Origin of the sequence: Clostridium beijerinckii, from assembly GCF_008705175.1 — a bacterium.
Lineage (GTDB): Bacteria > Bacillota > Clostridia > Clostridiales > Clostridiaceae > Clostridium > Clostridium beijerinckii.
The window spans coordinates 4996544-5111886 of record NZ_CP043998.1 but is presented as its reverse complement, the minus strand read 5'-3'; the positions used below and the strand labels follow the sequence as shown (position 1 = coordinate 5111886).

General features: G+C 29.9%; 93 protein-coding genes (2 of these 93 running past the window's edge). 80 read left to right on the top strand and 13 right to left on the bottom strand.

All coding sequences use genetic code 11. The annotated features are described in order from the left end of the window. From F3K33_RS22915 to F3K33_RS22900, 4 genes are all read left to right on the top strand, one after another. A protein-coding gene (locus F3K33_RS22915; RefSeq protein WP_039770014.1) for a calcium-translocating P-type ATPase, PMCA-type crosses the window boundary here: on the top strand, positions 1-425 show its 3' portion. 2326 nt of this gene lie to the left of the window's left edge; only the last 425 of its 2751 coding nucleotides appear in the window; the start codon falls outside the window, past its left edge; its stop codon occupies positions 423-425. Positions 426-718: 293 nt separating this feature from the next. Continuing rightward, positions 719-1339, top strand: a complete 621-nt coding sequence (locus tag F3K33_RS22910) for an HD-GYP domain-containing protein (protein WP_031275663.1) — start codon at positions 719-721, stop codon at positions 1337-1339. Between the two features lie 131 nt (positions 1340-1470). Continuing rightward, the gene (locus F3K33_RS22905; RefSeq protein ID WP_023973866.1) at positions 1471-2067 is read left to right on the top strand and encodes an HD-GYP domain-containing protein; all 597 of its coding nucleotides are present in this window, start codon (positions 1471-1473) and stop codon (positions 2065-2067) included. Positions 2068-2225: 158 nt separating this feature from the next. Then, complete coding sequence (locus tag F3K33_RS22900) at positions 2226-2483, top strand: hypothetical protein (RefSeq protein WP_012060627.1); 258 nt, start codon at positions 2226-2228, stop codon at positions 2481-2483. A 93-nt stretch (positions 2484-2576) separates the two neighbouring features. Here the strand turns inward: F3K33_RS22900 and F3K33_RS22895 are convergent, their stop codons facing one another. Then, positions 2577-3269 carry a PHP domain-containing protein gene (locus F3K33_RS22895; protein ID WP_039770017.1) on the bottom strand — a complete coding sequence of 231 codons (693 nt, stop codon included), beginning with the start codon at positions 3267-3269 and terminating at the stop codon, positions 2577-2579. Positions 3270-3706: 437 nt separating this feature from the next. Here F3K33_RS22895 and F3K33_RS22890 point away from each other — a divergent pair, with 437 nt between their 5' ends. The 3 genes from F3K33_RS22890 (at position 3707) to F3K33_RS22880 (ending at position 7297) form a co-directional block, all read left to right on the top strand. Next, on the top strand, positions 3707-4651 hold the full coding sequence (locus F3K33_RS22890; protein ID WP_039770019.1) for a CAP domain-containing protein: 945 nt from the start codon (positions 3707-3709) through the stop codon (positions 4649-4651). Positions 4652-5257: 606 nt separating this feature from the next. Further along, positions 5258-5965 carry a GntR family transcriptional regulator gene (locus F3K33_RS22885; protein ID WP_017211116.1) on the top strand — a complete coding sequence of 236 codons (708 nt, stop codon included), beginning with the start codon at positions 5258-5260 and terminating at the stop codon, positions 5963-5965. A gap of 465 nt (positions 5966-6430) precedes the next feature. Continuing rightward, positions 6431-7297, top strand: a complete 867-nt coding sequence (locus tag F3K33_RS22880) for a Cof-type HAD-IIB family hydrolase (protein ID WP_023973863.1) — start codon at positions 6431-6433, stop codon at positions 7295-7297. A 162-nt stretch (positions 7298-7459) separates the two neighbouring features. Here F3K33_RS22880 and F3K33_RS22875 read toward each other — a convergent pair whose 3' ends face one another. Beyond that, positions 7460-9163 carry a methyl-accepting chemotaxis protein gene (locus F3K33_RS22875; RefSeq protein WP_039773692.1) on the bottom strand — a complete coding sequence of 568 codons (1704 nt, stop codon included), beginning with the start codon at positions 9161-9163 and terminating at the stop codon, positions 7460-7462. 1042 nt (positions 9164-10205) lie between these two features. Beyond that, positions 10206-11261: an aldose epimerase family protein gene (locus tag F3K33_RS22870; protein WP_039773693.1), complete on the bottom strand. Its 1056-nt coding sequence runs from the start codon at positions 11259-11261 to the stop codon at positions 10206-10208. Positions 11262-11598: 337 nt separating this feature from the next. On the opposite strand from F3K33_RS22870, the gene F3K33_RS22865 reads away from it, so the two are divergent. The 7 genes from F3K33_RS22865 (at position 11599) to F3K33_RS22835 (ending at position 20584) form a co-directional block, all read left to right on the top strand. Next, positions 11599-12801 carry a response regulator transcription factor gene (locus F3K33_RS22865; RefSeq protein WP_023973860.1) on the top strand — a complete coding sequence of 401 codons (1203 nt, stop codon included), beginning with the start codon at positions 11599-11601 and terminating at the stop codon, positions 12799-12801. Position 12802: 1 nt separating this feature from the next. After that, the gene (locus F3K33_RS22860) at positions 12803-13750 is read left to right on the top strand and encodes a substrate-binding domain-containing protein (RefSeq protein ID WP_023973859.1); all 948 of its coding nucleotides are present in this window, start codon (positions 12803-12805) and stop codon (positions 13748-13750) included. Positions 13751-13873: 123 nt separating this feature from the next. Beyond that, the gene (locus F3K33_RS22855; RefSeq protein ID WP_023973858.1) at positions 13874-14881 is read left to right on the top strand and encodes an ABC transporter substrate-binding protein; all 1008 of its coding nucleotides are present in this window, start codon (positions 13874-13876) and stop codon (positions 14879-14881) included. A gap of 103 nt (positions 14882-14984) precedes the next feature. Next, positions 14985-16502 carry a sugar ABC transporter ATP-binding protein gene (locus F3K33_RS22850; RefSeq protein WP_039773694.1) on the top strand — a complete coding sequence of 506 codons (1518 nt, stop codon included), beginning with the start codon at positions 14985-14987 and terminating at the stop codon, positions 16500-16502. Between the two features lies 1 nt (position 16503). Further along, complete coding sequence (locus tag F3K33_RS22845) at positions 16504-17544, top strand: ABC transporter permease (RefSeq protein WP_017211108.1); 1041 nt, start codon at positions 16504-16506, stop codon at positions 17542-17544. Next, positions 17541-18548 (top strand): galactofuranose ABC transporter, permease protein YjfF, encoded by a 1008-nt coding sequence (gene yjfF, locus F3K33_RS22840; RefSeq protein ID WP_039773695.1) that lies wholly within the window; start codon positions 17541-17543, stop codon positions 18546-18548. Before F3K33_RS22845 ends, yjfF begins: the two co-directional genes overlap by 4 nt. A gap of 266 nt (positions 18549-18814) precedes the next feature. Beyond that, positions 18815-20584, top strand: coding sequence for a sensor histidine kinase (locus tag F3K33_RS22835; protein ID WP_023973855.1), 1770 nt, complete (start codon positions 18815-18817; stop codon positions 20582-20584). A gap of 196 nt (positions 20585-20780) precedes the next feature. Here the strand turns inward: F3K33_RS22835 and araA are convergent, their stop codons facing one another. Next, complete coding sequence (gene araA / locus F3K33_RS22830) at positions 20781-22250, bottom strand: L-arabinose isomerase (RefSeq protein ID WP_017211105.1); 1470 nt, start codon at positions 22248-22250, stop codon at positions 20781-20783. A 562-nt stretch (positions 22251-22812) separates the two neighbouring features. Between araA and F3K33_RS22825 the strand changes: the two genes are divergently transcribed. The 10 genes from F3K33_RS22825 (at position 22813) to F3K33_RS22780 (ending at position 36864) form a co-directional block, all read left to right on the top strand. Then, positions 22813-23886, top strand: coding sequence for a GntR family transcriptional regulator (locus F3K33_RS22825; RefSeq protein ID WP_012060612.1), 1074 nt, complete (start codon positions 22813-22815; stop codon positions 23884-23886). A gap of 134 nt (positions 23887-24020) precedes the next feature. Further along, positions 24021-24707: an L-ribulose-5-phosphate 4-epimerase gene (locus F3K33_RS22820; protein ID WP_012060611.1), complete on the top strand. Its 687-nt coding sequence runs from the start codon at positions 24021-24023 to the stop codon at positions 24705-24707. Between the two features lie 238 nt (positions 24708-24945). After that, on the top strand, positions 24946-25593 hold the full coding sequence (fsa, locus tag F3K33_RS22815) for a fructose-6-phosphate aldolase (protein WP_023975892.1): 648 nt from the start codon (positions 24946-24948) through the stop codon (positions 25591-25593). 652 nt (positions 25594-26245) lie between these two features. Beyond that, positions 26246-28237: a transketolase gene (gene tkt, locus F3K33_RS22810; RefSeq protein ID WP_154861604.1), complete on the top strand. Its 1992-nt coding sequence runs from the start codon at positions 26246-26248 to the stop codon at positions 28235-28237. 606 nt (positions 28238-28843) lie between these two features. Beyond that, positions 28844-30451, top strand: a complete 1608-nt coding sequence (locus tag F3K33_RS22805; RefSeq protein ID WP_039772011.1) for a xylulokinase — start codon at positions 28844-28846, stop codon at positions 30449-30451. Positions 30452-31111: 660 nt separating this feature from the next. Continuing rightward, the gene (locus F3K33_RS22800) at positions 31112-31384 is read left to right on the top strand and encodes a hypothetical protein (protein ID WP_012060607.1); all 273 of its coding nucleotides are present in this window, start codon (positions 31112-31114) and stop codon (positions 31382-31384) included. 207 nt (positions 31385-31591) lie between these two features. Beyond that, complete coding sequence (gene chvE, locus F3K33_RS22795) at positions 31592-32731, top strand: multiple monosaccharide ABC transporter substrate-binding protein (RefSeq protein WP_023973621.1); 1140 nt, start codon at positions 31592-31594, stop codon at positions 32729-32731. Between the two features lie 70 nt (positions 32732-32801). After that, positions 32802-34337 (top strand): multiple monosaccharide ABC transporter ATP-binding protein, encoded by a 1536-nt coding sequence (gene mmsA, locus F3K33_RS22790; protein ID WP_012060605.1) that lies wholly within the window; start codon positions 32802-32804, stop codon positions 34335-34337. Positions 34338-34349: 12 nt separating this feature from the next. After that, the gene (mmsB, locus tag F3K33_RS22785) at positions 34350-35546 is read left to right on the top strand and encodes a multiple monosaccharide ABC transporter permease (RefSeq protein WP_023973620.1); all 1197 of its coding nucleotides are present in this window, start codon (positions 34350-34352) and stop codon (positions 35544-35546) included. A gap of 484 nt (positions 35547-36030) precedes the next feature. Beyond that, positions 36031-36864 (top strand): DegV family protein, encoded by an 834-nt coding sequence (locus F3K33_RS22780; RefSeq protein WP_039772010.1) that lies wholly within the window; start codon positions 36031-36033, stop codon positions 36862-36864. Positions 36865-37067: 203 nt separating this feature from the next. Here F3K33_RS22780 and F3K33_RS22775 read toward each other — a convergent pair whose 3' ends face one another. Continuing rightward, a complete protein-coding gene (locus F3K33_RS22775; RefSeq protein WP_023973618.1) occupies positions 37068-37928 on the bottom strand; it encodes an AraC family transcriptional regulator in 861 nt (286 codons plus the stop codon). A gap of 450 nt (positions 37929-38378) precedes the next feature. Here F3K33_RS22775 and F3K33_RS22770 point away from each other — a divergent pair, with 450 nt between their 5' ends. The 8 genes from F3K33_RS22770 to F3K33_RS22735 all read left to right on the top strand — a co-directional run bounded on the left by F3K33_RS22770 (position 38379) and on the right by F3K33_RS22735 (position 50233). Further along, positions 38379-39671 carry an ABC transporter substrate-binding protein gene (locus F3K33_RS22770; RefSeq protein ID WP_039772009.1) on the top strand — a complete coding sequence of 431 codons (1293 nt, stop codon included), beginning with the start codon at positions 38379-38381 and terminating at the stop codon, positions 39669-39671. A gap of 73 nt (positions 39672-39744) precedes the next feature. Then, entirely contained in the window at positions 39745-40665 is a 921-nt protein-coding gene (locus F3K33_RS22765; RefSeq protein WP_373866800.1) for a carbohydrate ABC transporter permease, read from the top strand. A 16-nt stretch (positions 40666-40681) separates the two neighbouring features. Continuing rightward, positions 40682-41512 (top strand): carbohydrate ABC transporter permease, encoded by an 831-nt coding sequence (locus tag F3K33_RS22760; RefSeq protein WP_039772007.1) that lies wholly within the window; start codon positions 40682-40684, stop codon positions 41510-41512. Positions 41513-41570: 58 nt separating this feature from the next. Then, the gene (locus tag F3K33_RS22755; RefSeq protein WP_039772006.1) at positions 41571-43784 is read left to right on the top strand and encodes an alpha-galactosidase; all 2214 of its coding nucleotides are present in this window, start codon (positions 41571-41573) and stop codon (positions 43782-43784) included. Between the two features lie 209 nt (positions 43785-43993). Then, positions 43994-46090 (top strand): glycoside hydrolase family 36 protein, encoded by a 2097-nt coding sequence (locus F3K33_RS22750; protein ID WP_039772005.1) that lies wholly within the window; start codon positions 43994-43996, stop codon positions 46088-46090. A 350-nt stretch (positions 46091-46440) separates the two neighbouring features. Then, positions 46441-46692, top strand: coding sequence for a TM1266 family iron-only hydrogenase system putative regulator (locus F3K33_RS22745; protein WP_012060596.1), 252 nt, complete (start codon positions 46441-46443; stop codon positions 46690-46692). A gap of 135 nt (positions 46693-46827) precedes the next feature. Next, the gene (hydG, locus tag F3K33_RS22740) at positions 46828-48246 is read left to right on the top strand and encodes a [FeFe] hydrogenase H-cluster radical SAM maturase HydG (protein WP_017210084.1); all 1419 of its coding nucleotides are present in this window, start codon (positions 46828-46830) and stop codon (positions 48244-48246) included. A 274-nt stretch (positions 48247-48520) separates the two neighbouring features. Further along, positions 48521-50233, top strand: coding sequence for a methyl-accepting chemotaxis protein (locus F3K33_RS22735; RefSeq protein ID WP_039772004.1), 1713 nt, complete (start codon positions 48521-48523; stop codon positions 50231-50233). 83 nt (positions 50234-50316) lie between these two features. Here the strand turns inward: F3K33_RS22735 and F3K33_RS22730 are convergent, their stop codons facing one another. After that, on the bottom strand, positions 50317-50916 hold the full coding sequence (locus F3K33_RS22730; protein WP_017210085.1) for a tyrosine-type recombinase/integrase: 600 nt from the start codon (positions 50914-50916) through the stop codon (positions 50317-50319). A 390-nt stretch (positions 50917-51306) separates the two neighbouring features. Here F3K33_RS22730 and F3K33_RS22725 point away from each other — a divergent pair, with 390 nt between their 5' ends. The 12 genes from F3K33_RS22725 to F3K33_RS22670 all read left to right on the top strand — a co-directional run bounded on the left by F3K33_RS22725 (position 51307) and on the right by F3K33_RS22670 (position 68332). Next, positions 51307-52725: a putative bifunctional diguanylate cyclase/phosphodiesterase gene (locus tag F3K33_RS22725; RefSeq protein ID WP_051144781.1), complete on the top strand. Its 1419-nt coding sequence runs from the start codon at positions 51307-51309 to the stop codon at positions 52723-52725. A gap of 28 nt (positions 52726-52753) precedes the next feature. Continuing rightward, positions 52754-54460: a methyl-accepting chemotaxis protein gene (locus F3K33_RS22720; protein ID WP_023973610.1), complete on the top strand. Its 1707-nt coding sequence runs from the start codon at positions 52754-52756 to the stop codon at positions 54458-54460. Between the two features lie 675 nt (positions 54461-55135). Beyond that, a complete protein-coding gene (locus F3K33_RS22715; protein ID WP_017212607.1) occupies positions 55136-56206 on the top strand; it encodes a galactose ABC transporter substrate-binding protein in 1071 nt (356 codons plus the stop codon). Positions 56207-56294: 88 nt separating this feature from the next. Further along, positions 56295-57794, top strand: coding sequence for a sugar ABC transporter ATP-binding protein (locus F3K33_RS22710; protein ID WP_023973609.1), 1500 nt, complete (start codon positions 56295-56297; stop codon positions 57792-57794). Positions 57795-57999: 205 nt separating this feature from the next. Beyond that, positions 58000-59226 (top strand): galactose/methyl galactoside ABC transporter permease MglC, encoded by a 1227-nt coding sequence (mglC, locus tag F3K33_RS22705; RefSeq protein WP_017212605.1) that lies wholly within the window; start codon positions 58000-58002, stop codon positions 59224-59226. Positions 59227-59562: 336 nt separating this feature from the next. Beyond that, positions 59563-61179: a response regulator gene (locus tag F3K33_RS22700; protein WP_023973607.1), complete on the top strand. Its 1617-nt coding sequence runs from the start codon at positions 59563-59565 to the stop codon at positions 61177-61179. Between the two features lie 11 nt (positions 61180-61190). Beyond that, positions 61191-62999: a sensor histidine kinase gene (locus F3K33_RS22695; RefSeq protein WP_039770047.1), complete on the top strand. Its 1809-nt coding sequence runs from the start codon at positions 61191-61193 to the stop codon at positions 62997-62999. Continuing rightward, positions 62999-63979 (top strand): substrate-binding domain-containing protein, encoded by a 981-nt coding sequence (locus tag F3K33_RS22690; RefSeq protein WP_039770048.1) that lies wholly within the window; start codon positions 62999-63001, stop codon positions 63977-63979. Before F3K33_RS22695 ends, F3K33_RS22690 begins: the two co-directional genes overlap by 1 nt. A 77-nt stretch (positions 63980-64056) precedes the next feature. Continuing rightward, positions 64057-65115 (top strand): galactose ABC transporter substrate-binding protein, encoded by a 1059-nt coding sequence (locus F3K33_RS22685; protein WP_023973604.1) that lies wholly within the window; start codon positions 64057-64059, stop codon positions 65113-65115. Between the two features lie 374 nt (positions 65116-65489). Continuing rightward, on the top strand, positions 65490-66551 hold the full coding sequence (locus F3K33_RS22680) for a galactose ABC transporter substrate-binding protein (RefSeq protein ID WP_039770050.1): 1062 nt from the start codon (positions 65490-65492) through the stop codon (positions 66549-66551). Between the two features lie 56 nt (positions 66552-66607). Beyond that, a complete protein-coding gene (locus F3K33_RS22675; RefSeq protein WP_039770051.1) occupies positions 66608-67651 on the top strand; it encodes a galactose ABC transporter substrate-binding protein in 1044 nt (347 codons plus the stop codon). A gap of 108 nt (positions 67652-67759) precedes the next feature. Next, entirely contained in the window at positions 67760-68332 is a 573-nt protein-coding gene (locus F3K33_RS22670; RefSeq protein WP_023973602.1) for a beta-class carbonic anhydrase, read from the top strand. Between the two features lie 885 nt (positions 68333-69217). On the opposite strand, the gene F3K33_RS22665 is transcribed toward F3K33_RS22670, so the two are convergent. From F3K33_RS22665 to F3K33_RS22635, 7 genes are all read right to left on the bottom strand, one after another. After that, positions 69218-69964: a TIGR03915 family putative DNA repair protein gene (locus tag F3K33_RS22665; protein ID WP_023973601.1), complete on the bottom strand. Its 747-nt coding sequence runs from the start codon at positions 69962-69964 to the stop codon at positions 69218-69220. 2 nt (positions 69965-69966) lie between these two features. Further along, complete coding sequence (locus tag F3K33_RS22660; RefSeq protein ID WP_023973600.1) at positions 69967-71391, bottom strand: putative DNA modification/repair radical SAM protein; 1425 nt, start codon at positions 71389-71391, stop codon at positions 69967-69969. A gap of 515 nt (positions 71392-71906) precedes the next feature. Then, the gene (locus F3K33_RS22655) at positions 71907-72920 is read right to left on the bottom strand and encodes a LacI family DNA-binding transcriptional regulator (protein WP_039770053.1); all 1014 of its coding nucleotides are present in this window, start codon (positions 72918-72920) and stop codon (positions 71907-71909) included. A gap of 12 nt (positions 72921-72932) precedes the next feature. Then, entirely contained in the window at positions 72933-74432 is a 1500-nt protein-coding gene (gene galT, locus F3K33_RS22650; RefSeq protein ID WP_023973599.1) for a UDP-glucose--hexose-1-phosphate uridylyltransferase, read from the bottom strand. A gap of 183 nt (positions 74433-74615) precedes the next feature. Continuing rightward, on the bottom strand, positions 74616-75608 hold the full coding sequence (gene galE / locus F3K33_RS22645) for a UDP-glucose 4-epimerase GalE (RefSeq protein WP_023973598.1): 993 nt from the start codon (positions 75606-75608) through the stop codon (positions 74616-74618). Between the two features lie 107 nt (positions 75609-75715). Then, complete coding sequence (locus tag F3K33_RS22640) at positions 75716-76885, bottom strand: galactokinase (RefSeq protein ID WP_012060575.1); 1170 nt, start codon at positions 76883-76885, stop codon at positions 75716-75718. 297 nt (positions 76886-77182) lie between these two features. Further along, a complete protein-coding gene (locus F3K33_RS22635; protein ID WP_039770056.1) occupies positions 77183-77653 on the bottom strand; it encodes a hypothetical protein in 471 nt (156 codons plus the stop codon). A gap of 369 nt (positions 77654-78022) precedes the next feature. On the opposite strand from F3K33_RS22635, the gene F3K33_RS22630 reads away from it, so the two are divergent. The 36 genes from F3K33_RS22630 to F3K33_RS22455 form a co-directional block, all read left to right on the top strand. After that, positions 78023-78850 carry a hypothetical protein gene (locus F3K33_RS22630; RefSeq protein WP_023973596.1) on the top strand — a complete coding sequence of 276 codons (828 nt, stop codon included), beginning with the start codon at positions 78023-78025 and terminating at the stop codon, positions 78848-78850. A gap of 248 nt (positions 78851-79098) precedes the next feature. Further along, on the top strand, positions 79099-79662 hold the full coding sequence (locus F3K33_RS22625) for an HDIG domain-containing metalloprotein (RefSeq protein ID WP_039770058.1): 564 nt from the start codon (positions 79099-79101) through the stop codon (positions 79660-79662). A gap of 461 nt (positions 79663-80123) precedes the next feature. Next, the gene (locus F3K33_RS22620; RefSeq protein WP_023973593.1) at positions 80124-80726 is read left to right on the top strand and encodes an HAD family hydrolase; all 603 of its coding nucleotides are present in this window, start codon (positions 80124-80126) and stop codon (positions 80724-80726) included. A 200-nt stretch (positions 80727-80926) separates the two neighbouring features. Continuing rightward, complete coding sequence (locus tag F3K33_RS22615) at positions 80927-81271, top strand: DUF3892 domain-containing protein (RefSeq protein ID WP_017212590.1); 345 nt, start codon at positions 80927-80929, stop codon at positions 81269-81271. Positions 81272-81492: 221 nt separating this feature from the next. Continuing rightward, entirely contained in the window at positions 81493-82185 is a 693-nt protein-coding gene (locus F3K33_RS22610; RefSeq protein WP_012060569.1) for a 3'-5' exoribonuclease YhaM family protein, read from the top strand. A 283-nt stretch (positions 82186-82468) separates the two neighbouring features. Further along, on the top strand, positions 82469-83287 hold the full coding sequence (gene speD, locus F3K33_RS22605; RefSeq protein ID WP_170816507.1) for an adenosylmethionine decarboxylase: 819 nt from the start codon (positions 82469-82471) through the stop codon (positions 83285-83287). A gap of 17 nt (positions 83288-83304) precedes the next feature. Then, a complete protein-coding gene (locus F3K33_RS22600; protein WP_012060567.1) occupies positions 83305-84762 on the top strand; it encodes an aminotransferase class I/II-fold pyridoxal phosphate-dependent enzyme in 1458 nt (485 codons plus the stop codon). Beyond that, positions 84763-85617, top strand: a complete 855-nt coding sequence (gene speE, locus F3K33_RS22595; RefSeq protein WP_023973592.1) for a polyamine aminopropyltransferase — start codon at positions 84763-84765, stop codon at positions 85615-85617. Positions 85618-85760: 143 nt separating this feature from the next. Then, the gene (locus tag F3K33_RS22590; protein WP_023973591.1) at positions 85761-86963 is read left to right on the top strand and encodes a saccharopine dehydrogenase family protein; all 1203 of its coding nucleotides are present in this window, start codon (positions 85761-85763) and stop codon (positions 86961-86963) included. Positions 86964-87372: 409 nt separating this feature from the next. Further along, positions 87373-88512, top strand: coding sequence for a carboxynorspermidine decarboxylase (gene nspC, locus F3K33_RS22585; RefSeq protein ID WP_039770061.1), 1140 nt, complete (start codon positions 87373-87375; stop codon positions 88510-88512). 402 nt (positions 88513-88914) lie between these two features. Next, positions 88915-91092, top strand: a complete 2178-nt coding sequence (locus F3K33_RS22580) for a hypothetical protein (RefSeq protein ID WP_039770063.1) — start codon at positions 88915-88917, stop codon at positions 91090-91092. A 57-nt stretch (positions 91093-91149) separates the two neighbouring features. Next, positions 91150-91575, top strand: coding sequence for a hypothetical protein (locus F3K33_RS22575; protein WP_012060562.1), 426 nt, complete (start codon positions 91150-91152; stop codon positions 91573-91575). A gap of 27 nt (positions 91576-91602) precedes the next feature. After that, positions 91603-92028 carry a hypothetical protein gene (locus F3K33_RS22570; protein ID WP_012060561.1) on the top strand — a complete coding sequence of 142 codons (426 nt, stop codon included), beginning with the start codon at positions 91603-91605 and terminating at the stop codon, positions 92026-92028. 104 nt (positions 92029-92132) lie between these two features. Beyond that, entirely contained in the window at positions 92133-92561 is a 429-nt protein-coding gene (locus F3K33_RS22565) for a DnaJ domain-containing protein (protein ID WP_039770066.1), read from the top strand. A gap of 160 nt (positions 92562-92721) precedes the next feature. Continuing rightward, positions 92722-93291: an FHA domain-containing protein gene (locus tag F3K33_RS22560; protein WP_023973585.1), complete on the top strand. Its 570-nt coding sequence runs from the start codon at positions 92722-92724 to the stop codon at positions 93289-93291. 82 nt (positions 93292-93373) lie between these two features. Then, positions 93374-93874 (top strand): FHA domain-containing protein, encoded by a 501-nt coding sequence (locus F3K33_RS22555; RefSeq protein ID WP_023973584.1) that lies wholly within the window; start codon positions 93374-93376, stop codon positions 93872-93874. Between the two features lie 11 nt (positions 93875-93885). Further along, the gene (locus F3K33_RS22550) at positions 93886-94734 is read left to right on the top strand and encodes a PP2C family protein-serine/threonine phosphatase (protein WP_023973583.1); all 849 of its coding nucleotides are present in this window, start codon (positions 93886-93888) and stop codon (positions 94732-94734) included. 62 nt (positions 94735-94796) lie between these two features. Continuing rightward, the gene (locus tag F3K33_RS22545; protein ID WP_039770068.1) at positions 94797-96635 is read left to right on the top strand and encodes a PP2C family protein-serine/threonine phosphatase; all 1839 of its coding nucleotides are present in this window, start codon (positions 94797-94799) and stop codon (positions 96633-96635) included. Between the two features lie 68 nt (positions 96636-96703). Further along, positions 96704-97984, top strand: a complete 1281-nt coding sequence (locus F3K33_RS22540) for a hypothetical protein (RefSeq protein ID WP_039770070.1) — start codon at positions 96704-96706, stop codon at positions 97982-97984. Continuing rightward, positions 97981-98679, top strand: a complete 699-nt coding sequence (locus tag F3K33_RS22535) for a hypothetical protein (RefSeq protein ID WP_039770072.1) — start codon at positions 97981-97983, stop codon at positions 98677-98679. Before F3K33_RS22540 ends, F3K33_RS22535 begins: the two co-directional genes overlap by 4 nt. Positions 98680-98752: 73 nt before the next feature. Further along, positions 98753-101383 (top strand): Hsp70 family protein, encoded by a 2631-nt coding sequence (locus tag F3K33_RS22530; RefSeq protein WP_039770074.1) that lies wholly within the window; start codon positions 98753-98755, stop codon positions 101381-101383. A 715-nt stretch (positions 101384-102098) separates the two neighbouring features. Continuing rightward, complete coding sequence (locus F3K33_RS22525) at positions 102099-102878, top strand: hypothetical protein (RefSeq protein WP_039770077.1); 780 nt, start codon at positions 102099-102101, stop codon at positions 102876-102878. A 20-nt stretch (positions 102879-102898) separates the two neighbouring features. Continuing rightward, entirely contained in the window at positions 102899-103276 is a 378-nt protein-coding gene (locus F3K33_RS22520; protein WP_039770078.1) for a hypothetical protein, read from the top strand. Positions 103277-103312: 36 nt separating this feature from the next. Beyond that, complete coding sequence (locus tag F3K33_RS22515) at positions 103313-103915, top strand: hypothetical protein (RefSeq protein ID WP_039770080.1); 603 nt, start codon at positions 103313-103315, stop codon at positions 103913-103915. After that, positions 103915-105333, top strand: a complete 1419-nt coding sequence (locus tag F3K33_RS22510; RefSeq protein ID WP_039770082.1) for a contractile injection system protein, VgrG/Pvc8 family — start codon at positions 103915-103917, stop codon at positions 105331-105333. The genes F3K33_RS22515 and F3K33_RS22510 overlap by 1 nt, the downstream gene beginning before the upstream one ends. Positions 105334-105442: 109 nt before the next feature. Further along, a complete protein-coding gene (locus F3K33_RS22505; protein WP_039770084.1) occupies positions 105443-106036 on the top strand; it encodes a hypothetical protein in 594 nt (197 codons plus the stop codon). Between the two features lie 394 nt (positions 106037-106430). Beyond that, entirely contained in the window at positions 106431-106955 is a 525-nt protein-coding gene (locus F3K33_RS22500) for an imm11 family protein (protein ID WP_039770087.1), read from the top strand. Between the two features lie 43 nt (positions 106956-106998). Then, positions 106999-107541 (top strand): hypothetical protein, encoded by a 543-nt coding sequence (locus F3K33_RS22495; RefSeq protein ID WP_039770089.1) that lies wholly within the window; start codon positions 106999-107001, stop codon positions 107539-107541. A 31-nt stretch (positions 107542-107572) separates the two neighbouring features. Then, complete coding sequence (locus F3K33_RS22490; protein WP_039770091.1) at positions 107573-107971, top strand: DUF4280 domain-containing protein; 399 nt, start codon at positions 107573-107575, stop codon at positions 107969-107971. Between the two features lie 115 nt (positions 107972-108086). Continuing rightward, positions 108087-110864 (top strand): polymorphic toxin type 15 domain-containing protein, encoded by a 2778-nt coding sequence (locus F3K33_RS27075; RefSeq protein ID WP_069187752.1) that lies wholly within the window; start codon positions 108087-108089, stop codon positions 110862-110864. 1 nt (position 110865) lies between these two features. Beyond that, a complete protein-coding gene (locus F3K33_RS22480; protein ID WP_051144782.1) occupies positions 110866-111420 on the top strand; it encodes a T6SS immunity protein Tdi1 domain-containing protein in 555 nt (184 codons plus the stop codon). Positions 111421-112190: 770 nt separating this feature from the next. Beyond that, entirely contained in the window at positions 112191-113066 is an 876-nt protein-coding gene (locus F3K33_RS26660; RefSeq protein ID WP_207708565.1) for a hypothetical protein, read from the top strand. Between the two features lie 17 nt (positions 113067-113083). Continuing rightward, on the top strand, positions 113084-113608 hold the full coding sequence (locus F3K33_RS22465; protein ID WP_039770095.1) for an Imm6 family immunity protein: 525 nt from the start codon (positions 113084-113086) through the stop codon (positions 113606-113608). Positions 113609-114065: 457 nt separating this feature from the next. Next, positions 114066-114215, top strand: a complete 150-nt coding sequence (locus tag F3K33_RS26535; RefSeq protein ID WP_155772817.1) for a hypothetical protein — start codon at positions 114066-114068, stop codon at positions 114213-114215. A 33-nt stretch (positions 114216-114248) separates the two neighbouring features. Further along, positions 114249-115262, top strand: coding sequence for a deaminase (locus F3K33_RS22460; RefSeq protein ID WP_039770097.1), 1014 nt, complete (start codon positions 114249-114251; stop codon positions 115260-115262). A gap of 13 nt (positions 115263-115275) precedes the next feature. Next, positions 115276-115343, top strand: the start of a protein-coding gene (locus tag F3K33_RS22455) for a hypothetical protein (RefSeq protein WP_039770099.1). It continues 343 nt past the right edge of the window; only the first 68 of its 411 coding nucleotides appear in the window; the start codon lies at positions 115276-115278; the stop codon falls past the right edge of the window.

The window sequence follows — 115343 nt, the reverse complement described above, 5'->3', positions numbered from 1 at the left end:
ATTCAAGTATAATTACAAAAGGTATGATTACTTCAATAATATTAAATGCAATATATGTTACATCAATTTTACTTATACAGATGAAGTACAATATCTTAGGAGCATCCACAGAAAAAAACGGATTTGCAAGTGAGATGGAAACTGTTTTATTTGGATTATTTGCATTTAGTGCACTATTTAATGCATTTAACTGCAGAGAATTTGGGGCAGAAAGTATATTTCCTAACTTTTTTAAGAACAAGATAGCTATTCAAGTAATATTTATAACTGGATTGGCTCAAATAATATTTACTCAAGTATTTACTACTTTCTTTAGTTCAGTTGCTTTATCGGTGATAATGTGGAGTAAAGTTCTAGGGTTAGCATTTATGGTTATAGTAGTAAATGAAGTTATAAAATTTATTATAAGAATGTTTAGAAAATAATTAAATAGTGTTATTTAAAAGCTAAGGGAAGTTAATTTAACTCCCCTTATTTTTATGTACTTTTGTTCTTAAAAAATAGCAGTGATAAAGGTAAGAAGTTAATAGGGTATTTAGTGATAATATTCATATTTATCATAAAATTATGATAAAAGTTAAATATTGATTAATAAGTAAAATAGGATATAATATAATTGATAATAATTTTCAATGAGAGATAATTTAAGTAAATTAAATATGATTTAGAGTTTAATTTTATATAAATGCGTTTTAATTTGATTTAAGGAGGTATGATTATGAGTATGTTATTTAGTAGTGAAGTTTACCACGATATAATAGAAAGTATGGTTGCAGCATTGGATGCAAAAGATATTTACACCGCTGGACACTCTACTAGAGTTGGAAATATGGCGAACAAGCTTGGTATGTATTTAGGGATACAGAATGAAGAATTAGAGATTTTGCACATTGCAGGGCATTTGCATGATATAGGTAAGATTGGGGTTCCTGATAGTGTTCTAAATAAGAGAGGTAAACTTGACCTACAAGAGTGGGAGCTTATGAAGAAGCATCCAGAGATAGGGTATAAAATATTAAGCAAAGTAAAAAGCTTAGATATTATTTCAAAAATAGTACTACATCATCATGAAAGATGGGATGGAAGAGGATATCCAAATGGATTATGTAAGGAAGAAATACCATTAGGATCTAGAATAATAGCAGTTTGTGATTCTATTGATGCTATGAAAAGTAATAGACCTTATAGAAAATTAATAAGCGATGAAGAATGTAAGAATGAAATAATTAAAAATAAAGGTATAATGTATGATCCTGAAATAGTAGATTGCATCATTAAAAATTGGGGCGAAATTACACAAGAATATGATACTAACAATGAATTCTATATTGTGATTTAATCGTCAAGTTTCTATAAATATTTGAAAAGTATTTTAATTATCTTAATTGAATTAAATAATTATATTCAAACACAGTAGATTTTATGATATTATATTTAGTAAGAATAGCAAAATTAGTAAGGCGGTGAGAAATATTGGAACAATATAATGATGATATGTATCATGGTGTTGTAAGAAGTATGGTTGCAACCTTGGAAGCAAAAGACTTCTATACATATGGTCATTCGACTAGAGTAGCAGATATGGCATATAAATTAGGAGAAGTCTTGGGAATGACAACGGAAGAGCTCGAATTAATACATATAGCAGGAGATCTGCATGATATTGGTAAAATTGGAGTGCCGGATAACATTCTAAATAAACCAGATAGCCTGGAAGTAGGTGAATGGGAATTAATGAAGAATCATCCGTATATTGGATATAATATACTAAGTAAAACAAGTACGTTTGAAGATATTTCTAGGATAGTCTTATATCATCACGAGAGATGGGATGGAAAAGGATATCCTAAAGGATTAAAGGAAGAAGAAATACCGTTTGCATCAAGAATATTAGCAGTTTGTGATTCTATAGATGCAATGAAAAGTGATAGGCCGTATAGAAAATCCATAAGTGATGAGTTATGCAAAGATGAAATAAAGAAGAATAAAGGAATAATGTATGATTCGAAAATAGCAGAATGCATGCTCAACAATTGGAATAAAATAGTTAATGAACTTTATAATTAGGATTGTAACTATGTATAGATTTTTTCTATAGTATAGTTACAATTTTTTTGTTTGAAATTTTATTTAAAGCTAGAAGTTTTTTGTATATAATAGATTTAAATTAATATGATATAAATAAAGCAGAAATATAAATCGTAAATTATATGAGGGGTGATTGAATGCTAGACTTTAAGAAAGAGATAATGAATGGATCTTTTAACAAAGTTAGTAAGGCAGATAAAGAAGCAGGAAGTATTAATGTAAATTTTAAGTCTAAAGATAGAAGTGTTGATATTAAGGTTTCGGGAAAAGGGTTGCTTTTGGCTGGATTTATAGCAGTGGCTCCAACTGCTATATGTGTTTTGGGAACTACTGTGACAGCATGCTTGGTAGCTAACAAAATATATAAAAGAAGAAAAAAGCTAGAAGAAATATAGTTTATGAAGTGGGAAATTAGATATATGTAGTATAGTAATAATTCAATTAAACATATATCTAATTTTTAATATTAAATAATTCTAGTAAAGTATTTACAAGTATGGCAACTTACCACGTATCAAAAAATTATATATTTCAGATTCATTTAGATAAACGTCACCTATTATCCCATGAATTCTATAAAATTCTTTGCAACTGTGGAAATCTGACCCGGCTGTGTAAAGTAAGTTTCTATCACTGGCTACTTTTAAGAAGTATTCGGTATCATTTTCTGTATTACTGAAGTATTTAGCTTCAAGTCCATCAAAGTCCATTTCTATGATTTTTTCAAAATCAGATTTGTTTAAAAGTACAGGATGTGCCAAAACCACTGTAGCTCCAAAAAACTTTAGAATTTTTATGCCAGTCTCTACAGAAAGTTTATCCTTAGTATTATAAAAATCTAGATTTTTTCCTAGCAATTTTTTTATATTTGAAATTTTATGATTCTTTACATTTTTTAATACTTCAACTAAAAGCTCATTTTTGTAGCTATCATCTTTAAAGTAGCCTAAAACATGAACTCTGGAAGAATTGTATTTAGTTGAAAGTTCAACGCCAGGAATGACTCTTACACCAAGATCTTCACCAGCCATGACAGCTTCATCTAAACCAGATGTACTATTATGATCTGTTATAGAAATAATATCCACCTCTCTTTTTTGGGAAAGAATAACAAGCTCCCTAGGGGTACACTTTCCATCTGAGAAAGTTGAATGGATATGGAAATCACCTTTTTTATACATTATAACTCCCCTGAAATATTATCTATTTCTAATATATGAGTTAATGAATTAGGTGTTAAAATGATTGATTTTTATATTTATATGAAAATTAACTTAATTAACAAATTGCGTTAACATAAATTCTTTATATTATATATATGCTGTAACAATAAATTTGTATTTAAATTTTTAAAGACATAAGTACTTAAAGAAAATATATATATGAATATAACTATTTTATAATAAATTTACAATAAATCAGAAGGAAAAAAGAGAATTATATAGTCTGTTTAGCTATTATAAAATATTTTAGAATAAAATGGGTTGAAAAATGTCGAATTTATGGTAAAATAATTATATGGAAAAACTTTTATATGTGGTTCTGAAAACGATTTTACAGGGAGTTATACATAACTATATGTAAGATAACAGAATAACAAAAGAAGAGAGGAAAACTAATGAAGAAAACTTTTTTTACAAGAATTACAAGTACAGTTATTATGGCTGCAACAATTGCTACACTATCACCGTTAAAAGCATCTGCGGAATGGAGTCAGAATGATGATAGAACATGGAGCTATAAAGAAGGAAACAAGGTAGCTAAAGGATGGAAGAATATTTCAAATGAATGGTATTATTTTAATGAAAACGGAAGAATGAAAACAGATTGGACTTATGAGAAAGGAAACTGGTATTACTTAAATAATTCAGGAGTAATGCAAGAAGGTTGGAATAATATCAATGGAACCTGGTATTATTTTAATAATAATGGAGTGATGCAAATAGGTTGGATTCAGGATAATAATAAATGGTATTATATGAATAGCAATGGAGCAATGCAAACAGGAATTCAAAATATTGAGGGAAAGGTTTATTGCTTTGATGAGTCTGGAAAGTTAATAGAATCATCAAATGATTCAGGCCAACTGTTGACTAACTCAGCATACGATGGACAAGCTGGTAATAATACTGTTGATATAAATGGACTTCCTCAATTACCAAGAAACTATTCTATAAGCATACAAATAATGGCAGAAAATAAAATTTTTGAGTTAATGAATGAAAAAAGAACTGAAGCAGGTCTAAATCCTTTAGTTATGGATAATGAGTTAGTTCAAGTAGCTAGGTATAAGAGTAACCATATGATACAATACAATTATTTCGACCATACTACTCCAGAGGGCAATAATTGGACAAGTTGGCTAAAAGCAATTAACTATGAATATACTACAACTGGAGAAAATATAGCATACAACAATTATGAACCAGTTGAATTATTCAATCAGTGGTGGAATTCGCCGGGGCATAAGGCAAATATGATGAATCCTTCTTACACTAAGGTTGGTATAGGTGTAATTAGTGGTAGTGATAAATATATGGGAACTCAGACTTTTTCAAATTAATATTTGGACTAGTATGTTGTTAATATAAATATACATGATACATAAGTTAAGTAAGAACTGCTGATTATACAAAATAATTAGCAGTTCTATATAAGTTGCGTTAAAGATTTATCTATATTATTAACGGTTAAGCATATATAATTAGTATTAATATAGGATTATAATTCAACTTATATACTATTTGAATTATTATTTTGTGAACTTAAAACAAGTTATTTAAACCTTTACAAAAGGTGCCTTATATTATATAATAAATCATGCCAATGAATTATAAGAATAGTTAAATTATTCCGCTAGTTGGAGGAATCAATAGATATAAAGTTTAAATACTAAGAAGTAAAAGATGTAATATATTAGTAAAGATATTAAATAAATTATTAAGAAGAGAAAAGTGAATTTATGTGATAATGATATTCATTAAAGGGAATTATCAAGTATTAAACCCAATATTTCGAGTGAAAATGAAAGAGGAAATATTGGGTTTAATATTTGATATAACAGTTTTTATTGTTTTTAGAAACTTTATAGATTAGGATTAACGTGTTACGAATTAGAAGAAGATATTAGTAAAAATACTTATTTAAAATAAAGCGAGGAATTACAGAGATGCAAACAAAGTATGAAATGGTTGTTAATATTTTAGAAAAAGAAATGTTGGAAGATAGATATAGTTTGAGTAAAAAACTTCCTACAGAAGAGGAACTGATAAAAAAATTTAATGTTAGCAAAAATACTATAAGAAAAGCTATAGAAATATTAGTGACTAAAGGTTATGTTTATAGAGTGCAAGGTAGTGGGATATTTTTAAGGGAGTTTGCAAAAAATGGTTGCGCCCAAATAAGAGATATAAATGGTTTATCAAAACAGTATTCTAATGAAAAGTTTGAAAGTAAGGTTGCTGAATTTTCGTTAATTAATGCAGATGAAAAATTATCAAATAGAATGAAATGTGATATTGGCACAAAGATATATTATATTAAAAGAGTAAGATATTTAAATGGAGATCCAATTGAAATAGAGGAATCTTACTATAATAAAGATATTATTCCTTATTTGAATGAAGAAATATGTAGTAAGTCTATATTTGATTACATTACAAATGATTTAAAATTAAAAATAGGATTTGCGGATAGAATAATAACTTCTGAAAAATTAACTGAAGAAGAAGCAAGTTTTTTGAACTTGGAAAAAGATGATCCAGCTTTAGTTTTAAATAATACTATATTTTTAAGTAGTGGAATAGTATTTGATATTTCTGTAGAAAAATTTAACTATAAAAATATGAAATTGATAAGCTTGACTAGTATTAACTAAATAATTTAATGTTATATGTTTTACTAGTAAATTTATATAGATATTACAAATAAGTGTCTATAATTATTATCTTAATTGAATAATTGGTTTGATGGGGGGGAAAAGTAGATTTATTATATAAAATATATATTTAAAATTATAATAAATCAAGTATTTAAATAAGCTTAAATTAATATAGAAATCATATTTAGTTGTATGAATTAGTGATTTATATAGTTAATAATTTCAATTATCTTGGGTGAATAAAAAAGCTTGCACTTTATATTATATAAAGGGTAGGCTTTTTTGTGTTATAAGTTTGATGAATAGAAAAGATGTCAAATAAAAGTTAGGAATCAATAAAACCTATTTTTAACTATATATTGATAAAAGTGAAATCATGTCGCTTATTTTCACAATTGAATAAACTTTGTTATAATATTAAGGTATGAGAAATTTAATAAAATAGCGAGGAGATGATCCCAAATGATAAAACTTATTGCATCAGATATGGATGGGACACTGTTGAATACAAAACATAAAATAGATAAAGAGACCGTATCTGCTATTAAGCGCGCTGAGAAGGCAGGAATTATATTTGCAATTTCAACAGGAAGGGAATATGATACTGTTAAACCTCTTTTGATGGAAAATAATATAAGATGTCAATGTGTACTTATGAATGGGGCAGAGTATAGAGATGAGGATGGAAATATTCTAGAAGAGATAAATATAGAGCTAGAAACTGCAACTAAAATTATAAATATACTTCAAAGAGAAAAAGTATCTGCAAGAATATTTACTAATAAAGGAATATATACTACAGACACTAAAGAGGAAGCTTTAAAGGAAATGGCATATAGAACGTTATCCTTTAATCCAGAGCTTACTCCAGAAGAAGCTTTGGAACTTGCCAAAGTTCAACCATATTTTGTTCAACTTAATTATATTTCTGATTTGGATAAATTTTTAAGCAGTGGTATAGAAATTAGAAAGTTTGTAGCTTTCCATAAAGATATAGAGCTTATAAATAAAATGAAAAAAGTTATTGGAGAATTGAAAGGAATTGCTGTTTCATCTTCATTCAGGGATAATATAGAGATTACGGATATAACTGCTCAAAAGGGCATTATACTTGCAAAAGTAGCTGAAAAAATGGGATTTGAAAGAGATGAAGTTTTGGTGCTAGGAGATAGTTTTAACGATTATTCTATGTTTACAGAATTCAAAGAATCAGTTGCTATGGGAAATGCTATTCCTGAAATAAAAGAAATAGCAAAATATATAACTGATACAAATGACAATTTAGGAGTAGCAAAAGCAATATATAGAGTTTTAGAAGAACAGAAATAAAAAGAAATTATATGATTGCGCTTTAACGTCTAAGTAAAGCAGTTTTATCATGGCGTTATGCCAATGGCACAGATATGATCTTTTTATATTGAAGCCAAAGAATTTTTACATTCTAATTCTTTGGCTTGAAATAAGTATTGATATCTAAAAGGCCAAAATTCATTATTTGTTTTTTAATGTATATTTTGATATTTCAGTTTTTATTATCTGAGATTGAGAAGCTAATTCTTCTGTAGATGCTGCTAGTTCTTCTGCTGTTGCAGAATTAGTTTGAACTACTTGAGAAATTTGATCAACCTTACTGGTCATTTCGGTTATAGCTTCAGTTTGGTCTTCAGAGGCTACAGCTATTTCTTTCACTAAATTAGTAGTATCATCGACATTTTTAACTATTATATCTAATGCAGCAGCAGTCTCTGTAGCCAGCTTTTCTCCATTAGCTACTACATGCAATGAATTTTTTATAATCTTAGAAGTATTGTTTACGGCTTCGGCAGATTGTTCAGCAAGATTTCTAACTTCGTCTGCAACTACAGCAAAACCTTTTCCAGCTTCACCGGCTCTAGCTGCTTCAATAGCAGCGTTTAATGCTAAAAGATTAGTTTGAGAAGCAATTTCTTCTATTGCTTTTATAATTTCAGCAATTTGTTTTGAGCAGATAGTTATTTCTCTCATAGATTCCATCAATATTTGCATCTTTTCGTTTCCTTCTTGTACAATATGTTTTACATTAATGGAAAAACTTTTAGCTTTATCTGCATTGTTAGTAGTATTATTAACCTTTTGCAGTATGTTCTTAAAACTAGTAAAGAGCTCTTCAACAGCACCAGCCTGGTTAATAGAGCCTTCAGATAGTATTTGGGTGGTTGAAGATAATTGCTCAGAACCATTAGAAATTGATGAGATTGATTGATCCATATTCTGAAATATAATATTTAAAGAATCGATAATATTTTTTATTGATTTTTGTATAGGATTAAAATCGCCTATATATGCTATTGAAGTATCTAAATGTATATCTAAATCTCCATCTGCTAATCTTTCCAAAGTGCTTGTTATATCATTAATATAAGAAAGTAACATTCCGATAGAATTAGTTAAATCGCGGGACATTTCACCCATTTCATCTTTTGCATTATATTCAGTATTTATCTTAAGATTTCCATGAGCTAGGTTTTTTGCAATATCCTTAATATGATTAATCCCTTCAAGTAATACATCATTCAATACCCTAATTAACAATAATGATATCACAATTAATATTATCATAATAAACGTAATAGAAATTAGTGATATACTTCTATAAGTATTTGAATTAGTAACAAAGGAATTAGCATCTTCTTGGGATGACTTAAAAAGCTTAAGTATACATTCTTCAGACTCTTTAATTTGTGAAGAGTAAGCATCTTGGCTGACTTTCATTACAGACTGATTGGTTTTTGATTTTAATAAGTCACTTAATTTTTCTCTCTTATCATCTAAACCCTTTACATTTGATAAAAATTCATCTAATAAAGATGGATCTCCCTTATGTATTTCTTTTAAAATTTCTATATTTTTCGAAAGAGCCATAGATTCTGTATCAGCTTGCTCTAGATAAAAGTTCTTTATTCCTGGATCTGTTTCTGTGATTGATCTGAACATGTCCATTTTTATTGTTTGTAAGTTTACTCTAATATTAGAAATAGTCTCAGAAACTTTATATGGTCCATTATATAGCGAATTTGTTTGCGATGAAATAAACAATATTATGCATATCACAGCTACCATAAGGAAAGAAGTAAGTCCTAAAATTGTTGAAAAAGTTATTTTGAATTTTGTATTAATAGGATAGTTACTAATAACTTTTTTTAATTTATTATACATATAAATTCTCCTTTAACAAAAATGACATCAAAAATATAAGCGCAAGGTATTTGATAAGTCTAAGCATAAAGTTAGTAAGCATTAATTTAAAAATATGTATAAATATTGAAGTGTATTTGTATAATTACAAAAAACATTCTAAAAGTTGGGTTTTAAAATAAATCTAGTAAGGCATAAATTAAAGCAACTTTATCGTATTGAGTATACTCAGTGTGATGAATATCTTTTGAGGTTAATGTGCTTTAGTAAGAAATTTTAATTTTGGGACTGAGCATGTTTTTTATACTATCAACTTTATAAATAGATAGCGTCGCCATTGGAGACAGGGATTTTCCTTGATTTATTTCAGTGATTTCATGGTAATGTATTTCATTTAGAATAGTATTTATTAGGCGACTAAGGTCAGAAAGTAGTCTTTAAGACAAAGTTGGATGAGCATACAATCATGGAAAATAAAGTGTTTATTTTTTAGTTCTCTTTATATTATTTGTATAATCCATAGTGGTTATATTTAAGATGAATTTTTATTTAATAATTAAATCATAAAACATAATTATCCACTATGGATATTTGTTAGCTAAGCACTTTTTTATCAGTAAATTATATATGTTGCAATTTAATTTCTAGATTATTATTTTAATTGATAACTTAGCTTATTAGAATTTTAAATGTAAGTTTATTATTGAAACATATATAGATTTTAAGAATTCGACTTATTAGATTAATGTATTTAAAAAGTTGCTAAAACTTTAAGTTCATATCTTCACTAGAAATCATAAATATATTTGTAACCACAAGGGTCATAATATGAAGAAAACATTTGAAAATGAGCTGTTAAAAGGTCTTAGCTGTAGGTTGTTCCAATTTAGCTTGTCAAACTGAAAGTTGGAGCATGCTAAATTGGATACAACCTGCTGCTTAGAACTTTCAGCGATATTTTCATAGCTTTTTGGAACAAAATATTTATGATTTCGGTAAGTTACTACAATAAATCTAGTTTTAAATTTGGATATCTATATACCAATAATAAGAAATTTAAAATTTATAATGTAGAGAATTTATAAATGGTTTTATCTTTATATACTTCTCCGGCTCTAAGTATTGGAGATTTAAATTTACTACAGTTTATAGAGTTAGGAAAATATTGAGTTTCTAAACAAAATCCATTTCTACGATTATAAACAGATTTATTTTTACCTACATCTGAACCATCAAGAAAGTTCCCGCTGTAAAATTGAATTCCAGGAGTGGTTGTATAAACATCCAATACTATTCCAGAATTTTCATCAATAGCTTGAGCAGCTTTTGAGCTATCACATCCATCGGTATTTAGTACCCAGTTATGATCGTATCCTTTTCCAAAATCAATTTGTTCATAATCGCTATTTATATTGTTGCCGATAGGAGTTAATGATCTAAAGTCCATAGGAGTTCCGGCTACCTCTTTTATTTCGCCTGTAGGAATTGAATATTTATCGTTTACTGTAAACTTATCTGCATTTATCATCAATTTTTGATTAAGAACGTCACCAGATGAATGACCAGATAAATTAAAATAAGCATGATTTGTAAGATTTACGACTGTATCTTTATCAGAAGTTGCACTATAATTTATCTCTAGAGCATTATCTTCAGTAAGGACATAAGTAACTTTAACATTAAGGTTACCAGGATATCCTTCTTCACCGTCTGGGCTAAAATAAGAAAGTTCTAATGTATTAGGAGAATCTTCAACTATTTTTGAATCCCATACTACTTTATCAAAGCCTTTTAAGCCGCCGTGTAAATGATTTTCTCCATCATTCTGAGCTAAAGTGTATTCTTGATCATTAAGGATGAACTTTCCATATTGAATTCTATTTCCAAAACGTCCTATTAAGGCACCGAAAAATTTATCTCCTTTTAAATAACCATCTAAATTATCATATCCTAGCGTTACATCAATTAATTTACCATCCTTATTCGGAACTAGAGATGAAACTATTGTACCACCGTAAGTAGAAATCTCAACTTTCATTTTGTTAGAGTTTGTTAAAGTATAAATATAAACATCTTTTCCATCAGGCATTGTTCCGAAAACATTTTTTTCTATTGCCATGATAACACCTCCGTATTTAATAAATTACTACATATTTTTTAGTATACATTTACATAATTAAAGATATCGGTTTCATGTATGTACAAGTATATTATATTACATTAAAATTGTACATACAATTATTTCTAGAAATTATTTTGGAAATATATTAAAATAATATAAATATATGCTTAATAATTACATTAATGGAGTATTAAAACAATAAAAATTAATATAATAACAAAATAAAAAATATATCTTGCAATTAATTTCCTATATTTTAATATTAATTCAACCTTAGCTCAAGAATATTAAATATAAATTTATTATTGTAATATATATTATAAATGGAGGAATTATGTGGAAACTAGTTATCGCTGATGACGAGCCTAAAATTAGAAGGGGTATTGAGAATATTTTAAATTGGAGTGAGTTCGGTATTGAGATAGTAGGGCAAGCGGAAGATGGGGAAATTGCATTAGAAATTATTAAAGAAAACAGACCCGATATTATATTATTGGATATAAATATGCCATTCTTAAACGGTTTAGACCTATTGCAAAAGCTAAAAGAGATTGGCAATAATGGGATTGTTATTATAATAAGTGGATATGATGATTTTTCATACGCTCAAAAAGCATTGCAGTTTAATGTTTTCGATTACATTCTAAAACCTGTGAGTAAAAAGAACATAGAGGAGATAATAATTAAAGTAACCAATAAACTTATTGAAAGGGGAAAAGAAAACAATTACTTAGAATGGGTAAAAAGACAATTAGCTGAAAATAAGGAAGTATTACAAAAAACTTTTTTTAGTGAATGGTTTAACAATAAATTAAGTGATGAACAAGTTTTAAAGGAGATGAGTTTTTTTGATATCGAGTTTGGAAGAAATATTGGAATTATGGTTATAAAGATTGTAGAAAAACTTAATGTTGAAGTAAGTGTTAGGAATTGGAGTGTTGAATTATTAGAGTTTGCAATAGCTAATATTTTAAATGATGGATTTAAAGATTTAGAGTTAAAGTATATTTTTAATGATGATAAGAAAAATATAATATTAGTAAGCAAGATAAATGATATGGGGTGGTGGATTTCTATTGCAAAAAAAATACAGAGGGAGATATATAAATATTTAAAGTGTAATGTATTAATTGAGCAGGCAAGTGTTTTTAATGATGTATTTAAGATAAAAGATGAATATATGAAAATAATGAATAGGGTTAATGAAAAAAAGAAGTGCAGTTCTATGGTTTTACTAGCAATCAAGTATATAGAAGATAACTATTATTCAAATGAGTTAAATATAAATTATATATCAAGTAAATTAGAAGTAACATCCTCATATTTAAGTAAATTATTAAAAAAAGAAACTGGATTATCATTTATTGATTACCTTACTAAAATAAGAATAGAAAAAGCAATGTATATGATGGAGGATCCAGCTGTTAAAATTTATGATGTGGCAGAACTAGTCGGTTATAGTAATCAACATTATTTTTGTAGAGCTTTTAAAAAAGTAGTTGGAGTTTCACCAACGGAATATAAGAGGGGAAAATAGAGTGAATAATAAAAGAAAGATTATTTATTTATCTATAATTATAGCTTGTATATGTGGACTAATAATTTTTGTAATTCATTTATATAGGACAAACTCTCAAAAAAAGGATACATTTATAATCGGTATGTCTCAGGCAAACCTGTATGAACCATGGAGAATAAGTATGAATAAAGAAATACAGGAAGAAGCTAAGAAACATAGCAATATAAAAATAATTTTTAAGGATGCAGGTGGAGATGTTGAAAAACAGAAAAAGGATATAGAAGATTTGATGAACTTTGGTGCAGATTTACTAATTGTTTCAATTAATAATTCCAAAGAACTAGCACCAACTGTAAGAAAAGCGTATGAATCTTTACCTGTTATATTATTGGATAGAGCTGTTGAGGGATATGATTATACCTTATATATAGGGGCTGATACAAAGTCTATAGGAGTGCAGGCAGGAGAATTAATTGCTAATTTAGCTGGTAATAACAAGGCTAATGTTATAGAGGTTCAAGGAATATTAGATTCAAGTACAGATAAAGAAATAACTAATGGATTTAAAGAAGCGATTAGTAATTATAAAAATATTGCTATAGATAGAACAATTGTAGGGAATTGGCAGAAGAATGAAACAGAAGATAAATTAGAGGAAATATTGAAAGATGATAAGGATGTTAATATAATTTTTGCTCATAGTGATTATATGGCACTTGGGGCATATTACGCTACCGTAAGTACTAATTCAAAAAATATTAAAATAATTGGTGTTGATGGCTTAGAAGGACCTCAGGGAGGTATAGACCTTGTTAGAAATGGCATATTGCAAGGAACATTTACATGCAAGACTGGAGGAAAAGAAGCAGTAGATTATGCAATAAAAATATTGAACAAGAAAGATGATATTCCTAAAAAAGTATTACTAAAGTGCAATAAAATAACTAAAGATATTTTAAGTAATTAAATATATGGATTTCCATATTCCGTAAAAGTATACAAAAGTGCTGATTAATGCAAATACAATTTATAAGTATAAATATATAATTAATTCATGAAAACGAAATCATGAATATAGGGGGAATTAATTATGAAGTTAAAAAAGATGATGGCATTAATGGCGAGTGCTGTATTGTGTATTGGCATGCTTTCAGGCTGCGGTGGATCTGGAGCTGGTGGAGGCGATTCAGCAAAGACATCAGCGGCGAATTCATCTAGTAAAAAAATAATTGGATTTGCACAGGTTGGTGCGGAAAGTGGTTGGAGAACAGCAGAAACTGACTCTATAAAATCAATTCCAACATTAGATCCTAACTTTGACTTGAAATTTTCTGATGGACAACAAAAACAAGAAAATCAAATAAAAGCCATAAGATCATTTATTGCACAAAAGGTAGATTTAATTGCTTTAGATCCAGTTGTTGAAACTGGCTGGGATACAGTACTTAAAGAGGCTAAGGATGCAAAAATTCCAGTAGTAATTGTTGATAGAAAAGTTACAGTTTCAGATGATTCACTTTATAAATGTTTCTTAGGTTCAGACATGGTTGCAGAGGGGAAAAAGGCTGCACAAATACTAATAGATCAATTCGGTAAAGACGCAACACTTAATATAGCAGAGCTTCAAGGAACAGTGGGGTCTACTGCAATGGTTGGAAGACAACAAGGGTTTAATGATGCAATAAAAGATTGTCCTAATTATAAGATAATAAAATCACAAACTGGAGATTTTACTCGTGCAAAAGGTAAAGAAGTTATGGAAGCATTTCTAAAATCAGATGGTGATAAAATAAATGTACTATGGTCTCATAATGATGATATGGCAATGGGAGCTATTCAAGCTATAGAGGAATATGGAAAGAAACCAGGAAAAGATATATTTATAGTTTCAGTTGATGGTATTAAAGATATATTCCAAGCAATGGTTGATGGTAAAGCTAATGCAACTGTTGAATGTAATCCGTTACTTGGACCTCAATTACTTGAAGTTGCTAAAAACATATTAGATGGTAAAGAAGTTGAAAGAACTATAAACTCAAAAGAAAGTCAATTCTTACAAAAAGATGCTGGAGCAGAATTACCAAACAGAAAATATTAATGATAGTATGCATAAGAGCTGGAATTCAATCCATGCTCTTATGTTAAAAAAGATGTAGTACGTACATGTTTGTAATTGTGTTAAAACAAGAGGAGTGATATAAGTGAGTGATTCTAATATAGTTTTAGAGATGAAAAATATTAGCAAGTTCTTTCCGGGTGTTAGAGCACTTTCAAATGTTGATTTTACACTAAGAAAAGGTGAAATCCATACGCTAATGGGAGAAAATGGTGCTGGAAAATCGACATTGATAAAGGTTCTTACAGGTGTTTATAAGATAGATGAAGGAACAATTATATTGAGGGGAAAAGAAATAAAAATATCATCTACTCAGGAAGCTCAGAGTCATGGAATTAGTACTGTTTATCAAGAAGTAAATCTATGTCCAAATCTATCAGTTGCAGAAAATGTATATATTGGACGTGAACCTAAGAAAAATGGAAGTATAGATTGGAAGAAAATGAATAGAAGTGCAGAGAAACTATTAGAAGAAAGGCTTAATTTAAAGGTAGATGTAAAGAAGGCCTTAAATAATTATTCGGTTGCAGTACAACAAATGGTAGCAATTGCACGTGCTGTAGATATATCTCAAGGTATATTAATCTTAGATGAACCAACATCAAGTTTAGATGATAAGGAAGTAAAGCAATTATTTAAAATTATGAAAAAATTTAAAGAAGAAGGTATGTCAATAATATTTGTTACTCACTTTTTAGATCAAGTATATGAGGTTTCAGATAAACTTACAGTGCTTAGAAATGGTGAGTTGGTCGGGACATATGATGCAGACAAACTTTCTAGGATAGAATTAGTTTCTAAAATGATTGGTAAAGACTATAGCGAGATAGAAAAAAGTACAAGAACAAAGAAAGTAGTTAATGATGAACAGAGAGAGAATTTAATATCAACAAATAATTTTGGAAGGTCTGGAACTATAAATCCATTTAATATAGAAATCAAGAAGGGGGAAATTCTTGGATTCGCAGGGCTTCTTGGGTCTGGTAGAAGCGAATGTGCGCGAACAATATTTGGGATAGATAGATCTACTAGTGGAAATATAACTATAAATGGAAAAAACTATTCGTATATTTATCCTCAAAAAGCAATAGAGGAAGGTTTGGGTTTTTGCCCAGAGGACAGAAAAGTTGAAGGAATAGTTGGCGATCTAACAATAAGAGAAAATATAATATTAGCATTGCAAGCTAATAGAGGAATATTTAAATATTTGCCGATGAAAAAACAACAAGAAATTTCACAAAAATATATAGATTTACTTAGAATCAAAACTCCAAGTATGGAGCAAAAAATAAGTAATTTAAGTGGTGGTAACCAACAAAAGGTAATATTAGCAAGATGGCTCGCAACAGAACCGCAATTATTAATTTTAGATGAACCAACAAGGGGAATTGATATAGGAGCAAAAGGTGAAATAACAGAATTAATATTAGCATTAGCTAAGCAAGGAATGACAATTTTGTTTATTTCGTCAGAGCTACCAGAAGTAGTTAAATGTTGTGACAGAGTAATTGTTCTTAGAGATAGAAATATTATCGGAGAACTAGTTGGAAATGAAATAGAGGAATCTAATATCATGAAAACTATAGCAGGAGGTGCTAGATAATATGGAAAATAATAAGAAACAAACTTTTTTCCTTAAAATTTATAATGCTAAAATATTTTGGCCATTAACGAGCTTAATAATATTACTTTTGTTTAATTTTATAATGACACCAAGTTTCTTAAGCATAAGTATGAAAGACGGGCATTTATTTGGAAATACTATAGATATACTAAACCGTGCAGCTCCATTAATATTGATATCTTTAGGAATGACTCTAGTAATTGCAACTCAAGGAATTGATATTTCAGTAGGGTCAATAATTGCAATAAGTGCAGCTCTTTCTGCAACTGTAATAGTTGATGGAGGTTCAGTTCCATTAGCAGTAGCAATAGGAATAATTAGTGGACTTGTATGTGGAATATGGAATGGTTTTTTAGTTTCGTATATAGGAGTACAACCAATGGTTGGAACATTAATTTTATATATTGTTGGTAGAGGAGTTGCTCAACTTATAACAGGAGGACAAATATTAACTTTTACTAATAAGGATTTCATATTTATAGGGACAGGCTACATATTGCTTCCTATAGCAATATTTATAGCTATTGCGGTAGCATTAATTATGTATTTTTTAATAAGGAGAACTGCTCTAGGATTATTTATTGAGTCTATAGGAGTTAACAATAATTCATGTAAATTCGCAGGAATTCAATCTAGGAAAGTTGTATTTTCACTTTATGTTATATGTGGAATGTTAGCAGGAATAGCAGGAATAATTTTATGCGCTAATATAAAAAGTGCTGATGCTAATAATGTTGGTTTGTGGTTAGAATTGGATGCAATCCTTGCAACAGTTATAGGTGGGACGTCTATGGCAGGAGGACGGTTTTATCTTTCAGGGACAGTTGTAGGGGCATTGTTCATACAAACATTAACTACAACAATTTATAGCTTAGGCGTTGCACCTGAAATTACATTAGTTGTTAAAGCGATAGTAGTTATAGTTGTATGTATAATTCAATCTCCTGAATTTAGAAAAATTCTTAAGATAAAGAAAAATACAAAAATCAATCTAAAAGAAAAAGAGGTGATTAAAGCATGAATAAGCTAATAGGAAAGAAGAACGCATTTAAGATAAACAAAGATTATATTGCAATTTATGCTACAATCGCATTATTTATAGGATTATTTCTAATAGGATCAGTATTATATAAAAGTTTTTTATCAGCACAAGTATTTACTAACTTGTTCATTGATAATGCATATTTAATAGTGGTGGCAATTGGGGAAGCAGTTGCAATATTAACTGGTGGAATAGATCTTTCAGTTGGATCAATGATAGCTTTTGTAAGTATGATTACAGCAAGTTTATTGCAAAAAGGAGTAAATCCTTTTTTAGTAATGCTAATAGTTCTTATTGTTGGAATTATTTTTGGAACAGTTCAGGGTATCTTGATTCAAAAGTTTAAACTACATCCTTGGATAGTTACACTTGCAGGAATGTTCTTTGCAAGAGGAGCTAGTTATATTATAAGCATTGATACAATTATAATTGATAATCCAGTTTTTACAGAAATCTCATCATATAGAATATCAATATTACCAGATGCCTTTATATCAATTAATGTTATCGTTAGCCTGATAGTTGTCGCTGCTGCATTTTATATGATGAAGTTTACAAGGTTCGGAAGAACCGTGTATGCAATTGGTGGAAATGAAAATTCAGCTAAATTAATGGGATTACCAGTGGAAAGAACAAAAATACTTGTATATACATTTTCGGGTTTCTGTTCATCTTTAGGTGGTTTATTGTTTACAATATATACTCTTTCAGGTTATGGTCTTCATTGTAATGGAATGGAAATGGATGCCATAGCAGCGTGCGTAATTGGAGGTATATTATTAACAGGTGGATATGGAAATATAATTGGACCATTATTTGGTGTATTAACTACAGGAATTATTCAAAGTCTTATAATGTTTGATGGAACACTAAATTCATGGTGGACTAAAATAGCGGTTGGAATGTTATTGTTCATATTTATTGTATTGCAGAGAATTATTGTAATTAGAGATGAAAGGCGAAAAAATGCTTTATCTTCTTAATCAAACTAAATAATATAATATGGATTAATATAATAAAATGAGCATTTGTATGATCTTTTAAAATAAGAAAGCACAAATGTTCATTTTATTTTTGAACGAATGTAATATATTTAAATAAATATATATGCCAAGTATTGGTAGTTTGGGCTATAATTTAATATATAGGCTTGTTAATTATAAGTATAGTTAATAATAAAATTTGAAATATAGATGTGCTAATTTGTGGATGATAGATATGATTTATACAAATGTTTTGGAGGTATAGAGTGAATAGTTTAAAAACATATTTTATGAATAAGAGCATAGGGGATAAACTCATATTTTATTTTTTTGGAGTAATCCTCATTGTTACTATTACTATTACTACTTTGGGAAATTTACTATATAAAGATTCAATTAACTTTTCACAAAATGAAAACACTAATCAAATAATAAAACAAATAAATAGCAATATTGAATCTTATGTTAATAATACTGAAAACATTATAAATTATATGTCAATCGATCCTAGAATAATAAAATTCCTTAATGATAATAAATCTGAAGATACTGATATTGAAGACGAAGCGTATAAATCTATTTATAACTTTGTTAAATTCAATCCGGAAATAGCTGGAATAATGGTGGTAAACACTAATGGTGGTTATATAAGTGATGTAATGAACAGAGTATCAAGAGATCCTTTATATAATGAAGAATGGTATACAAAGGCTTATAATAAGCCTGAAACTATACACCTATTTACTAAACCAATAGGTAGGAACATTGATAATATTTTTCGCTATTCTGCTGATGAAGTCTTCTCTATGTCTAAAGCTGTTGTGGATTCATCTACTAACCAAATAAAAGGTGTAATACTTATTGATATAAAATTAGATGCAATCAAGAAAATTATTGAGAATTCAAGACCAGGAACTGCGGGTTTTATTTATATTATGGATATGAACAAAGAGATTGTTTATACTCCTGTTAATAATATAGTATATAGAATTAAAAATGAATGGATAGAGAATATTAACAACGATATAATAATAAAAAATATTAATGGAGAAAATTATCAATTGACAAAGATTGATTCAAAATATACAGGATGGGAAACAATTGGAGTATTTCCTGAAAGTGAGAGTTTACGAGTTATTAAATATATAAGATATTATTCTTTTGTAGTAGCTATTTTGGCATTAATAATAGCTGAAATTTTAGTTATAATCTTTACAAGATCTATTGTAAATCCAATTCAAAAATTAAAAAGGTTAATGAGAAAAGCTCAAGAAGGAGATTTAACAGTATCATTTAATGCTAAGTATAATGATGAAATAGGGGAACTTGGCGGCTCTTTTAATACCATGGTAAAAGAAATAAATAATCTTATAAAATTAGTACAAATCGAAGAAAAAAATAAAAGGCTGGCTGAAATGAATGTTTTACAGGCTCAAATAAAGCCACATTTTATGTATAACACTTTAGATACTATAAGGTGGATGGCAGAAGAACATAATGAAGAAGATATAGTGGAGATAATAGAAGCCTTTACTAACTTGCTTAGAATAAGCTTAAGTAAAGGAAAAGAAATAATAAGCGTCAAAGAAGAACTGAGTCATGTACAAAGCTACTTAATTATTCAGAAAATAAGATATGAAGACAAGCTTGATTACGAAATTCAATTTGATAAAGAAATACTTGATTATAAGTTAATAAAATTAATATTACAGCCCATTGTTGAAAATGCAATTTACCATGGAATAAAAGAAAAGCGTGGCAATGGGAAGATTTTAATTACAGGAAAAATTGAAAATAATTTATTATGTTTTACTGTAGCTGATAATGGAAAAGGTATGGATGAAGAAACATTAAATAAAATAAATAATATGCTTAATAATAACGATGGAAATAGGAATCAGATTGGATATGGAATTTTTAATGTAAATGAAAGAATAAAGCTTATACATGGAAGTGAGTATGGGTTAGTCTACAGAAGTATTCTTGGAGAGGGGACAATTGTTGAGCTTAGACATCCAATAATTGAGCCAGAATAATATTAGGTCATAATGAAAATAGGTAAAATCCGGATATCGGATTTTACCTATTTATATTTTATCAAATAAGGGGAGTGGTAAATATTAGGATTGTAGAGAGTCTATTATTTCTTTCTGGAAGGTTAATGAAATATATTCTAAAATCATCAATCAATATTTACCACTTTTATATAAATAAGATTTATAGCACTATTAATCAGAATTTCCAAGCGGCACTAGAAAACTTTAGTTCGTTTTTGAATGTTGAAAGTTTAGTGTCATTATTAATTACTACACATTCAACTCCAACCATATCAGCCCAATCTAATAATTGTTCTTCATCAACATAGAATGAGAAGCTAGTATGGTGAGCACCACCAGCCATAATCCATGCTTTAGCACCTTCTTTTAATGATGGTTGTGGTTTCCAAAGAACGCTTGCTACTGGTAAGTTAGGCATATCTTCAGTTACTTCAACACAATCAACACTATTAACAATTAAACGGAATCTGTTACCCATATCAATTAATGAAGCAGCAACAGCTGGACCAGAAGCACCTTTAAATACTAAACGAGCTGGATCTTCTTTGCCTCCAATTCCAAGTGGGTGTACTTCAATAACTGGCTTAGTTGCAGCAAGTGTTGGACATATTTCAAGCATGTGTGCACCAAGAATCAATCCATTTTCTGAATCCATGTTATAAGTGTAATCTTCCATCAATCCTGTACCTTTTCCACCAGCCATGATTTTCATAGCTCTAAGAAGTGCAGCAGTCTTCCAATCTCCTTCAGCACCAAAGCCATAACCTTCAGCCATTAGATGTTGAACAGCAAGACCTGGAAGCTGTTTCATTCCGTGAAGTGCTTCGAAGTTAGTTGTGAAAGCTGTATATCCTCTTGCATCCAAGAAAGTTCTTAAACCAATTTCAATTTTAGCTTGTTCACGGATAGAGTCTATAGAAGCTTTAGGATCTATATCATATAATTTAGAGTACTCAGCCATAAGTTCATCTATTTGATCTTCTGTAACTGTATCCATTGATTTAACTAGGTCACCAACTCCATAGTAATCAACTATCCAACCAAATTTAATTTGAGCTTCTATTCTATCACCATCAGTAACGGCTACATTTCTCATGTTATCTCCGAAACGAGCAACCTTAATACTGTGTCCTTCAGTAAATGCAACAGCAGGAGCCATCCATTTAGCTATATCAGCAGAAACAGAAGCATCTGTCCAGTGACCAACTACTATTTTACGAGCTATGTCAAGTCTAGCTCCAATATATCCAAATTCTCTATCTCCATGAGCTGCTTGGTTTAAGTTCATGAAGTCCATATCAATTGTTCCCCAAGGAATTTCTTTATTAAATTGAGTATGGAGATGAAGTAATGGTTTTCTTAGTTCAGTTAAACCATGAATCCACATTTTAGCTGGTGAGAATGTATGCATCCAAGTAATTATACCAGCACAGTTTTCATCGTTATTAGCATCGTTGCATACTTTTCTAATTGAAGGAGAATCAGTAGCAACTGTTTTAAAGACTATTTTATAAGGTAAATCCTTTTTGTTTAATTCATCAACTATTATCTTTGAATTATCAGATACTTGCTCTATTACTTCAGGACCATATAGATGTTGACTTCCTGTAATAAACCAAAATTCGTAATTTTTTACTTTTAACATTTAACATTCCTCCTAATATATAAAGTGAAACTTTTTAAGTGGAATTTTAACTCCACCTTGAATTTATACCCTTAAGGGGCACCTAGTCCAGGAGCTTGCGGCCGTTATCTCTCACTTAAGAAGATGGAGTACTACGGATGCTAGCTATTGGATAAATAAAAATGCTTATCTAAATTTAGTATACCTTTTCATGAGTACAAACAAGTTTTTGATGTATGTACAAGCTTATTATAATACAATAATGTTGTACATACAAGATGTAAAATGAAAAAAATAAAAAATATTAACTTTCCAGATAGACATTATTATGGTTTAAATTAGGTAAAGACAGCCTTGCAGTGAAATTTATATTTGAGATTACGATAAAAATTATTAAAGTAGATGATGTATGGTTAACCTTTGTGTTTAAATAAATTTTAGAAAAAACTATTGATATATATAGGGAATAGAGATATAATCAAATCATCAAGTGCGTACAACTTTTTGAAATATACTTTTAAAGAAATCGATTTATATTTTAAGAAGTTATTGCATAGTTATTTGATGAAAGTAGTTGAAAAAGATGAAAGAAGCTGAAACAAAGCACGAATTAATAGAAAATTACTATATCAGCCTAATAGAAGAAAACAAGGTTTCAGCAGGAGACCAATTACCTTCCGAAAATGAAATAGCCAACTTATTTAATGTAAGTAGGCACACTGTAAGACAAGCTCTTACTTATTTAGTACAAGAAGGCTGGATATATAAAGAAAGAGGAAAAGGAAGCTTTTACTCTAACAAAAAAACTAATGAAGTTAAAAAAAATGTTGCTGTTCTTACAACTTATATATCAGATTATATTTTTCCTAAAATTATATCAGGTATAGAGGAAGAATTAAGACGTAAGGGATATAATTTATTATTATTTAATAGTAACAACGACATTGAGAATGAAAGAAGATGTTTTGAGGATATCATAAACCAAGATATATCAGGACTAATAGTTGAACCAGCACAAAGTACAATAAATAACCTGCATCATGATAGCATTAAAAAGTTAGAAAAGAACAATATAAAATATATTGCAATAAATGCTAATTGTGATGAAGAAAATTCTGCATATATTGTAGTAGATGATGAACAGGGAGGGTACAAGCTTACTAATTATTTATTAGAACTTGGTCATAGAAACATAGCTGCATTATTTAAAGCAGATGATTTACAAGGTGAAAAGAGAAGAAGGGGTTACATAAAGGCCCTAAACGAATATGACTTGAGTTTTAACAAAAGTATAGTAGGAGAATATATAACTGATAATCAAGAGATGTATATAGACCAGTTTATAAAGAAGATTTTAAATCTTGAAGAAAAGCCAACCGCAATTGTTTGCTATAATGATAAGGTTGCTTTGAAGGTAATAGATAATTGTAGAAAAGAAAATATAGAGATACCAAAAGATTTATCAATAGTAAGTTTCGATGATTCTAGTTTAGCAGTTTCATCAGGTGTTAAACTTACAACAATAAAGCATCCGAAAGAAGAAATGGGAATAAGAGCAGCCAAATGCATTATAGATATGATTGAGGGAAGAATAGATAAGCCTCAATACACATACAGTGCTGAACTTATTGTTAGAGATTCTTGTTCTAGAGTTTAAATTTTATCTTTGCTTTAGATGACTTGATTTTGGGTTACTGGAGCAAAGATAAACTTTAATGATATATATTAGATATTATTTTTTTATGTACGCTTGTACGTACATACATACAACAAGCAGATAGGGGTGTTTAAATGTTAGAGAAATTAAAGGAAAAAGTTTATGAAGCTAATATGGAACTTCAAAGAAAAGGTCTTGTAATCTACACTTGGGGAAATGTTAGTGAAATCGATAGAGAAACTGGATTAGTAGTTATAAAACCAAGTGGTGTTGATTATGATACTATGAAAGCAGAAGATATGGTAGTTGTAGACTTAGAAGGAAATGTTGTAGAAGGAAAGTATAAACCTTCAACAGATACTCCAACTCACTTAGTTATGTATAAAACTTATCCGAGTGTTGGAGGCGTTGTTCATACTCATTCAGATTGGGCAACAACTTTTGCTCAGGCAGGAATGAGTATACCAGCTTTTGGGACAACACATGCAGATTATTTTTATGGGGATATTCCTTGTACTCGGGATCTAACAGATGAAGAAATTAGTGGAGAATATGAAAAAGAAACAGGAAATGTAATAGTTGAAACTATTGGAGATAAAAATCCATTAGAAGTTCCAGCTATTGTAGTTAAAAACCATGGTCCTTTCGCTTGGGGAAAAGATGCTAATTCAGCAGTTTACAATGCAGTAGTATTAGATAAAGTTGCTGAAATGGCATATAAGACAATGACTTTAAACAAAGATGTAAAGGGTGTCAAACAGCACCTTTTAGATAAACATTATCTTAGAAAACATGGTGCGAATGCATATTATGGACAATAAGATATCATAGTATAAACCAACATATTTTTAAGGAGAATTTTTAATCAGCAATTGGAACTCCTTTGTAAATTCTCCTTAATAAGTATGAATTAAAAAGTGACGTATAAAATTGAAGTTAAAAAAGAAAATGTCTAAATTTAATATTATGAAACATAAATATTAAATGGAAGGTAAATATGCAAATAATAGTTTGTTGCTAAATAACAAACAAAATATATAAAGAGGAGATGTTAGGGAAATGAGATTTTTTTTAGACACAGCAAATGTAGAACACATTAAAGAAGCAAATGAAATGGGAGTAATATGTGGTGTAACAACAAATCCATCATTAATAGCAAAAGAAGGAAGAGACTTCAATGAAGTAATAAAAGAAATTACAGAAATAGTTGATGGACCAATAAGTGGAGAAGTTGTAAGTGAAGATGCTGAAGGAATGATAAAAGAAGGAAGAGAAATTGCAGCAATTCATAAGAATATGATAGTAAAGATTCCAATGACAGCTGAAGGATTAAAGGCAACTAAAGTATTAGCAAGTGAAGGAATTAAAACAAATGTAACATTAATATTCTCAGCAACTCAGAGCTTACTTGCAGCAAATGCAGGAGCAACATATGTAAGCCCATTCCTTGGAAGAGTAGATGACATCTCAATGATAGGTATGGATTTAGTTAGAGATATAGCAGAAATATTTGCAGTTCATGGAATAGAAACAGAAATAATAGCAGCAAGCGTAAGAAATCCAATTCATGTAATAGAAGCAGCAAAAGCAGGCGCAGATATATCAACAGTACCTTATAGTTTAGTAATGCAAATGTTAAAACACCCATTAACAGATCAAGGATTAGAAAGATTCAAAGCAGACTGGGCAGCAGCATTTGGAAAATAAATTGCCGAAGTAAGGAACAAGCTTTTGTTCCGGTTTCTAAGAAATTTTAACGGGTGCTTCTAAGATTACAAGTTGTACCCAAAATGCTAGTCTCAAAAACAAGTTTTGAACAAGCGTTTTGGAACAACTTATAACCAAGAAGCACAACCGTCAAAATTTCTAATGAAACACTTCACAAAACATGTTCCTTACTTCTAGCATAGATATTTTTCAAAGTATAGTAATAATATAAAGAGTAATATCTATGGGATACATTTTAAAAATACAAGAGTAATTTATAGATATAATGGCTAGATTCTGAAATTAGGAAAGTGTAAATGTTTATGGATAAATATTTTGATATAATGTTTCCACAAAAGCATGACCATCATTTATGATTTATTCATGTTCCAAATGACAGAGATAAAAATATATATTCTTAAGAATATAAGAATATAAGAATGAAAGAATTTAAGAATATAGGAATTTAAGAATTTATAAATGAAAACATAAAACAACTTCAAAAGGTGTGGTAAAATAGGAACCTTTTGAAAAGATAATGAAGGATAGCTAAGATTATTTCAGGTTTGAAATGAATTCGAAGCGCAGCATGGGACTTAATTAGCACAACTAAGAATTTATAAAAAAATATGTCTATGAAATGAGGATAAAGATGAGTAGAGAATTAGATAAATTATCTATTAATGCAATAAGAGTATTATCAGCAGATGCTATTGAAAAATCAAAATCAGGACATCCAGGTTTACCGCTTGGATCAGCTACAATGGCTTATACATTATGGACAAAGATGAATCATAATGGAAAGAACCCTGAATGGGATAACAGAGATAGATTTGTATTATCAGCAGGACATGGTTCAATGCTTGAATATTCATTGCTACATTTATTTGGATATGGACTTACAGTTGAAGATATTAAAAACTTTAGACAATTCGGAAGTTTAACACCAGGACATCCAGAGTTTGGTCATACAAAAGGTGTTGAAATAACAACAGGACCACTTGGACAAGGTATTTGTAATGCAGTAGGGTTTGCTATAGCAGAAGCACATCTTGCAGAAAAATTCAATAAACCAGATTATAGCGTAGTTGATCACTATACATATGCTATAGTTGGAGACGGATGCCTTATGGAAGGTATCTCAGGAGAAGCATCATCTCTTGCTGGAACTTTAGGTCTTGGAAAATTAGTTGTATTATATGATTCAAATAATATTTCAATTGAAGGAAATACAGACATAGCATTTAGAGAAGATGTAGCTAAGAGATACGAAGCTTATGGATGGCAAGTACTAAATGTAGCAGATGGAAATGATATAGATACAATAGAAAAAGCAATAGAAGCAGCTAAAGCAGAAACAACAAAACCTTCTATTATAATAGTTAAAAATCAAATTGGTTTTGGATGTCCAGCAAAACAAGGAAAAGCTTCAGCACATGGTGAACCTTTAGGGGCTGAAAATGTAATTGCTATGAAGGAAAACTTAGGATGGAAGACAGAGCCTGCATTCTACGTACCAGACGAAGTGTACACAAATATGAATGAACACATAGCAAAAGGTGAAAAGACTGAAGAAGCTTGGAATGAGCTATTCAAAGCATATGCAAAAGCTTATCCAGAACTTGCAGCAGAATATACTAAATGGATGAGTGGAGAACTTGATAAAGAAGCTTTATTAAACAACGAAGAACTTTGGAGCTTTGATAAAGAAATGGCTACAAGAGAGTCTTCAGGAATAATGATAAATAGATTAGCTAAACTAATTCCAAACTTCATTGGAGGATCAGCAGATTTAGCTCCATCTAACAAAACTCATATGAACGATAGAGGAGATTTCTCAGCAGAAGATAGAAGCGGATCAAACCTTCACTTTGGGGTTAGAGAACATGCTATGGCAGCTATCGCTAACGGAATGTATGCTCATGGAGGACTTAAAGTATTCTGTGCAACATTCTTTGTATTCAGTGATTACATGAAGGGTGCTATGAGATTATCAGCTCTTATGAATCTTCCAGTAGCTTATGTATTAACACATGATAGTATTGGAGTAGGGGAAGATGGACCAACTCATGAACCAATAGAACAATTAGCAGCTCTTAGAAGTATGCCAAACATGACAGTATTTAGACCAGCAGATTCAAAAGAAACTGCAGCAGCTTGGTATTACGCTGTGACTAATGGAACTACTCCAACATCATTAGTATTAACAAGACAAAAGTTACCACTATATGATGGATGTCCTAAGAGAGCATTAAAGGGTGGATATATCTTAAAAGATTCTAAGAAAGAAACTCCAGATGTACTTCTAATGGCATCAGGGTCAGAAGTAGAATTAATCTACAAAGCAGCAGCTGAATTAGAAGCTAAGGGTATAGATGCAAGAGTTATCAGTATGCCATCATTTGAATTATTTGATGCTCAAGATGAAGCCTATAAAGAATCAGTTATGCCAAATAAAGTTCGTGCTAGAGTTGCAGTAGAAGCATTAACAAGCTTTGGATGGCACAAATATGTAGGTCTTGATGGAGAAGTTATTTCTTTAGATACCTTTGGAGCATCAGGTAAAGCAGAAATCCTATTCGAGAAATTTGGATTCACTGTAGAAAATGTTGTTGAAAAGGCTATTAATGTAGCAAAGAAATAGATATTAAAGTAATCAAATCTACGATATAGTAGAGGAAATTTAGTGATTATAGTAAAACTTTAGAAAAATAGATTTAACCTTAAAATATTAATAAATATAGCTAAACATATATAAAAAGATTTGGATTAAAAGTGTGTAAATTAATTAATCTATAAATATATTAAAACCAATCTATTCATTATTATAAAAGTTAAAATTATTAAAAGATATGTATGAAGATGTGTGAAAAGATTAGTGTGAAATTATGTAATTACAATAATAAATTATTGGTTAGAAATATATTTATAGATTTTTAATAAATGTATATAAATTAATATGACAATAAAGCAGTTTTAGAATTTAATAAAATTATTTATCTAATGTCTAGTCATTATTGCATTCCGATCTTACATTGAGCTGGGGACGGTAACGGTATGAGGGCTGGACATTAGGTGATTATAAGAGTTATTTTGTATTAGGTTTAGTAATATTACAATGGAATGATATTCAGAAGAGATTAGAAATTATTTTAAAATTAAGATTTATTTAATTTAACTATAATAATAATATAAATTTATCACATAATAAGTAAACGATTTAAAAAAATTACACGTAGTGGAGGTTTTTATGGGATTAGAGATGAGTAATATAAAAAATGCCATTATTAATGGTAAGACAGTGCTTGGTATTGAACTAGGTTCAACTAGAATTAAAGCAGTTTTAATAGATGAAAATAATACTCCAATAGCTTCAGGGAGCCATGATTGGGAAAATAAATATGTTAATAATATTTGGACTTATGGTTTAGATGATATCTGGACTGGCGTTCAAGATAGTTATAAGAAGATGGCTGAAGATGTCAAAGAAAAATATGGAGTTACTATTGAAACAATAGGCGCAATTGGATTCAGTGCTATGATGCATGGATATATGGTTTTTAATAAAGAGGGAGATCTTTTGGTGCCGTTCCGTACATGGCGTAACACTATTACTGAAAAAGCCTCAGAAGAATTAACAAAATTATTTAACTACCATATCCCTCAAAGATGGAGTATTGCTCATCTTTACCAAGCAATATTAAACGGTGAAGAACATGTGGCTGATATAGATTTCCAAACAACTTTAGAAGGATATATTCATTGGAAATTAACAGGTGAAAAAGTTATAGGTGTTGGAGAGGCATCTGGAATGTTCCCTATTGATATAGATACAAAGAATTATAATGCACGTATGATTGATCAATTTGATGAGTTAGTAGCTCCTAAGAATTTTTCATGGAAACTTGGAGATATTTTACCAAAGGTATTGTTAGCTGGAGAAAATGCAGGTGTACTTACTGAAGAAGGTGCAAAGCTTTTAGATGTTACAGGACAATTAAAAGCAGGTATTCCATTCTGCCCTCCAGAGGGTGACGCAGGAACAGGAATGGTTGCAACTAACAGTATTGCAAAGCGTACAGGTAATGTATCAGCAGGAACATCTGTTTTTGCGATGATCGTACTTGAAAAAGAATTATCAAAAGCATATGAAGAAATAGACTTAGTTACAACTCCTACTGGTAATTTAGTAGCTATGGTTCACTGTAATAACTGTACTTCGGATCTCAATGCTTGGGTTGGATTATTTAAAGAATTTGCAGAGGCATTTGGTGTAGAAGTTGATATGAATAAGTTATTTGCAACTCTATATAATAAGGCACTTGAAGGGGATTCGGATTGTGGCGGATTATTAGCTTATAATTACTTCTCAGGTGAGCATATAACTGGTTTTGAAGAAGGACGCCCACTATTTGTACGCTCAGCAGAGAGTAAATTCAATCTAGCTAACTTTATGCGTGTACATTTATTTACATCATTAGGAGCACTAAAAACTGGTTTAGACCTTCTTCTTAAAGAGGAAGGTGTTAAGGTCGATGAAATGTTAGGACATGGCGGTTTATTTAAGACTAAAGGTGTAGGACAAAAGATAATGGCAGCAGCTATAGATGCACCAGTTTCTGTGATGGAAACTGCTGCCGAAGGCGGAGCGTGGGGAATTGCAGTACTTGCATCTTATATGATAAATAAAGATGAAAATGAGACATTAGACGATTATCTTACAAATAAAGTGTTTGCAGGACAAATGGGTACAAAAATAGATCCAGATTCTAAAGATGTTGAAGGATTTAATGAATTTATAAAACGCTACACTAGTGGGCTTGCTATTGAAAGAACAGCGATAGATAGCCTTAAATAGAAAGTATGATTAATAAGGTTGAATTCAATAAAAAGGATTCAACCTTATTATCTATTATCTATAAATAATAAAGGAATAGATAAACAATATATAATTTATGTTTATATTATAACTCACCTCAATTATAGATATTTCGATTCATAAAAATTGTAAAAATATCATTGAAGCGGCTAAGAATCAGCTTATATATACTTTAGTATGCTCTGATTTCTAGTTTAACAAGTTAAAATTGAACATTTTATTGTAACGAATCCTAGATGTATGCACATTGATAAAGAAATATAATAAAATTGTACATACAATATAAAAAAAACTATTGCTATAGTGATGAAAACGATATATAATAAATACATGAAGTACGTACAACATATTAACAAGTACTTCTTCTAAAATTATAACACATTAAGAGTTAGAGTATGTGTATCAGATAGAAGTGACAAGATAGGCTATTCTCAATTTGTACAAGCAGGATACATATATAAATAAATGTTAATGTAAATTTTTGTTATGATAATAAAGAAGAATATTGATGTACTTACAAGATATATATCATAGAGCATATATAGGAAAATGTATTTTCCATGATATATATTCAAATTATATGAATAATATCAATCAAACATTAAACAATAATATTTACTAGGATAGGGGAGGAATTTTATGAACGAAAAGCACATTACTTTATGTAACAAATTATTATACTATCTAGTAGCTCCTGGCTTATTACTATATTTTATTTCTATCGATTCAGGAATAATTACTTCTTCTTTTGGTGTACTAGCTATATTTGGATTAGCCATTTTGCTTGGAGTAGGAATACCAATGATTTATAAGAGAAAGAATCCAGAGTATAAATTCAATATTAGTAGTAAATATGCTAATGCTATGGCTATATTAGTTATTCTTGAGTTAACTTATAATATGTCAAAATAAATAAGAACATGTCTGAATTTGATGAAAACGTATTGATAAAGTTTAATTTTTGGTTATAAGTGTATTAAAAAAATTATATTGTTTTAATAATTTAGAATATTAACTTTTAGTCCACTTTAATTTATCAGAAATGATAACTATTAAGCAGATTAAAAGAAAATATAAATTTATAATTTATTATATGGGAAGTTGAAGGGAGAAAATATTATGAAGAAAAAATTAATGGCTATGTTATTATCAATGGCATTACTAGGTTCTATCGGTGGATGTAGTGTAACAACTAGTGCTCCAAACTCAGATGCAGATAATTCTAAAACAGAGTCACAGGGAAAAACTGACGGGGGATCAGGAAGCGGAAAAACAATAGGTATTTTAATGCCAACTAAATCTTCTGAACGTTGGATAAATGATGGAAATGACATGGTAAAACAGTTAAAAGATCTTGGCTATAATACAGATCTTCAATATGCTGAAGATGTTGTAGAAACTCAAGTATCACAAGCAGAAAACTTAATTACAAAAGGTGTTAGTGGCTTAGTAATTGCAAATATCGATGGTGAATCTTTAACTGATGTTTGTCAAAAGGCTAAAGATGCAGGAATTCCTGTTATAGCTTATGACCGTTTAATTAAAAATACTGCAAATGTAGACTATTACATTTCTTTTGATAATAAACTTGTAGGAAACCAAATGGGTCAATATATAGAAAAAAAATTAGATTTAAAAAATGCACAAAAATCATTTAACATAGAATTATTTGCTGGGTCTCCAGATGATAATAATGCTCATATGTTCTTTGAAGGTGCAATGGAAGTACTTCAACCATATATAGATTCTAAGAAATTAACTGTAGTTTCAGGTCAAACTAAATTTGATGAAATCTGTACATTAAGATGGGATGGAGCTTTAGCACAATCAAGAATGGAAAATATATTAACTGCTAACTACTCAGGTGGTAAAAAAGTTGATGCTGTATTATCTCCTTATGATGGTATAAGCCGTGGTGTTGTAGAAGCGTTAAGAAGTGTTGGATATGGTTCAGGGGATCTTCCATGGCCAGTAATTACAGGGCAAGATGCAGAAACAGCTTCAATTAAATCTATAATTGCAGGAGAGCAAACATCAACAATATTCAAAGATACAAGAAAATTATCAGCTCAAGCTGTTAAAACAATCGATGCAGCTATTAAAGGTCAAAAAGCTGAAGTTAATGATGAGAAGACTTACAACAATGGAGTAAAAGTTGTACCATCTTACTTATGTCAACCTGTATCTGTAGATAAAACAAACTACAAAGAAGTTCTAATTGATTCAGGATATTTAAAAGAAGCAGATCTTTCTAAATAAGATTAACAGCAGTAATGATAGTGCGGACAACTTTGTTCCACTATCATTCAAATAAGGAGGGGCGTGACGTATGTTAAAAGACAATGATATTATTCTTGAAATGATAAATATAACTAAGACATTTCCTGGTGTAAAAGCACTAGATAATGTTAATTTAAGAGTGCAATCAGGAGAAATTCATTCTCTTTGTGGAGAAAATGGAGCAGGTAAATCAACTTTAATGAAGGTATTAAGTGGAATATATCCTCACGGATCATACGAAGGTGCAATTCTATATAATGGAAAGGCATGTAAATATAAAGGCATAAAAGACAGTGAGGCAGATGGAATAGTTATTATACATCAAGAATTAGCTTTGAGTCCACATCTTAGTATAGGAGAAAATATATTTATAGGAAACGAAATTGCAAGTCATGGAGTTATAGACTGGCAAGAGGTAAGAATTAGAACTAAAGAATTACTTAAAAAGGTCGGATTAGATGAAGACCCAGATACAATAGTTAACACACTTGGTGTTGGTAAACAACAATTAATTGAAATTGCAAAGGCATTATCAAAGAACGTAAAATTATTAATTCTAGATGAACCGACTGCATCATTAAATGAAGATGACAGTGAAAATTTATTAAAATTAATGTTAGAGTTAAAATCACAAGGAATTACATGTATTTTAATTTCACATAAGTTAAATGAGGTTTCAAGAGTATGTGACTCTATAACAGTACTACGTGATGGAGCTAGTATTGAAACATTAGATGCCTCTGGAGGGCAAATCTCAGAGGATAGAATTGTTAAAGGGATGGTTGGTCGTGAACTTACAGACCGTTATCCAAAAAGAACTCCTAAAATTGGAGATGTGATGTTTGAAATAAAGGATTGGAATGTATATCATCCAGATTATCCGGATAGAAAAATGGTTGATAATGTAAATATAAAAGTTAGAAAAGGCGAAGTACTTGGAATTGCAGGGCTTATGGGTGCTGGAAGAACTGAACTTGCAATGAGCATTTTTGGTAGAACATATGGACAAAAGATTTCTGGTAGCATTTTAAAAGAAGGTAAAGAAATTCATATTAAGACAGTTAAAGATGCAATTAATGCAGGTATTGCTTATGTAACTGAAGATAGAAAAGAAGCAGGTTTAAACCTAATTGATGATATTCGTCACAACATTTCAATAGCATCATTAGGCAAAATTTCAAATAATGGTGTTATAAATGAACAAGTTGAAATTTTAGCTGCAGAAGAATTTAGAAAATCAATGAAAATCAAAACCCCAAGTATATTACAAATTACAGGAAACTTAAGTGGTGGAAATCAACAAAAAGTAGTACTTTCAAGATGGGTTTATGCAGAGCCAGACTTACTAATTCTTGATGAACCTACTAGGGGAATTGACGTTGGAGCAAAATACGAAATATATACAATTATAAATGATTTGGTAGCTCAAGGAAAAGCAGTTATTGTAATTTCATCCGAATTACCTGAAGTCCTTGGATTAAGTGACAGAATCTATGTCATGAACGAAGGAAAGATTATTGGAGAATTAGATAAGAAAGATGCTACTCAAGAAGTTATCATGAGTAAAATTGTTGCATCAAAATAGGGAGGTAGTAAAATGAGTGAAGCAAGAGTTGAAGAAAAAAAAGTTGCAAAAAATACATTTAATAAATTTATGAAAGACAATGGTATGCTAGTTGCATTATTGGTGGTAGTAGTTATATTCTCGATTTTAACTAAGGGAGTTATGTTAAAATCACTTAACATAACAAATTTAATTCAGCAAAATGGTTACGTACTTATTCTTGCAGTTGGAATGCTTTTAGTAGTTATTGTAGGTACGGTCGATCTTGCGGTTGGTTCAGTGTGTGCCTTTGTTGGAGCAATAGCCGGTGTTCTTATGGTTAATAAAGGAATGAATCCGGTAGTATCTGTTGTTCTATCACTTTTAATAGGTGCAGCTGTTGGAGCTGTACAAGGATATTGGATTTCGTATAAAGCAATTCCAGGATTTGTTGTAACATTAGCGGGACAATTAATCTTTAGAGGATTCTCAATGATAATATTAAATGGTAAGACAATAGCTCCATTCCCAAATGAATTTGCGAACTTAGGATCTGGATTCATACCTCCACTATTCTACTTTAAAATGGGTGATATTTACTTAGTAGGATCAGCAATGATTATAGGTGTTATACTATCAGCAATCATGGTGTTTAATAATATAAAAGGAAGAAAGAAACTTCAAAAATATAATTTCAATGTTGATCATAATTCAATGTTCCTTGCTAAAAATATAATATCAGTTGTAGTAATTATGGGTGGAAGCTTTGTATTAGCATCTTATAAAGGTATACCAAATATATTAATAATAGCAGGAGTATTAATAGCAATTTACTCATTCATTACTACTAAAACAGTATTTGGTAGACAAGTATATGCAGTTGGTGGTAATAAAAAAGCAGCAGCTTTATCAGGTGTAAACGTTGATAAGATTACATTCTTAGTATTTGTAAATATGGGATTGATGGCAGCATTAGCAGGACTCGCTTATGCAGCACGTGTTAACTCAGCACAACCTAAAGCAGGTGTTAACTTCGAATTAGATGCTTTAGCAGCTTGCTATATAGGTGGTGCATCTACAGCAGGTGGTACTGGAAGAATTTTAGGAGCAGTTGTTGGTGGACTTGTAATGGGAGTACTTAATAATGGTATGTCTTTAATGGGAGTTGATAATAACTGGCAACAAGCTATCAAAGGATTTGTATTATTATTCGCTGTAGTATTCGACTTATATTCAAAGAAAAAGAAATAAATATAGCAGCAATATAATAAATGGTTTCTTCAAACTTTAAAACATAGTCTGTTAATAAAATGTGTTAAATAAATTAAGGAAAAGAAAATGTATGAGGTTAAGGCAAGTTTTTCACTAAATATTTTATATATAGTGCAGAACTTGCCTTTTACTATTACGTATAATTTGAAAGATATATCGTTAAGAGTAAGTATTAAATAGTACTACTTATAATACTTTATTTTTAGATATGTATATGTGTTGAAATTCACAATTCACATTTCAACGATTCACAATTGCGGCTAAAATTCTTGTGATATTTTTAGAATTATAATGAAGGATTACTTTTTCAATATATATGTTAAGAAAAAAATAACTACTAATAATAGTAAAATTAATATATAATTTAGTGGACAATTATATATTAATTTAGGCAAGCGTTATTAATTAAATGAGTTGATAGATAAAGTATTAGAACTACAAATGAAAAAGATGGAGGAATAAAATGAATACTAGAATAATAGTAGACAGTTGTGTTGATTTTAATAATGAAGTTTTTGGAAATGAAGAGTATATGGAAAGAATTCCATTTAAAATTATTATTGATGATGAAGAAATCGTTGATAAGAATGTAAATATAAATGATCTACTTGAAAAAATGAAAAGCAGCAAAAACAAAATTAAAACAGCATGCCCATCGCCACATGATTTTCTAGAAGCTTTAAAAAAGTGTAAAAATAATTTTGTTGTAACCATTTCTGGTAAATTAAGTGGATCACATAATAGTGCTGTATTGGCAAAGGAAATGTTTCAAGAAGAGTTTCCAGAAAGTTTCGTTCATGTATTCGATTGTAAGACAGCAGTATCTGGAGCTGATCTAGTTGTTTTAAAAATAAAAAAGTTAATTGAAGAAAAAGCACATAATTCTCAGATTGTAGAGCAAGTTACTGAATACATAGAAAATATGAAGACATTATTTGTTTTAGATAAATTGGACAACCTAGTTAAGAATGGTAGGATAAGCAGTGCAAAAGCTTTAATGGGATCACTTCTGCAAGTTACTCCAATTATGACTGCTAACGATGGAAAAATTGTGCTAAAAGAGCAAGTAAGAGGGAAGAAAAAGGCATTTAATAGACTAATAGACCTAATAGGTGAAGAAGGCAGCGATTTTAAAAATAAGGTTCTAGGAATAGGGCATATAAATGCAAGAGAAAAAGCAGAAAAGCTTAAGGAAGAAATAAAAAACAAATATAACTTTGAAGATATAATAATTTTTGAAGGAAGCGGATTAAGTACTGTTTATGCTGATGATGGTGGGATTGTAATTTGCTACTAACGCTAAATTATAAAATATTAATTATATAATTTCACAGTTAGCTATTTTGATTTATGAGAATGTCATTACATAAAATATTTAGATGAATGATATCAGTAGATAATCCTAAGAAAATATTTAATAAAATAAGAAATATAAAGCAAGCTTTGCATTAGTTAATATAGTTAATGTAAAGCTTGCTTATTTTTTGAATATAGAAGAAGTTATAACTTAGTTTTATTTTGATTTCTCCATTGCCTAGGAGATATATTATAGAATTCTTTGAAGGATCTAGAAAAGTGAAACTGATTTGGATATCCAGTTAGTTCAGAAATTTCTCTAATAGATATATTATTATCCTTCAACATTTCGCATGCTTTAGATAACCTATACTTAATTAAAAACTCCTGAGGAGTAGTTTTCATAGAGTTTTTGAATATTTTACCAAAGTAACTTCTATCTAAGTTACACCATTTTGCAATATTTTCAACAGAAATATTATTGTTATAATTCTTTTCAATGTAATTTATAGCTTCTCTTACATAAAATTCTTGAAGATTACTAGCACTTTTGGTGTTATTAAAACTTGAATTTTCTAGTAGAGCATAGAAGAATAAATAAAGATGACCTAAAATAGCTGAATCAGGAGCACTTGGGTTATTTAATAAAAACATTAGATTGTCCTTTATAGAATTATCATCATTATTATATTCTTTAGGTGTAAAAATTGGATTTTTGCTTGATAGACCTATTTCTTCAAGATATCGTTGGGCTTTTAAGCCTTCAAATTCTACCCAAACATAATTCCAGGGATCATCTTTATCAGCCTCATAAGTGTTAATTATATTTGGGGTTAATAAGAAACCTTCACCCGCTTTTATAGTATAAATGGAGGAGTCATTTTGTGTTCCTTTATTAAATGAGTAGAGTCTTCCTTTTCCAGATAAAACATAATGGAAAAGAAAATGATTTTTAACCGTGGGGCCAAATGAATGTAGGGGATCACAACGTTCTGAGCCAAATTGATAAAGTATAATATCTACATAATTTATGTTATTAAAAATATAACTTTTAAAATCGGCCAAATGGTATACCTCCTTTTGAAAACGTTAAATGGATAAATTTTCTTCCATTATAACATAAAATATATACTTTTGCGTTTATAGTTGAACAATAACTAAGTAATATAGCAAAAGTATATATTATTAGCTTGTTTATTCTATGTATTCCGGAATTTTTTAATGATAATATTTAATTATAGAAAGTGAATAAAGTCCAAAGAACGCTTTATACTGCAGTAATAGCACCTGATGTGTAAAACAACAAAATTATATAGAAATTCTATATAATTCGTTTTTAGCCAATTTTTGAAAAGCTTTACTTAAATCCTTTTAACGATAATAATATATATATTTGCTTATAATTTGAACAAATTAAAATGATGAATGTGATTTTAATATTAGTGTTGCAAACTACATATTAAAAATATATTTGTTTATAAAATCGAATATGTACAAAAATAGGAGGGAAATTTAATGAAAAAGAAAATTGTTTCTTTAATCTTAGCTAGTATGATGGCTGTTACAGGACTTGCTGGGTGTGGTAGTTCAAATTCTGCAGCAACTGGTGGACAAGACACAGCTAAGGGATCTAGTGGGGGAGATGTACACATTACTTATGGAATTTGGGATTCTAATCAGGAAAAAGGTCTTAGGAAAATGGCAGATGAATTTGAGGGAAAAAATCCAGGGATAAAAATTGATATACAAGTAACGGGTTGGAGCGATTATTGGACAATGTTAGAGGCGGCAGCTACAGGAGGATCTCTGCCAGATACCTTTTGGATGCATTCAAACGAAATTTATAGGTATGCATCAAATGGAATGCTTATGGATTTAACAGATAAAATTAACAAAAGTGATGATGTGAAATTATCTAATTATCCAGAAGGGTTGGTGAAGATATATAATTTGAATAATAAACAATACGCTATTCCAAAGGATTATGATACTATAGGTCTTTGGTATAACAAAACAATGTTTGATAAAGCTGGTATTTCATACCCTGATGAAACATGGAACTGGGATAAGCTATACGAAGCAGCAAAAAAATTAACAACAGGTGATGGAAAGCAATATGGATTCCTAGCACCTTTACACAATCAAGAAGGATATTATAATTTTGTATATCAAAATGGCGGAACAATCATAACTGATGATAAAGTATCAGGATATGATAACCCTAAGACAATAGAAGCAATGAAATATTATGTGAGATTTGTTAGTGAAGGATTGTCACCTAAAATTTTTGATGATGCAGCACGTGCAGAGACACTACAAAATGGACTATGTGCAATGGGGTTTTTTGGTTCTTGGAATTTAAGTGGATTTGCAGCAAATGACTATATGACTAAGAATTTTAATGTTACAGTATTACCTTCAGCAAATGATGGAAAGAGAGCTAGTATCTTCAATGGACTTGGAAATGCAATTTCAGCTAATACAAAGCATCCAGAAGAGGCTTGGAAATGGGTTCAATATTTAAGCTCAAAAGATGGACAGACAAAGCAAGCTGAACTTGGAGTTGCAATTTCTGCTTATAATGGTACAGCTGATGCATGGATAAATTCAAACAAAACATTTAATATAAAATGCTTTGTTGATATGGTTAAATATGCACAAATACGACCATATTCTAATACAACTGCAAAATGGGAAGATAAGGCATATGAAATGTTAAAAGGTGCATTTACTGGAGAAAAGACAGTAGAAGATGCTTGTAAAGATACTGCTAAAATGATGAATGATGCATTAAAAGAGGAAAAATAAAATAATTATTTATGATTACGGCAGCAAGTATGTTGCCGTAATATTTAAAATAAATATGATAGGAGATGAATATATGGCAAAAAATATAACAGTAAATGTAGGAAAACCATCAAAACGAACAATTAATGAGTGGAAATGGGCATATTTTTTAGTCGCTCCTACTATTATTGGACTTATAATATTGAATATTATTCCTATTATTGAAACTCTATATTTAAGTTTTTTCAAGAGTGGGGATTTTGGAAAAGGAAATATATTTGTTGGCTTAAATAACTATAAAAAGATGTTTGAAGATGTCCAGGTATGGTACGCAGTAGGAAATACTTTGAAATATACAATTATAGTTGTACCAGTAACAGTAATAATAGCAATGGTATTAGCTGTATTATTGAATTCCAAGATTAAGGGAAAAGGTATTTATAGAACAATATATTTCATTCCAATGGTTGCTGCACCGGCAGCAATAACAATGGTTTGGAAATGGTTATATAATAATCAATTTGGTCTTATTAATCATATGATATCTAAAATTGGAATCGGACCTGTAGATTGGATCGATAACCCTAATATTGCTCTTTATTCTATAGCTATTATTGGAATATGGAGTACAGTTGGATATAGTATGGTTTTACTTATAGCAGGCCTTCAGGAAATACCAAAAGACTATTATGAGGCTTCAAGTATTGATGGAGCAAAACCAGTACGACAATTTTTCAATATTACTTTACCGCTTGTATCTCCAACTTTATTTTTTGTTGTTGTTACTAGTATAATTCAGGCAATGCAAGTGTTTGATGTGATTTACATGATGATTGATGTAGCTAGTCCTGCATATGATAAGACGGTATCGTTAGTTTATTTATTTTATAATAGCTCATTTAAGTATGCAGATAAAGGATATGGTTCAGCTATAGTAATGTTACTTCTTGCTATTATTATGATAATTACAGTATTTCAAATGAAAGCACAGAAGAAATGGGTTAATTACATGTAGAAAGGGGAACTATATTATGAAAATGAAAAGAGATGCTTCAAAATTATTTATACATTTACTTCTATTGCTTGGAGTAGTAATTATGATATTGCCATTTGTTTGGATGCTACTTACATCATTTAAAACTGTATCAGAGTCTACTTCAATGAATCCATATGTAATTTTTCCATCAGATTGGAAGATCGAGAATTACTTTGAAGCAATAAGACAAAACAATTTTATTATATTATATTTTAATACTTTTGCAATGATGTTTTTTAGGATATTTTGTTCAGTGGCTTTTAGCGCTATGGCGGCTTATGCCTTTGCGAGATTAAAATTCCCAGGAAGAGATTTTTTATTTGGAATTGTGTTATTTCAAATGATGGTTCCAGTTCAACTTTTTATAATTCCACAATATTTGATGGTAGATAAAATTGGAATGAGAAATTCAATATTTGCGCTTCTTTTTCCAGGACTTGTAAGTGCATTTGGTACATTTTTGTTAAGGCAATTCTTTATGGGATTGCCAAAAGAATTAGAAGAATCTGCAAGGCTTGACGGCTGCAATATAGGACAAACATTTTTAAAAGTTATGTTACCCTTAACTAAGTCTGGCCTGGTTGCACTTGGAATATTTACAGCATTATTTGCATTTAAGGATTTAATGTGGCCGCTAATTATTAATTCTAGTGCTGATTCCGCAACTTTATCATCGGCACTTGCAAAAATTCAAAGTGCATATTCTGTTAATTATCCTCAATTGATGGCTGCGTCTGTACTTGCCATTTGGCCAATGCTTGCAATTTATATTGTATTCCAAAAACAATTTATAGAGGGTATAGCAACTTCAGGTGGAAAACTTTAATCCGGTAACTCTAATGAACAAAGATAATTTTCAGAAATACATAGGGAGGAGTAGTTATATGGCAATTAAATTTAACGCAAAATCAAAGGAGTTTCATTTATACAATAAAGAGATTAGTTATATCATAAAAATACTAGATAATAATGAGCTGGGAAATTTATATTATGGAAAAAGGATACATCATAAAGAATCATTTTCATATCTTTTTGAAGGGGGGATGCGTCCTTTAGCAGCATATGTATTTGAAGGCGATACTTTCTTTTCGCTGCAACATACTAGGCAGGAATATCCTTCTTATGGGACAACAGATTTTCGCTATCCTGCATTTGAAATAAAGCAGGAAAATGGAAGTAAAATTACTAATTTTCAATTTCAATCCTATAATATTTTTCAAGGTAAAAAGAAATTAGAACAACTTCCAGCTACCTATGTGGAAAATGAGAAAGAAGCACAAACTTTAGAAATAATATTATATGATGATTTGATTAGTACAAGATTAGTATTAAGTTACACCATATATGAAGATTTCCCGATAATAACAAGAAATGCAAAGTTTATCTATAAAGGAGAAGATAAAGTTACATTAACAAAGGCAATGAGTTGTAGTATAGATTTACCAGATTATGATTACGAAATGGTGCACCTTTCTGGAGCTTGGAGTAGAGAAAGACATATAAGAAATAAAAAATTAGACCATGGAGTTCAATCAATTTACAGTTTAAGAGGGACAAGCAGTGCAGAGCATAATCCATTTATAGCCTTGAAGAGACCAAGCACAACTGAGTTTGAGGGCGAAGTGTATGGATTTAGCTTAGTTTATAGTGGGAATTTTTTGGGTGAAGTTCTTGTTGATACTCATGATACATCTAGAATTATGTTAGGAATTCATCCAAGTATGTTTGAATGGATACTAAATAAAGATGAAAGTTTTCAAACTCCAGAAGTTGTAATGGCCTATTCGGATAAAGGAATAAACGGAATGAGTCAGGCTTACCATAAATTATATAGAACCAGACTTGCTAGAGGCTATTGGAGAGATAAGGCAAGACCAATTCTTATAAATAATTGGGAAGCTACGACATTTGATTTTGATGAAGAGATAATACTAAATATTGCAGAAACAGCAAGTGAATTAGGCATAGAGCTATTTGTGTTAGATGACGGATGGTTTGGGAGTAGAAATAATGATAAAGCAGGGCTTGGAGATTGGTATGTAAATACTAAAAAGTTTCCAGATGGAATAGTTGGACTTTCAAAGAAGATAGAAAACATGGGTATGAAATTTGGACTTTGGTTTGAACCAGAGATGGTAAATAAAGATAGTGATTTATACAGAGCTCATCCAGATTGGATTATCCATACACCAAATAGGACGGCATCCCATTGTAGAAATCAGTATACATTAGATTTTTCAAGAAAGGAAATAGTAAATTATATCTATAATGCAATGTCAAAAGTATTCAGAGAGGCATCGATATCATATGTAAAGTGGGATATGAATAGATATATGACTGAATGTTACAGTGTCTCTACAATTGCGGAAAATCAAGGAAAAGTAATGCACGAATACATTTTAGGAGTGTATGCATTATATGAAAGATTAACATCTGAATTTCCACACATTTTATTTGAATCATGTTCGAGTGGTGGTGCAAGATTTGACCCCGGAATACTTTATTATGCACCACAAGGATGGACAAGTGATGATACCGATGCAGTTGAACGTATGAAAATACAATATGGAACTTCATATGTTTACCCAATAAGCTGCATGGGGGCTCATGTATCTGAAGTTCCGAACCAACAAGTTTTTAGAATAACGCCATTAGAAACTAGAGCAAATGTAGCTTATTTTGGAGCTTTTGGATATGAGTTAGATTTAAATCATTTATCCGAAGAAGAAAGAACGATTGTGAAGAAACAAGTTAAATTTATGAAAGAAAATAGAGAATTAATACAAAAGGGAACTTTTTATAGGCTTATAAGTCCCTTTGAAAATAAATTAAATTCTTGGATGGTTGTCTCAGAAGATAAATCCGAAGCAATAGTTGGTTATTATAAAATACTTAACACAGCTAATGAAGGTTTTAAGAGGATAAAGTTACAAGGATTAGATGAAAATAAAAAATATTATATAAATAATAATAAAGAAGAATCTTTTTTTGGAGACGAATTAATGTTTGCTGGAATTCCAGTAAGATCAGAAGATTTTTGCGAACATGGTGGAGATTTCACTTCAGCAATATATCATTTGAATGAAATAAATAATTAGTTTAGAAGCAGTAGATATGCAAGTTAATCATGATTTTTTATCTACTGCTTATTTATATAGTAATTTATACACAATAACAGGATGGAATGCGAATGATAATTATATGTAGAGTATGAAAGATCTAAAAACTAGATATGGAAATAAGCATCTCTGATTAATTACTCTATTGTGTTTTTTAGGGAGCATGTTTAGGAGATGGGGAAAGATAGATGAGTAAATATATAAAAATTAATGAGAATAATTTAAATATTGTATTAGAAGTAACTAAAGATAGAGATATAAGATTGCTACATTTTTCATATCTTCCTTTTGAACAGCTTAATAAATTAAGTGAAGATGAAAAAGAAAAATGTAGATTATTAGAATTGCAATCTACAGGAGAAAATCAATTAAATCATAGAGGAGTAAAACATACAGGAACTCTGCCCGGACATAGGATGATTTATGAGAGTCATAATGATGAAATTCTAAAAGAAGGAAGAAGAATTACTATTAACTTAGTTGACAAGATTACAAAAATTGAAGCAAAAGTGATATTTCAATTTTATAATGATTTACAAATCGTTAGAACATGGAGTATTTTAGAAAATAAAGGTGAAAGAAGTGTTGGAATAGAGTATATAACTTCATTTGCTTTAACTGGTATTGATAGAGGCGGAGCATTAGACAGAGAAGATAAAATGAAGATATATATTCCTCATAATGAGTGGTGTGGTGAAGGTATGTGGGAGAAATATTCATTAAAAGATGTTGGAATATTCCATGTGGAAGACGAATCAACAAATAGATTGTTAGTTTCTAATACAGGAAATTGGTCAACCTGTCAGTATGCACCTCTAGGATTTATAGAAAATACAGAAATAAGTAATGGTTACATGTGGCAAATAGAGCATAATGGTTCATGGAATTGGGAAATCAGTGACATAATGAATATGTTGTATTTAAAATTGAGCGGGCCTTCAGAAGCAGAAAATCATTTCTGGAAAGAACTAAAACCTAATGAAAGCTTTGAAACAGTACAAGTCGCAGTTACAAGCATAAGTGGAGGATTGCAAGCAGGAATAGAAGTTATGACTAAATATAGGCGTAGAATAAGAAGAGAAAATGATGATAATAAAAGATTACCAGTTATTTTTAATGATTATATGAATTGTTTATCTGGTGATCCTACTACAGAAAAACTAATTCCTCTTATTAATGCTGCATCACTAGCTGGTTGTGAGTATTTTTGCATAGATTGTGGATGGTATAGTGATGGACCTTGGTGGGATGGTGTTGGAGAATGGCTGCCATCTAAAGAGAGATTTAAAAATGGTATTAAAGAACCTCTAGACTATATAAGAGAGAAAGGAATGATTCCAGGGCTTTGGCTTGAACTTGAGGTAATGGGGATAAATTGTTCATTAGCAGACAAATTACCTGATGATTGGTTCTTTATGAGGCATGGAAAGAGAATAAAGGATCATTCAAGATATCAATTAGATTATAGAAATCCAGAAGTTAGAAAGTTTGCAACTGGAATTATAAAGAGAGTTGTAGAAGAGTATGGTGTTGGATATATAAAGATGGATTATAATATTAATATGGGGATTGGTACTGATAACAAAGCTGATAGTGCAGGTGAAGGACTATTAGGTCATAATAGAGCATATTTAGTTTGGTTAGATGAAATATTTAAAAGATATCCTGACTTAGTTATTGAGAATTGTGGTAGTGGTGGACTTAGAATGGATTATGCCCTATTGCAAAGACATAGTATACAATCAAGCAGTGACCAAACAGATTATAGAAAAAATGCAGCAATTGCAGCAGCGGTACCATCTTTAGTTACTCCAGAACAATGTGCAGTTTGGTCTTATCCATTGCGAGATGGGGATAAAGAAGAAGTAATATGTAACATGGTAAATTCTATGTTATGTAGAATTCATCAGAGTGGGCATTTAGCAGAAATAAATAATGAATCCTTTAAATATATCCAAGAAGGAATTAAATATTATAAAAGCATCAGACATGATATACCAAATGGAATACCATTTTGGCCAATAAAAATGCCATCTCTGGACGATGAATGGATAGCATATGGACTGTTATGTAGCAGGGTATGTTATCTTGCTTTATGGAGGATGCAAAGTGAAAATGATATTATAGAGATTCCATTGGAAAAATTTAATGGAGAAAATATATCTGTAAAAATGGGTTATCCTGAAGACGTAGATTTAAGTTGGAATATAAATAAAATTAAGAATATTTTAATCATTAGAAATAAACATAATTATAGTGGAAGAATTCTCGAGATAAGGTGGTGAAAATGGTATTTATATAGTTTATTGGAAATATATAATTAATAAAGGAGCTATACCTGATAATTTAATTTTTTATAGAAATGATGACTATTGCTAAAATATACTTTTATGATAAAATATATATGTAGTCTGACTTCAAAGGGAAATCCCAAGAAGAAAGACTCTTAACACATGATCGTTCTGAAACACATGAGGGTTCGTCCCAAATGACAAGGCGGTATTATAGATAGAGATATGTACGCTATCCCTGCGCCTTTTTGTGGCATGGGGATTTTTTATTGCAATTGAAAATAGTAATTGCTAATTAATACGGTGAATATAAAAATATTTTCTTCTTGAAAGGAATAAAGAATATGGATACAAGAATCGCATTGATAGGAATTATAGTGGAAGATATGAATTCAACAGATAAGCTCAACAATATTTTGCATGAATATTCGCAATATATGGTTGGGAGAATGGGGATACCTTACAGAGAAAAGAATGTGGGTATAATAAGTGTAGTGATAGATGCTACCAATGATATAATAAGCTCATTATCAGGTAAACTTGGTATGATCGAAGGAATAAATGTAAAAACAATGTATTCTAAAACTGCTAAATAAATATTAAATATAGTAATAAGTAGATTAGCTTTAATTAATATTTTAGCCTTTGCCAAAATTGGATGAAGAAAGCATTAATCAGAACGAATTAAATTCAAAATTTAAAAATCCAATTATAGAAAGAAGAGTAGAGTAATGTATAATGTTAAATCAAAAATAGCAACAGAATTTATTGATAACGAAGAGATATTAGAAACCCTTGAGTTTGCTAAGAAAAATAAGAACAATAGAGAATTAATTAATGAAATTCTAGAAAAGGCTAAAGAGTGTAAAGGAATTTCACATAGAGAAGCAGCGGTTTTACTTGAATGCGAATTAGAAGATGAAAATGAAAAAATGTATAAACTTGCAAAAGAAATCAAGCAAAGATTTTATGGTAACAGAATAGTAATGTTTGCGCCACTATATCTTTCTAATTATTGTGTAAATGGATGTACATATTGTCCATACCATCACAAAAATAAACATATAACAAGAAAGAAGCTTACTCAAGAAGAAATTAAAAACGAAGTAATTGCACTGCAAGATATGGGACATAAAAGACTTGCATTAGAAACAGGAGAAGACCCAGTAAACAATCCTCTTGAATATGTTCTTGAAAGTATAGAAACAATTTATAGTATAAAACACAAAAATGGAGCAATTAGAAGAGTTAATGTAAATATCGCAGCAACAACTGTTGAAAATTATAGAAAGTTAAAAGACGCAGGAATTGGAACATATATCTTATTCCAGGAAACATACCACAAGAAGACATATGAAGAACTTCATCCAACAGGACCAAAGCATGACTATGCTTATCATACAGAAGCTATGGATAGAGCTATGGAAGCTGGAATTGATGATGTTGGTCTAGGTGTATTATATGGCTTAAATATGTATAGATATGATTTTGTAGGCTTATTAATGCATGCAGAACATTTAGAAGCAGCTATGGGAGTTGGTCCACATACTATAAGCGTACCTAGAATAAGACCGGCTGATGATATAAATCCAGATGAATTTACAAATGCTATTTCAGATGAGATATTTGCTAAAATAGTTGCAGTACTTAGAATTACAGTTCCATATACAGGTCTTATTGTTTCTACAAGAGAATCTCAAAAAACAAGAGAAAAAGTGCTTGAACTTGGAGTCTCTCAAATAAGTGGTGGATCATCTACAAGTGTTGGTGGATATGTTGAAAAGGAAAATGAGGAAGAAAACTCAGCACAATTTGATGTAAGTGATACTAGAACTTTAGATGAGATAGTAAACTGGTTGCTTGAAAGAGGTCATATTCCAAGTTTCTGTACAGCTTGCTACAGGGAAGGAAGAACTGGAGATAGATTTATGAGCCTTGTTAAATCAGGACAAATAGCTAACTGCTGCCAACCTAATGCATTGATGACATTGAAGGAATATTTAGAGGATTATGCTTCTGAAGATACACGAAGAAAAGGTGAGGAAGTAATTAAAAATGAAATTCCAAATATTCCAAATGAAAAAGTTAAGAAGATAGTATTGGAAAATCTTGAAAACTTACATGAAGGAAAACGTGATTTTAGATTTTAGATAGATTAAATTAATTAATAAAGCTATATGCATAGTTAAAGTAGACTTGTGTATAGCTTTATTATTTTTTCTATAATTAAGTTTATAGTTAAAAATGATTAGCAAATACTCAACATTTCGATATAAGAGTAGATTTTTTAGTTGATTATATAAATTAAAAATATTATCATAATAATTAGCAATATATGTTAATTTCAACATCTTGGTAAAACGTTTTCTATTGCAAAAAGGTTAATAAATGGTCGAGATTATAAATTTAGAGAGGGGAAAAGTTATGTTTTTGAGAAGAAGCCTGCCTATAAAATTTAAATTAACTTTATCATTTTTGACGGTAGCAATTTTAATTGGCGTAGTAGGAATAATAGGAGCATTGTCTTTGAAAAATGTAAATAATAAAGCATCAGGAATGTACAATAGAAATTTTAATCATGTCAATGAGATCCTATCTATAAAATCAAATATGACAGAAATTAAAAGTAACATATTAATCATGATGTATGAAAAAGATAAATATAAGGTAGAGGAAGCACAAAAAAATGTTATTACTGCACTTAATGAGAATGATAAATATATAAATGATTATGAAAAATCACAAATGACAAGTAGTGAAACAAAATCTTGGAAGGAATTTAATGATAATGCGAAGGAATATAATCAGGTTAGAGACAAGGTAGTGAATGCTGTAAAATCAGAAGATTTAGAAGAAGCAAAAAAGAGGTATTTAGAAATGGTTCCTCTACAGACAAAAATGATGTATAGCCTGGATAAAGTTATAGATATAAATATATCTGATGCAAAATCAGCTAATGAGGATATATCATCTACTTATATTAATTCTAATAAAATTATGATTACACTTACTATCTTTGGATTAGTGGTAGCAATTATATTTGGAGCACTAATATCAAAGGCTATAAATATACCATTAAAAAAAATCAAAGGATTTGCAGAGAGATTAGCGTTATATGATTTTTCGACTCCAATTTCAATTAAAAGAAAGGACGAACTTGGACAAACAGGAAGTGCATTAAATAAAGCACAAGAAAATGTGAATAAACTAATTAGAGATATTATTCAAAATTCTCAAGATATAAGTACATCTAGTGAAGAACTTTCTGCAACAGCTGAGGAGCTTTCATCAAAAGCTGCGAGTATAGATGAAGCTGTAAGTACTATTTCACTAGGGATGGAGGAATCTTGTGCTGAGGCAGGAATTATAAGTACGACAGTAGATGAAGTAAACTCAAATATAAATGATTTATCTAAAAAAGCTATGGAAGGAAGCCAGAATGCTAATAGATCCAAAGAGAGAGCTATAGAAGTCAAAAACAATAGTAAAAAGTCTATAGATGAAATGGAGAAATTATCAAAGGAAAAACAAAAGAACATGTTAATTGTTATTGAAAATGGAAAGATAGTTGATAATATTAAAATTATGGCTGATACAATTGGAAGTATATCTGAACAAACAAATTTATTAGCACTGAATGCAGCAATAGAAGCAGCAAGGGCAGGGGAACAAGGTAAAGGATTTGCAGTTGTAGCAGATGAAGTAAGAAAGCTTGCAGAACAATCATCAGAGGCTGTAACAGCTATCAAAAATACTATAATTAAAGTTCAGGATGCATTTAATAACAGCATTAACACTGGAAATGATATATTGAAATTTATAAATACAGAGGTGCATGAACAGTTTAATGCCTATGGAAATACAGGAAATATATATTATAGCGATTCTGAATTTGTAAGTAAAATGTCAGAGAATATTGCAAACATGTCAGAAGAAATTACAACCACTGTAGGGAAAGTTAATAAGTTAGTACAAGAGATGGCATCGACAGCGCAGGAATCAAACGATCAAGTAGCTACGATAAAAGAAAGTGTAGATGAAACTTCAAAAGCCATAGAGCAAGTTGCTTTAACAGCACAAAACCAAGCAGGGCTTGCGCAAAAACTCAATGAAATGATACAAAGGTTTAAAATCTAAAGAAGATATGTGATGAAAAATAAAAGACTTATTTTAGTTATTTAGCAGCTAAAGTAAGTCTTTTTTAATTAATTAAGTAAATTTTATACCATTTCACTTTTTCCCTCTAGTTTTGCATACATCTTTTCTTGTTGTTTTGTAGTAAATTGAAAATATATTTCTGTATTGGTAACAGATTTGTGGCCAAGCCACCATTGAAGCTCTTTTATATCCATATCACATTCAGCAAGGTGAACTGCTGTAGTATGTTTAATGGTATGAAAATGGTGCTTTGACTTATCTTGAATACTTGCCATGGAGAAATATTGCTTCGTTAGGTGGTCTAGGGTTTGCCTTGAAATTGGCTTATTCTTTTGACTTGTAAATATAGTTTGAGCTTCAGATGTAATTTCATTTTCAGTAATGTATTTGTCTAAAACGCTTTTTGTTTTCTCATCTAGCCGCAGAGTATTATTCTTACTACCCTTTAATCTTTTACAATATATTTCTCCTTTATTAATATTATAATTCTCCAATTTTAACATTGATATTTCGGAAGCTCTAAGACCGCATCTATAAGCTAATCTAAATATTGCTAAATCACGTGTTGAATGCAGCTTTCCAGAATTTTCAATTGCATTAAATAGTGATAATACTTCTTTTTGCGTTAAATATTTAATTTCAGTTTCATTAGATGCCCTCATATGCACTCTCCTCTAGAAGTAATGATACATAATAAATATTTTGTCCAATTTTATTATATTATAAGTTGTAGTATATGTAAATATTGTATAAAAAAGCTTAAAAAATGTACAAATATAGGTTAAATTGTATTCTTATGACACATTAATATGCAATATTTGTATATTTGCAAAGCTATAAATACATTATTACATAAAATAATAGGACAAAATATTTATTATGTTCAAATAAATGATATATTTAATTTTTTAAAAAGTCAAAGTTTAAAAGTTTGTAGAATAATTACGCAAAAATTATTATTGAAGATGTCATATTTTATTATTAAATAATAGGAGCGAGGTGGAGAGGTTTTACACGTGTTGAGTTGTACTAATTTAAAAAAGGAAGTTATTATGAATAAAATTAATATGCCCAAAAAAGAACTTAAACTTAAGATAAAAATGGTAAATACCACAAGAGGAAAATTAAACAAGGATATACATAGGAGAAAAAAAAGTAAGCCTAATGAAGAATTCTCAAGGTATGATATTCTTACTGGGCTACCAAATAGTACTTATTTTTTTGAAAAGCTTAATAGGAGTTTAGAGATATCAAAAGTTAATTGTAGAAAAGGTGCGATTATTTATATTGATGTTGATGACTACAAAATCATAAATTATAATTGGGGCTATTCTTTTGGTGACTTTATATTAAAATGTTTTTCTGAAAGGGTAAGTAAATGTATTAAAGGAAAAGGGAAACTATTTAGATTAAATGGTGATGAATTTGCAATTTTGATCTATGAATTTAAATTTATAAGTGAAATAGAGGAAATTTGCAAGAAAATTTATGAAAATTTGTCAGTACCTTTTAAGATAGCAGATGATGAATTAGACATTTCTGTAAGTATGGGAATATCTACTTTCCCGGATGATAGCATAAATTCTGATGAGTTGTTAGAGTTTTGTAATTTAGCTATGTACAAGTCTAAGAAAACTGGAAAAAACAATTATACAATCTTTAATAACGAAATATTTGAGACATATTATAGGGACGTATTGATTAGAAGGGAATTAAAGAATGCTATTAATAAGCATGAGCTAAATATTAATTATCAGCCACAAATTGATTTGTCTAATAATGAGATTGTTGGAATTGAAGCTTTATTAAGATGGAATAATGATAAGCTTGGAAATGTTTCACCAGCAGAATTTATTCCTATTGCTGAAGAAAGTGGAGATATAGTTCAAATTGGCGATTGGATAATGGAAAAATCCATAGAGCAAGCGAGTTTGTGGAAGTGCATGGGGTACAAGTTTAATAATATAGCAATCAATATATCACCAATTCAAATCAAGGAAAAAGATTTTAAGGATAAGTTGTTAAAATGCTGTAATAAGTATAATATTTCTCCAAACTTTTTAGAGATAGAAATAACAGAGAGTACTTTATTAGATATATCAGAAAAAAATATAGAAGTATTAAATGAACTTAAAGGGATGGGAATAAATATTGCAATAGATGACTTTGGGACGGGATACTCTTCTTTAAGCTATTTAATTAATATTTCAGTAAGTACATTAAAGATTGATAAAACATTTGTAGATCATGTAGAAAATTATAAGAACATGGTATTAATAAAGAACATAGTTAACTTATCAAAGGACTTGAAATACAAGGTAATAGTTGAGGGAGTTGAAACAAGAGAGCAGATAGAAGTACTTGCTGACTTAGGTTGTAAGATAATTCAAGGTTTCTATTTTAGCAAACCGCTTACAGAAGATGGTATGAAAACTTTATTGGATAGTAATAGAAAAAATAATATGCAATAGCATTTTAACAGTGGGAGGAAATTTTAATATGAATTTATTAAACCAAGTAAGAGCTAAGTTAATATCAGCATTTTTATTAGTGGCTATATTAATTGCAGTTGTAGGCACAATTGGTGGAATAGAAGTAAAAAGAGTAAATAAAAATGCAGAAACAATGTATAGCGTAAACTTACAGAGTGTTAATGAAATTTTGTCAATAAAATCAAATATGTCACAAATAAAGAGCGAAGTTTCAGTTATAATGTATGATCAAAATAAAAAAGAAACGGATCAAGCAAAAAAATATATTACTGACATGGTAGCTGCAGATAACGAATATATAGCTAAATATGAGAAATTAATTACTACAACAGAGGAAAAAGAAAATTGGACGAAGTTTACCGATAATGTAACAAAATATAGAGATGCTAGAAACAGGATAATAGATGCAGCTGATCTAAATGATCCAAATGAAGTGACGAAACAGTACATGATTTTTTTGCCTATAGAAGAAGAAATGATGGCAAGCCTTGACAAGGTTATAGAAATAAATTTGGCGGCAGCAAAAGTAGCAAGTGATAACATTAATATAGCATCTGCACGGACAAACATAATTATGACATTGATGAGCATTGCAGGGGTTATAATTGCCATTTTACTTGGAATATTTATTTCAAGCCATATAAATAAACCTTTAAGGAAGATAAGAGATTATGCAGAGAGATTAGCAATGTATGATTTTTCAACTCCAATTACTATTACTAGAAAAGATGAATTTGGACAAACAGGTATCGCTTTAAATAAGGCACAAAAAAATGTAAATATCTTAGTTAAAGAGATCATGGAAAATTCTCAAGATATAAGTGCGTCGAGTGAGGAACTATCTGCTACGGCTGAAGAATTATCTTTGAGAGCTAGAAGTATTGATGATGCTATATCAAATATTTCTGATGGTATGCAAGAATCTAGTGCGGCAGCCGAGGAAATAAGTGCATCGGTAGAAGAAGTGGATTCAAGCGTTAATGAACTTTCAGGAAAGGCAATGGAGGGAAGTAGTAGTTCAAGTAAATCCAAAGAAAAAGCAACAGAGGTAAAGAATAGCGGTAAAAAAGCTATAGAAGAAACAAGAAATCTATATGCAGAAAAAGAGAACAAAATGTTAGAAGTTATTGAAGATGGCAAAGTAGTAGATAATATAAAAGTTATGGCAGATACAATAGGAAGTATAGCCGAACAAACAAATCTATTAGCTTTAAATGCAGCTATAGAGGCTGCAAGAGCAGGAGAACAAGGTAAAGGTTTTGCAGTTGTTGCCGAAGAAGTAAGAACACTTGCGGAACAGTCATCACAAGCTGTAACGTCTATACAGGAAACAATAAATAGAGTCCGTGATGCTTTTAAAAATAGTATTGATACTGGCAATGATATACTTTCATTTATTAATACTGAAGTACATAGACAATTTAATGCCTATATGCAAACCGGTGACCAATATTATAATGATTCAAATTTCGTCAGCATGATGTCAGAGGAAATTGCAGCTATGTCAGAAGAGATAACAGCTACTGTAGGTCAGGTTAGTGAAGTTGTACAAGATATGGCACAAACTACTCAAAAGTCTAGTGAAGAAGTAGCTACAATCAAAGAAAGTATGGATGAGACAACTAAATCCATAGAGCAAGTTGCACTAACAGCACATAGCCAGGCTGAACTCGCTCAGAGGCTCAATGAAATGGTACAAAAGTTTAAAATTTAGGTATCAAGATGCAAGAAAGAATGATTTTATTCTTATACAAATTTCATTGAGAGAAATATAATTATACATATAATTTATAGAGGATATAAGTTTTGAATTTATATCCTCTTTTTATATATTAATTAAATGTATGCTAAATTGGATTCAACCTGCAATTTAGAACCTTCAGTGATTTTTCATAGTTTTTCGGAATCAAAATATTTATGATTTAGGTAAGTTATCCCATAAGTATAAGTTATATGTTGTTTATAGATAACACAATCATAAACTATATAGGATATGAAATATATCAAAACTAGAAATGGGGAATATACTTTTGTGGAATGTTTCATTGGTAATTTTGAGGGATGTGATTCTTTGGCTATAAGTTGTTCCAAATGTGCTAGTTCAAAGCTAGTTCTTTGAGGCTAGCACTTTGGGGGCAACTTTATGGCATTAGAATCACCCATCAGAATTGCCTAGAAACTGGAATAAAAGTATATTATTCATTTCGGTGTGGTATACGCATAAGTATAGATTATAGTTAGTTTATCTATAACATCTAAGAAATTCGATAAAAAAGTGAAGAATTTCGTATGGAGACTAATTGATAAAATCCCTATAATTAGTAATGTAAACGAAGAACAAATTTGAGTCTTTGTTTTAGGATTTAGATAAGAATATGGAGGGGTAAAAATGAAAAGGTTTAAGAGTCTATTAACAATTGTAATGTCAGCAGCTATAGTTGCAACAATGGCAGGATGTGGAGCAAATAAGAGTGCAAGTTCTGGAGGGGATGCACAAACAAGTACTAAATCTTCAAATACTTTAATTGGTTCTGCAATATATAAATTTGATGATACTTTCATGACCGGAGTTCGTACTGCTATGGAAGGTGAAGCTAAGGAAAAAGGATCAACTATTGAACTAGTGGATTCACAAAATAAACAACCTACTCAAAATGAGCAAGTTGATACATTTATTACAAAAGGTGTAAACGCTTTAGCAATAAATCCAGTTGATAGAACTGCAGCAGGTCCTATCATTGAAAAAGCAAAAGCTAAAAAACTTCCAATCGTATTTTTAAATCGTGAGCCAGAAAAAGCAGATATGGATAGCTATGATAAGGTTTGGTATGTAGGTGCACATGCAGAACAATCAGGAACTTTATCAGGTCAAATTATAGCTGATTACTTCAAAGCACATCCAGAAGCAGACAAGAATCATGATGGAGTGGTACAATACGTAATGCTTCAAGGAGAACCAGGACATCAAGATGCTACTCTTCGTACAGAATATTCTATAAAAGCTATTGAAGCTGCAGGATTAAAAACTCAAAAACTTGCTGCTGATACAGCAATGTGGGACAAGGCAAAAGCTACTGACCTTATGAAAGCATTCATGACAGGCCAAGGTGTTGATAAGATAGAAGCAGTTCTTTGTAACAATGATGATATGGCTCTTGGTGCAGTAGAAGCATTAAAAGCTGAAGGATATAACAAAGGTGATGCATCTAAATATATTCCAGTAGTTGGAGTTGATGCAACAGCACCAGCATTACAAGCTATGAAAGAAGGATCACTTCTTGGAACAGTTCTAAATGATGCACAAAACCAAGGTAAGGCTACAGTTAATATAGCTTTAGCAGCTGCTCAAGGTAAAGAAATTAATAAAGAAAATATTGGATTTGATGTAACTGATGGAAAATATGTATGGATTGACTATGTAAAAGTTACTCAAGATAACTACAAGGATTATTTAAAATAAGATATATCTGACATAGAAATTGTCAGGGATGCGAGATTATAAAAAATCCCCATCCCTGAATTATTATTTAGAAAAGGAGGATGCTTGTATGGGTGAATATGTACTGGAGATGAATAACATAACAAAGGTATTTCCAGGAGTAAAAGCATTAGATGGTGTAACATTGAAGGTTCGCAAGGGAAGTGTCCATGCATTAATGGGAGAAAATGGTGCTGGGAAATCAACCCTAATGAAATGTCTATTTGGTATTTATCATGAAGATGGTGGAGAGATCATATTAGATGGAAAGAAAATGGAGATAAATACTTCAAAACAAGCATTGGATTTAGGTGTATCAATGATACATCAAGAATTGCACCCAATTCGTTTCCGTCCAGTTATGGAAAACATTTGGCTTGGCAGATTTCCAATGAAAGGAATTGCTGTTGATAAGAAAACTATGATTAAGAAAACAAAGGAATTATTTGAAGAAATTGAGTTAGATATAAATCCTGAAGCATTAGCGGGAACACTTTCACCATCTAATCTTCAATTAGTTGAAATAGCAAAGGCTGTTAGCTATAATTCTAAAATTATTATTATGGATGAACCGACTTCATCATTAACAGAAAATGAAACTAAGCATTTATTTAAGATAATAAAACAACTTCAAAATAAGGGCTGTGCAATTATATACATATCCCATAAGATGGAGGAAATTCTTAAGATATCAGATGAAGTAACAATTATGAGAGATGGTCAGTATGTAGGAACTTGGGATGCTAAGGATCTTACAACAGACTTAATTATAAATCGTATGGTTGGTCGTGATATGACTAATAGATTTCCACCAAGAGAATATACACCAAGTAAAGATGTTGTATTAAGGGTAGAAAATCTTTGTTCTCCAATTAAAAAATCATTCCAAAATGTAAGCTTTGATTTACATAAGGGTGAAATACTAGGAATAGGTGGTCTTGTTGGGGCACAACGTACAGAATTAGTCGAAGCTTTATTTGGACTTCGTGAAGTAGCCTCTGGTACTGTAGAAAAAGATGGGAAGATTATAAAAATAAAAATCCCCAAAGATGCAAAAGAGTATGGTTTTGCACTGTTAACAGAAGAAAGACGTGCTACTGGTATATTTGGTATTCTTTCAGTACTAGATAATACTGTAATTGCAAGTCAAAAAGAATATGCTAAAGCAGGAGTTTTGCAAGAAGCAAAGAGATATAAAGCTGCAAAGCAGTCAAATCAAGAACTTAGAACTAAAACACCAAGCATGGAACAATTGATTCAAAATCTTTCAGGTGGAAATCAACAAAAAGTTTTAATTGCACGTTGGCTTCTTACAAATCCAGATATTCTTATATTGGATGAGCCTACAAGAGGTATTGACGTTGGAGCTAAGTATGAAATCTATTCGATCATGCATGAATTGGTTAAGAAGGGCAAGTCAATTATTATGATTTCTTCTGAAATGCCAGAATTGCTTGGTATGTCAGATAGAGTTATGGTTATGTGTGAAGGTAAGGTTACTGGAATTTTAGATCAAAGTGAAGCAGATTCAGTAAAAGTTATGAATCTTGCTACAAAATTTATGCAATAAGAAATATCTCCTTTATCAAGTGGGACTTAATTCAGGTAGGGTTAATCCATAGCTGAATTTTAGTTGAACTTATGTCCTTAAGTGTGCAGTCGTTATTTTATCCTACTTATAAAGAGGTGAAAATATTACGGATGCTAGGTATTGGATAAATGAAATTTTATAACAAATGATTTTGGTAGGAGAGAAAGAAAGTGAGGTATGTAATATGAGTGGAGAGAAGATAGTTTCACGAAAAGGCTTTGGAAAAATATTTTTAGGTATTGGTGCTTTTTTGGTGGCTTTAGGAATTGTTTTTAATTTTATTTTAGATCCAAGTGTATTTTATGATTTACCAATTTATGTAGGTGGAGTTGGTATAGCATTACTTGTTTATGGCGCAAAACAGTTTTTAGATAAGAAGAATGCAGACATGGATGTTATTTTTTCATCAAAGACTGTAAAACATTTCTTTACAGATAATGCGATTATTATAGCATTATTATTACTAGTAGTTGTAATTATGATAATTCAACCACGTTTTATGCAATATGCTGTATTTCTAGATATTTTGACACAATCATCAACAAAAATGATTGTTGCTTTAGGAATATGTTTTACATTATTAATTGCTGGTACTGATTTATCAGCAGGACGTATGGTAGGTCTTGCAGCTGTAATATCAACTTCAATGTTGCAAAACCCTGATTATGCAAATAGATTCTTCCCTAATATGCCACAATTAGCAGTTATTATTCCAATATTATTAGCAATAGTTGGATGTGCTATATTTGGAGTTCTTAATGGTTTCTTAGTTGCAAAATATGATATGCATCCATTTATTGCAACATTGGCATCTCAAGTTATAGTATATGGTGTAACATCTCTATACTTTGACTTACCTCCAAACAAATCACAACCTATTGGTGGTATTCGTCAAGACTTTATAGATCTTGGACAAACAAAATTATTTCAAATTGGAAGTTTCCCAGGAATATCAATTCTAGTTCCAATTGCTGTAGTATTCATAATTCTAGTTTGGTTTATTTTAAATAAAACTGTATTTGGTAAGAATGTATATGCTATTGGTGGTAACCGTGAAGCAGCAGTAGTTTCTGGAGTAAATGTATTTGCAACTATTATGGGTATATTCATCTTCGCATCACTTTTATATGGTGTTGGTGGCGTACTTGAAGCAGCTAGAACAGCTGGTGCAACAAATAACTATGGTAATGGTTATGAGCTTGATGCAATCGCAGCGTGCGTTGTTGGTGGTGTTTCATTAAATGGTGGTGTTGGTAAAGTTGGTGGAATAGTAAGTGGTGTTTTAATCTTTACTGTTATCCAATATGGATTACAATTTATAGCGGTAAGTCCTATGTGGCAACAAGTTATAAAAGGTATCATCATAGCAGTTGCAGTTGCAATAGATATGGCAAAATACAGAAGAAAATAATTATTAAATAAATAAAATGCAGGCAAATCATTAGTTTTTTAGCTAAAGATTTGCCTGTATTTTATTTATTTTCTAAATAATAATCAAATTGGTAAGCCTTAGCACTCGTGCTAGTAATAATTTAATACATAATGTATAATAGTATTTAGGCATAATCAAAAAATAACAAATCTATCTGTCAGTATTTTTTAATCATAACTTATTGCCAAAGTGCCCTAATAGACCTGATATGAGAGTAATTTGTCTCCTTGGCTAATAAAAAATATTCATGGCAGTTCTAATTGTTATTTATTTTCATGTGCCTTATTAAATAATTCATCTATCGGAGGTAGTTAAATGAATTTATATAGAATTATGATTGTAGATGATGAAGAAGAAATACGTCTTGGAATCATAAAAAAGATTGATTGGGAAGCCAATGGATTTATAGTTGTTGGTGATGCCGAGAATGGACAAGATGCCTTGGAAAAAGCAGAAAAACTACAGCCAGATGTTATAATGACGGATATTAAAATGCCATTTATGGATGGGTTGGAACTAGGAAAGAAGTTGGTAGAATTAATGCCATCTACAAAAATTATTGTATTTTCAGGATGTGATGATTTTGAGTATGCTCATAAAGCAATAAAGATAAATGTAGTTGAATATGTTCTGAAACCGATTAACTCAGCAGAACTTATAGAAGTTTTAGTGAGGTTAAAAGAACAGCTCGATCGTGAATATAACGAAAAACGAAATTTAGAAACACTTTATAAGCATTATATTAAAAGTCTACCAGTAATTAGAGAACAATTTTTAGTTGGTGCAATTGAAGGCAGGATAAATGAAGAACAATGGCATGAACAAATGGAGGAGCTGGGAATAGAATTCAAGTATAAGCATTTAACAGTAGGGATTATTCAGGCAGATGGAACATTATCCTTTGAAGAAAACTTAAATAGTTTTTCGGGGCAAAAGGAATCAGCACTTACACCAATTTCTATTAAGAAAATTGTAGATGAAAATATGGGTAAGTATTGTAAATTTATTAGTTTTATTTATTCTGGTATGGTAATAGTTATGGGTAACTTTGAAAAAAAGGAAGATATATTATTATTTATAAAAGGTATAAATGAGGTTTGTAAGGTTTATAAGAGAATTATGAGTTTAACAATATCTGCAGGAATAGGGTATGTTTATAGTAATCCTTCGCAAATACGTTTTTCATATAGAACTGCACAAAATGCATTAGATTATAGATTTATATTAGGAGCTGGAAAGGCTATTTATATTGATGATGTAGAGCCAGATAATTCAATCCAGCTACAACTTGATGAGAAAGAAGAACGATCGATGTTAAATGCAATAAAAATTTCTTCAGAGGATGAAATTTCAGAGGCAATTGATAGTTTGTTTAAGAAAACAGAAGATTTATTATTGCCTTTTAATCAATATAGAATTTATCTTATGGAAATTATGACGTCACTTTTAAAACTTGTTCAAACATATGCATTTGATATAGAAGAAATTTTTGGTGAAAATTTTAATGCATACAGTTATTTAGAATCCTTTAATTCTATTCATGAAGTCAAAAAATGGATTATAGAAAAAGCTATTAGGATAAATAGTTATATTAAAAGAGAGCGAATCAATTCATCTATGATGCTTATTGAAAAAGCAAAACAATATATAAAAGAAAATTATAGTGATTATGATGTTTCGGTAGAAAAATTATGTTCTAAATTGCATGTTAGTCCAACATATTTTTCTACAATGTTTAAGAAGGAAACAGGAACAAGCTTCGTAAATTATCTCACAGCAACACGTTTAGAAGAAGCAGTTAAACTTTTGAATACAACAGATGATAAGACATACATGATAGCGGAAAAAGTTGGATATCCAGAAGCTAATTATTTTAGTTATGTTTTTAAGAAACAGTTTGGAGTATCTCCATCAAAGTATAGAAAGAATTGAGTTGATTTACTATGCTTAATTTATTTAAGAGAAAAATACAGAAGACAATAAATTACGTTAACAGCGGAAGTATACAACATATAATATCAATTTCTTTTACCGTAATAGCAGTTATAGGAATGGTTACTGTTGGAGGGGCTCTATATTTTCGTTTTATAACTTCCACTGAAGAAATGGTATCTGAGCATAATAAATCTATGTTAGATCAAGTAAATTTGAATTTAGATTCTTATCTGAGGAATATGATGAAAGTGTCTGACACCACTTATTACAATGTAATTAAGAAGAAAGATTTGGCTACAGATACCATAGATAAAGAAATGGACTTATTGTATGAAACAAATAAAGATTCACTTATAAGCATATGTGCCTTTTCGCAAGATGGGGAAGTTATAGCGGCATCTCCTGTAAAACAATTAAAAAGCTCTATCGATCCACGAGTGAGTGATTGGTTTACTAAAGCGATAGATAAGAAAGAAAATTTACATTTTTCAACACCTCATGTTCAAAATTTATTTGTAGATCCAGATTATAAATATCGTTGGGTCGTATCATTAAGTAGGGCTATTGAACTTACTAATAATAAGAAAACAACATCTGGAGTATTGTTAGTTGATATAAATTTTAGTGGAATAGAGCAGATATGTAAAAATGCAAATATAGGAAAGTCAGGATATGTTTATCTAGTTGATAGAGAAGGCGAAATTATTTATCATCCTAGGCAGCAATTGATTTATTCAGATTTAATAGATGAAAATAATAAAATTGAAGCAGCTTATGATGATGGAAATCATATAGAAACTTTCAGAGGAGAAAAAAGATTAGTTACAGTTAAAACTGTTGGATACACTGGATGGAGAATTGTTGGAATTACACCAATGTTAGATATTACTTCAGATTATTATCAAATGAGTATATTTGCTGTGTTCATTATGTCTTTTGCTATCTTTATACTTGTATTTCTTAATATGTTTGTCTCTTCAAGAATAGCTAACCCAATACGATTGTTAGAAAAGTGTGTAAAGAAATTGGAAAATGGAGTAAAAGATGTAGATATTTCGATAAGTGGATCATATGAAGTTCAGCATTTAGGAAAAGCAATTCGTTCTATGGTCAACCAAATGCATACACTTATGGATAACATAATGATTGAACAAGAATCAAAAAGAAAAAGTGAGCTTAATGCTCTTCAAGCACAAATTAATCCCCATTTTTTATATAACACATTGGACTCAATCATATGGATGATAGAAAATGAAAATTATGATGGCGCAATAATTATGGTAACTGCGTTAGCAAAACTTTTTAGAATAAGCTTAAGTAAAGGCAAAAATATAATAACAGTGAGAGATGAAATTGAGCATGCACGAAATTATTTGACCATACAAAATATACGATATAAAAATAAATTCACATATAATATTGAAGTTGATGAGAAAGTTCTTAATTATGGAAGTATTAAATTAATTATTCAACCGCTAATTGAAAATGCAATTTATCATGGTATGGAATTTATGGGGGGAGATGGTGAAATTTTAGTAAAGGCATATACAAAAGATAGTGAGTTATATATCGATGTTGTAGATAACGGACTTGGAATGCTGCAAGATGTTGCGGATAGCCTTTTAACAGGTGAAAGCAAGATTGAAAAGAAGAGCTCTGGTATAGGTTTGAAGAATGTTAATGAAAGAATACAATTATATTTTGGAAAGAGATATGGACTTGAAATTTATAGCGAACCAGATGAAGGGACAACAGTTCGCATTCACATGCCATGTATAGATTTTTATGAAATTAGAAAGAGGGAGGAAGATAAATAGTGAAGAGAAAAAGGAAGCAAATTTTTATTACTTTATTTTTGCTATTAATATTATCTTTTTTACTTTTCTTAAATAATACATTGTGGCATGAAAAAGATATAAGGATATACAACATATCAATTATAACTAGAGGAAGAAACAGTGAAAGCTTAATGATAATGAGACAGGGTATAGAGCAGGCAGCTTCAGAAATGAATGTTAATGTAAGTTTTGTTACTTTGTCGGAAGATAATAGTATTGACGAACAGAAAGAACTTATAGAACGAGAGATAAAAAATAAGGCAGATGCAATAATTATATCGCCTGCAGATTATGAGAAAATGGCAGAACCAATAGAAAATGCTAGAAAAAAGATACCAATTATATTATTTGATTCTACTATAAAATCAGAACATGCTCAGCCCAGTATTTCTTGTGATAACTATAAGCTTGGATCTAGCTTGGGGGAAGAATTAATAAAGAACGGAGATATGAATAAGAATATTTTAATAATCAAAAACAACTTAGAGTGCAGCAGTGTAAAGGAACGATATAATGGATTCATGAGTGTTATGAATCGAACAGATAACAAATGTACATTTTGGGATTTTTCAGAAGATAAGCAGACTACTTATTATAATCAAGCTAAAAGTTTGTTAGAGAACAATAATATTGATGTTGTGGTTACATTTGATGCAGGATTATTAGAGAATGTTTCTCAAGCTAAAAAGGATGTAATGGGTATTAACAAAGAAAAAGCATCAATAGAGATATATGGGACAGGAAGTACAAGCAAAATTCTTTCTTTTTTAGAAGATAAGGTTATTAGTGCAACAGCTATTCAAAATGAATTTAATGTAGGATATCTAAGTATAAAATCAGCAGTATATAAGATTAATAAAAAAGATATGCCCAATAACATTATCTCTTCAACAGTTATAAATACAAAAAATATGTATTCGGAAGAAAATCAAAGATTATTATTCCCATTTGTTAGATAAGCACCATAAATGCAAGGATGAACTTTTGTATAAATGTATTGTGGTGCTTGATGGAATCATATGGTGGAGGGATTGTAGTGAGATTAATTAAGAAATTATCAGGGCTTTTAACAGTAGTCTCAATTTTTAATGTATTGTCATCTTGTAGTGCAAATGTGAAATCAGCAAATTATAGTAATGATATTAAGGAAATAAAAATAGGTGTAACCTTATATAAACAAGATGATGCATTCATATCAGAAATTTCAAAGAATATTGAGGATATAGCAAAAGAGAAGGAGAATCAAGGTAAATATAAGATCATTGTGAATGTTGCAGATGCTAAAGGAAATTTAATTAACCAAAGTAATCAAGTAGATAAATTTGTTGCGCAGAATTACGATGTTATATGCGTAAATATGGTTGATCGTACAGCGGCATCTATGATCATTGATAAAGCAAAATCAGCTAATATTCCAATTGTTTTCTTTAATCGTGAACCAGTAGAGGAAGATATGGAAAGATGGAATAAGCTCTATTACGTTGGAGCAGATGCTCAGCAATCAGGTGAGATGCAAGCAAATATCATTATAAATGCTTATAAAAAAGACAATAGAATGGTAGATAAAAATGGAGATGGCAAAATCCAGTATGTAATGCTTGAAGGAGAGCAGGGACACCAAGATTCCTTAATTAGAACGGAATATTGCATCAAAACTATAACTCAAAATGGAATTGAATTAGAGAAATTAGCTGATGATACAGCAAATTGGCAAAGTGCTCAGGCAACAACAAAGATGTCACAATGGATTAAAAGTTTTGGAGATAAAATTGAAGTTGTATTTAGTAATAATGATGAAATGGCACTTGGAGCAATAAATGCAATAAATGATGCTAATATAGGCGGTAAAAAACCACTAGTTGTAGGAATTGATGGGCTTCCTAAAGCGTTAGAGGCAGTGAAAAATGGATCTATGATAGGAACTATTTTAAACGATTCGAAAAAACAGGCAAATGCGATCTTCAATCTTGCATATACATTAGCTTCTCATGGAAATGTAAATTCCATAGATGGACTTGAGAAAGGAAAGTATATTAGGACTCCACACGCAGAGGTTACTAGTGATAATGTTGATTTATATATAGAAAATAAATAAAATTATATATTATGTATAGATAATGTAGAAGTATATTTATTATAAAAAAATAAGTAAGTCTTTTTCGATTTACTTCCTTTTTTGTATAAGCATACTTCTATTTTTATAAATTTTTATCAGCAGGATCTATAGCTATAGTTAGATTATATTCAATATGCCTTATACCAGTATAAAGTTCTTTATTACACACATAATAAAATAAATGATTTAAGAAATAAAGATAAAATTTAATGTGCTTTTTATGTATAGAAACTGACCATAAAGGCAAAGTCTTTGCAAGGTACTATGAAAATAGGTTTATTTTCGTAGGAACCTTAAGTATCGAGATGCTAGGAAGAGTAGGGAGCTATTTGATAAATCAACGGAGGATAAAAATGAGAAATTCTAAAAAGATATTGGTATTATTCACTATTATGGTTATGATAATAAATTTATTATTAAATTCTAATAAAGTAGTTGCCAATACCAAGTTAACAGCCACGGAAGGAAGGCCAGTAAGAGCAAGCGTATTATTACGTACTTTGGAGGATCCATATACCGCCTTACTTAAGCAAAGTTTTGAAGAGATTCAGAAAAATAATCAAGGGAATATTGAATTTACTTTTTATGACTGTAAGAATGATCAATCATTACAAAACAGAAATGTTAATTCAATACTTAATGCAGGAAATGCAGATATTATATTACTGAATCTAGTAGATCTAACAGGAGTGAGGACAATTGTAGATAGAGTCAAAGAAAAAAATATACCTTTAGGTTTATTCAATATAGAACCACTAAATATGGAAACTGTAAAATCATATAGTAAAGCTTATTTTGTTGGAACAAATCCAGCCGAAGCGGGAATACTGCAAGGTGAACTTCTTTCCAGCTTATGGAATAAGGATAGAACAATTATTGATAAAAATGGAGATAATATAATGCAATATGTTATGCTTATGGGACCGCGTAATAACTTGGAGGCAATTGGAAGAACTAAGTATTCTGTTTTATCAATCAATGATGCAGGAATTAAAACAGAAGAAATTGCTTTGAGAGTTTGTAATTGGGAAGAAAACTTAGCTAAAGATGCTATGGATGCATTATTCTTATCGAATGGAAATAAAATTGAAGTTATAATTTCTAATAATGATGCTATGGCAATAGGTGCAATTGAGGCATTGCAAAAGTATGGATATAATAGTGGAGATAAAAATAGGACAATACCAATTGTTGGTGTAGATGGGATACCGAAAGCGATACAGCTCATTAATCAAGGAATTATGACTGGATCTGTTCCTCAAGATGCAGCTAGCATGGCAGAAGCGACTTATCTTATAGGAATGAATTTGGTTAATGGTAGACCTCCACTTGATGGAACTTCGTATAAGTTTGATGATACAGGAGTTGCAGTTCGTATTCCTTACAAAGGATATATAAGTAATGATAATATCTAAGGTTATTTAAGTTGATTAAATAACTTATAATAAAAAATATGGAGGATTAGTATAAGATGTCTAAGAAAATAACTACCATAATTATTATCATGATTGCAGCAGCTATGCTAATAAGCATTAATCAAAGTAATATCATGGCGAGTTCAGGAATTGCTGAAGGAAAGCCTATTAAAGCAGCTGTATTATTATATAGATTTGATGATGCTTATATTTCTTTAGTTCGTGAAAATTTAGAAAAAATACAAAAAGAGAACGAAGGAAACATTGAATTTATTTTTTATGATGGGAAGAATGATCAATCTATACAGGATAAAGATATTAATAATTTAATTGAAAAACAAGATGTTGATCTTTTGCTAGTAAATCTAGTCCAAACAACGAGTACACAGTCAGTTATTAATAAAGTAAAAGGAATTAATATTCCAGTAATTCTATTTAATAGGGAACCAGTTGCGATAGATTCTATAAGATCTTATAATAAAGCTTGCTATATAGGAACAGAGGCTGAGGAAGCCGGACTATTACAAGGAAAAGTTATTATAAATGCATGGAATAAAAATAAAACAGCAATGGATAAAAATAAAGATGAGATACTTCAATATGTTATGTTAATGGGGGAACAAAATAATTTAGAGGCAATTAAAAGAACAGAATACTCTATATTAAAAATTAATAATTCAGGAATAAAGACTCAAGAAGTTGCATTAAGGGTTTGTGATTGGAATGAGGAAGAAGCTAGGAATGTTACTAAAACATTGCTTTTGCAGTATGGAAATAAAATTGAGGCTATAATTGCGAATAATGATTCCATGGCTATAGGTGCAATTAAAGCATTGCAAGAATATGGCTATAATAAGGGCGGTAAGACTCCTAATATAGCGGTGGTAGGCGTTGATGCAATACCAGAAGCACAGGAATTAATTAAACAAGGAATAATGACAGGGTCTGTTTTGCAGGACCCGTATGAATTAGCTAAAGCCCTCTACAGTGTTGGAATTAATTTGGTTTCTAATAAAAACCCGCTTTATGACACAGAATATAAATTTGATCAGACAGGAGTTTCAATTCGCTTGCCTTATCATGAATACATGGGGAAGTAAGAATTAAAAGATATATAAAATAACTTTACAATCAAACCAAGTTAACTTAATATTAAGTTAATAAAAAAAACGTATTATATTATTAGATTTACGAGGAGTGGGGCTAAAATGAGTAAATTAGAAGAAATAATAAAGTATAATGAAAGTTTTGTGGGGAACAAAGATTATCAGGAATATGTAACAACTAAGATACCTAAGAAAAAGATGGCGATATTATCATGTATGGATACAAGATTAACAGAATTGTTGCCTAAAGCCATGAATATCAAAAATGGGGATGCAAAAATAATAAAAGATGCAGGAGCAACAGTTATGCACCCATTTGGTGGTGTAATGAGAAGTATATTAGTTGCAGTATATGAATTTGGAGCAGAAGATGTTTTTGTAATAGGACATCATGGTTGTGGGATGAGTAATTTAAACACAAAAAAACTTGTTGATAAAATGTTAGATAGAGGAATTAAGGAAGAAACGCTCTCTACTTTAAATAACGCAGGAGTTAACGTTGAGAGATGGCTTCATGGTTTTGAATCTGTTGAAGAATCAATAAAAGAAAGTGTTAAAATGATAAAAGATCATCCTCTTTTACCTAATGACGTAAGGGTACACGGTCTCATTATGAGTCCTGAAACTGGAGAACTAGAAATCATAATAAATGGAGACATTAAAGACGCAAACTAAAGGTATGGCGAAGCGCTAGATATCTAGAGTAAACTTAAAGTTATATATGTAAACACCGAAAGGAAGGTCATGCATTTATTCGGGTTACTTAAGGATTTTGCTGCGAATTTCTAACATTAGAAGTTGCACCCATTTCTGCATGCTCCTGTGACAAGCACAGGACAAGCAAAAAGTGGAACAACTTCTACTGAAGAAATGTCTGCAGCAAAATCCTATATGTAACACCTCCACAAAAGCATGACCTTCCTTTCTGGTATATATCATAATTGAAAATATATGTTTTAATTTAGGTTCGTTATCTAGATACGAAATACCTAGAGATCAATACATGGATTGTGATTCCGTTGTATATTTTTATGAGTTATCAAATCTATAGTGATGATAAATACTCAATAATGTTAAACTTAAAAATTTAACATTTAACATTCTGATGAGTAAAACTTGCGTATCTATATGGAGACCAATATAATTATTTATTTGGCACGAAGTAATCACTGTGTTTGGAATATATTATTTTTTCATCTACTTAGTTTGCTAACAATAGAAATATAAAAATATTTGCGCGAATATAGATTTACTTTAATTTACTGCTAAATTAGAAATGGAATATATGTTTTTGCACAGTGTTCATAAGAAGATTTTGCTGGCTGTAATTCTAGATTATAAGTTGTTCCAAATGTGCTTGTTCAAAGCATAGTCTTTGAAGCAAGCGCTTTGGATGCAACTTATAATTGTAGAATTACCCAGTAAAATCTTCAAGGAATCGGAGCAAACACATATATTCCATTTCGTCTTTTGGGCAGTGAAATTAAATTGTCCTCAATACTTGCAAGTATTTTTATATTTAGCTCGTTTGTCAATACGTACTTTTATGAACATGGTAAATTATATTTTTGTTTCTAGTATGTGCTTCCAATATCTTTTAGGCATCATTCTACATTGAAGTTTAAGATTTTTTCGCTCTTGTATAGTAGTGGATTTAAAATATGTTTTCCAAAGGTCTGTATATTCATCGTTGTGAAATTTTAGTTTTTCATAAGTTTCTATATCCATATCTATTATTTCGTAAAAATTTGTATTATATATTAAAGCCTTTTGTCTAGAAATATCGTGTATAATAAAATATTCCCTAGGAAATCTATTTTTAAAATGATCTCCAATAAGCTCTAAAATATCATTATCTGGTTCAATAGAAGAGTATAAAAGTTTCTCTTCTATTTGATTAAATCTAATAAATCCTTCAAATCTATGGCATTCATTTAAAACCTTTTTTGTAATATTATCTACAAGTCTTATTACATCTATATTTAAAAAATCATGAACATCTGGTCCGAGTTTAAAGGCTATCTTTAAATAATTAAATATTATTATTCCTTTGTCCTCATAATTACTTAAAAATGCAAAGTATATTTTTTTTAATGAGAGGAAATTAATTTTATTTATAATAGCATTTTTTACTTTTTTGAACTTATTAATATCAGTAGAAATTTCAACTATATTCCCTAGTAGAAGGGGAGTATTTGTTTGGCTTTTTCCATATATAGATGTTGGAGGTGAGCCGTTTGAGTAAAAAGCATCATATATGGAAGTTAATAGGCCTTCAAAAGTATCGTCATATAAGTATATTTTCATAATCAAAACTCTCCAGTTAAAGAAGTAATTTTATCACCTAATGTTAATATATTTGACTTAGGAATTATATTATTTAAAGAATTTTCAATTTTTATAGGTGATATATGTGATGAAGAAATATCATCCTTAGGTAATATAATTCCAGAAGGAAGCTTTACATCATTAAATGAAGCATTATCAAAAAATGATATTTGATTAGGATTTACGCTGCCACTTTTAGAAATATCGTGTTCTAGAAGTTTATTTTTTATTTTAATAGTATCAAAAAGAACATCTCCATGATATTTTCCGTTACAGGTAATAAAATATTTAGCTCTTTTAAGTACAACTCTTAGATTTCTCAAGTCATCAAAGGTCAGATTATGAACTCTTCTTATTTTTAAAATTTTCTTAGCAGAAGTAACTCCTATACCAGGGATTCGTAATAATTTTTCATAAGAAACTTTGTTAATTTCAACAGGAAATTCATTCAAATTGGATAATGCCCAATGTGTTTTTGGGTCAAAATTTAAATCAAAGTTATCATCGTCATTCTTCAAGAGTTCATTAGCTTTAAATCCATAATATCTAAGAAGCCAATCGGCTTGATAAAGTCTATGTTCTCTAAGCATTGGTGGATGCGTAATGTCAGGAAGCAGGTTATTATCCTTAATTACAGGGACATAAGCAGAGTAGTACACTCTCTTTAGACTATATTTATTGTAAAGAGCTTCAGAGAGTTTTAGAATTTTTCCATCACTTTCAGGAGTTGCACCAACGATTAATTGAGTACTTTGACCACCTGGTACAAACAATGGTGTACTTTTTATGCTTTTTTTCATTTCACTATAATTAAGTATTGAATTTTTTATAGTTTTCATAGGTTGTAAAATTTTTTCTTTACTCTTTTGAGGTGCCAAAAGTTTAAGACTATTGCTAGAAGGAAGTTCTATATTAACACTCATTCTATCTACAAACTTTCCAGCTTCCTCAATTAAAGCATTATCAGCGCCAGGTATAGCTTTTAGATGAATATAACCATTGAACTTATTTTCTATACGCAGTTTTTTCACAGTTTTAAGTAGAAGTTCCATAGTATAATTAGGATTATAAATAACAGCAGAACTTAAAAAGAGGCCCTCTATATAATTACGCCTGTAAAAATTAATAGCAAGACTGCATATTTCATCAGGAGTAAAGCTTACTCTTAAAAAATCTCTAGATGATCCATTAATGCAATATTTACAATCAAAAATACAATCATTTGAAAATAATATTTTAAGGAGAGAAATGCAACGTCCATCCGGAGTAAAGCTGTGACAAATACCAGCTTCTGAAGCATTGCCTATTCCATTTTTAGCATTCTGTCTCTTTGAGCCAGAAGAGGAACAAGAGACATCATATTTTGCGGCATTAGATAATATTTTTAATTTTTCCATTAAATCCATTTTGATTACACTTCCTTATAAAATGAAACTTTAAAATTAAAATATATGCTCTGACAAAACTTGAATGGTGTATTGGAATTTAGTTTTTGTATTTTTGCATTAACTAAGTACGTAGGGAATAGAATTTTAAAGTTAAATTAATTATCATAAAATATACACGCTCTAAAAAATTTAATTCATCGAAGTTTATTTTAAAATATAAGATAATAAAAAATTAGATAATTTTATAATGATCGAATCATATTATTTAAAACATATACAAATAGAAAAAGAACATATATTCGTTAGGAATATTATATACGAATATATGTTCTGTGGCAATGAATTCATTTTAAAGTTTTGATAAAAAAACTAAAATGAAAAGTTAAATTCCGTATGTAAGAGTAAATTCTATGTAAATAGAATTAAGTTATAAACTTATTTATGATTAAATTAAAAAAATAATGCTTTGGTATATGTTACATTAAAAATAATCAGTAACTATAACAAATGCATTATTTATTTTAATAAATATATTAAATAGCGGTTACAGTATCACGCTCAATTAAAGTGTTCATAAGAATAATTCTCTTGCTGCAAGAATTATCACATTCTATTTTTTCTAATAGCAGTGTTGCTGCATTTGAGCCAAGAAGAAACATGTTTTGATCTATAGTAGTTAACTTAGGTTCTACAAATTTACTCAAATCTATATTATCAAATCCTATAATAGATAATTTATCTGGTACATCTATATTTAGTTTTTTGCAAGCGTTAAGTACACCAACAGCCATAAGGTCATTGCAGGCAAGAACTGCAGTTGCAGTAGATGCTTTAAGGACATTTAGGAATATATTAACAGCGTTATCAACAGTTTCACTACTATTTCCATTTCCTATGTTGATAATATTTTGTGGATTAAAATTATTTAAATCATCCATTATTTCTGTATAAACTTTTTCCTTTACGTCATAAGAATAACTATCTTTTCCTCTAACAAATAGTATATCTTTGTGATTTTTTTCTAATAAATAGTTTAAAGCCATACTTGCACCCATAGCTTCATCATTTACAACAGATGAAATATTTGTGGACACGGAATGTCCATTAACAAAAACAATGGGAGTTTGTTTTGAAATATTATGAAAAAATTTAGATTTAATATTTTCTGTATTTGGGTCAATAACTATTATTCCAGATACATTCCTAGATAATAAATTGTTAACACATAATTTTTCTTCTTCACTATCATTATTACTACATGCCAGCACTAAAGACAAATTATTTGCTTTTAAGCTGCTTTCAATCCCGTTTATAACTTCTGGGAAAAACATATTATTGATACTAGGAACAACAACACCTATAGTAGCTGACTTCTGTTTAGTAAGCTCACGTGCTTGCATATTGGGAATATATTTAAGTTCCTCTATTACTTCAAGTACTCTTTTTCTTGTTTCTTCTTTCACTGGATAATTGCCATTCATTACCCTTGAAACAGTCGCAACAGATACATTAGCTTTTTTTGCTACATCTACTATGGTTAATTTCATAATTATTCCACCTTATAATATATTTATAAATTTATCAAAGGCAGCAAATCCTTCTTTATTTCTTTTAAATACTCCGGAGTGACATAATACTTCTAAGAATTTAAATCCAACTTCCTCTTTTAAAATAGAATCAACGTTTTCTTGAGATATATTAGAGTGTTTTTCTAGAAGATATTTATACCAATCAGAATGTTTTGCCACCATTTCATCATCTAAAATGTTGTCTTTTCTATTAATTAAGTATTCCTTTAAAATGTTTAATTCTTCTTTTAATCTTGCAGGAAGAACTGCAAGTCCCATGACTTCTATAAGTCCTATATTTTCTTTTTTAATGTGATGAACTTCACTATGAGGATGGAAAATACCAAGAGGGTGCTCAGTACTTGTTCTATTGTTCCTTAAGACTAAATCTAGTTCGTACTTATTATTCCTTTTTCTTGCAATAGGAGTAATAGTATTATGCGGTTCATCCATTGTATGACTTAATATATTTACAGATTCATCAGAATAACTTCTCCATGAAGTTAAAATATGATCAGCTAAATCTAATAATTTATCTTTATCATTACTTGAAAGCCTAACAACAGACATAGGCCATTTGACTCTACCTATTTCAACATCTTCATAATTTTTAACTGAGTAGTTTTTTTCTATTGGAGCTTTTTCCATAGCAAATGTGTAGTGACCACCTTGATAATGATCATGAGATAGTATTGATCCTCCAACTATAGGCAAGTCAGCGTTAGATCCAGCAAAGTAATGAGGCAGTATATCAGTAAAAATCAATAAATTCCTAAAAGTATCCTTATTAATTTTCATAGGTATATGTTCGCTATTTAGAATTATACAATGCTCATTATAATAAGTATAAGGGGAATACTGCAAGAAATATTTTTGTTTATCAAAATCCAAAGGTATAATTCTATGAGTCTGTCTGGCAGGATGATTTATATGACCATAAAATCCTTCATTTTCTTTACATAATAAACATTTAGGATATGAACTAGATTTAATTAATTTAGCTTTTGCTATATCCCTAGGATCTTTTTCTGGTTTTGATAAATTAATTGTTATATCTAAGTCTCCATATTCCGTTGGTGCTTTCCAGATTATGTTCTTGTCAATTCTATCTTTTCGAATATAGTTAGAAGAAATGCTTAAATCATAATAGTACTCAGTAGCTTTAGTTGGAGAGATATTATATAAATTATTAAAGTTATTTATAACCTCAGAAGGTCTTGGCATTACGCAGTTCATAATTAAAGTATCAAATAAGTCTCTTTCAGTCACTGTATTTTCTATTAAATTATTTTCACATGCGTAGTCTAAGATATTTTCTAAGATAGGAGTTGGAGTTTCTAAAGTTTCATCAACTTCACGAACTTCAAATTCATTTAAGTTTAATACTCCAAGAATCATATTTGTAGAGTAAATTATATCATCATTATTTATAAGATTTTTTTTCAATGCAAAGTTTATAAGTCTATTTATTTCATGATTTATATTTATCATGCTAAAACCTCCTCAATTTTAACAAAAGGTATTAATCTAAGACATATCTAAAAAATAAGTCCATGTTAGTTTATTTCATAGACTTATCTTTTTCTATGCCTAGGTGGCGGAAACTTGAACCATATAAGTTTTTAGGTTGGCTCTAGTTTCCCAAGATAAATTTTAAAATTCTATATGATTTTATTATTTGTCATCATATCCGTTAGGATTATTTTTGTGCCATGTCCAAGCTGTTTTGATTATAGCTTTTACATCAGTATATTTAGGAGTCCAGCCTAGAATCTTTTGAGCTTTTTCATTAGAAGCTATTAATCTTGCAGGATCACCAGCACGCCTTTCGCCCACAACAACTTTAATTTCTTCACTAGTTGCTTCTTTAGCTGAATCAATCATTTCTTTAACGCTAAAGCCAATTCCATTACCTAGATTGAAGATGTTACTTTCATTTCCGTTTTGTAAATACTCAACAGCTTTTATATGTGCGTCTGCTAAGTCTAGTACATGAATATAATCTCTTATACAAGTACCATCAGGAGTATCATAATCTTCTCCAAAAACAGTTATAGCTTCTCTTTTTCCAAGTGGAACTTGAAGTATTAGAGGTATTAAGTGACTTTCAGGAGAGTGATCCTCACCGATGCTTCCATCTTCTAGTGCACCAGCTGCATTAAAGTATCTTAAAGAAACGTAATTTATTCCGTTAGCTTTGCTAACCCATTTCATCATTTTTTCCATAGTCAGCTTTGTTTCACCATAGGTATTAGTTGGATTTGTTTCATCATCTTCAGAGATAGGAATTTTCTTTGGTTCTCCATATACTGCTGCAGTTGAAGAAAAAACTATATTCTTAATATCATGTTTTACCATACTTTCAAGTAATATTTGCATACCATATACATTATTATTGAAATATAGTAGAGGTTTTACCATACTTTCGCCAACTAAAGAATTAGCAGCGAAATGTATAATAGCATCGATTTTATTTTCAGAAAAAACTTTATCTAAAAACTCAGAATCTCTTATATCACCTTTATAAAATTTTGCTTTTGGATTTACAGCTTTCATATGACCTGATTGTAAATTATCAACTATTATTACGTCTTTATTTTGTTTTACAAGTTCATGAACTGTATGAGAGCCGATATATCCAGCACCACCACAAACTAATATTGACATATTAACATCTCCCTTATTTTTATTGATTTGGTTTAAAGACTTATACTTTAAATTTAAACTAAATCTTTCTTATAATCAACTTAATAAAATCTTAAGTAGTAAATCTTTTATCCAATTTTTCTTGTTCCATCTGAAATGCTAACTACATAGAAGCTAGGTTCATAGCCAATTTTGCTTGTATATTCGGCTTTAACTTTTTCTACAAATGAATCTATACAGTCTTCTTTAACAATATTAACTGTGCAGCCCCCGAAACCAGCGCCTGTCATACGAGCTCCAATTACACCTTCACTTTTCCAAGCAAGAGAAACTAAAGTATCTAGCTCTATTCCAGTAACTTCATAATCATCTCTTAGAGAAATGTGAGAATCATTCATAAGTTTTCCGAATAGAGTTAAATCATTTTCTTCTAGAGCTTTTACAGCCTTTAATGTTCTTCTATTTTCATATACTGCATGTTTTGCTCTTTTTGCTTTAATAGGATCTGAAATACAAGATTTAACTTCTTCAAATTCTTCTTCTGTAAGCTCACCTAAAGCATTAATATTCTTAACTTTTTGTATTTCAGCTAAGGCAGTTTCACATTCACTTCGTCTTTCATTGTACTTAGAGTCAGCTAGACCACGCTTTTTATTTGTATTGGCAATTACTATCTTGTAGCCATCCATAGCAATAGTACTGTATGAATATTTCAAGGTATTACAATCTAAAAGAATCGCACAATTTTCCTTTCCCATGCCAATAGCAAATTGATCCATTATTCCACAATTTACACCGATAAATTTATTTTCAGCTTCTTGACACATTTTTACTATATCAACCATGTTGATATTTAAATTGAACAAATCATTTAATATAGTTCCCATCAAAACTTCTATTGAAGCAGAAGAGGACAATCCAGAACCATTTGGAATATTTCCATAGAAAAGTATTTCAAATCCGTTAGGAATATTATAACCATGATTTTCAAAAGTTTTAATTACACCTTTAGGATAATTGGCCCAATCGTGTTGTTTTTCATATATCATATTTTCTAAACTAAATTCTAAAATTCCTAATTCTTTAAAGTTTAAAGAGTTAACTAATACATTTTTATCTTCTCTTTGTCTAACTAAAGCATAAGTTCCAATAGTAAGAGCGCAAGGAAAGACATTACCTCCATTGTAATCAGTATGCTCTCCAATTAAATTAACTCTTCCAGGTGAAAAGAAAACACTTTCAGCATCTTTTGCAAATAATTTTGTGAAATCACTTTTTAATACATTAATATTCTCCATATTTAATACCTCCCTTTTAATTTAATAGTAAGCGATTACTATTAAAAAGTAAAGAGAGAATTAAGAAAATTTAGAATTTTTTAGATATATACAAAATCTGTGAATATACACTATAAATGAAGGCTTAATAGGACAATAGTGATAAGCTTGATCTTTCATGAGAAAGATTACAAATAATAATTATTTCTGAAGTGATTATTTGAAAATATATAAATTTAGAATATTTTTATAGAAAAGGCTTACTGTTATAAAATTTAATAGGTAGCCTAAATTTTAAGCTACCTATTAGAATGTCCACTATTTTTTTGAATGGGAATGCCTATTTGAATTGTTGTTCATATTGTTCATCATGTTATTCATATTATTCATATTATTCATATTATTCATATTATTCATAGGCATATTGCCCTGATTTCCCATTAGCATACTTAATAAGGAATTAATATCGTTCATATTTCCCATATTATTCATATTTGGACCATTGCTATTCATATTATTTGCATTATTCATGTTAGGGTTGTTATTTGGATTATTAAATGGAGAACCGTTAGATCCGCCCATATTTCCCATCAACATGTTCATTAATGGATTTCCATTCATAGGGTTCATGCCGCCACCCATGCCACCCATAAGCATGTTCAATAAAGGATTACCACCCATTTGATTTGGATTACTGCCACCATTTTGATTAGGCATCATGGGATTTCTAAATCCGCCACCCATTCCATTAAAAAGGGAACTGAGTATCATACTTAATAAAGGATTCATTTTACCACCTTTTTGTTAATTGCTTTATTATAGTTTATTACAGAGGCATATAAAAGGATACTAAAATTTAATCTATAATAAAATATATATATGTTGCAATTCACAATGCGCAACGCACATTGCACAATTCACAATTGCAACTAAAATTATTGCAATATTTTTAGAATTATCATGAAGAATCATTTTTGAAATATATATATTAATGAAAGAAAATATTTTATGTTTAGAATACAGAATAAAAGAGGAAAAAATGAATAAAATAAACACAAGAACGAGGGTTGAGAACTGTAATCTTAGTTCTTTTTTATGTTTGTTTATGAAATATAAAGACAGCTAGAGAATATAAGCTAAGGAACTTAGGAGAATTTTATGAGAATCGGAGAACTGGAGATAGCAATAATAGATATAATTACATTTACGGGAATATTAATAACTCTTTTAACAGGAGTGCTTAATTTATTTCAAAACAAGAAAACTCTTTACATAAATAATATTACAAGATTTAGAGTCATATGGATAACTACATTAAGAACGCATATTGCAAGCTTGAAAGAGCTAAGCAATATAACTAACTTATATATTAGAACTAAAGATGGAAGTAATAAGATTGAATATAGAAGAGAGTTAGATAAAATAGTATCGTTGATTAAAATGCATTTGAATTTTACAGGAAAACTAGATATTGAGCTAATATTAAAAGTAGAAGAATTAAAAGCTACACTTAATAGTTATTTATTAATATATTATTGTAAAAATGCAATAAAATCTGCAGAAAGAAATGAAGATATAACAACGAAATTTTATGAAGCTATAGATGTGATAAGTGAAAAAAAAATATTAAAGGAATTTTTGGTTATGGCAAATAGTTATAAGAATGTTGAAAATAAAAATAATATAAATTTATTAAATTTACTAGAACTTAAAAATGAAGTTAAATCTGCATACAGCGATGAGTTACAATTAATAAATAATATAGTTGAAAAAAGCGATTATATAGTAAGTAATTATGAAAATGAAATTGAAAGCCTAAATAGAGATATAGATGAGCTTGTGCAAATATGTTTAAAAGCTGAGTGGATTAGATGTAAGGTAGAAACTAGAATATGGCCGTATAATAAATATGATGAAGAAAGAGTAATTACTAAGCTAAAGGATGAATATAAAAACATTAGACATAAAATGCAGACTTATAAATAGTAAGTCTGCATTTATAAAGCTGGATAGTAAATTTACATTTAAAAATGCTAGTAAGAAGGATCTTGCATTGGGATTAGAATTTAGAAATTTAAGTATAATATATATAATTTTATAACTTAAATCCTAATAATATTGATTATAAATTTTCATAGTGATATTATTTTTATTAACATGGATATAATTTCATATATAGAAATAAATGTTAATAAAAATAATTTTATATACATATGTTAAGGGGGCTATATAATATGGAAGAAAAAATTAATAGACAAAAGGCATGGGACGCACTTTGTAAGTATAATAAAAGTGATGCACTCAGAAAACATGGACTAGCAGTAGAGGGGGCAATGAGACATTTTGCTAAACTCTATAATGAAGATGAGGATGTATGGGGCATAATTGGATTACTTCATGATATAGATTATGAAATGTATCCAGATAAGCATTGTGCTAAATCTCAAGAAATAATGAGAGAAGAAGGATTTCCGGAGAGTTATATAAGAGCAGTTGCATCTCATGGATATGGAATAGTAAATGAAATAAAACCTGAAAGCAATGCTGAGAAGGTACTTTATACAATAGATGAACTTACAGGTCTTATAGGGGCAGCTGCATTAATGAGACCATCTAAAAGCGTAATGGATCTAGAAGTTAAATCTGTTAAGAAAAAATTTAAGACTAAAGGATTTGCGGCAGGAGTAGACAGAAATGTAATATTAAATGGTTGCAAGATGATAGATATGGAATTAGACAAGGTCATAGAAAATACAATTTTAGGAATGAGAAATGTAGCAGAAGATATTGGACTTTAGTATGGAATATTAATAGTTAAATTTATCATACAAATATAAAATTATATAGATATCCAAAACAAAACTTAGACTTATGCAATAATTTACCGAAAGGACAGGTACTCTGTTGTTTCGGTTACTGAGAATAAGTTGAGGCTTTCTAACAGCATAAGTTGCACCATTTCAGCATGCTCTCGAGACAAGCAAAAATGGAACAACTTATGATGAAGAAATGCCTGCAACATATTCTCTAATGTAACACTGCACAAAAGAGTACCTGTCCTTTCTGATATAGCAGATTTTTAAAGCTATAAGTATAATTCTCAAATTGGATATCTATATATAGGGTTCCATATTGATAACAATACATATCAACTGTTTCAAATTTCTGAATAACAGCAATATTGAAATTTCATAAGTTTGAATATCATTGAGGAACCATATAGTTAATAAGATACATTATTAAAATTAGGAGAATTTTTATGATTAAAAATATAATATTTGATCTTGGAAATGTTATTTTAGATTTTCAACCAAAGATATATGTAAGATCAAAAATTGATGAAGAAAAAGTAGAAGAAATATATAAATGTATATTTCAGAGTGATGAATGGCCAATGCTTGATAGAGGAACAATTTGTGAAGAAGATGCTAAAAGAAATATAATTAATAGAAACACTGAAAGTGAAGAGTTAATTAATAAAGTCTTTGAAAATTGGTACGACATACTGACTCCAATAGAAAGCAGCGTGGATACATTAAAAAAACTAAAGCAAAAAGGTTATAAAATTTATTATCTATCCAATTTTCATCTAGCAGCGTTTGAATATATAAATAATAAATATGACTTATTTAAATTATTTGAAGGAGGAGTGGTTTCTTATAAAGAGAAATTACTTAAACCTGAAAAAGAAATTTATGAGAAGATACTATATAGATATAGTTTAGAACCAGGTGAAACATTATTTATAGATGATATGGAGCAAAATATCGAAGCTGCTATTAAGCTTGGATTAAAAGGAATAGTCTTAAAAGAACCAAGGAAACTGGAAGGTGAATTACAAAAATTTGATATCAATATTTAAATAGTAAATAATAGAATGCATTAAAGTATTTTTATTGGACAATATAACACTAAAGGGTTTTAGAATAGGCATATAAAAGAAAATATACTAAAATACTGACTTGCTATATTTTAATTATTCAGCAAGTGTATTTTAAAAAATTAAAAAACAGAGATTAGAAATATACACATATGCTTATCTAGAAAATAGGAGGTGTTTGTATGGAGGATAAATATAATGTATCTTCAATGGGATTAACATATGACTTTATTCATAATGCTGCTGTAGCAAATACTGACATAAAGTTAAGTGATAACGAAGATTCACAGTCAAATGTGGAAAAAAGCTCTATAAAGGCTATAATAAAGCATTCGGGTGAGATAACAGGATATGAACTTTCAAATGGAGAGAGAATAACTAAAGAAAGAGGCGTGGAGCTAGCCAAAGATGGAGCTATATCTGGAGTATCTGTCTCAACATCAAGAAAAGGTGAGGAATATTTAAGGAGCTTAAGAGATGATGATGAGTCAAACAATTTAAGCGCCTTGCCAGTAGTAGAAGAATAAAATACTTTTTTAATAAAATTTGCTTATAAACTCTATGGAATATGTTACTATTAAAATAAAGAAAGAATATTTTTAACTAGAAAACTCATATCATTGAATTCAATGATATGAGTTTTTTCTTAAAAGTGTTAAAATAGTAAAAGAAGCATAATAATGAATAGATATGTGCTTAGAGGAAAAAAATAATAATTATAAGTTGATTAATGTAAGGAGATGTATTCATGAGTGATTTAAGTGACTTAAAGGAAATGACAAAAGCTAAGGCAGCAAAAGAAATGCAAGAATTGAAAGATAAGATATTAGAAAGATTGAGCTCGATTAAAAGAGATGGGATAGATGAATTAATAAAATATCTTTTAGAAAGAACCGATTATTTTACAGCCCCAGCATCTACTAAGTTTCATTCAAACTTTGATGGAGGATTAGCACTTCACTCTGATAATGTTGTTGAATTATTAATACAAAAAAATAAACAATATAACCTAGGTTTGAGTCATGATACAATGTATTTAACAGGATATCTACATGATTTGTGTAAGTGTAATTTTTATGAAAAAACTATGAGATTAAAAAAAGATGAGATGACAGGAAAGTGGATAGGATATGCAGCCTATGAATTTGACGATAAAATTCCTTTAGGACATGGAGAGAAAAGTGTAATTTTACTTCAACAGTTTGTCAAGTTATCATTAGAAGAATGTTTAATGATAAGATGGCATATGGGTGCTTATGTTCCAAAGGATGAATATAGAGACTACAATAAGGCAATAGAAATGCATAAGTCAGTTCTGGCATTTAGTAATGCAGATGCAGAGGCTTCACATTTCTTGGAAGAAGTAAGAGAACCAGAAGTTTATTCAATAGAAGAATATAATCAATATGTAAAAGAAAGAGCTTTAAGAAAAAATAGTTAATTATTACTTTATTTATATATGTGAGAAATAAGAAGGATTTGCAACCAAAATAAAGCATAAGGGACTTCAAACAAATTTATCAAGTATATTAAAGAAATATTGTCATAAATAGTAGCAATTTTAAAGATAATATAGTAAAATGTCAATGTTGTATAATAAAGATGTTTCAAGGTAAACTAGAAGGTGAGTATTTGAAGGTTATAAACATTAGAATATATAGGATTTTAGTGATTGAATTTTTGAAACAAATTCTAATGCAACTATAATTTATGCCAGAAAGGTTGTGATGTTAGGGTTGGAAAACAAGCTGAAGTTATACGGCTTTAACAACCTCACAAAAACACTTAGCTTTAACATCTATGATGTATGCTATGCAAAAAGTGAGCGAGAGCAAAAGGACTATATTGCTTATATTGATGAGCAATACAATTCAGAAAGACTTACTAGAATTCTGTGTGATGTAACGGAAAGTATTGGAGCACATGTACTTAATATTTCAAAACAAGATTATGATCCTCAGGGAGCAAGTGTAACTATTCTAGTATCGGAACAGACCCTAGCAGTCAAAGAGATAGATGCATCTTGTAATAAAGGTGAAATTGACATTTTGAAAACTAGAGACACTGTTGTAGGACATTTAGATAAAAGTCATGTTACTGTGCATACTTATCCAGAATATCATCCAGATAATTCAATTGCTACTTTTCGTGTTGATATTGATGTAGCCACGTGTGGAGAAGTTTCTCCTCTAAATGCACTAAACTATCTTATAGGAAGTTTTGATTCAGACATCATAACGATAGATTATCGTGTCAGAGGTTTTACCCGAGATGTTGATGGCAAAAAATTATTTATAGATCATAAAATAACATCAATACAAGATTATATTGATGAAAATACCTTGAAAAAGTATGATGCAATGGATATAAATGTATATCAATCAAATATATTTCACACTAAAATGCTAATTAAAGAAATTGAACTTCAAAATTACCTTTTTAATAGAGATGTTTATGAAATCAAGCCAAAGCAAAGACTTGAAATTGAAAACAACTTAAGAAGAGAGATGATTGAGATTTTTAGTGGAACTAATATATATTAACGGGAGGGATGTATACGATGAAAAACAAAGAATCCCACTCAAGAGCACCAATCTATGAAGCATTAATAGAATATAAGAAAGCTAGAGTGGTTCCGTTTGATGTACCAGGTCATAAGCAGGGCCGAGGAAATGATATGCTTAGGGAATTCTTGGGAGAGCAATGTCTTTCAGTAGATGTAAATTCAATGAAACCACTCGATAATCTTATTCACCCGGTATCGGTTATAAGAGAAGCTGAGGAGCTTGCGGCTGATGCATTTGGTTCTAAGCACGCATTTTTAATGGTTAATGGAACAAGTTCTGCAGTTCAGGCTATGGTTATGAGTGTATGTAAAAAAGGTGAAAAGATTATAATGCCTCGTAATGTGCATAGAAGTGCTATAAATGCTTTAATAATTAGCGGAGCAATTCCGGTTTATATAAATCCAGGAACAAATAAACAACTTGGAATACCACTTGGGATGTCAGTTGAAGATGTAAAAAAAGCAATTAGAGAAAACCCAGACGCAAAAGCGATATTTGTAAATAATCCTACTTATTATGGGATTTGTTCAAATTTAAAAGAAATTACGAAACTTGCCCATGAAAATGGAATGTACGTATTAGTAGATGAAGCTCATGGAACACATTTTTATTTTGGTGACAATATGCCTTTATCAGCAGTTGATGCTGGGGCAGATATGGCAGCAGTCAGTATGCATAAGACTGGAGGATCTTTAACTCAAAGTTCTTTTCTACTCTTAAATTGTGATTTAGCAATAGGATATGTTCGTCAAATAATTAATTTGACTCAGACTACAAGTGGTTCATATCTTTTAATGTCATCACTTGATTTGGCAAGAAGAGATCTTGTATTACATGGAAAAGAAATTTTTGATAAAGTAAAGCAAATCTCTGAATATGCTAGAGGTGAAATAAATAAAATAGGCGGTTATTATGCCTTTTCAAAAGAGTTAATTGATGGAGATGCAGTTTATGATTTTGATATAACAAAGTTATCTGTATTCACTAGAGAAATAGGTCTTGCTGGAATAGAAGTATATGATCTATTAAGAGATGAGTATGGTATACAAATTGAATTGGGAGACATTGCAAATATTTTAGCTATTATTTCTGTTGGAGATCGTAGTCTTGCAATTGAAAGATTAATATCTTCATTATCTGAAATTAAGAGATTGCATTCAAAAGATAAAATTGGTATGTTTGATCATGAGTATATAGATCCTGAAGTTGTATTAACTCCTCAGGAAGCATTTTATTCTCAAAAAACTTCAGTGCCGCTAAATGAAAGCAGTGAGAAAATATGTGCTGAATTTGTAATGTGTTATCCACCAGGAATACCAATTCTTGCTCCAGGAGAAAAAATAACAAAAGAAATATTGGACTACATAAATTATGCAAAAGAAAAAGGTTGTTTTTTAACTGGAACAGAAGATACTAAAATTGAAAATATTAATGTTGTGGAGGACAAGTAAATGGAGTTATGGTATACAGAACAACACACAGAAAATGTAAGATTTTCAATTAAAGTTGAAAAAGAAATACATACTGAAAAAACTGAATTCCAAAGAATAGATGTACTTGAAGCTAAGGAATTCGGAAGGTTTTTTACATTAGATGGATTAATGATGGTAACTGAAAAAGATGAATTTATTTACCATGATATGATAGTTCATGTACCAATGGCAACTAATCCAAATATTAAGAATGTTTTAGTTATAGGTGCTGGTGACGGTGGAACAATAAGAGAACTTACAAGATACAGCACAGTTGAAAAGATAGATATGGTTGAAATTGATAAAAGAGTTGTTGATATTTGTAGAGAGTATTTTCCGCTAACATCATGTAAGCTTGATGATAAAAGAGTTAATGTATTCTATGAAGATGGTTTGAAATTTATACGTGATAAAGAAGATGAATATGACTTAATAATAGTTGATTCAACAGATCCTTTTGGACCAGGAGAAGGATTATTTACTAAGGAGTTTTATGGAAATTGCTATAAAGCGTTAAAAGAAGATGGGATTTTAGTTAATCAACATGAAAGTCCTTACTATGATAATGATGCAGCTGCAATGAAAGAAGCTCATGAAAAAATAACGAAATTTTTTCCAATCATTAGGGTCTATCAAGCACATATTCCAACATATCCATCAGGACATTGGTTATTTGGATTTGCTTCAAAAAAGTATCACCCTATAAAGGATTTTGATGCAGAAGCTTGGAATAAGTTAGGGATAAAAACAAAATATTATAATACAGATCTTCATGTAGGGTGCTTTGCACTTCCAACTTACGTTAGAGATATGTTAAATGGACTTACTGATTAGAAAAATTATCAGATAATACAATTAAATTTTTTGTTCATGACTTGAAGATAATCAAAAAATAATAAGTCAATATTCTAAATTCAGCTGGAGCATAAAGCTCCGTCTGAAAAGTTTCATTTTATAAAGAAATTGGAGGAATTGGAATGGGAAAAGCTTTAATTATTGGCGCTGGTGGTGTCGCTAGCGTTGCTATTCATAAATGTTGTCAAAATTCAGAGGTGTTCGAGGAAATTTGTATCGCTAGTAGAACTTTATCAAAGTGTGATGCAATAAAAGCTTCATTAGAAGGAAAAACTAAGACAAAAATACAAACAGCAAAGGTAGATGCTGATAATGTACCAGAATTAGTTGCACTTATTAATAAATTTAAACCAGAAGTTGTTATAAATCTTGCACTTCCTTATCAAGACTTAACAATTATGGATGCTTGTTTAGAAACAAAAGTTCATTATGTAGATACAGCTAACTATGAACCACTTGATACAGCAAAATTTGAATATAAGTGGCAATGGGCATATAGAGAAAAATTTGAAAAGGCAGGTTTAACTGCATTACTTGGAAGTGGATTTGATCCAGGGGTTACTGGTGTATTTAGTGCTTATGCTCAAAAGCATTATTTTGATGAAATAAATTATATAGATATATTAGATGCTAATGCTGGTGACCATGGTTATCCATTTGCAACTAACTTTAACCCAGAAATCAATATTCGTGAAATTACAGCTCCAGGAAGTTATTGGGAAGAAGGGAAATGGATAGAAACAGAACCTCTTGAAATAAAGAGAGTTTATGATTTCCCAGAAATCGGACCAAAAGATATGTATTTATTACATCATGAAGAATTAGAATCTTTAGGTATAAATATTAAAGGAATTAAGAGAATAAGATTCTGGATGACATTCTCACAAAAGTATATAACACATTTAAATGTACTTGAGAATGTTGGTATGACTTCAATTGAACCAATTGAATTTGAAGGAAAGCAAATAGTACCATTACAATTCCTTAAAGCAGTATTACCAGATCCTGCATCATTAGGTCCAAGAACTAAAGGAAAGACTAATATAGGATGTATCTTCCAAGGTAAGAAAGATGGAAAAGATAAAACTTATTATGTATATAATGTTTGTGATCATGAAGAATGTTATAAAGAAGTTGGATCTCAAGCAATTTCTTACACAACTGGAGTTCCAGCTATGATAGGTGCAAGCTTAGTAATGAAAGGTTTATGGAAGAAACCAGGAGTATATAATGTAGAAGAATTCGATCCAGATCCATTTATGGAAGAGTTAAATAAATGGGGATTACCATGGAAAGAAAGCTTTGATCCAACTTTAGTTGAATAAATTGTGAGTATTTTAATCAAGTAATAACGGACTGAAAGGGCAGGTACTCTGTTGTTTCGGTTGCTATAGAAGATGGCTGTGGATTTCTAACATTAGAAGTTGCATCCAAAATGCTGGTTTCAAAGGCAAGCTTTGAACTAGCATATTTGGAACAACTTCTAATTAAGAAATACCTACAGCCATCTTCTAAATGCAACACTGCACAAAAGAGTACCTGCCCTTTCTGAGATTAAGAATGATTTAGATACTAATTTATTAAACTAAATTAGTAAATTATTATATTAACGAAAAAATAAGGATGAAGTCTTAATTAGAGTTTCCTGGAACTAGTTTATTTTCACGAAAAGCTGTGGCTTTCATCCTTACTTTTTACTGTAAATTTATAACTAGAAAAAGGTTTGGTGATTTAATGAAAGATATAGATTTAAGCAAATTACCATCACCATGTTATTTGGTTGATGAGAGACTTCTTAAGAAGAATTTGGAGACTTTAGATTATGTACAGAAGGAAACAGGTGCCAATATTATTCTGGCAACTAAAGCATTCTCTATGTACTCAACTTTCCCATTGATTGGAAGATATCTAAAAGGAGTTACTTCGAGTTCTCTTCATGAAGCCAGACTTGGATATGAAGAGATGGAGAAAGAAGTACATATTTATTCTCCTGCATATAGAGAAGATGAATTTGATGAGATAATGAAATATAGCGATCATATAGTATTTAATTCATTTAGTCAATGGAGAAAATATAAGGATAAAGTCAAAAACTTTAAAGGAAAGAAAATCGAATGTGCTATTCGTATTAACCCTGAGTATTCAGAGATAGAAACAGATATATATAATCCATGTTTTGAAAATTCAAGAATGGGAGTTACTTTGGCTAACTTTGAAGAAGAAGATCTTGAAGGTATAGATGGATTGCATTTTCATACAATGTGTGAACAGAATTCAGATACCCTTGAACGTACAATAAAAGTAGTGGATGAAAAATTCGGAAAGTACATCAAGAAAATGAAGTGGATTAACTTTGGTGGTGGTCATCATATTACTAGAGAAGATTATGATATAGAAACACTAATAAGATCTATTAAGTTTATAAAAGATAAATATGGAGTACAGGTATATCTTGAGCCAGGTGAAGCTATTGCTTTAAATACAGGATTCCTTGTATCAACAGTATTAGATACTATGAAAAATGGAATGGATATAGCTATACTAGATACTTCAGCGGAATGTCATATGCCAGACGTACTTGCAATGCCATATAGACCTAATATAATAGGTGCTGGAAAGCCAAATGAATTCGAATTTACTTATAGATTTGGTGGTCCTACTTGCCTTGCAGGTGATATTATAGGAGATTATTCATTTAAAGAACCTTTAAAGCCAGGTGATAAACTTGTATTTTGCGATATGGCTATTTACTCAATGGTTAAAAATAATACCTTTAATGGAGTTAATCTTCCTGCAATTGTAAAATATAGTGAAGAAAAAGGTATTGAAGTAATAAAAGAATTTGGATATGAAGATTTTAAAGCTAGATTGTAAATTATAATTTGGTTAAAGTTTTGAAAATATAATTAAAAATAAACATAAATTAGCTGTCTAAAAATAGGATTTTATTCCTGCTTTTAGACAGCTATTTTTTTAGTAGAAAATTATATATCATATTAATTTAAAATACAATATTAAAAGAATGAAACGTACATATTAAGGAATTAAAAGAATATTTAAGCGGAAAAGAGGATAAAATGCGTTTTATTCCATTATATTAACGTTTAATTACTGAATATTGGCGTTTTATTCTGGGTTAATTTACATAATTTCGTTAATATGTAAAAATATTATCAGGGATAAATAATAATGCAAAACTACTTATAATGGGGTAAGAGGGATCATATTAAACGAGTTCGATTAAAAAGTAATTTTACAATATAGGAGGATTATAAAGTGGATGTTATAAACCAAACCAATAGAACAATATTATTTGAGGAAATAAACCCTGAAAAATTAGATTTAATTACTATAATAGGTGATACAAAAGGGTTAAACAGTTTAAATGACGATAAGATAAAAGAAATTAATGAACTTCTTTTAGTTAATAGTTTTGATGAATTTTTGGATAAGTTCTCACCAGTTGTATATTCTTTCTATAATGCGACTAATCAAAAAGTAATGTATACGTTAAAAAAGCCTGAGAACTTTCCAAGTGAACTAATAACAGAAATTCCAATTAATAAGTCAAATGATTTCTTAAAAATGTTATTCACATTAATTGACACAAAGAGAGCTCAAGGTATTGCTAATGTAGATTTTAAATTTGAAAATCTATTGGATATGATATCACCTAAAAAAGTAATGGATGATATAAAACAAACTAGAAAGGAAATTCAATATACATATAGCCAATATGAAGCTTTAGATGATGAAGATCCAAGCAAACTTGATCTAGGGGACAAGCTTAATGTTATGTTTGAAGAAGCTAGCTCAAACTATAATAACATAATGGCAATGTTACCACTTGCTATTGAAGATATAAAAACAAGGTTACTTCTTGGAGGAGAAGATAAGAATAATTCAAATGAACCTCTTAAACTAGGCGTTTTAAGCATGGGAGAAGATGGTGAGTTAAAAGTATTAGAAGCTCCAAAGGTAGAAGAAACATCATTGATTGCTATAGATGATAAAGCCAATATGGGACTTATTGAAGCTTTTGAAGATGATTATGATGAAGTAAATGAAGTGAAGTCAGAGTATGTAAAAAGCTTAGTAGTAAGAACTTTTTGTCCTTTAGCATCTACTATGGAAAGCTCTGTTGATTTAGGTGTAGAAGTAAGCAATTATAACACATATTTAGATTTCTACAAAACATCTAAGGATGATTTCATAAAGACAGTTAAGCCACTGATAGAGAAGATATTAGGCGTTAAAATGTTTTTTGATCAATACAAGACAAAGAACAAGGGAATGAAGCCAAGTTTGTTAGTTACAAATACAAAGCTTAGCAGATTAGTAAATGCTCAAAACTTACCAAGATTAAATACTTATTTAAGCTCAGTAAATGATAAAAATGACTTTGATAACACAATTTGGTTTGGAGTAGTTCCATCAATTGAGCTTGAAGGTCAAAGTAAAAATAAGGTTAGAAGAGAAAGATTCAAGGCTAATAAGCAAGTAGAGAAAACAGATTCAAATTCTATGGAAGATTTAGCAACGCTTTTAGATACAGTTAAAAAGTATCGTGTTCAAATATTCTTTAGTTTTGAACCAAGAGAGGATACTACATTCAACCATGTAGCAACAGCCGGAATTGAAAAATTTGTGGATAAATGTGAACCACTTATGCATAACACTTATAGTGAATTTGCAATTCCATGTATACCTAATTTCACAGTTATTCCAAAGGAAAAATCTGGGGTTGTATTAGATAAAAGAATGGTGCTTTCTGAAGAAGGCTCTGCAGAGTTATCTAAAGAAAAAGAAGATATTCTAAAACTTTGGATTGAAGGGGTCTATATTGGAAGTTCATATATAGCAGCTGGAGTTGTAGCTGCATACCAATGCCCAGAATATTTAAGAGAGTATTTTGGAGATATATATAGCGAATATCCAGGAGTTAGATTTGATATAGAATCAGGTTCTAATGCCTTAAAGATAACAACTACTTTAGCAAAAGAAATATCTGGTTTTACAAATGAAATTAAAAATTCAATAAATAAAAAAAATTTCGGTTTTGTCTTTTCATCTGAAAATGCAAAGCTTGAAGGTAAAGATATAAAACAAATTACTGTTTATAAAGCTAGAAGCTTACAGGCTACCGAAAATGATTTTGAATCAATATATAAAACACTAGTAACAACATATATAGAAAGAATATTGAGATTCTATACTAATGATTTCAAAGAAGATAATATTATTAAATTCTTTAGCAATAATCCTACTAGTGTTAAGAGTAAGTGGGTGGCTCATAAAGAATATACCAATGCCATAGTAAAAGATGGTGATGATATTAACTTTGTAATAAATGAAAAGAATGGAACATGTAATATTGACTTAGTATTTAACGGAAACGTTAAGAACTTAGAAGTTGAGATTACACGTAATGATGCACACAGTCAAGTTGGCTAATTATAATAGATTAAAAATCTATTTTAATTATAAATAAAAATAAAGGGAGGCTCAAAAATGGGATTTAGAGTAAAAGTTGAGGGCGCAGAAAGTATTGATTTAAACATCGAAAGTATCGAAACTGTAGAATTTAAAACAGATACACCAGATGATTCTAATGCACGTTCAACAGACTTAGGAACAACATTAGAAATCGCTGGTAAAATTTTGACACCAGTAAACGGGGAGGCAGCAGATACTACAATTAAGCTAGCACAATGGTCATTAGTACCGGCAGAAAAGGCTGATTGTTATAGAAACGTTAAAGTAGATGTTATTTCTGCTTCTCAAATCGTAAGACAATTTACTTTACCTAATGCATTTGTAGTTAAATACGAAGAAGATTTTGGTGATGTAGAAGGTGTTGGTACATTTAGATTGTATGTTAAACAAAAGAAGGACAAAACTGCTAGCGTTAAATTTGAAGGCGGTTTTGCTGAATAAAAATTAAAATAAGGAGGATTTTAATAAATGGGATTTAAAGTAAAAATTGAAGGCGCAGAAACAATAGATCTTAGCATAGAAAGTGTTCAAACAGTAAAACTTATTACAGATACGCCAGAAGATTCAAATGCAAGATCAAAAGATGTAGGAAGCACAATGGTTATCAAAGGTAAGATCTTAACAGCAGTTGATGGAGATCCATTTGATAGCACAAGAAAAATGGGTACATGGTCATTAGTACCAGCAGAAAAAGCTGACTGTTATAGAAAAGTAACTGTAGAAGTAATTTCAGCAGATCAAATTATAAGAAAAATAACTTATCCTAATGCCTTTGTAGTAGATTATAAAGAAACATTTGGAGATACTGAAGGTATAGGTACTTTTGAACTTGTTGTAAGACAAAAGAAAGACAAGCTAAGTACAGTTACAATAGAGGGCGGATATAGCGCTTAATCTTAAAATTAAATTGATTTTTCTTTTGGAGCTTAACTCCAAAAGAAAAATCTTTTACTATAACGTAGAAGCACTAAAATCATTCTTAAAAGATGGGGTGTAAGGTGAAAGATTATTATAAAGTATTAAATGTATCAATAAATGCTAGTAATGATGAAATAAAAAAAGCATTTAGAAGTTTGGCTAAGAAATATCATCCTGATAGAAATAAAGATGATAAGGATGCCTTAAGAAAATTTCAAGAAGTAAATGAAGCTTATGAACTTTTAAGCAAAGAAGAATCAAGAAAAAAATATGATCAAGAAATATTTAAAGAAAAGAATAATCAAGAAACAAAAAATAAATCACGTAGAGAAGACAAGACTAAGACATATCAAGATAAAGGTGAAAGTATAGAAAACTTAAATAAATATTTTGAAAATTTTTTTGGATTTAACGCGAACAGCAATGATATTAATAAAGAAAAGTTAAAAAAGGGAAAGAATCCAATAGATACAAGCAAAATGTTTGATAGCTTTTTTAATATAAAGTGAAGCTTTTCGGGTAGAGTTTTATGCTCTTTCTGAAATTAGTTTGACTGATACCCTCAAAGGGGATATCGTCTGAGAGCATGCAGCTTAAATTCTCAATTTAAAAGAGAATGGTTACAGATGCTAGCTATTAGATAAATAAGAAGTAATGGAGTGAATTACTTTGAAAGAAGAAAATAATATGAATTTTAATAATAAGCTGTTAGTGACAATGCAGATAATAAATGTATTTATAGGCGTAATAATTGCACTAATATGTGTGGTTGCATATATCACAATACAATCAATTTATATAAGAACATTAATTATTGTTATTGTAATGGGATTTGGTGTATGGGGATTTATCAGTTTATACAAGAAACTGCACAAAGAAGAAATAATGGAAGATGAAAGTAATATAAGCAAAATTGAGCTAGTTAACGAAGAGAATGAAATTATAAGAAGTTGGGATATAGGAGAGCGAATATCATTTCTTATTGGGAAAAATGGTAGGAGTGATGAAATGCTTATAGATTTAAGTACTTCAATTTACTCTAAATTTATAGAAAATGAGCATGCAGTATTAAATTATGCATCAGGAAGATGGTATGTAGAAGATTTATCAGAAAATGCTGGACTTGTAATCCAGAAAGCTGCTGATGATACAAAATATAGAATTGTAAAAGATGCTCCTTGTGAATTAAAAAGAGGAGATATTCTATTTATTTCTAAGGTTAAACTTTTACTTAGATGAGCCAAGGAAAATAAAAGTTACTTAATTAATAGGAAATACATTGAAATGTTAACTTTTACTTAAATGAAATGGAGTGAGGTAAATGGGTCTTATTAGATGTCCCAATGGTCATATGTTTAGTGAAAGGCGTTATGGAACTATATGTCCATATTGTAATATAGATACTTCAACAAAGGAAAGACCAGAACCAGTTCAAGAAAAAATGGATATAGAAACTAATCTTTTATACCAAGAAATTGAACCAGTTTGTGGATGGCTTGTATGTATTGAAGGTACAAGGGTTGGTAAGGATTATAAGATAAAAAGCGGGAAAAACTTTATTGGTAGATCAGATGATATGGATATTCAAATAATAGGGGATAATGGAATTGCTGCTAGAAATCATGCAATAATCGTATATGATCCCAAGAAAAATAATAATGTCCTATTACCTGGGGATTCATCAGGTATTGCTTATTTAAATGAAGAACCAGCTTACATGCCATCTGAATTATCACCATATGATGTAATTGAGCTTGGTAAAAGCAAATTTCTTTTTGTACCATTTTGTGGAGAGCATTTTGAATGGGGAGATAATAAGTAGGTATATATAATATGATTAATATTAATGATTACTCAAATTTGAAATTTATATTTTTACTATTAGCAGTATTAATCCTTTTACTAATAGCACGGAATTTTATAATAAGAAGAATTTATAAGCAAGAATTAGAGATAGCAAATGAAATATTTATTGGGAATGAAGAAATACAAGAGGATTATTTAGAAGTAGTAAATAAATCAAATGGAACCATGGCAGTTTTAGCAGATGGACTAGGAAAAAATGAGGCAGGAAGAATTTCAAGCATTGTGGCTGTAAAAACAATAAGTAAGTTATTTAAAGAGGAAGGAAACAAGGAAAAGATAACATACTTTTTTAAGAAAGCTTTTAATAAAGCCAGCCGTGAAATTATAAAAAGAGTCGAAAAGGATAAGGGCGGAGCAAGTGTACTTAGTGTAATAATATATGATAATTTATTATCTTACGCTCTAGTTGGAGATGTTATGCTAGCCATTTTTAGAAATAAAGAACTTGTAAAACTAAGTAAAGGTCATTCAATAAGTGAAGTAGCAAAAAAAGAATATTATAATGGGAAAATTCAAAAAGACGAAGCTTTATATGCGCTAAAGGAAAAGAAACTTCTATATTACATTGGACAAGAATCATTTAGAGATATAGAAATTTCTGAAAGCCCAATTGAACTTCAGAAAAATGACATAATAATACTCATGAGCAGAGGCGTATATGAAGGGTTAAGATGGATAGAAATTGAAAGAATTTTAGGAAACAAAAAAGCTAATATAAATGAAATTTGTGGGCAAATAATGGAGAACGTTAAAGATAATAATAAAAATAATTGCAATGGCAGCATTATGCTTATGAGATATTGCGGTAAAAAATAAAAACTTTTAAGGATAAAACCAAATTTATTTAAACTAATAAAACTAAGTTAGGGTGGACGATAATGAGAAAGTTAAACTCGAAGTTTAAGACAAGCTTTATATCAGAAGAAGGAACTTTTCTACAAAATAAAGATTACTTTGCATTCGCTGAATTAGATAATTATGCATGTTATGTAGTAGCTGATGGAATCGATGAAGATAAGGAATTAGAAAGCGCAAAAATTGCAGTGACTACATTTATTAGAGATTTCACAGCTAAGCCAACTATGAATAGATTCATTCTAAGAAAATACTTAAAGGATGCAAATAGTGAGTTAATAAGAAGCAGTAGGAATGTTAGATTAAAAGCATCAATTACAGTAGTTGTAACTAATTATAGTAAATTAATATATTCAGTTATAGGAAATACTAGATTTTACTACTTTAAGGATGGATATTTAAAGTATAAGAGTAAGGATCAGTCGTTAGCTCAAAATTTAGTAGATGATGAAATGATTCCATCAGATGCAATGTCAAAACATTTTGAGAGAAATAATCTTTCTTCGTATTTAGGACAAGATAATTTAAATAAAATTTATATATCAAAAAAAATTAAACTTTCTGATGGAGATGCATTTGCAATTCTTACAAAAGGAATATGGGAGAATTGCGATGCTAAGGAGATAGAGGATTCACTAGAAGGTGCAAAGGAACCTAAAGAAGTTACTGATAATATTGAAGAAATGATTTTGTCAAAGCAGCTGAAGGAAATAGAGAACTATACATTAGCATTAACATTTGTAGAAAAGTCATACATAGACCCAAAAAGAAGCAAGAAAATAAAAATAGCTATAATAGTTGCAATACTCTTACTCTTAGTTATAGCAATAGGAGTAGGGGCATTTATAATTCATAAAAATAGAAAACAGGAAGCTATTGCATCTGTTAACGAAGGTAAACAAAACGCAGAAGAATATATAAAGAACGGTAATATAGAAAAAGCAGATGAGGAATATAAGAAAGCTTTAGATACAGCGAAGAAATATAAACTTAAAGATGATATTGATAATTTAACTGAAGATTATAAATATACAGAAATAGTATTAGATGGAGATAAAGATTTAGAAGGAAAAAAATATGATGATGCGTTAGATAAATATGTACTAGCCTTAGAAAAGTCAGGAGAAGCAGAAGAGGCTGGAAGTGACTATGTATTAAAGAAAATAGATATTGCAAAAGAATGTGTAAAAGTAGCGGATTTATTGACTTTAGCAGATAAGCAGTATGATGATAATGACTTAGATGGTGCATTAAAAAATTATTTAGACGTAAAAGATTTAGCAGTAGATTATTACTTAAAAGATGAAAAAAAAGAAGCAATGGATAAAATTCAAAAGATTTATGATCAAAAGGCAGCCGATGCAAAACAAAAAAAGGCTGATGATGATAAGGCTGCAGCAGATAAGAAACAAGCTGAAGATGATAGTAAAAAAGCAGCTGATGATGCAGCTAAGAAGGCAGAAGATGATAAAAAAGCTGCAGAAGATAAGGAAAGCAAAGCTATAGATCTTAGAAAAAATGGAGATTTAAAATATACAGCAGGTGATTATGTAAGTGCAAAAATGTATTATGAATTAGCTAAGAAATCATTTGAGGATGCTAGTGACACTAGTTCAGCTGATGAATTAGTGGACAAAATAGCTCTTATGGATAAAAAAATCAGTGAAACTTCAGATAAAAAAAGTGAAGCTGATAAATATGCACAGGCGGCTGATGCAAAATATGCAGCTGGTGATAGTGCTTCAGCAAAAGTATTATATCTTTTAGCTAAGGACGCATATAACAGCTTGGGAGATGCAGATAATCTAGCTAAAGTAACGGAAAAAATCACAGCGATAGATAAGGCTTCTGCTAAGTCATAATAATAATTTAAGAGATGTTAAGTTTGAGATATATCTAAATAAACTAATAGGTAAATGTAGGTGGAAATATGGAGAATAGAATTTATGAGAAATTAAGTGAAATAAAAGATCTAAATGACAGAGTCCTACTTAAAAAAATAATGAATAGTGTATTTGAAGAGTTAGAGGAACATTCAAACAATAGAATTAATGGATTAGAAAAAAGAGTGTTTAACGAATTACATTATATAAAAGAAAAATACAATATCTATTCAACTATAGTTAAAAGAGACAGGCTTGATATAACTGATGAATTTCTATTTCCTATGTTATTAGAAGATACAGAAGAAAAAGTATACGATACTAAAGAAATTTTAAAAGTGCTTGAAGCCAAAGAAAGTAAGAAGCTGTTCAAGGTTTTTCTTAAATGTGATTATTTGATTTTTAAAGAATTTATCAGTAGAAATTCTAATATAAAGGGAGTAATAAAAACAGATAAGAAAACTTATGAAGCTCACTTTAAAGTTCAGGAAAATCATGAGTATAAAAGCAAAATAGAGAGATTATATAAAAGCTTTATAAACAGCAATATCGCATGGACAACAATTAATAATCCATATATTCATAAGATAGCAGATTTATTTTTAATTGGCTGCGAAGATAAAATTCAAGAGGATGAAGAGATAATTGAAATTGAGATAGATTTCGGGGATTATAGCAAGTACGTTAAATATAATATGGTTCCACTTTGGAACGTAAAGGAATTAAGCATAAAATGTAGCGGTTTTCCAATGCCGTGTATCGATAAAGTAGGGTACGAACATGATATCTCAATTGAAAAAGAAGGAAAAGATAACGGATATCTAATAGATAGTAAGAATCCAGATATTAATTGGGCTATGTTTACAAAAGAATCAGTAATAATATCTTCTAATATTAAGGATTCTATAGAGTGGAATTTATGGAGTATTATTAACTCTGATAAAAACGATCAAAAGAAATATGAGTATGAACTTATGACTAATCAAGTTAGTATAAACTTCTCTAATAAATTAGCTTTTGATAAATCATATACAATAAAAACAAAAACTGAGCTCTCAAGACTTATAAATTCATTTAAGGCTTCAAAATACTTAAAGTTTCATGATATTTCACTTATGGAAAATTCCAAAGAAGAGCAGAATCACACTTATGAAGTAAATAACTTCATTATTGATGAAATAAGGGAAGATAATATAAAAAAATCTCTTATTCTATACTTTGAGCCAGCCGATAAGGAAAATTATTTAAACAAGGATATTTTAAGTTTCTTAGTATCTGAAGTTCAATTTATATATCCAGAATATAAGTGTGAAGGAAGATTGATATGAATTATATTTGGGAAGTGCTTCTAAAAGCAGATGAAGAAACCATTCCTAGAGAAGATATTAAGTTTGTTCAAGCTGATGTATGCAGTCCATATATGGAAATTGCTCTTGATAATTTAAATTCAAATTCTCTTCCAGAAGATAATGTTATCGAAGTAAATGAATATTATAGATTTTACGAGATTTTTAAAGATTTATTTAATATAAATTTTCAAGAGAGCAAAGAGTTAAGAGAAGCGCTTTTAGATATATTATTGCATTATTTAGGGGAACTAGACTTAAAAAGCGGACTATGTAAAACAGAAATATATAAGAAGCTTTTATATAAGGATATATTAGATAACGTGTTTGGAGAAAAATTAAAGAAAAATATAATGTACTTCAATAAAGAGGAAGTAGATATCTTATTGAATGGCTTTATAACTTTATATAAAACAGGAACTTCAATTCAATTGTTCAAAGAGATTTTCAAGGAAATATTCAAAAAAAGCATAATTTATTCCAGCAAGGAAAAGCCTAAAAATATTTATATTTATCTAGATGAGATAAAAAAGGTAGAGCTTGAAAACAAAGTAAGCTCTATAGTAGATACATTTTTGCCAATAAATATGAAGCCATTAATATTTTGGGATAAGCATTTTGGGATTATTGGACTTAATGACACTATGAAAATCAATGAGGCAGTTATGGTTGAATAAGGTATATCAAGATAAAGACATTGATTTTAGTAAATCTTAGTTTCATATGTTTTAACAGTTTAGGAGGATAAAGATGAGTTTATATTCATACAAGTTGCATAAAGGAAATGAAGAGCATATTAAAAAAATTAAGTATAAAGAAAAAAATCTAAGGCTCATGACAACTTTTCAATTAAGAGAAATATGTAATAAAGAAAAGTTAGTAAAGAGTATAATTAATCCTCTTGATAAAGAAGAACTTATAAGACTCATAATGAAATACAGAGGAGAAAAGGAAAGTAAACTCATAAAGAATTACTTAGTTGGAGGAATTGAAAGAGTTGAAAGATTTTTAAGCAGAAGCAATAAAGAAGTGATTAATAATAGATATATAGATTATCCAGGTAAGATCACTATTTATGAAAACTTAGCTCTTGAAATTTATGATAATTATATTTTAAGAAGCAGCGAAAAGTTAGAAGAAGGCAATGTTCTTTTAGTTGATAGTAATTATAAGGTTTGTACTATATTTAACATTAAAAAATTGATACAGAATAATAAAGAAGAATACTACCTAACTAAAGGTGAATATATAGAGGCAAGAGAATCTGAAAGTAAGCATTATAGCCTTCTATTTTTTTCGGAAAAGGATTCAGAGACTATTTATGATACTTATGAAGGAGATAATATAGAAGTTGATTATAATATAAAGTTTACTTCGCTGCCTATATTACAATTTGAAGTTAAACCATTAAAAGAGACAAAAATGCCACTTGCAATTGATTTTGGAACATCAAATACAACTGCTGGTATTTATATAGATAAGGAAATATTTCCAGGATTAAATGAAAATTTAACTGATAATCGAGAATATGCAGATTACGAAAATGATAAAGTAAAATTCGTAAAAATAATAAATGAGAGCAAAGAAAATTTAGAAATAACACCACTTATACCGAGTATTGTAGGTGTTAAGAATATAAAAGAAGATGAAATAGAATATGCTTTTGGGCATGATGCAATGATTGAGGCAAGAAGAAGATATGTAGATGATGGAATGAGTCTTTTTTATGACATAAAGAGATGGATAAGTGACTTTGAAAAAAGTGAAAAAGTAATTGATGTAAAGAATAAAACTACATTTATAAAAAGAAAAGACATTATAAAAGCATATCTAGAGTACATTATATCTTTAGCACAGCAGAGATTTAAATGTAAGTTTAAAAATATCTATATATCCTGTCCATCAAAGCAAAAATATAAATTCCATACATTATTTAAAGATGTTTTAAGTGATTATACCGTTGAAAGTTCAAATATATTAGAAGAAAGTGCAGCTGTACTTTATAACACTATTTCAGATTTGATTGAAAAGAAGAAATATGTTCAAGGTGAATGGTATAAAGCTTTAATTATAGATTGTGGAGGGGGAACTACTGATCTTACTGGCTGTAGCTTTAGCATATCAAATAGCAGAGTCTCTTACAGATTAGATATAGAAACCTCCTATGAAAATGGAGATACGGACTTTGGAGGAAATAATCTTACTTTTAGAATATTGCAGTTAATAAAAATATTAATGGCAAATGCTTTAAGCAATTCTAAGAGTGAATTAAAAAAAGCAATAATGGATGAATTCAATATAGATATATTTAGATTCATAGATAAATCTGGGATTAATGAATTATACGAAACTTTAAATGAAGAATACGAAAAGGCAGAAGCAGTAATTCCAACAAAATTTCAGCTATATGAAACAAGAAGTAAAGAAGATTACTGTAAGGTGAGAAGTAATTACTATTTCTTATTTGATCTAGCAGAAGAAGTAAAGAAATTATTCTTCTCCAATCCAGATATTTTAAAGGTTTTATTAACGTCTAAGGAAGATACAAATTTAGATGAAAATATAATAAATTTTGATAAATGGAAATTATCTTACATTAACAAAGGAACTCTACAGGTGGTAAAGGAAGCTCCAAGTATAACTCTTAGTATCTATGAAATTGAAACCTTAATAAAAGGTGATGTTTATAACATAATAAAGAAATTTTTAGAAAAGTTATATGAAAATGATGAGTTATACGATTATTCTCTAATCAAACTAACAGGACAATCATGTAAGGTAGATATATTTAGAGATGCACTAAAAGAATTTATACCTGGAAAAATAATTGAAATAAATAAGAGCAAAAAGGAAGTTAAAGAGGAGTATGAATTAAAATTATCCTGTCTTAAAGGAGCTCTAAAATATTTATATGATAAGAATTTTGGCTATGCGGATATAAATATAGAAAGTAAAAAGCCTACTCTTCCATATTTATTAACAGCCTACACTCATGCTGGAGAACAAAAAACACTAATTAAAGGCAGGGAAATAAATAAAGGGTTTATTTCTAGGTTCATGGATAGAATTCTACTTAAATTATATTTAAAAGATAGCAATGATAATGTGAAATACGAATACAATTATCAATTTAATGAGGAAGAATTAGAAAAGACAAACGCAAAGAAAATAGGAGAAAGATATCCAAATATAAATCAGCATGAAACAGATAATATAGAAAATAATGAAGTGAAATTCTTTGTATGGGAAGAAGAAGAGCTATGGGGATTTTATGTGTTAGCCATTTTAAGAAAAGAAGAGGAACTCTATATAGGACAAGAAAAGTTCTTCTACTTTGAAAATGATAAATGGGAGAGAAACTTCTTTGATGGACTTAAATAAGTTCAGGTGAAAATGCCGAAATCAAATACATTGTTCTTCCGCAGGACTTATGAAAATATCGCTGAAAGCACTAAATGGAAGCTTGCACCTACATTAGCATGCTCCTACTTTCAGTATGACAAGCTAATCTAGAACAAGCTTCCATTAACTGCTTTTGGCAGTGATATTTTCAAATGCCTGCTTCAGAAAAATGTATTTGATTTCTGGTGAAGTATCCATTTTGAGTGCATTGAATATGAAACATAGATAATAAATTACTGGATGTAGAATTCTATAAAAGCATGATCAATATTTCTGGTATGTGACTGAACTTTATTGGTAGAAATGAGTACTGAGTGGGTGAAGTTTTATAGAAGAAGGTGCTTTTGGCAGCGAGATTTTCAAATGCTTGCTTTAGAAAGATGTATCTGATTTCTTAAATATTCTGAAGAATATATATTCTTCAGAATATTACAATATATATTCTTAAGAATTTTAGAAGTTAAGAATATAAGAATATAAGAATATAAGAATATAAGAATATCTGAGAAAATTTGATTCAAATGTGTTTGGTGGATATTTATAGAGTAAGCGACTATCATCAAATCATAAGTATATTGAGTGAAAGTTCTGCTAACTGAATAAAAGATTTAAAGAATAACTTTTGGGTTCTTTGTTTAAGAATTTGCTTGTAAGATATGGATTGTGAGAGTTGGATGAAAAGGAGGGAAGAAAGGTGTTTCAAAATAATTATCCGCTTTTTAATAGCGGACGACTTTTAAAAATAGAGATGCTGGAGGAGCTTAGAAATTTTCCAAGGGGATTTTTTGATGCGAGGATTAAGGGATATTCTAATGGAATAATCTGCGGATGCGAGATAGAGGTTTCTGATAACTACATAAGGATATTGGAAGGAATAATAAAATATCAAGATGTGATTTATCTTTTAAAAGAAGATATCAAGGTTGAATATACCTGTAATAATAAGCTTATGCTTTTAAAAATAAAATTCTTACCTGAAATACAGGATAGCGATTTTAAAATAAATTCAACGGAAATTTATCTAGATGAAAAGTTAGATATTAAAGAAAATGAGATTGAAATCTGTAGGTTTAAATTAAGAGCGGGTGCAAAGCTTAGAGCAGATCATACAGATTTTATTGATTTAAGCACAGAATACGATACGGTAAATACAATATATGCTCCTTACGCAGCTTATGGAAGTAGTAGCTTAAGTCCTGAAATTTTAAGAAGATTTGGAAGAGAATTATTAGAGTGTAATTTAAGTGAAGCCTGGGATATATCCTTTGCAATGATGTGTGTTCAAAGCAAGGATGCCATTCAAAAAGAAATAATAATAAGTTATCTAGTAAACAAATTAGATATTGAGATGAAAGAGTATAATAATGAGAATTTATACTTGTACCTTTTAGAAGTATTAAAAAGTGCTAAAGATGGAGCAAGAGGTAATGGGCGCAGAGGTAATGGAAGATTTAAAAAGATACTTATAGATTAAGGGTAACAAGGGGGATCTTTATGGGTACTGAGCGTGCATTAATGCATATAAAAAAGGCGTATATTTTAGCAATAGCATCAGGGATTATAGGTATTTTATTAACTATATTATCGGTTTTAGGAATTTGGAATTTAGGTTTGGATTTATATGAATTATTAGAGGTAATTATAATATTTGGACTAGCTTTTGGAATAAGTAAGAAAAGCAGAGTATGTGCAATTATATTATTTTTTTACTACATTATAAATAAGATTATTATATTATTCAGCAATGGAAGTTTAGTTGGTTTAGCAATAATGGTATTTTTTACAATAGAGTATTTTCAAGGAATAAGAGGCACTATACATTATCATAAAAATTTAAAGTTAGAAAGAATCAATAATGAAAATTTATCTTAATAGAAGTTGTATATGAAATTAAAGGAGGAAGGATATATGTCAGAAAGAGTTGATGAAAAGATTTTAGATTTCTTAAATGAAATGGAAAAAAGAGAAGAGATACAAAATATTTGTGATGGTAATCCCATTAAAATTGGAAAAAGATATTATGAATTTGAGGAAAAATGTTTTTTTGAGGATAAGTTAAAGATTTATATTCCAAAAGACTTTGAGGAAATGCCTTTAGAAGTTAGAAAATTGAAGTATCCATCAGAAAGTAGACCAGAAATAATAAGAAGTAATGAAGAGGGAAGTATTGCAGTAACTTTAAATATAATTGATAGTCCATTAGATGAAGAACGAGTAGAAGAACTAAAAGATGGAATGAAGATGATAATAAAAAAGACAAATCCTGCAAATGTGTTTTATGAGGATGGGATAATTGAGGTTGATTCAAAAAATGTAGGATTTTTTGAATTCAAGAGTTCTGCAATAGATGATTTTATATATAATTTAATGTTTTTTCTTGAATTTAAAGAAAAAACATTAATGGGAACTTTTAGTTGTTTATATAAAGATTATAAGGATTGGAGGGACGTTGCATTTCAAGTTATTAGGAATATAAAGGTAGAAAAAGAAAATGGGGAGGATGATGAATAATGAGTGAAGGATATATGTATACTCAAGGTGATATTTTAATAGAACCATATAAGTTTCAAAAAATAACAAAGCTTAAAGTTATAAGGGAATTAAATGAACATGCAAAACTTTACGTATGTGGGATTATTGATGAAGAAAATATTGATACGTATGTTGAAAGAGCTGATGAAGATTCAAACATTTCATTATCTTTAAAAGATGAGAATAACGCTGTAACAAATATATTTCAAGGTGTAGTTACTAATATTTCTGTTAATGCGGATAAGGATGTAAGAACCATGGAAATAGAAGCTCTAAGCAGAACCTTTCTTATGGATATTAAAAAAGTAACTAGAAGTTTTCAAGATGAAGACAGTACTTATGGAGATATTTTTGGAATAGTAGACAGCGGATACAGCAATATTCAAATGTCAGACAATATCACAAAAGGAGCTAAAATTGATAAATTTATAGTTCAATATAAAGAAACCGATTGGGAATTTATAAAAAGATTATCTTCGCACTTTAACATGCCAGTAGTATCTGAATGTCATTTAAGCGATATTAAGTATTCTATAGGAAATTCAGGGTGCTATAAGACTTATGATTTAAATGAATATAATTATTCCATAAAAAAAGGTTTAAAAGAATACAAGCTCAAAGCACAAAACGATGTTAGTGATTTAGATGATATTAATTTAATAAGCTATGAAGTCACCACAAATACGATAATGTATTTATGTAACTTAGTGAACTTTAAAGGTAGAAGTCTTTATGTATATAAATCAGTAATGGAACTTAAAAATGGAGCTTTCTTAAATAAATATGAACTTAGAGATGAAAAGGGAATAAAGGTAAGGAAAATTTATAATAACAAAATAGTTGGAATATCTTTAAATGGAACAGTTTCAGCAACTCAAAATGATGAAGTGAAAATAAGTTTAGAAATAGATGGAAGCCAAGATAGTTCTGCTGCAAGATGGTTTGAATATTCTACAGTTTATTCTTCAGAAGATGGGACAGGCTGGTATTGTATGCCTGAGGTCGGAGATGCTATAAGGTTATATTTTCCAGATAATGAAGAAAAAAATGCATATGCCATAAGCTCTGTAAATTTAAAAAGTAGTAATTCACAAAAACGAAGTGATCCATCTGAAAAAAATATTGGAACAAAATATGGAAAGCAGATAGTAATGAAACCAGGCGCAGTAGAAATAATTGGAGGAGGAAATCTTCTTATGAGACTTACTGATGATGGTGGAATAGAAGTTAAAAGTGATAAAAAAATAGTTTTAGATGCGCAGCAGGATATTGAAATAACAGGAGGAGGTAAGGTGTCAATTCAAGGCGGAGGAGGAGTAGCTCTAACTCAGGGAGGGGCTAATATTAACATACAGGATGATGTAACCATGAGTGGAGGAAAGGTTAAAATTGAATAAAGCTCTAAACAGGTATAGTTAAATAGATGACAAAATTAGTAAATGAATAATGAAATTTGTAAGTAGATATAAAAAGAAATTAGAAAATAGAAGGGAGGGAAAATTCAATATGTTAAAGCAGATAGATAAAGAAAAAGTGTTAATGGAATTTAATGAAAAGTACGTTGTAGATCAATGGGCCTATAAATTTCTAGAAGCTGATGAAATTTATAAGAGTGATAAGGAAGCTATAGAAGAAAATTTAATGATATCCTTTGAAGATATATGTAAGAAAGCTACAGAGCTTCAGAAAAAGAAGATTAAAGGTGAAATTAAGTACATTTACTTTTCGTTACTTATGACAAAGATTCTTGAATATGAAGGGGAATATAGAGTTGATTTGTATGATGAAAATTGGTTTTTAGATAAACAAGAGACCAGCACTAATCTGGATTTAAACTTTCTCTATGTTCCTCTTTTTGACTTTATAAGAGAACTAAAAGAAAAGAAGAAGATGTATGGAAGAACTATTACTGATATGGATGTAGAAAACATAATGCTTGGAGAAGTTAATAAGTTTCATGTATTAGCAGTTGAATTTTTAAAAAACACAGTTGAAAAATTTGTTACTACACCTGCCTATGATGAAATGGAAAAAGCCGATGATATAAAAATACTTGCAGGTGAGTACATGGATGAAGCAGAGATAATATATACACCTTAGAAAAGAGCAGCTATGCTGCAATACGGAACTTATCTGCAATAAACAACTTATTAATCACAATTCAAATCATTAATATAATAATATAAAAAGTTAACAATATAAAAACTTAAAAACCTAAGAGTGTAAGTTCTTATAAAGAAAAAAAGATACACATATAAAAAAAGTGGCTTTGCTACAATGATGAACTTTCATGCAGCAAAGAACTTATTTATCACAACCAAAATCATTAATATAACGATTAAAAAAGAAAACAATATAAAAATTTTAGAATTTAAAAAGAAACCAATATCTAAAGTTAAATATAAAACAATAAAAAAAGATAACAATTTATAGCAAAAATACAGGTTTAGAAGGTTTTTTATTTTTATATTGATATTAAGGATAAGGGGAAACTATGGATTATTTTTTATTAAAACAAGATGAAAGATATACAAATACTCCAAGGCTTATAGATATATTTAAAAAAATTGATGTTAGAAATATTAATTTGTTAAAAGCTCACAAAATAGAAGACATAATAGTTTTTAAGGTTAACACAAGCGAAGGAAGTGAATTTTTAGATATTTTAGATAATCAATTATTTCTAATATCAAAGCCTATGAGAGAAATAATTGAAAAATATGATAGTGGGATTTTGTTTAAAACTTTGGCTCTTATAGATAATCTTCATGATAAGCAGGTGAATTATTATTTACCCATAGTAGAAGAAATTGAAGCATTAAGTGAGAATGCAGAACTTAACTTAAACAAAACAGTTGTAAGAAAACTTATCTTAAATAAGGAAAAGATACAAAGTAGAAAGATTTTTAAAATAAAGGAAAGCTCAAAGCCACTAATTATAGTAAGGCTAGACATTGCTGAAAGTCTGCTTAGAAGAAACTTTAAGGGAATAAAGCTTGAACGAGTAGAAGTTAAGTAAGATAAAAGAAAATGATTTTAGATAAGAAAGAAGATGAATTATTGTGATAGAAGTTAATTTAACACGATTTTTAACAGGAGTAGCAACAAAAAAATTAACTAAAGATACAGTAAAGAAAAAAGGTGCAAGAGATGATGATGGAAATTTAATATTAAGAGAATCAAAGATTACCTCTATTTTGGCAGTAATATTATTTATTGTTATGTTTTCAGCACTTACTTTTTTAGCAATAACAGCTACAGATATAGAAGATAGAAATACCTTTATAGCAGTTAATGTAATGTTTAGCATTTTATTTATAATTTTGGCAATATACTTAAAGATTTCAAAAAAAGTAATAACTGAAGATAGTATTATTAGCCAAGGTCTATTTTTTAAAAAAGTTATAAAGTTTAATTTAATAGAAAGTATAGAATGTAAAAGCACTGGAAACAATGTTAGATTAATTTTAAAAGGAAATGGTAAAAAGATTATTGTACCAGCAATGCTAATTGGATTTAATGAATTTTTTGAAATACTAGAGAAAAGAGTGGGACAAGAAAAATGTAGAATGGCTAAATTAACGATTGAGTCATTTATAAAATAGAAGCAATAAACATAAGTTAGGAAGTGAGAAAATGAGCGATGGAGATAATTATTATATAGTCAGAGGAGCAAAAATGAGGTGTGAGAAAGGAACACATGCAAGAAAAATAAACCTTCCAGTAAGCCATGGGTCATATGTAAAAGGAAAGCCTATGATGAATCAAGGAGATAATGTAGCAGATAAAAATGTAAGTTATTTTGGAATATGCAGTGAATGTCAGGAAGGCGAAGATATCTATTTAATAGGAGAAGATGGTAATCAGCTTCCGCCAGGGAAAAAGTGTTTGGTTCAGATAGCTGGAGAGTGGAGTGATACGAAAGAGGATACATTAGTTGAAGGAAAACCAGCACTCACAACAGATTCTTGGCTAGTATGCTCTAAATATCAGGGAAAAATAAAATTTGAAACAAATGGTCAAGAAGAAGAGTGACTAAAATCAGACATAATAAAATTTGGTTAAAGTAAGCTCAGAATATAATAAAGATTTATATAGGGGCTCCTTAATAAATTTTAATATGTCATATCATAGGGAAAGGAGAAAGTGGATGGGAGCAGTTCATGGAATAAGAATAAAGTCACCATATACATTAATGAGACTTGAAGATATAAAAATTGAAAATAGACCTAATGAACATGGCTATTTGTATTTAAAAGCATTAGTTGATGATTCAATAAATTTTAAACATGCAGTAAATGCTTCCACAGATGATAAAATATGCGTTTATGAAGAAACTGATGAAGATGGTGCAATTGGTAATTCGGCGATTGTAGACATAAATGTAGTAGATGAGAGTAAAAGTAAAATAATATTTAATGGAATAGTGCAAAATGTTAGCGCTAGTAATGAAAATGGAATTTATTATATAGAAATACAAGGAGCTACATCAAGCTTTGAACTAGATGTAAAAGAAAAGAGTAGATCCTTTCAAAATGAAGAAATGACTTATGATGAGTTAATAGAAGAAATATTAACTGATTATTCTGGCTTTAGTTTTACTCAATGCATAGGAAACGGACAAGCTATAGGAAAGCCGTTATTTCAATATAAGGAAAGTGATTGGAATTTTTTAAAGAGGATAGCAAGTGAATTAAAATCAGAATTATATTGTGATATAATTAATGCAGGTAATATGTTTTATTTTGGAAGACCAAATGGTATAAGTTATGAAATAGAAGATATTACGAGCTATAGAGCATGTAAAAATTTAAAGAGATTTCATGAGGCTAGCGGATATGAAGATGGATATAATGATATTGACTATTTTTATTATGAAATAGAAACAAGAAATAAATACAATGTTGGAGATAATATTTATTTTAAACAAAAAGATTTATATGTAAATCAGTATTCAGCTTATGCTTTAAAGGATGAAGTAATCTATAAATATAGATTATGTAGAAAAAATGGAATATGGCAAACAAAACTCTATAATTCAGTCATAGCAGGGGCATCCATAGATGGAAAAGTACTTGCAGTAGAAGGAGAAAAGGTAAAGCTTCATTTAAATATAGATGAAAGTCAAAATGCAGATGAAGCATCATGGTTTCCATATGCACCACCAACAGGAAATATGATGTATTCAATGCCTGTCGTTGGAACAAGTGCAAGACTGTATTTTCCAAATGAAGAAAGTGAAGATCCAATAGTAACAGGTTGTGTAAGAAGTAATGGTAGCAGCTGCGCAAAGACTTCAGATACAAAAAATAGATATTTTGGAACAGAACATGGCAGCGAAATAGAAATGACACCAGGGGCAGTTAACATAAAAGGTGGAAGTAAAGAACCTTTAAGTATAAGCTTTGATGACAGTATAGGAGTTACTTTAAAGAGTCCAAAGAACTTAAACTTAAGTGCTTCTGATGATATAATAATAAAAACACCAGCAAATGTAAAAGTAAAAGCCCAAAGTCAAATTGGAGTAGTAAAATCAGGAACAGAAAACGGATTATCAGTAGAAACAGATATGCACTTTAAAGGCTCAAATGTCATAAAAGATGGAAGTGACAGAGAAACTTATGCGCCGTTTGATGATGAACCAAAGGCAGGAACAAAGCCAGAACCACCACCACCTCCTCCAGAGGAAAAGAAACCATTTGACTGGGGGAAATTAGCGACAAATGTACTTGCGGGATTAGCAGTTGTAGCGCTCGTAACAGTTGCGGTAGTAGCAGTAGCAGTTACATGTGGAGCAGCAGCGCCAGTAGTAGGAGCAATCGCAGCAGGTGCGGCAATAGCAGGAACAGCAGCAGTTGCAAGCCAGGCGGCATCGGATATAAGTCGTGGTGAAGTAAGTGATATGTCAACTTATATGTCAGTAGGCGCAAGAGAAGCTTTTATAGGAGCAGTATCAGGAGCAATATTTGGACCATTTGGAGCAGGTGAAGCTCTAGCCGGAAAAATGGTATTAGGCGGATTAACAAATGGATTTGAAAGTGTCTTAAGGCAGACATTAGAGGGAAAAGGAATAGATTTTAAAACCGTATTGTTTGATATGGGAGTTGGAGCAGCAACAGGTGGACTATTCCATGGTGCAGGAAAGTTATTTGAGAAAGCGTCACCGTTTGTTAAAAATGCATTCAATAAGGTATCATCTGAATTATCAGAAAATGCAAGAATAGCTAAAATAGCATTAAACAACATGCAAAAAGGACCGAGGTCAGTAGTTCTTGGAAGTAATTTAGGTAATGTTGATGAAGCTATAGGAAGGTTTACTAAGGAATTTAAGAATGTTAAGAATGAAATTAAGTTAGAACCTAAACCGATGAATAAAGTTATAGAAGTTCCTGAGTTTAATGTTAAGCCTAAGTTTAATAATGATCCAAATTTAAAAGCTGAATATACAAGACAAGTAAAGGGACAAGAAGAAGGATTGAATAAATTATCAATTAAGGAGTATCTTGATAATAGAGAAGCTTATGCAAATAGACTAAATGAACAAAAGTTGTCAGGAAAAAAGAATCCTAGTGGTAGAGATACAAAAGGAAATGCGCAGCAGCAGTTAGTGAGAGACGATGCATTAAATAGAAAAATTAAAGAATATAAAGATCAAGGATTAACACGTAAAGAAGCTAAAGAAAAAGCTGATGAATGGATTAAGACTCAAGCAGCTTTACATGATCCAGATCAAATTGCAGGCGGTAATCCTCTAAATGTAACTGGAATGGGTGATAAGCGAATTAACTCATCAATAGGATCACAGTGGAAATCAAGGGCAAATGATGTTGAAAAACAAGTTAGAAAATATATAAAGGATAACAATTTATCAGAGAAAGATTTAGAAAAAATTTATTTGAACATTAAATTATCATGTGGAGGAAAATGATATGAATGACGATATGAAAAAAGTATTTAGTGATTTTAAGTTACATGAAAAAGTAAGTGAAGATATAATAAGCAAATATAGAGATAAAGTTGGAGATGATGTTATAGAGATATGGGAAAAATATGGGTTTGGTACAACATTCAAAGGGTATTTAAAAATAATAAATCCAGATGAGATTCAAGAATTATTAGAGGAAACATATATTATGCCTTTTGATGATATTCCGATTTTTGTAACCGGCATGGGAGATATTATTACATGTAACAATAGAGGCAGTTTTGTAATTGCAGACTATAGACATCAACGAATAAAGGGATTATGGGTAGATAAAGAAATAGAATGGGACTTTTTCTTTGATGAAGATTGTAAAGAAGAATGGCGATGGGATCCATATTTCGAAGCTGTTGAGAAGTATGGAGAACCAGCGTATAACGAGTGTTTTGGTTATGAACCATTATTAAGCTTAGGTGGAAATGAGAGCGTAGATAATTTAAGAAAAGTAAATTATGAAGTTCATATAACAATTATGGCTGAAATTCAGGGAATATTGTCTTAAAAATAATATAAAAAATGAAGAGAGCAGGTAAGGGGAATTAAGTTAATAGAATCTTACCTGTTTTTGATTATATTAAATTATTAAATTATTAAATTACTACATATCACCAACAGGAAATATGATGTATTAAATACCAATAGTAGGAACAATCGCAAGGATATATTTCCTAAATGAAGAAAGCGAAGAACTAATAGTAACATAAAAGGTGGAAGTAAAGAACCTTTAAGTATAAGCTTTGATGACAGTACAGGAGTTACCTTAAAGAATCCAAAGAACTTAATAAACTTAAGTGCTTCTGATGAGATAATAATAAAAACACCAGCAAATGTAAAAGTAAAGGCTCAAAGTCAAATTGGAGTAATAAAATCAGGAACAGAAAACGGATTATCAGTAGAAACAGATATACACTTTAAAGGCTCAAATGTCATAAAAGACGGAAGTGACAGAGAAACTTATGCGCCGTTTGATGATGAACCAAAGGCAGGAACAAAGCCAGAACCGCCAGCACCACCACCAGAAGAAAAGAAACCATTTGACTGGGGAAAATTAGCGACAAATGTACTTGCGGGATTAGCAGCAGTAGCGGTTACATGTGGAGCAGCAGCGCCAGTAGTTGGAGCAATCGCAGCAGTTGCAAGCCAGGCGGCATAGGACATAAGTAGTGGTGAAGTAAGTGATATGTCAACTTATATGGCAGTAGGAGCAAGAGAAGCTTTTATAGGAGCAATATTTGTGGACCATTTGGAGCAGGTGAAGCTCTAGCTGGAAAAATGGCATTAGGCGGATTAACAAATGGATTTGAAAGTGTCTTAAGGCAGACATTATTGTTTGACATGGGAGCAGCAACAGGTGGGCTATTCCATGGCGCAGGAAAGTTATTTGAGAAAGCATCACCGTTTGTTAAAAATGCATTTAATAAGGTATCATCTGAATTATCAGAAAATGCAAGAATAGCAAAAATAGTATTAAACAACATGCAAAAAGGATCAAGGTCAGTAGTTCTTGCAAGTAATTTAGGTAATGTTGATGAAGCTATAGGAAGGTTTACTAAGGAATTTAAGAATGTTAAGAATGAGATTAAAAGTGGTGCTGATGGAGTTGATAAAGCTAAAATAGTACTAGGTAAAGAAGATTTAGATTTATTACGCAAAGAGTGGAACGTTCCTGAAACAGATACAATTGCAGTTGGAAAAACAAATATTTCAGGACTTGAGGATGTTACTTTTAAAGGTGGTTCCCCAGAAGTAAGAAAAGAAGCAGGATTACCTACATTAGATGATATTGCACCTAATAGAGAGTTTAAAGCACCTTATGATTATAAAAAAAATCCTAAACTAGCACAATTCACACGACATGCTGAAGAGGGTGTATTAAATGAATTTAACGATGCTATTAGAAAAGCAGGTATTAACTCAGAAGATGTTACAGGTAATTTGTATATTCATCAGTCAAATCCTAGAGGTGTTTGTAATAAATGCTCTAAAGGATTGATAAATATCTTCCCAAAAGAGAAGTGCGGAATTTTCTATCAGGCAAGTAAAAAATATCCCAATTTAAATATAATTGTCACTTCAGAAGTTGATGATAGCGTTAAGGTTAATGGTTTAACATCATTTATATTAAAGAATGGAAAAATAATAAAATAACTTAGGAGAGAGAATATATGGAATTGCAAATATTAAGTAAATTAAAAGATGAAGTTAAGGTTGGTTTTGTTATTACTATCGCAGAAAAAGTTTTTTTGAAGATAAAGTTAACGGATGAAAGATATGCTGATGGAAGAGAAGCATTAAATAAATGTTGGACTTGGGCTGAAACTAATGGTATTTCGGCAGATGATTTATACGAGGTGATTGATAATGCTGAATGCACAGGGATTTCAGAATTTGCAGAAGACGAAGAAGATTTAAATATTGCGAGATTGTGGTCTTTATTAGTCGATACCGTTTCATATACAGCATGGAGAGCATATAAAAAAGAAAATACAAAATATTTCCCACAGGCACTAGAAGGTATAAAAGAAGAGAGTATTATTATTTTTATGGAAAGTGCAGTGGAAACAAGTTTCATTAGCAAAGATGAAATTGCATTAATGGAACAACATCTTTTAGCTAATTATCAAATAAGTGATGATAAGATAGTAATTAATAGAGAGAGTTTTATAAAAAAAATTACTAATAATTTTTAGTTTATTAATATAAGCAAAGAATTTATAATTGTATGATTAGCATCTATAATGCTTCAAAATGTCGAAACATTATTAGAAACAAATTCTAGCTGGATAAAGAGATTAAAAAAAAAATATATATAGTAATTTATTGTATTAATTCTGTAGTAAGTTTTATAATTACAATGTATACTATAAAAACTCCCAATAACCGTTAAAAAGAGGGTTGAATGCAAAGTATTCAAGAAAAATTTCTTTTTATGTGTGATTCAAGTTAATAATTAAATTCCAATAGATGCAATAAAGGTATTTATTGGAGTTTTTCCTTTTAAGGTTTAACTTGGATGGATGTGTTATAGTGAGGATGTAGTTTGGTTGTATACAATCTAGTGAAATAAATATTTTAGGAGTAATAAAATCAGGAGCAGCAGTTGCAAGTCAGACAACATCGGATATAAGCCGAGACGAGGTAAGCGATATGTCAGCTTATGTATCGGCAGGTGCAAGAGAAGCCCTTACAGGAGCAGTATCAGGGGCGATATTTGGACCACTTGGAAGTTTTGAAAGTCTAGGTGGAGTTATGGCATTTGGTGGAATAAATGGCATGGCTGATAGTGTCTTAAATTAGGCAATTGACGGAAAGTTCAGTCTGAAGCAAACCTTGCTTGATGGACTTATTGGAGCAGCAACAGGTGGATTATTACATGGAGAAGGGAAACTTATATCAAAAGTTTCGCCTTTTGTAAGTAAATCAATTGGAAATGTACTTGGTAAAATATCTGGCGAAGCAAAAAGTATACTAGGTAAGATATCTGGAAAAGCAGATGATATATTAGGTGCATTCAGTAAGACAAGCAAAGAATTATTTAATAAAGTGGCTAATAAAGTTGATGATGTAGCAACTAGCATTAAAAATAGTGCTCAAGATCTGGTGGATAGAGCTGCTAATAAATTTAATGAAGTAACTACCCAAATTGATAATAAGATTCAAGACGCGTTACATTCAGTAGCTTCAAAAGCAGATGATGGATTAAATGTATTAAATCAGGCAAGGTATAATGTTAGAAAAGCCATTGGATTTGAAGAAGAGTATGCAGTCCCAGGGGGCGGATATGTAAATAACGCACCAGAAGAAAAATCAGTCTTTAAAAATATGGTTTCTAAGAGTGAAGGAAAAGGTAAAGGTTATGAAAGAGTTGTTGAAGTTAACAAAGAGTTAGATATTGATCAAGAATATAATGAAATTGAAAGCTATAGAAAGAAATTAGGGGTAGGCCCATACTCATTAGAATCAGGGAATACAGTAGCGTGTGTAAATTTAGATGGAGAAAGATTTTTTGGAGTTAATTCTACTATCACAAAAGAATCCCAAGAAGCAACAAAGGCATTAAGGCAAAAATGGTTTGAAAAGATTCAATGGGTGCCACCTAAAAAGAAGCAACCACTGCATTTAGGGCATGCTCAATCATTGACTCATGGTGAGGCTCATTCTTTGATTAATGCTTTTGAGACAAAAGGTAGTTTACCTAAAAAAATTACAATGGTTGTAGACAGAAAGACATGTAATATGTGTAGAGGAGAATTGCCGGCATTATTAAAAGCCTTAGGAGTAGAGGAGTTAACAGTATATTCAGGAGGATTATCTGAACCAATAATAATAAAAGCAATACAATAGGAGGTAAAAATGCATGATTAGATACAATGGACCAATTGAAGCTGAAAAGCAAGATCCTAGCTTAGGATATATTAGAGATAT

Coding starts and splice junctions, on each gene's coding strand:
- F3K33_RS22910 (WP_031275663.1), top strand. CDS start 719: ATGAGTATGTTATTTAGTAGTGAAGTTTACCACGATATAATAGAAAGT.
- F3K33_RS22900 (WP_012060627.1), top strand. CDS start 2,226: ATGCTAGACTTTAAGAAAGAGATAATGAATGGATCTTTTAACAAAGTT.
- F3K33_RS22895 (WP_039770017.1), bottom strand. CDS start 3,269: ATGTATAAAAAAGGTGATTTCCATATCCATTCAACTTTCTCAGATGGA.
- F3K33_RS22890 (WP_039770019.1), top strand. CDS start 3,707: ATGAAGAAAACTTTTTTTACAAGAATTACAAGTACAGTTATTATGGCT.
- F3K33_RS22885 (WP_017211116.1), top strand. CDS start 5,258: ATGCAAACAAAGTATGAAATGGTTGTTAATATTTTAGAAAAAGAAATG.
- F3K33_RS22880 (WP_023973863.1), top strand. CDS start 6,431: ATGATAAAACTTATTGCATCAGATATGGATGGGACACTGTTGAATACA.
- F3K33_RS22875 (WP_039773692.1), bottom strand. CDS start 9,163: ATGTATAATAAATTAAAAAAAGTTATTAGTAACTATCCTATTAATACA.
- F3K33_RS22870 (WP_039773693.1), bottom strand. CDS start 11,261: ATGGCAATAGAAAAAAATGTTTTCGGAACAATGCCTGATGGAAAAGAT.
- F3K33_RS22865 (WP_023973860.1), top strand. CDS start 11,599: ATGTGGAAACTAGTTATCGCTGATGACGAGCCTAAAATTAGAAGGGGT.
- F3K33_RS22855 (WP_023973858.1), top strand. CDS start 13,874: ATGAAGTTAAAAAAGATGATGGCATTAATGGCGAGTGCTGTATTGTGT.
- F3K33_RS22845 (WP_017211108.1), top strand. CDS start 16,504: ATGGAAAATAATAAGAAACAAACTTTTTTCCTTAAAATTTATAATGCT.
- yjfF (WP_039773695.1), top strand. CDS start 17,541: ATGAATAAGCTAATAGGAAAGAAGAACGCATTTAAGATAAACAAAGAT.
- araA (WP_017211105.1), bottom strand. CDS start 22,250: ATGTTAAAAGTAAAAAATTACGAATTTTGGTTTATTACAGGAAGTCAA.
- F3K33_RS22825 (WP_012060612.1), top strand. CDS start 22,813: ATGAAAGAAGCTGAAACAAAGCACGAATTAATAGAAAATTACTATATC.
- F3K33_RS22820 (WP_012060611.1), top strand. CDS start 24,021: ATGTTAGAGAAATTAAAGGAAAAAGTTTATGAAGCTAATATGGAACTT.
- fsa (WP_023975892.1), top strand. CDS start 24,946: ATGAGATTTTTTTTAGACACAGCAAATGTAGAACACATTAAAGAAGCA.
- tkt (WP_154861604.1), top strand. CDS start 26,246: ATGAGTAGAGAATTAGATAAATTATCTATTAATGCAATAAGAGTATTA.
- F3K33_RS22805 (WP_039772011.1), top strand. CDS start 28,844: ATGGGATTAGAGATGAGTAATATAAAAAATGCCATTATTAATGGTAAG.
- F3K33_RS22800 (WP_012060607.1), top strand. CDS start 31,112: ATGAACGAAAAGCACATTACTTTATGTAACAAATTATTATACTATCTA.
- chvE (WP_023973621.1), top strand. CDS start 31,592: ATGAAGAAAAAATTAATGGCTATGTTATTATCAATGGCATTACTAGGT.
- mmsA (WP_012060605.1), top strand. CDS start 32,802: ATGTTAAAAGACAATGATATTATTCTTGAAATGATAAATATAACTAAG.
- mmsB (WP_023973620.1), top strand. CDS start 34,350: ATGAGTGAAGCAAGAGTTGAAGAAAAAAAAGTTGCAAAAAATACATTT.
- F3K33_RS22780 (WP_039772010.1), top strand. CDS start 36,031: ATGAATACTAGAATAATAGTAGACAGTTGTGTTGATTTTAATAATGAA.
- F3K33_RS22770 (WP_039772009.1), top strand. CDS start 38,379: ATGAAAAAGAAAATTGTTTCTTTAATCTTAGCTAGTATGATGGCTGTT.
- F3K33_RS22765 (WP_373866800.1), top strand. CDS start 39,745: ATGGCAAAAAATATAACAGTAAATGTAGGAAAACCATCAAAACGAACA.
- F3K33_RS22760 (WP_039772007.1), top strand. CDS start 40,682: ATGAAAATGAAAAGAGATGCTTCAAAATTATTTATACATTTACTTCTA.
- F3K33_RS22755 (WP_039772006.1), top strand. CDS start 41,571: ATGGCAATTAAATTTAACGCAAAATCAAAGGAGTTTCATTTATACAAT.
- F3K33_RS22750 (WP_039772005.1), top strand. CDS start 43,994: ATGAGTAAATATATAAAAATTAATGAGAATAATTTAAATATTGTATTA.
- F3K33_RS22745 (WP_012060596.1), top strand. CDS start 46,441: ATGGATACAAGAATCGCATTGATAGGAATTATAGTGGAAGATATGAAT.
- hydG (WP_017210084.1), top strand. CDS start 46,828: ATGTATAATGTTAAATCAAAAATAGCAACAGAATTTATTGATAACGAA.
- F3K33_RS22735 (WP_039772004.1), top strand. CDS start 48,521: ATGTTTTTGAGAAGAAGCCTGCCTATAAAATTTAAATTAACTTTATCA.
- F3K33_RS22730 (WP_017210085.1), bottom strand. CDS start 50,916: ATGAGGGCATCTAATGAAACTGAAATTAAATATTTAACGCAAAAAGAA.
- F3K33_RS22725 (WP_051144781.1), top strand. CDS start 51,307: ATGAATAAAATTAATATGCCCAAAAAAGAACTTAAACTTAAGATAAAA.
- F3K33_RS22720 (WP_023973610.1), top strand. CDS start 52,754: ATGAATTTATTAAACCAAGTAAGAGCTAAGTTAATATCAGCATTTTTA.
- F3K33_RS22715 (WP_017212607.1), top strand. CDS start 55,136: ATGAAAAGGTTTAAGAGTCTATTAACAATTGTAATGTCAGCAGCTATA.
- F3K33_RS22710 (WP_023973609.1), top strand. CDS start 56,295: ATGGGTGAATATGTACTGGAGATGAATAACATAACAAAGGTATTTCCA.
- mglC (WP_017212605.1), top strand. CDS start 58,000: ATGAGTGGAGAGAAGATAGTTTCACGAAAAGGCTTTGGAAAAATATTT.
- F3K33_RS22700 (WP_023973607.1), top strand. CDS start 59,563: ATGAATTTATATAGAATTATGATTGTAGATGATGAAGAAGAAATACGT.
- F3K33_RS22695 (WP_039770047.1), top strand. CDS start 61,191: ATGCTTAATTTATTTAAGAGAAAAATACAGAAGACAATAAATTACGTT.
- F3K33_RS22680 (WP_039770050.1), top strand. CDS start 65,490: ATGAGAAATTCTAAAAAGATATTGGTATTATTCACTATTATGGTTATG.
- F3K33_RS22675 (WP_039770051.1), top strand. CDS start 66,608: ATGTCTAAGAAAATAACTACCATAATTATTATCATGATTGCAGCAGCT.
- F3K33_RS22670 (WP_023973602.1), top strand. CDS start 67,760: ATGAGTAAATTAGAAGAAATAATAAAGTATAATGAAAGTTTTGTGGGG.
- F3K33_RS22665 (WP_023973601.1), bottom strand. CDS start 69,964: ATGAAAATATACTTATATGACGATACTTTTGAAGGCCTATTAACTTCC.
- F3K33_RS22660 (WP_023973600.1), bottom strand. CDS start 71,391: ATGGATTTAATGGAAAAATTAAAAATATTATCTAATGCCGCAAAATAT.
- F3K33_RS22655 (WP_039770053.1), bottom strand. CDS start 72,920: ATGAAATTAACCATAGTAGATGTAGCAAAAAAAGCTAATGTATCTGTT.
- galT (WP_023973599.1), bottom strand. CDS start 74,432: ATGATAAATATAAATCATGAAATAAATAGACTTATAAACTTTGCATTG.
- galE (WP_023973598.1), bottom strand. CDS start 75,608: ATGTCAATATTAGTTTGTGGTGGTGCTGGATATATCGGCTCTCATACA.
- F3K33_RS22640 (WP_012060575.1), bottom strand. CDS start 76,885: ATGGAGAATATTAATGTATTAAAAAGTGATTTCACAAAATTATTTGCA.
- F3K33_RS22635 (WP_039770056.1), bottom strand. CDS start 77,653: ATGAATCCTTTATTAAGTATGATACTCAGTTCCCTTTTTAATGGAATG.
- F3K33_RS22630 (WP_023973596.1), top strand. CDS start 78,023: ATGAGAATCGGAGAACTGGAGATAGCAATAATAGATATAATTACATTT.
- F3K33_RS22625 (WP_039770058.1), top strand. CDS start 79,099: ATGGAAGAAAAAATTAATAGACAAAAGGCATGGGACGCACTTTGTAAG.
- F3K33_RS22620 (WP_023973593.1), top strand. CDS start 80,124: ATGATTAAAAATATAATATTTGATCTTGGAAATGTTATTTTAGATTTT.
- F3K33_RS22615 (WP_017212590.1), top strand. CDS start 80,927: ATGGAGGATAAATATAATGTATCTTCAATGGGATTAACATATGACTTT.
- F3K33_RS22610 (WP_012060569.1), top strand. CDS start 81,493: ATGAGTGATTTAAGTGACTTAAAGGAAATGACAAAAGCTAAGGCAGCA.
- F3K33_RS22600 (WP_012060567.1), top strand. CDS start 83,305: ATGAAAAACAAAGAATCCCACTCAAGAGCACCAATCTATGAAGCATTA.
- speE (WP_023973592.1), top strand. CDS start 84,763: ATGGAGTTATGGTATACAGAACAACACACAGAAAATGTAAGATTTTCA.
- F3K33_RS22590 (WP_023973591.1), top strand. CDS start 85,761: ATGGGAAAAGCTTTAATTATTGGCGCTGGTGGTGTCGCTAGCGTTGCT.
- nspC (WP_039770061.1), top strand. CDS start 87,373: ATGAAAGATATAGATTTAAGCAAATTACCATCACCATGTTATTTGGTT.
- F3K33_RS22575 (WP_012060562.1), top strand. CDS start 91,150: ATGGGATTTAGAGTAAAAGTTGAGGGCGCAGAAAGTATTGATTTAAAC.
- F3K33_RS22570 (WP_012060561.1), top strand. CDS start 91,603: ATGGGATTTAAAGTAAAAATTGAAGGCGCAGAAACAATAGATCTTAGC.
- F3K33_RS22555 (WP_023973584.1), top strand. CDS start 93,374: ATGGGTCTTATTAGATGTCCCAATGGTCATATGTTTAGTGAAAGGCGT.
- F3K33_RS22550 (WP_023973583.1), top strand. CDS start 93,886: ATGATTAATATTAATGATTACTCAAATTTGAAATTTATATTTTTACTA.
- F3K33_RS22545 (WP_039770068.1), top strand. CDS start 94,797: ATGAGAAAGTTAAACTCGAAGTTTAAGACAAGCTTTATATCAGAAGAA.
- F3K33_RS22540 (WP_039770070.1), top strand. CDS start 96,704: ATGGAGAATAGAATTTATGAGAAATTAAGTGAAATAAAAGATCTAAAT.
- F3K33_RS22535 (WP_039770072.1), top strand. CDS start 97,981: ATGAATTATATTTGGGAAGTGCTTCTAAAAGCAGATGAAGAAACCATT.
- F3K33_RS22530 (WP_039770074.1), top strand. CDS start 98,753: ATGAGTTTATATTCATACAAGTTGCATAAAGGAAATGAAGAGCATATT.
- F3K33_RS22520 (WP_039770078.1), top strand. CDS start 102,899: ATGGGTACTGAGCGTGCATTAATGCATATAAAAAAGGCGTATATTTTA.
- F3K33_RS22515 (WP_039770080.1), top strand. CDS start 103,313: ATGTCAGAAAGAGTTGATGAAAAGATTTTAGATTTCTTAAATGAAATG.
- F3K33_RS22510 (WP_039770082.1), top strand. CDS start 103,915: ATGAGTGAAGGATATATGTATACTCAAGGTGATATTTTAATAGAACCA.
- F3K33_RS22505 (WP_039770084.1), top strand. CDS start 105,443: ATGTTAAAGCAGATAGATAAAGAAAAAGTGTTAATGGAATTTAATGAA.
- F3K33_RS22500 (WP_039770087.1), top strand. CDS start 106,431: ATGGATTATTTTTTATTAAAACAAGATGAAAGATATACAAATACTCCA.
- F3K33_RS22490 (WP_039770091.1), top strand. CDS start 107,573: ATGAGCGATGGAGATAATTATTATATAGTCAGAGGAGCAAAAATGAGG.
- F3K33_RS27075 (WP_069187752.1), top strand. CDS start 108,087: ATGGGAGCAGTTCATGGAATAAGAATAAAGTCACCATATACATTAATG.
- F3K33_RS22480 (WP_051144782.1), top strand. CDS start 110,866: ATGAATGACGATATGAAAAAAGTATTTAGTGATTTTAAGTTACATGAA.
- F3K33_RS26660 (WP_207708565.1), top strand. CDS start 112,191: ATGGCATTAGGCGGATTAACAAATGGATTTGAAAGTGTCTTAAGGCAG.
- F3K33_RS22465 (WP_039770095.1), top strand. CDS start 113,084: ATGGAATTGCAAATATTAAGTAAATTAAAAGATGAAGTTAAGGTTGGT.
- F3K33_RS26535 (WP_155772817.1), top strand. CDS start 114,066: ATGTCAGCTTATGTATCGGCAGGTGCAAGAGAAGCCCTTACAGGAGCA.